The organism is Mesorhizobium sp. LCM 4577 (assembly GCF_001854795.2).
Classification (GTDB): Bacteria; Pseudomonadota; Alphaproteobacteria; order Rhizobiales; family Rhizobiaceae; genus Mesorhizobium; species Mesorhizobium plurifarium.
The window spans coordinates 110,615-195,894 of record NZ_MDDU01000056.1 but is presented as its reverse complement, the minus strand read 5'-3'; the positions used below and the strand labels follow the sequence as shown (position 1 = coordinate 195,894).

Sequence of the window (85,280 nt, the reverse complement as noted above, 5' to 3'; positions counted from 1 at the left end):
GCGGTTCCGGGGCAACGACATGCATCAAAACAAATGCATGTCGCCCGGAAGTGTGCAGCGGTTCCGGGACAACGACATGCATCAAAACAATTGCCGGGATGCAAAGCGCTGAAAACTCGGCTAAAAGCGGCAGCACAACAATCAGTTTCGAACGGATGGATCGATGACCCGTAGCAGGATTTTGGTGACGCTGGCGTTGCTGGCGGCGGTTGTCACCGTTACCGCCTGCGGCAGGAAGACCGGCCTCGACACGCCTTATGAGGCGGCGGTGCAGGCACGCAAGGATGCGGAAAAAGCCAAGCAGCCGGTGCCGCCCGAGCCGGAAAAACCGGTCAAGGACAGGAAATTCATCCTCGATCCCCTGCTCTAGAGCCGATGAGATCGACCCGATCTCATACCGCTCCAACTTCCGGAACCGAACCTCGTGAACCATTTCGATTACCGCGACGGCGTGCTCCATGCCGAGGACGTCGCGATCCCTGATATCGCTGCCGCGGTCGGCACGCCCTTCTATTGCTATTCGACGGCGACGCTGACCCGCCATTTCCGCGTCTTCAGGGAGGCCTTCGCCGGCCTCGACGCGCTGGTCTGTTACGCCATGAAGGCGAACTCCAACCAGGCCGTTCTGAGGACGCTGGCCAAGCAGGGCGCGGGCGCCGACGTGGTCTCGGAAGGCGAAATGCGCCGCGCTTTGGCCGCCGGCATACCGGCCAGCAAGATCCTGTTTTCCGGCGTCGGCAAGACCGCGCGCGAGATGGATTTCGCGCTCTCGGCCGGCATCCTCTGCTTCAACGTCGAATCCGAGCCTGAGCTCGAGCTTTTGTCGGCGCGCGCCGTGGCGCTCGGCAAGGTGGCGCCGATCTCGCTGCGCATCAATCCGGATGTCGATGCCAGAACGCACAAGAAGATCTCGACCGGCAAGGCCGAGAACAAGTTCGGCATCCCATGGCAGCGCGCCCGGCAGGTCTATGCCCGCGCGGCTGAATTGCCGGGCATCAAGGTGACCGGCATCGACACCCATATCGGCAGCCAGATCACCGAATTGCAGCCCTTCGACGACGCCTTCGCGCTGCTCGCCGAGTTGGTCGGCGCGCTGCGCGCCGACGGACATTCGATCGAGCATGTCGATCTCGGCGGCGGCCTCGGCATTCCCTACCGTGTCGACAACAGCCCGCCGCCATTGCCCGACGCCTATGCCGAGATCGTCAGGAAGCACGTCACCAGGCTCGGTCTCAAGGTGATGTTCGAGCCCGGCCGCCTGATCGTCGGCAATGCCGGCATCCTGGTGTCTGAGGTGATCTATGTGAAGGAAGGCGACGCCAAGAACTTCCTTATCGTCGACGCCGCCATGAACGACCTGATCCGGCCGACGCTCTATGACGCCTTCCACGACATCCGGCCGGTGGTGCAGCCGCACGCCTCGACGGCGCGCATGAAGGCCGACGTCGTCGGCCCGGTCTGCGAGACGGGCGACTTCATCGGCCTCGATCGCGACCTGCCGAGGCTGAAGGCCGGCGACCTGATCGCCGTTTCCACCGCCGGCGCCTATGGTGCGGTGCAGGCCGGCACATACAACACCCGGCTTCTGGTGCCGGAGGTTCTGGTCGACGGCGACCGCTTCCATGTCGTGCGGCCGCGCCAGACCTACGAGGACCTGATCGGACTGGATTCTATCCCCGACTGGCTGAAGTAACCGAGTGGCGACGACGCTTTAAGGAGCAAGCCATGCTGGAAAAAAAGACGATCACGCGCGAGCGCATCGCCGCTGTCGAACCGCGCATCCGTCCCTATGTGCGCCACACGCCCGTCATGCGCGTCGACATGGCGGATTTCGGCCGGCCGGCCTTTCCGGTCGACCTGAAGCTCGAATGCCTGCAGCATTCCGGCTCCTTCAAGGCGCGCGGCGCCTTCACCAACCTGCTCGAACGCCAGGTGCCGGAGGCCGGCGTGGTCGCAGCGTCCGGCGGCAATCATGGCGCGGCCGTCGCCTACGCCGCCATGAAGCTCGGGCACAAGGCCAGCATCTTCGTGCCCGAGGTCAGCCCGCCGGCGAAGCTCGCGCGCATCCGCGGCTACGGCGCCGAGCTGGTGGTCGGCGGCGCCCGCTATGCCGAGGCGCTGGCCGCCAGCGAGGAATTCGCCGCCAGAACCGGCGCCCTGCAGGTGCACGCCTTCAACCAGGAGGAAACGCTGCTCGGCCAGGGCACGCTCGGCCTGGAGATCGAGGCCGACCTGCCCGAAATCGACACGCTGCTGGTCGCCGTCGGCGGCGGCGGCCTGATCGGCGGCATCGCCGCCTGGTTCTCGGGGCGTATCCGCATCATCGCCATCGAGCCCGAGGGCGCGCCGACGCTCTACCGCGCCTTGGAGGCCGGAAAGCCGGTCGATGCGCCGGCCGAAGGCATCGCCGCCGATTCGCTGGCGCCGAAGCGCGTCGGCGAAATAATGTTCCCGATCGCCGAGGCCTTCGTCGAACGTTCGATCCTGGTCAGCGACGACGACATCGTCGCGGCGCAGAGGGCGTTGTGGGACCGCGTGCGAATCATCGCCGAGCCGGGCGGCGCCGCCGCCTTCGCCGCCATGCTTTCCGGGCGCTATGTGCCGGCGGAAACCGAGCGCGTGGCCGTCCTGGTCTGCGGTTCCAACACGAATCCCGCCAATTTCTGATCATAACCCGGCCAAACCGCTTCACGTTTTTGGAACCCGCCTCGCCTTTGCCGTGTTTGTTGGTATCCTTCTGGCGATGACGTCCGGGCTATCGTGCCCGGGCAGGAAGGGCCGATGACCGAACGACCCATTTCCAGCGGCGAACGCGGCTTGGCCGGGCGCCTGGCGCTCAGCCGGTTGGCGACACGGGCCTCGATACTCTTCGAGCGCGCCTGGCCGCTCGTGCTGCCGCTGCTGGTCGTCGCCAGCCTGTTCCTCAGCTTTTCATGGTTCGGCCTGTTCCCGCGCTTGCCGGATGCGGCGCGCATCGGCCTTCTGATCCTGTTCGCGCTGGCGGCGGTCGCGGCGCTCTATCCGCTGCGCTTCTTCCGCTTGCCCTCGGCCGCCGAGATCGACCGCCGCATCGAGGCGGCGAACGAATTGCTGCACAGCCCGGTGCAGGTGCAGACCGACCGGCCGAGCGGCGCCGACAGCATCTTTTCGCAGGCGCTGTGGCGCGAGCACCAGAAGCGCATGGCCGAGCGGCTTTCGAGCCTCGGCGCCGACCGGCCGCGCACCGGCGTGCCGGACTATGACCGCTGGGGCCTGCGCGCCGTGGCCGGGCTGCTGTTCGTCACCGCCCTGGCCTTCTCCTTCGGCCCATTCGGCGGCAGGGTCGGCGACGCTTTTGTCGCCCGCGCGGTGCACGATGCCGTGCCGCCGCGCATCGACGCCTGGGTGACGCCGCCCGCCTATACCGGCAAGGCGCCGCTGTTCCTGACGGCCGATGCCAACCAGGCCGTCCAGACCTTTTCCGTTCCGCAAGGCAGCGACGTTTCGCTGCGCGTCACCGGGGGCTCGGGCGAGGAAACGCTGAGCTATGCCGATCAAGGCGGCAATGACCGCGCCATCGAGCCCGCGGCGCCCCCCGGAGCACCCAAGGGGACCGCGCCCGCTGCCGCCAGCCAGACGGCGCCAAACGTCCGCCAGTTCTCCGGCAAGCTGAACACCAACGGCACGCTGACGCTGAAATCCGGCGATAGCGATCTCGGCCACTGGGCCTTTGCGGTCATCCCCGACAAGCCGCCGACGATCCGCTTCGTCGGCGAGCCGAAGCGCGCCGTCAACGGCGCCATGGAGCTCAACTACCAGATCGACGACGATTACGGCGCGGCCTCCGCCAAGGCCGTTTTCGAACTGTCCGACCCGCCGGCCGCGAATGCGCATCCGCTTTATGGCGCGCCCGACATGCCGCTGACCCTGCCGCGGCGCGGCGGCAAGGCGAGCGCGGCCAAGACGACCAAGGACCTGACCGAGCATGTCTGGGCCGGCGGCAACATCAAGCTGACGCTGAGCGTCACCGACGATGCCGGCCACACCGCGACCAGCGACACCAAGACGCTTGTCATGCCCGAGCGGCCCTTCGCCAACCCGCTGGCCCGCGCGGTGATCGAACAGCGCCGGTTGCTGGCGCTCGACACCAATGCCAAGCCGCGCGTCCTCGACCTGATGGATGCGATCACGCTGCGGCCCGAGGACACGTTCGACAACATGTCGAACTATCTCGCCATCATGAGCGCGCGGAGCCGGCTGAAGCTCTCCGAGAGCGACGACCAGTTGCGCAACGTCGTCTCCTATCTCTGGGAGATCGCGCTCGGCATCGAGGAAGGCAATCTGTCGGCCGCCGAGCGCCGGTTGCGCCAGGCGCAGCAGGCGTTGCAGGACGCCATCAAGAACGGCGCCAGCGATCAGGAGATCGAAAAGGCGATGAAGGAACTGCGCGAGGCGATGAACCAGTTCCTGCAGGAATTCGCCCAGCGCGCGCAGCAGAACCCGAACGCGCCGCAGATGCAGCAGAACGGCCGCGAGCTGCGCCAGAGCGATATCGACCGCATGATGGATCAGATCGAGAATCTGGCCAAATCGGGCGATCGCGACAAGGCGCAGCAGCTTCTCTCCGAGCTGCAGGACATGATGAACAACCTGCAGGCCGGCCGCCAGCAGCCGGGCGGCGAGCAGGATAGCGAGCTGCGCCAGCAGATGGACAAGCTCGGCGATATCATGYGCCGCCAGCAGGAAATGATGAACGACACCTTCCGCCTCGACCAGATGCAGCGTGGCTCGCGCGACAATGGCGAACAACAATTCGGCGAGGATGGCGAGCAACAGCAGCAGGGCCAGGACGAGCAACGGCCAGGTCCCGGCCAAGACCGCGATCCGCTGGGACGGCCGAAAATGTCGCCGAAGGACCTCGCCGATGCGCTGAAGCAACTGCAGGAAGGCCAGGGCCAGCTGCAAAGCGAGCTCGATCAATTGAAGAAGGGCCTCGAAGGCATGGGCATGCAGCCCAATGAAGGCTTCGGCGAGGCCGGCAAGTCGATGGGCGACGCCGAGCAATCGCTTGGCCAGGGCGATGGCGACCAGGCCGTCGGCCACCAGGGCCGCGCGCTGGAAGCGCTGCGCCGCGGCGCCAAGGACATGATGAAGCAGATGCAGGCCATGCAGGGCGACCAGGGCGGCGGCGAGCAGGGTGGCCGCGAGCAGAATGCCGACCGCGATCCGCTGGGACGGCCGCGCGCGACCAACGGCCCTGATGACGGCACCTCGGTCAAGGTCCCCGACGAGATTGACGTGCAGCGCGCCCGCCAGATCCTCGACGCGATCCGCAAGCGGCTCGGCAACGCGCTCAGCCCCGACATCGAGCGCAGCTATCTCGAACGGCTGCTGGAGCTGAAGTAGCTTCTGCCTCACAGCTGTTAGACTGGATGTGAGGCCCTTGCCCACTTTTGAGATGCTGGCGGGACAGCGCCCCTCTCTGTCCTGCCGGACATCTCCCCCACTTGGGGGGAGATCGGATGTCGTCACCGCTTTCGCCAATCGCCAACGCCGCGATCACCAATACCGCAGGAAAAGCGCGGTCGCGGGAACTGGCAATCTCCCCCCTTGTGGGGGAGATGTCCGGCAGGACAGAGGGGGGCGCGAAGGATCGCTGTGCGCCGGTATCTATGCCGCAGGCGCGACCTGCCTTGTCAACATGAACGCCTCGCGGATCGCGTTCTCCATGCCGTCGATCGCATCGCCGGTCGCCTGCGGATTGCGGTGCAGCACGACGTTGGAGGAATCGATGTCGCCGAAGCCGTCGGCGGCCGTCAGCTCGCGGCAATCTTCCGGGATGTTGCTGCGCGAGATCGGCGCGATGGCAAGGCCGGAAGTGACCGCGAGCGTCAGGCCGCCATTGGTGTCGCTGGTGTAGGCCACGCGGTAGTCGAGGCCGCGCTGCTGCAGCGACTTGATGGCGAAGTCGCGGCACCAGCCGTTGCGGCTGTAAAGCGCGATCGGCACCGGCCGCTCCTCATGCATGTGGTGCAGCGTCGATGTAACCCAGACCGTCGGGTCGTGCATCAGCACCTCGCCGCCGGAAGAGCCCTCCCATTCGAACACCACGGCGAGGTCGAGCTCGCCGGCCGCGAGCGCCCGCACCTGCGAATCCGAGTGCGCGTAGCGCACCGTGACCTCGACGCGCGGATGCCGCTTGGCGAATTCGCCCAGCGCCCGCGACAAGATCGAACGTCCATATTCGGCCGGGATGCCGATGCGCACCAGCCCGCCGAGCGGCGGCGCCACCAGCGAGGCCGCCGTTTCGTCGAGCAGCGAGACGATCCGGCGCGCGTTGACGATGAGCTCGCCGCCACGGCGTGTCAGCGCCACGCCGCGCGAGCCGCGTTCGAACAGATCGTCGCCGACCATGTCCTCGAGCTTCTTCATCTGCATGGACACGGCCGATTGCGTGCGCCCGGCTTTCTCCGCCGCACGTGTGAAATTGCCGGTCTCGGCCACCGCCACGAAGGTGCGCAGGAGGTCGCTGTCGAGCACGGGCTTCATCGATTTTCCGCCATAAGCAAATTTGATTGCAGGCATCATTCCAATTCGTTTGCAAGATGTCAAATGCCGCAGGATAGTCGCGTCACCCATTGGATATGCGACCGCGAAATCGGCCGCGGACCAATCGAAGAGTCCTCACTCGTACCCGCTGCCTGAAAACGGTAGCGGGTTCTTTTTGCTGATAAAATGCGGCTCGCGGGGGGCCGACACCGATGCAGAACCGGACGGTGCTTGGCATTCTGAGCCTCTGCCTCGGCGTGCTGGTTTTTTCGCTGCAGGATCCGCTGGTGAAGGCGGTGTCGGGCGGCTATCCGGTGACCGAGGTGATGGCGATCCGGGCCATCGTCGCGTTGCCGATCCTGATCGCCATCGTCCAGGCCGATGTCGGCCTGAAGGCGGTGCTGTCGAAGCGCTTCGGCATGCTGACGCTGCGCGCCTTCATCCAGTTCTCGTCCTACACGGTCTACTATCTGGCGATCGCCGCCTTGCCGCTGGCCGATGCGGTGGCGCTCTATTTCATGGCGCCGCTGTTCATCATGGCGATGGCCGGACCTTACCTTGGCGAACGCGTCTCGTGGAAAACGCTGGCGACGGTGCTGATCGGCCTGGTCGGCGTGCTGGTGATGGTGCGCCCCGGCGCCGGCGTGTTCGACTGGGCGGCGCTGTTGTCGCTGGGCTCGGCCTTCCTTTACGGCTTTTCGCAACTGATGGCGCGCCGCATCGGCGACACCGAATCGTCGACCGTGATGGCCTTCTACCAGAACGGCGCCTATCTCAGCGGCGCAATTGCCGTCGCGACCGTCTTTCATCTCGCCGGCATCACCCATGCGGCGCATCCGAGCGTCGAATTCCTGGTGCGGCCGTGGGTTTGGCCGACAATGCCGGACTTCCTCAAGATGGCCGCCTGCGGCCTCGTTGCGTCCGCCGGCATGATCCTGTTGTCGCAGGCCTACCGGATGGCGCCGGCCAACCGCGTCGCCACCTTCGAATACACCGGCATCCTGTGGTCGCCGCTGTGGGGTTTCCTGTTCTTCGCCGAAGTGCCGCGTGAAACCACCGTGCTGGGCGCGGCGCTGATCATCGGCGCCGGCCTGCTTGCGCTCAGCGGCGGGCGTCGGCGAAATGCCGCGCCGGCAACCGGCGCGGTCTCAAGCGAAGCAGCTTAATGCCTTGCCGACGCGGGTGCGGATCTCGGCCAGCGTGAATGGCTTCTGCACGACGTCGAGGATGATGCCGTTGAGCTCCTCGGCGCGCTCACGCTGGTCGGCATAGCCGGTCATCAGCATGATTCTCATCACCGGGAACTCTCTCGCGGCGGCTGTCGCCATCTCGATGCCGTCCATTTCCGGCATGCGGATGTCGGACACCACAAGGTCGTAGCCGCCGCGGGCCTGCCGGATCATGTCCAACCCCTGCGCGCCGTCGGTGGCGACGGTGACATTATGGCCGTCGCGCTCGAGCGCGCGGGCAGCGAGGGTGCGGACGGACTCATCGTCCTCGACGATCAGAAGCTTTGCCATGCCGAGATAGATGCCGCCGAAACGTTGATGTTTTCTGAAAATTCTAACGATCGGCAGCTTTTGGAAGGACGCTGGCGTCCTTTCAGGCGTCGCCCTTCACCACGCCGACAAACGGCAGCTCGCGGAACGCGTGGGCGACATCCATGCCGTAGCCGACGACGAAATAGTCCGGACAGTCGAAGCCGACATAATCGGCGTTGAGCGCGCTCTGGCGGCGCATCCGCTTGTCGAGCAGCACCGCGATGGCGCAGCTCCTGGCGCCGCGCGAAAGCATCAGATCGCGGGTGAAGGAAAGCGTCTTGCCGGATTCCAGTATGTCGTCGATCAACAGCACGTCGCGGCCGGCGACCTCGTTGTCGATGTCGCGCAGCACCCTGACCTCGCCGCTCGTGGTGCCGGCGCCATAGCTTGAAATGAAGATGAACTCGACTTCCGGCGACAGGCCGACATCATGCATGGCGCGGATGAGATCGGCGGCGAAGACGAACGAGCCCTTGAGGATCGAGATCACCAGCAGGTCGTGGTAGTCGCGCCCGGCGATTTCCTTGGCGAGCTCGAGATTGCGGCGCGCGATCGCCGACGCCGAAAACAGGACCTCGATGTCCTTGCCACGCACAACTGGCATTCTTTTGTCCTTCAAAATCGGCAGCGACGTCGACAGGAGCGGAGCGTACGTTTCGGTACGTGAGCACCGGAAGCGCGGGAAACCGCTATTTGCAGGCCGGCCTCGCCTGAATATCGACCCGTCTAGCCGGCGAAGATTACGGAGACGGTCTTCACACCGTCTTTAGGCACATCGAGGCGGCTGGAAAAGCCGAATCTTTCGCCGGGCCCCAGGGAACGGTTGGATGTCCCCAGCCTGTAGCGGATGATATTGGCGTTGTTGTCGGTGACGCGGATCTCGAGCGGCGGCAGCGTTTCCGACTTCATCCCGTCATTCGCCGCCTCGCCATCCACGAACAGCACCGGCTTCAAGCCCGACGCGTCGATGCGCGACGTCACGCCGGAAATGGTGAGCGCGCTCGCCGGCGCGGGGGTCGTCCAAAAGGGGCTTTGCCGGACCAGCGCATGACCACCCGACACCCAGAAGGAGGCGAGCGCTATGCCGACGCCGGCGACCCAGAACAGCGGGCCGCCTCGCGAGGAGCCCGACGGCGCGGCCTCCGGCTTGCGCAGCATGCCCATGCCTTCGATCGATGGCGAGGAAGGAACCTGCGGCGGCGCGGGCGCTGTCGACGATTCAGGGTGCGCGACAAAACGCGGCAGCACTACATAGTCGGCATCGACGATGTCGGTCGCGCCGGACATGACGCGCTCCGGCGCGGCCTTTGTCGCCGAACCGGTCATGATTTCGCCGGAAACAGGGCGCGCGGTTCTCTCGTCAGCCATTACGGCACCAGTGCAATCTTCGTTTCTTTTGCGTAAACGGAATTGGTTAACGCTTCCCCACCGGAATGGCTTTGATGCACGCTGAATGTCACAAAATTAACCGCCGGTTAACCATGCCGGCCGATGGTCTGTTAGAGCAATTCCAGGAAAAGTGTGAAACGGTTTTCCGTCCGGAATTGCGTCAAACGAAAGATAGAGCGGTTCGCCGTTTCCGTGAAACGGTGGAACGCTCTAGAGTAGATTGTGGCGCGTCGCCGCCGAGAGTTTCAGGTCGCCGAACGTGATCCGCTTCGAAAATGTCGGCCTCCGCTATGGCATGGGTCCGGAGATCCTCCGCGACATTTCCCTGCACATTCCGGAGCGCTCCTTTCAGTTCCTGAGCGGCCCTTCGGGCGCCGGCAAGACGACCTTGCTGCGCCTTTTGTTCATGTCGCTGAAGCCGACGCGCGGCCTGATCACCATCTTCGGCAAGGACCGCTCGCGCATCTCGCGCGGCGAACTGCCGTTGCTGCGCCGCCGCATCGGCGTGGTGTTCCAGGATTTCCGTCTGCTCGACCACATGACGACGTACGAGAATGTGGCGCTGCCCTTGCGCGTGCGCGGGCGCGAGGAAGCGAGCTACCGCACCGACGTGACCGAGCTTCTGAAATGGGTCGGCCTCGGCGACCGCATGCATGTGCTGCCGCCGGTGCTGTCCGGGGGCGAGAAGCAGCGCGCCGCGATCGCCCGCGCGCTGATAGAGCAGCCGGAGATCCTTCTGGCCGACGAGCCGACCGGCAATGTCGACCCGCCGCTGGCGCGCCGGCTGCTCAGGCTGTTCATCGAATTGAACCGGCTGGGCACCGCCGTGGTGATCGCCACCCACGACCTTGGCCTGATGGAGCAGGTCGATGCGCGCCGCATGATTCTGGCTGGCGGAAGGTTGGACGTCTATGACTGACCTTCCAGCCGATCAGCTGCACGATGAAGCCGACGCCGAGGCGCCGGCGACGATCCGGCGTGTCCAGCGCAAGACGGCGCCGATCGTGCCGGCGCAGAACATCGCCGGCCGGGCGCTGGTGCTGGTCATCGCCATCATGACCTTCCTGTCCTGCCTCACCTTTGGCGCGGTGACCCTGGTGCGCGATACCGCATCGGTCTGGGAGAACCAGATCTCGCGCGAGGCGACGATCCAGATCAAGCCGGCCGATGGTCTCGACATGGAGGCGGCCCTTGCGCAGGCCTCGCAGATCGCCAGCGAGTTCCCCGGCGTGAAGGGCACCAAGATCATCGACCGCGACGCGACGGCGCGCCTTCTGGAACCATGGCTGGGCAGCGGCCTCAACATCGACGAGCTGCCGGTGCCGCGCCTCATCATCGTCACCATCGACGAGGCCAGCCCGCCGGACTTCGCCGCCATGCGCGCCGCCATCGCGCCCAAGATCCCGACCGCGGCGCTCGACGACCACCGCACCTGGGTCGATCGCCTTGTCGCCATGGCGCGCACGACGGTGACGATCGGCATCGCCGTCTTGGTGCTGATGCTCTCGGCGACCGTGCTGACGGTCGTGTTCGCCACGCGCGGTGCCATGGCCGGCAACGGCCATATCATCGAGGTGCTGCATTTCGTCGGTGCCGAGGCGCGCTTCATCGCGCGCGAGTTCCGCTGGCATTTCCTGGTCACCGGCATGAAGGGCGCGGCCGCCGGCGGTGCGCTCGCGATCCTCGTCTTCATCGTGTTTTCCTGGTGGTCGTCGCGCAACATGGCCACGCCCCAGGCCGACCAGGCGACCGCTTTGTTCGGCAATTTCGCCATCGGCTCCGCCGGCTATTTCGGCGTCGGCCTGATGGTGCTGGTGATCGGCGCGCTGACCGCGGCGACCTCGCACGCCACCGTCGTCGCCTATCTCAGCGACATCGACGTTCGCCAACCGGATGCGGGCTGATCCATGAGCTCAATCCGAAAGCCGGCGCAAGCGCTATATAAGACAACGATCACACACGGGACACCTGCCGTAACGCAATGTGCGCGTCTTACCCATCAAACGCCGCATTTCGGAGTTAACCATGCGATGCTTTCAGGATTAACCTGGGGATGATGGAAGCGCGGGATTCGATCGATACGGTTGGACGGATGCCGGCGATGCGTGTGCGCAGCGCTGCCCCCGCCGGGCTTGGTCGTTTGCGGCTCGCCTTGCGCGTCTGCGGTTTCGCGGTTCTCGCCGCGCTGGTGCTTTTTGCAGGCGGCTTCGGCTGGTTCGCCGACAAGGTCAGCCACATGACGACGCCGACCAATCCGGCCAGGGCCGATGCCATCATCGTGCTCACCGGCGGGCAGTCGCGGCTCGATGCGGCGATGGATCTGCTGGCCTCCGGCAAGGGTGAGCGACTGCTGATCAGCGGCGTCCATCCCTCGGCCACAAGGCGCCAGCTGCAGGCGGCGATGGGCGGCGACAAGCAGCTCTTCTCCTGCTGCGTCGACATCGACCGCGCCGCGCTCGATACCATCGGCAATGCCGAGGAAAGCGCCAAATGGGTGGAGAACCACGCCTATGGCAGCATCATCATCGTCACCAACAATTACCACATGCCGCGCAGCCTGCTCGAGATGGGCCGGCTGCTGCATGGCGCGCGGCTCGAGCCCTATCCGGTGGTCAACACCAATCTCGGCAATGGTGGCTGGCTGACCAAGCCGGAAGCGCTGCGCGTGCTGCTGACCGAATACAGCAAATATGTGCTGTCGCTGGCGCGCGGCGTCCTGCCGCTTCGCACGACGCCCGAGGGCGTCACGCTGGCGGAAGCATCGACCGTGGTGAAGAACTAAAGCTCAGCCGCCGCACCATCGCGCAGGCGGGCAATCTCCTGCTCCAGGCCGGCGATGCGCCGGTCGCGCTCGGCCAGTGCCGCCGCGACATCCGCCGCCTCGAAGCGCTGCGGGATGTGCTGCGGGCAATTGGCATCCCAGGCCGTGACCGTGAACAGGATCGCCTGCTCCGGCCGTGCCTTGTAGTCCGCCGGCATCAGCTTCGCCGTCAGTTCCGGGTCATTTTCGACGACCCGAGCCCTGCCCCAGATCTTGATCCGCTGCCTGAGCATGTAGTCGATCAGGAACAGGAAGGCCTGGTCGTTGTCCTCGAGGTTGCCCTGGGTGATGAACTGCCGGTTCCCGGAAAAGTCCGCGAAGCCGATCACGTGCTCGTCCAGCACCTTGAGGAAGCCGGCCGGCCCGCCGCGATGCTGGATGTAAGGCTGTCCCTGGGCGTTCGCCGTCGCCAGAAACACGCTTGTCTGTGCCTCGATGAAGGCGGCGAGGTCCGGCGTGATCGTTGCCCGCCAGCCGCCGCGCTGCTCGACGCGTGCGTAGGAATCACGCGACCCCTTGCGGGACTGGATGGCCTTGACGGTCGGCGTGAAGGCGACGTCGCTGGTGAATTCATTCATGCCGGCGCTCCTTGGACCAGGATAGCAAGTGATTTAGCCTCTTCCGAAAATCGGATGTAGAGCGCATATTCGCAATCCATCTTTCCAGTTTTCGGAAGAATAATGGACCGCCTCGACGCCATGTCCCTGTTCGTCGCCACGGTGGAGGCCGGCAGCCTTTCCGCTGCAGCCAGGCGCGCCGGCGTGCCGCTGGCGACGGTGAGCCGCAAGCTCACCGACCTGGAGAAGCATTTGAAGACGCGCCTGCTCAACCGCTCGACGCGGCGCCTGACGCTCACCGATGCCGGCCAGTCTTATCTTGCCGCCTGCCGCCGCATCCTCGACGAGGTGAGCGAAGCCGAACGCACCGCGGCCGGCGAATATTCGAGCCCGACCGGCGAGCTGGTCATCACAGCGCCGGTCGTCTTCGGCCGCCTGCATGTGCTGCCGGTGATCACCGCCTTTCTCGCCATCTATCCGCAAGTGGATATCCGCCTGACCTTGTCCGACCGGATCACTCAGCTGGCCGAGGAGCATATCGATCTGGCGGTGCGCATCGGCGAGCTGCAGGGTTCGGCCATGGTTGCAATCCGCGTCGGCTCGATCCGTCGCCTCGTCTGCGCAAGCCCCGCCTATCTCGCCATGCACGGCACGCCGGAGAAACCGCAGGATCTCGCGGGCCACAACGGCGTCACCTTCGAAGGTCTCGCCGCTCCCGCGACATGGAGTTTTGGCTCTGGCAAGACGGAAACCACGGTCCCGGTCCGCTCGCGCCTGCAGGTCAACACCGCCGAAGCGGCGATCGATGCCGCGATTGCCGGCCTCGGCCTGACAAAAGTGCTCTCCTACCAGGCGGACGCCGCCGTGCGCGCCGGCACGCTGCGGGTGGTGCTGGAGTCGTTCGAGCCACCGCCCTGGCCGGTGAGCCTCGTCCATGCCGGCCAGGGCCGGCTGCCGGTGAAGCTGCGCGCCTTCCTCGATTTTGCAGCGCCGCGCCTGAAGGAGCGGCTGGCGCGGTCATTGTAAGCAATTCCAGGAAAAGTGCATCGCGGTTTTCCGTCCGGAATTGCGACAAAACAAGAGTGGCCAGCGTTCGAGCACCGTGCCGTTTCCTTTTTGCCGCCGCTTGGTGTAACCAACGCACACTTCCTCACGGGCCCCTTGCATGCTCATCATCCGCTCGCTAGCGTTCAACCTCGTTTTCTATCTCAGCCTGATCGTCCAGATGATCTTCTGGACGCCTTTCTATTTCCTGTCGCCGCGCCATCGCGCCTGGTTCGTGCCGAAATTCTGGTCGCGCACCTCGATGTGGCTCTATGACAAGATCGCCGCGACCAAGAGCGAGATCACCGGCGTCGAGAACCTGCCCAAAGGCTCCTTCATCCTGGCGCCGAAGCACCAGTCCTTCTGGGACGCGATCGCCTTCTTCCCCTATCTCGACGACGCGCTCTACATCCTGAAACGCGAGCTGACCTGGATCCCTTTCTTCGGCTGGTACATCATGAAGATGCGCATGATCCCGGTCGACCGCGGCAGCCGTTCGAAAGCGCTGAAGGCCGTCGTCGTCGCGACCAGGCAGGAGATGGATCGCAACCCGCGCCAGCTCATTATCTATCCCGAAGGCACGCGCCGCCCGCCGGGCGCCGAGCCATCCTACAAATACGGCATCGTCGAGATCTATTCGCAACTGGGCGTCCCCGTGGTGCCGGTCGCCCATGTCGCCGGCCTCTACTGGCCGCGCCGCAAGTTCCTGCGCTATCCAGGCACCATCAAGGCCCGCTTCCTGCCGCCGATCCCGCCAGGGCTCGGCAAGGAGGAATTCATGCAGCGGCTGATCGGCGAGACCGAGGCTGCCTGCGATCAGATGCTCGTCGAGGCGGCGCAGGCGCCGAACCCGCCGCCCATGCCGCCGACGGCGCTGAAGCGGCTGGCGGAACTCGGCGTGGCCGCAAAGACCTGATCGGATAAGGCGTTTCACCGTTTCACAGAAACGGCGAAACGCCTTATCCCTTTGTTTTTACGCAATTCCAGACGGAAAACCGCTCACACTTTTCCTGGAATTGCTCTACCGCAGCGCCGCCAGCGCAGTAGCCAGCACCAGCGTCGCCGCAAATAACAGGTTGATGATCCGCGATGCCAGCGGATGGCGGAGGAACCGTGCGAAAGCGGTTCCCGCAAGCAGCCACACGACGTGGATGGCGACGATCATCGCGGCAAGCACCAGCAGCCTGGTGGAAACGCCCAACGCATCGGCCTGCGACGCGGCGCCGGCGAAGACAGCGGCGATCGCCACATAGGCTTTCGGGTTGGCGACGGCGAGCATGAAACCGCCGAGAAAATCAGGCTTCGTCGCCGTGCTCCCGCGCTCGGTCAAGGGCGGCGCGGTCGCGATCCGGAAAGCCAGATAAAGGATGTAGGCCGCCGAGGCGATCGCCAGCACCGGCGCCACTCCCGGCACCGATGTCAGTATGCCGAAAATCCCGGCCGCCACCGCCAGAAGCACGGCGATCGTGCCGAGCACCACGCCAGACGTGTAACCCAGGGAAGGACGCAGACCGAAGGCCGCGCCGACCGCGGTGACGCTGATGGTCGCGGGTCCCGGGCTGCCCATGACGATGGTTGCGGCCACGATGAGTGCCAGCAATTGTTGCCAGGGCTGCGCCTCGTTCAAGATGCCACCGGCCATGCCGAACCCTCCTGCTTGCCGCGATGCGACAGGACTTACGAGGGTGTGTCATGACCGTCTTGGACGATCGTGCACGAAGGCGCTAGCTACTCGCGCGGTCTAGCGCCCCGATATCGTCAGGCGAAAGCTTCAACGACGCGGCGCGGATCAGACTGTCCATCTGGGCCGGCGTCGTCGCGCTGGCGATCGGCGCGGTGACACCCGGCCGTGCGATGATCCAGGCCAGCGCCACTTCCGCCTGCTTGGCCGAATGGCGCTCGGCCACGGCATCGAGCGCGGCAAGGATGCGCATGCCGCGCTCGTTGAGGTAGCCGGCGACGCCCTCGCCGCGCGTGCTTTGGCCGAGATCGGCCTTGCTGCGGTATTTGCCGCTCAAAAATCCCTTGGCCAGGCTGAAATAGGTGATGACGCCGATATCCTCGGCCTTGCACAGGTCAAGCAGCGGTCCGTCGAGCGACGAACGATCGTACAAATTGTATTCGGGCTGCAGCACCTCGTAGCGCGGCAGGCTGCGCAGGCTGGCGACGTCGAGCGCGGCGCGCAACTGGCCGGCATCGAGATTGGAGCAGCCTGGATAGCGTATCTTGCCCTTTTCGAGCAGCCGCTGATACGCGCCGAGCGTTTCCTCATAGGGCGTGGCAGGATCAGGCCAGTGCGACAAATAGAGGTCGATGACGTCGGTTTGCAGCCGCTTCAGCGACGCGTCGACCGCCTTTTCGATATAGGCGGCGGAGAGGTCCTTCTTGCCTTGCCCCATATCGGAGCCGACCTTGGTGATGACGACGATTTGATCGCGGTTGCCGCGGCTCTTCATCCAGTTGCCGATGATGGTTTCCGATTCGCCGCCCTTGTTGCCGGGAACCCAGCGCGAATAGGAATCGGCCGTGTCGATGGCGTTGAAGCCTGCCGCGACGAACCGGTCGAGCAGATCGAAGGAGGTCTTCTCGTCGGCGGTCCAGCCGAAGACGTTACCGCCCAGGACCAGCGGCGCGATGGAAAGGTCGGTGCGACCGAGACGACGTTTCTGCAAGACTGATCTCCGTGATGCTGGAACGGGCCTGACGCCCAAGGATGGGATGCCGGTAAGCTAGGTCGTGGCCGGACAAGGTCAAAGGCATGGTTTTGCTTTTTGATCGGACCMGCGCTTCACGAAGGCGAGACCTGACGACCCACCTCTTCCAGCCAGTGATCGCGAATGCCGAGCGCCTCGAGATGCTCGAGCGTGCTCAAGACGTAATCCTCGTTCCGGCCGGATTGGCCAACGGCGCCGCGAACGATACCTGCCGCGTGACCGGCGTCGAGCGCCCCGGCATATTGCTCATGCTGCCGGTCGACGATGTAGGCAACCGCCTCGACTGTACTGCCGCCATGCAGCCGGACGTCCAGCATGCGTTCGAGATAGACGCTGGTCACCAGCTCGCGTTCGCGCAGATAGGAAAGCACCTCGTCGCGCAGATTGCCGGGAACGCGGTAGGCGAGGCCGATGCAGGAGCCGCCCCGGTCGAGGCCGAGCACCAGGCCCGGCCGCTCCCGCGTGCCGCGATGCACGAAGGAATAGACGCAAAGCGAGCGGCGATAGCCGTAAAGCCGGGCGCGGCGCGTCTCGACATGGGCAAATCCGGGCCGCCAGATCAGCGACCCATAGCCAAAAACCCAAAAATCGCCCATATCGCCAAGCCTGATCGCATTCGAGTGAACGACACCGCACCGACAAGGTGCTTCTTCTGTCCCCCGCTTGTTTGCGTATTGGTAAACGCCCGCTCGCCGGGGTTAACGAGAGCCGCAGCATGACGTCAAGTGACGAGCGATCGCCCAAACCCCGCCGCCGGCTGTTCTGGCTCGCCGCGTTCATCGTCGTGCTGTTCGCCATCTACAGCGGCGGCTGGTTCTATCTTGCCGGCAGGCTCAAGACCGAAGCCGACCAGGCGGTGGCGCGATTGGGCGGCAAGGGCATCGCCGCTGGCTGCGCCAACCTCACCGTCAGCGGCTATCCGATGAGCTTCACGGTCTCCTGCGACAACATCGCCTACGAGGACGACGCCCGGAAGGTCGCGGCCTCCACCGGAAGCTTCAACGCCGTCGCCGCGATCACCGGGCCTTTGTCGCCGGTCGCCGACCTGCGCGGGCCGCTGCGGACGATGGCGCCCGGCATGCCACCGCTCTGGATCGACTGGGACCAGTTGCAGGCCAATGTCAAAGTGTGGTGGCCGCTGCCAAGGAGCGTCTCGCTGCGGGCCGAAGGCCTGAACGGCCAGACCGATCCGCAGGACGACACGGATCCGATGCAATTGTTCAGCGCCGGCAAGGCGGCAGGCCAGCTGCAGCCAGTCGGCCAGGACATCAACTATGTCGGCAGCTTCGGCGATCTGGAGATCAATGCGGATGCCATCGACGGACGCGTGCTGCCGGCGCTGGACGGCAGTGGCGACGTAACGCTGAAGAACGGCGTAGCGTTGATCGCGACGCCGCCGAAGAGCCTGCGCGGCCAGTCGATCGACATCGCCAGGCTCGACCTGTCGTCGGGAACCGCGCGCATCACCGTGTCCGGGCCGGTCTCCGTCGACGCGGAAGGCCTGATCGATGCAAGCCTGACCATCAAACTCAAGGACCCCAAGGCAGTGGCCGCCATCCTTGGCGGTGCCATCCCGGAGCACAAGAGCGAGATCGAGCAGGGATTTGCCGGAATCGCCATGCTTGGCAAGGAGCCGTCCCTGCCGCTGAAGATCGTCAAGAGCAAGGCTTCGCTGGGCTTTATCCCACTCGGCAAGATCAAGCCGGTCGAGTAAAGCAGCGATGGCGAGACTGCTCAGCGTCGGCGCCTTCACCCTCGACACGATCCTGCGCGTCGAGACGCTGCCGGCGCATCAAGGCAAGTTCATCGCCAGCGACGGCGTCCAGATCGCCTCCGGCATGGCGACGAGCGCCGCCTGCGCCGCGCATCGCCTTGGCGCCGAGGTCTCGCTCTGGGCGAGCACGGGCGACGATCCGGTCGGCGACCAGCTGATCGCCGACATAGAGGCCGAAGGCGTCGACTGCAGTCTCATCCGCCGCGTCGCCGGCGCGCGGTCGGCGCTGGCCGCGATCGTGGTGGACGCGCATGGCGAGCGCATCATCGTCCCCTTCTACGACAAAAAGGCGCAAGCCGATCCCGAGGCTTTGCCGCTTGCCGATCTTTCCGCCTTCGATGCCGTGCTGGTGGATGTCCGCTGGCCGGGCGCCGCGGCGCTCGCCTTGAGCGCGGCCCGATCGATCGGCCGCCCGGCGATCCTCGATGCCGATACCGCGCCCGTCGAGGTGCTGGAGCGGCTCTTGCCCTTGGCCTCGCACATCGTCGCCTCGGAGCCCGCGGCCCGCATCGTCTGCGGCCACGCGCTCGACCCCGAAAGCGCCTGCGCCGACCTCGCCTCGCGCACCGACGCCTTTGTCGCGGTGACCGGCGGCGCTGCCGGCACCTGGTGGCATGACCGGACGACCGGGCGCGTACGCCATGTCGAGGCGCCGAAGGTCAAGGCGATCGACACGCTCGCCGCCGGCGACGTCTTCCACGGCGCTTTTGCCGTCGGCCTCGCCGAGGCCATGCCCATGGAGAAGGCCTTGCGCTTTGCCAGCGCCGCCGCCGCGCTCAAATGCCTGCGCTTCGGCGGCCGGCTGGGCGCGCCGGACAGGGCCGAGACGCTGGCCATGATGGCGGCGCACTGGCCACCATCGGAACAAGGGTAGCGGCACGGCACAGGGATTTGACCGATCGGCTCCGTTCGCGTTGGCAGGTGGATGCCTCGGAGATTGGCCGAAACGCCCATCGCGATCGTCATTCCAGGGCGGAGCAGGAGCGAAGCTCCGTCGCGAAGACCCTGGTATCCATGCCGCTACCTTCGCCAAGGCGTGCAACGGAGCAGAATTCTGCACCGCGGCAACGCTTCCAAGTCGCGGCATGGATTCTATGGTCTGCGCTGCGTCGCTTCGCTCCTTGCTCCGCCATAGAATGACGAGGTTGGGAGGCCTCAGCCAATCTCCAAGGCTGCCAATGCAGACATAGTCGACCGGTCAAAGTCCGGTGCCGAGAAATTAAGGAACCAGCCTACGACTTGGCCGGATGCTCGACGGCCTGGCGGCCAAAGTCCGGCACGTCGATATCCTGGCCGGCCTCGATGATCGAGCGGCGGATGGCGCGCGTGCGGGTGAAGAGGTCGAACAGCTTCTCGCCGTCGCCCCAGCGGATCGCGCGTTGCAGCGAGGCGAGATCCTCCGAAAAACGCGCCAGCATCTCCAGGATCGCGTCCTTGTTGTGCAGGCACACGTCCCGCCACATGGTCGGATCGGAGGCGGCAAGGCGGGTGAAATCGCGGAAACCGGAAGCGGAATATTTGATGACCTCGCTCTTGGTCACCGCTTCCAGATCGTCCGCCGTGCCGACGATGTTGTAGGCGATGATATGCGGCAGATGCGAAACGATCGCGAGCGTCATGTCGTGATGCTGCGGATCCATCGTGTCGATGTTGGAGCCGCAGCGCCGCCAGAATTCCGAAAGCGTCTCGAGCGTGGCGGGATCGGTGCCCGGCAGCGGCGTGAAGATGCACCAGCGGTTCTCGAAGAGATCGGCGAAGCCGGCATCGGGCCCGGACTTTTCCGTGCCGGCCAGCGGATGGCCGGGGATGAAGTGCACGCCCGCCGGCACATGCGGCTGCATCTGCRCGATCACCGAGGCCTTGGTCGAGCCGACATCGGTCAGGATGGCGCCTTTCTTCAGCGCCGGCGCGATCTCGGCCGCGACCTCGCCGGACGAGCCGACCGGCACCGAGACGATGACGAGGTCGGCATCGCGCACCGCTTCCCTGGCGTCTGTCGAGTAGGAATCGCCGAGACCGAGCTCCTCGGCGCGCTTCAGCGTCGAAGCGCTGCGCGTCGCGATGGCGATGTGCCTGGCAAGCCCCTCGCGGCGGATGACGCGGGCGAGCGACGAGCCGATCAGGCCGATGCCGACCAGCGCTATTTTCTCGAACATCGGTGATGCCATGGCGTTCTAGCTTTTCAGGAAGGTCTTGAGCGCATCGATGACGCCGCGATTTGCTTCCTCGGTGCCGACGCTCATGCGCAGCGCGTTGGGGAAGCCGTAGCCGGTGACGCGCCGCAGGATATAGCCGCGCGCGCTCAGATAATCGTCCGCGGCCGCCGCCGAATGCTTCTCGCCGTCGGGAAAATGGATCAGCACGAAATTGCCGACGCTGGGCGTGACGCGCAGGCCGAGCCCGGTCAGCTCGGTGCTCAGCCAGGCCAGCCATTTCTCGTTATGCGCCACGCTGCGCTCGATATGGGCGCGGTCGCGGATCGCGGCGATGCCGGCCTCGATCGCGGTGGCATTGACGTTGAACGGGCCGCGGATGCGGTTGATGGCATCGACGATATGCGCCGGCCCGTACATCCAGCCGATGCGGGCGCCGCCGAGGCCGAGCTTGGAGAAGGTGCGGGTCATCACCACGTTCTCGGAGCTGCCGGCCAGCTCGATGCCGGCTTCGTAGTCGTTGCGCCGGACATATTCGGCATAGGCCGCGTCGAGCACCAGCAGGACGTTTTTCGGCAATGCCGCGTGCAGCCGGCGTACCTCCTGGAACGGCACGTAGGTTCCGGTCGGGTTGTTCGGGTTGGCGAGGAAGACGATGCGTGTCGCCGGTGTCACGGCCGCGAGGATCGCGTCGACATCGGCGCGCTCGTCGGTTTCCTTCACCGCCACCGGCTTGGCACCCGCCGCCTGGATGTAGATCTTGTAGACCATGAAGGCGTGTTCGGTGAACACGGCCTCGTCGCCCGGCGCGAGATAGGTCTGCGCCAGCAGCCCCAGGATTTCGTCGGAGCCGTTGGAGCAGATGATGTTGGCCGGGTTCAGACCATGCACCTCGGCGATCGCCTCGCGCAGCCGCCGCGCCGTGCCGTCGGGATAGACGTCGAGCTTCGCCGCCACTTCGCGCGCGGCCTCGATCGCCTTCGGCGAGGGCCCCAGCGGATTTTCGTTCGACGACAGCTTGTAGACTTTCGTCACGCCGGCCGGCGCCGTGCTTTTTCCCGGCACATAGGCCTCGATGTCCATGATGCCCGCGCGGGGCGTCGGACGGGGCTGATCCTGCTTCATGTCACAAATCCGTCGAGAAGGCCTTCAAGGCCGCAGCGGGAATACAGGCCACGGGCTGGAATGTCGAGTGCCGGCGCCTGGCGTAAGCGGGCCGCTCGCGAGGATCGGGGCCTTGAAAATCGCGCGGCGCCTCAGGAGCCGGTCACTGCTTCGCCGAATCGACGGCGGCGCGGAACCCCTGCAGCTCTTCATCGGCAATGGCGGCGATCTCGGCCTTGCCGGGGTAGCTGCCGCCGTCGACCTCCCTGCGGAAGGCCGTGAGCGCGTCGATCCGGGCGTCGCGTACCTGCTGGTGCAACGCAGCCAGCTTGCCCCAGGCCCGCGCGTGTCGGGGGAGGCGAGCCGACTCGCCGCAGATGTCCGACGTGAACAGGAAAATGACGTCCGCCTCGGCGCCCGAGCCGAGCGACACGGTCACCAGCGCGGTGCGGCGGTGGATTTCCGCCATCAGCGCTGCCGGTATGATCTCGCACTCGACCGCAAAGGCGCCGGCATCCTCGAGGCGCCGGAACTGGTCCCAGAGCTCCACCGCCTCGGCCGCGGTCTTGCCGACCGCCCGGATGCTACCGACCCAGGTCGACTTGCGCGGCACGAAACCGAGATGGCCCATGACGGGTATCCGTTCATTGGCCAGCATGCGCACTGTGTCGAAGCCGCGGCCGGTGATGACCGCGTCCGCCCCGGACGTGATCGCCGAAAAAGCGGTGCGCAGGATTTCGTCGCCGGTCACCGCGTCGGCGAAACCGAGCGCGGCCGTCACGAAGACGCGGCGCGACCCCTCGCGGACGCGGGCGACGTTGGCGGCCCGGCAGACCACCATCTCGATGCCGGCCGCCTCGGCCGCGGCCGCCTCGTCCGCCGTCTCGGCTGTCGCCTGGGCGACGCGCCGGCCGGCCTGCCGCAATGCGCGCAGGCCGGCGACGGTGATGCTGCGTTCGACCTCGCGGCCGCCGAAATCGAAGATCCTCGGCACACTCAGCCCTTGAGCTTCTTGGCGTAGTAATCGGGAGCGACAACGCCAGGCTTGGAGAACCAGGCCGGAACGTCGACACCGGAATAGAGCAGGATGTTGCCCCAGGGGTCGAAGGCGCCGGTGCGCACGATCACCTTGGCCCTGGCCGCCATCTCGCTGAGGATGGCCTCGTGCTTGACGGTTTCATGGTCGGCGTCCGGGAACAGGCGCTTCACCTTCGCAAGCAGCGGCGCGTTGTGCACCGGCAGCGTGTCGGCATAGGCGACGCGTTCCGCGATCAGGTTGGCCGCGATCGGCGTCAGCACGGTCTCGAGATCGGGAACGTCGGGCGCAATCGCGAGGTCGATGCGCCATGCGCTGGAAGGAATGGGGAAACCCGCGTCGCAGACGATCATCAGGTCGCCATGCCCCATGCAGGCGATGGCGTGGGCGAGTTCGGCGTTAAGCAGTCGGTTGCGGTTCACGGTTGCTCCTTCCATACGGTTTTCATGGCTTCGGCATAAAGCGCGTCGGCCTGGGCGCGCTGGGGCAGGCCGGGAATAACGCCGAGCCTGGTGCAAGCGATCGCGCCGCAGACGACGCCGAAACGCACGGCCTCGACGATATCGCGGCCTTCGGCGAGCGCCATGGCGAAGCCCGAATTGAAGGCGTCGCCCGCGCCGGTCGTGTCGGTGACCTCCACCGGCACCGCCGGCACCATGATATCGATCTCGTCGGTCAGGATCAGCGCGCCGCTGCGGCCGAGGGTGACGACGACGTTGCGCACACCGCGCCGCCRCAATTCCCGCGCAAGCTCGCGCGAAGACCTTGGGTCGTCGGCTGGCAGGCCGAGCAGGATGCGCAGCTCGCTTTCATTCGGAGTGAGGTAGTCGACCCAGGCGAAGATCGTATCGGGCAGCTGGCGCGCCGGCGCCGGGTTGAGGATCGTCCTTGCGCCATGCTTGCGGCCGAGCTCCATCGCCCGCGTGGCGGCGGCCGTCGGCACCTCCAGCACGGTCATGACGACATCGCTCTCGGCGATGCGCGCCTCGGCCGTGTCGACAGTGGCCGCGTCCATCAACTCGTTGGCGCCCATGTCGAGGATGATGAAGTTCTCGCCCTTGTCGTTGAGGATGATGAAGCCGACGCCTGTCGCCCGCTCCGTTCGCGTGGTCACAAGGCTGGTGTCGACGCCTTCGGCCGCATAGAGGTCGGTGGCGATGCTGGCGAGCTTGTCGGTGCCGAGGATGGCGAGCAGCGACGACGACGCGCCCAGGCGCGCCGTCGCGACGGCCTGGTTGGACCCCTTGCCGCCCGGACCCATGTCGAAATCGGTGCCGAGCATGGTTTCGCCGAAAATCGGCAGCTTGGGCGCCCGCATGGTCAGCCCGACCGCGAAGCTGCCGACGATGGTTATCTTTGGCTTGGTCATCCGCATTCCCGTTTCAGGATGTCATGGCGCGCGCGAGGATCGCCGTCTCGTTGATAGCCTGGCCGGTGAGGTCGCCCGACACGCGGCCGTCGCGCAGCACAAGCACGCGTTCTGCATTCATGATCAACTCCGGTATCTCCGAGGAGATCATGACGATCGCCATGCCTTCGCCGGCGATGCCGCGCAGGATCGAGTAGATTTCCGCCTTGGCGCCGACATCGATGCCGCGCGTCGGCTCGTGCAGCACCAGCACGCGTGGATTGGTGACGAGACTGCGGCCGAGGATGATCTTCTGCTGGTTGCCGCCCGAAAGCGTTCCCAGCTTCTGGCCGAGATGTGAAATCCGCGCATCGAGCCGCGCGACCTGGGCGCGGGCCTCGCGTTTCACCGCGCCGCGCCGCACGAAGCCGGCCAGCGAAAAGCGCGGCAGCGAGGCGGAGACGACATTGTCGGCCACGCTCATCCGCAGAAGGCCGCCGGAACCGCGCCGGTCGGCCGGAACGAAGGACATGCCGAGGCGGATCGCGGCGAGYGGATCGGCGCCGCGCAGGTCCTTGCCGTCGATCGTGACCTTGCCGCGCCGGGCGCAGAGCCCGAAAAGCGCGTCGCCAAGCGCGTCCTTGCCGGAATCGGGAAGCCCGCCGATGCCGAGTATCTCGCCGGCGCGCACGCTGAAGGAAACATCCTCCAGCCCCGCCGCCTCGAGGTTCTCGACCTTCAGCACGGCGTCCTCGCCTTCAGGCCTGGGTTCGGCCTGAAGCGACCATTGCAGGGCGGCGTCAAGGTCGCGGCCGACCATGGCCCGGATGAGCTGGTCCTCGGACAGGCCCTCATTGTCCATCGTCACGATCGTGCGGCCGTCGCGCATCACCGTGACGCGGTCGGCGATATCCAGCACCTCGCGCAGATGGTGCGATACGTAGATGACGGTCACGCCCTCGGCGCGAAGCTGCCTGACGACCTCGAACAGCCTTTCGCTTTCGCGTTTGGAAAGCGCCGAGTTCGGCTCGTCCAGCACGAGCACGCGGGCGTTCTGGCGGATGGCGCCGGCGATCTCGACCAGTTGCATCTCGGCGACCGACAGGCGGCCGACCTTGGTGTCGGGGTCGAGGCCGCCCATGCCGAGCCGGGTGAGCGCGTCGCGCGCCTTGCGCCGCATCATGTCGCGCGGCAGCAGCGAAACGGCCGAGCACGCCGCCATGTCCGACATCATGATGTTTTCGGCCACGCTCATCGTCGGGCAGAGCGCCAGCTCCTGATAGACGACGGTGATGCCGTGGGCGCGGCTGTCGAGCGGAGAGGATAGTTTCACCTCCCGGCCGTCGACCAGCAGCTTGCCGCCGTCGGGGCGCAGGTCCCCGGCCAGGATGTTCATCAGGGTCGACTTGCCGGCGCCGTTCTCGCCGATCACGGCGTGAACCTCGCCGGCCCGGAAGCCGACGGAGATACGGTCAAGCGCGAGCACGCCGGGGAACCGCTTGGTTACTCCGGCGATCTCGACGATGTTTGCGAGGGATGGGGCGGCCGTCATCGAGCTGGCTCGACGGGCCGGCGGAACCTGCGGCCCGCCGGTCCGTCACGCTGGCGTTGTTACTTCTTGGCCACCTCGGCGATGTTCTCCTTGGTGTAGACGCCGACGCCGGTGTCGAGGTTCTCGATCGCCTGCCCCTTGAGGAACTGGACGAGGAGGTCGACCGCGGCGAAGCCCTGCTTTTCCGGAGCCTGGTCGATCGTGGCCTGCACGTCGCCGCTCTGCACGAGCTGCACGGTCTGGTCGAGCAGGTCGAAGCCGACCACCTTCACCTTGTCGGCCGCCTTGTTGCGCTCGACCCAGGTGCCGGCGGCGGGAGTGGAGCAGCATTCCAGCGACAGGACGCCGGAGATCGACGGGTTCGCCAGCATGGCGTTCTCGATCGCCGAATAGATCTTCTGCGGATCGGTGCCGGTGTTCAGCGTGCTGACCACCTCGATGCCGGGCTCGGCCTTCAGCGCCTCGCGCGCGCCTTTCTCACGGTCGAGCGACCACTGGGCGGCGGCGTCGATGGTGGTGATCATCACCTTGCCCTTGCCGCCGAGGACCTTGGCCATCAGCTTGCCGGCCTCGCGGCCCGACTGCACGAGGTCCTGGCCGGCGAAAGCCAGGCGCTTGCTTTCGGGATTGTCGGTGTTGAAGGTGACGACCGGGATGCCGGCGGCGATCACCTTGTCGATCAGCGGCGCCAGCGCGTCGGTCGACACCGACGAAATCGCCAGGCCGTCCATCTTGCCCATCAGCGTCTCGATCTCACTGATCTGGCCGTCGGCGTCGGCGCCGACCGGGCCGATGAACTGCACGTTGACCTTGTCCGAAGTGGCCGCGCGCTGGACGCCGGCCTTCATGAACGGCGCGAACTCGTTCGAGACGTCATGGTAGGAGACGTAGATGTCGAGCGGCTGGCCGGCGGCGATCTTGGCCTTGATGCGCTCGGCGAGCGAGAAATCGGCGAGCTTGGCCTCGGCATGCGCGAGCGCCGGCAGCAGACTGAGCGCCGCCGCGAGAATGACGTGTCTGATTTTCATGGATAGTCCTCCCTCTTGTTTGGCTTGATTGCCCTTAGAATATGATGCCGAAAAGTGTGCAGCGGCCTTCGGACGACATCATGCTCTATCTCCTTGATTTAGAACCGGATTCAGATATCAGGTCGATGCGGCCTGAAACCTGGATCCGCTTCTAGGCCGCGCGTCGCGTGGTCCATTTGTCGATACCGACGGCGATGATGATGACGAGGCCGATCATCAGCTCCTGCACGAAGGGCGACACGCCCATCAGCACAAGGCCGTTGCGCATCACGCCGATGATCAGCACGCCGAGTATGGTCCCAAGGATGGTGCCTTCGCCGCCCGACAGCGAGGCGCCGCCGACAATGGTCGCGGCAATGACGTCGAGCTCCAGCCCGAGGCCGGTGCGGCCGGCCTGTCCGCTCGGCAGGAAGGCGAGGCTGAGGATACCGGCGAAGGCGGCCAGCAGCCCCATCAGCACGAAGGCCCAGATCTTCACGGTGTTGACGGAAATGCCCGACACGCGCGCCGCCTTGGCGCTGCCGCCCACGGCATACACCCTGAAACCGAAATTCGAGTAGGAAAGCACCAGCCAAGCCAGCACGGCGATGATGGCGAAGAACACGAGCTGCATCGGAATGATGCTGAACAGATAGCCCTGCCCCATGAAGCTGAAGGTCTCGAGAACGTCGGGAAGCGCGCCGTTGCGCGCATTGACGGTGACGGGCTGGCCGTTGGTCAGGATGAGCGCGGCGCCGCGGACGATGCTGAGCATGCCGAGCGTGGCGATGAGCGAGGGCAGGCGGCCGTAGGTCGACAGGATGCCGTTGATGATGCCGATGACGACGCCGGTGAAGAGGCCGACCGCGAGTGCCGGCAACAACCCCCAGCCAGCGATGATCAGCATGCCGGTGGCAAGCCCGGAAAAAGCGTAGGTCGATCCGACGGAGAGATCCACCTCGCCGGAGATCAGCACGAACGTCATGCCGACCGCCATGATCCCGAGCAGCGAGACCTGGCGGCCGATGTTCAAGAGGTTCAGCGAGGTGAGGAAGCCGTCGGTCGCGAAGGTCAGGAACAAGCAGATCACGACCAGCGCGATGAACACGCCAGCCTCACGGACCCGCAAGAGTCGCGACAATTCAAACCGGCCTGCGGCTGCCGCGCGCGCGCCGCTCCTGACCGTATCGGCCATCCCATTCCTCCCTCGACGGCGGCGCAACGGCTGCAGCCGTCCGTCGCTGTTCTTCATCTTCCCATCGATCCGTGGCCTGGGCCCAAGCCCGGGTCGATGTCCTCAGAGCCGGGCTCGTGCCCGGTCGTGCTTGCTCAGGAGGCCTGCTGGAAAGACCCGGCAGGCACCTTGCGCAATTGTTCGTAGTTGCCGTATTCGCGCACCTTCTTGAAGGGCGCGTTCTCGACCGCGTTGTAGGAGCAGATGTAGCCCCAGCGATACGTGTCGGAGCGGTTGGCGTCCGAGCGGTGCAGCAGGTTGCCGTCGAAGACCAGGGCGTCGCCCGCCTCCATCTCGACATAGACGTGCTCGAAGCGCTTCAGGGCAGCTTCCAGATGCTCCTGCTCGACATTGGTCTGCTCGTTTTCGCGGATGTGGTTGAGGYGGCCGAGCTTGTGCGTGCCCTTGAGCACCTGAAGGCAGCCGTTTTCACGCGTCGCCTTGTCGAGCGCGAYGTAGATGCTCATCATTTCCGGCGCCAGACAGCCGTAATTGTACCAGTAGCCGAAGTCCTGGTGCCATTCCCATGCGCCGCCTTCGTTAGGCTGCTTCATGGTCATCTTGTGGCTGTAGAGGTAGATCGGCTTGCCGACGGCGTCCTCGGCCAGATCGACCATCCGCTCGTCGCGCGCCAGCAGGCCGTATTTGTCGTCCTCGGCCTTGGTCCACATCTTCAAGAGCGTGGTCTTGCCTTCCTTGTCGCCCTTGGACATCACGCCGCCCTTGCTCTGCTCCTCTTCGAGCTGCTTGCGGGCGTGGTCGCGGAAATTGGCGACTTCACCGACGCTCAGCAGGCCACGGCGAATGATGTAGCCGTCGCGTGCGTAAAGTTCCGCTTCATGTCTGGTCATCGCGAGCATCAATATTCTCTCCCTGGAACCCTAAAGCATCCCGCGATGCGGCGGGGCGCCCCTGAACCTCTTTGAAGGCCCGGTCCCGATCCGTTTCCGGCCGGCATTCCCAGGCTCGTTAGGAGAAATTAGTCCATCCGCCAGGGAACAAAATGGACAAAGGGAACGCATTTTTTGTATAAAACGCGCATGGAAAAAAGAACGTCCGTCATCGAGAGTTTTCATTATGTGCCGGCTCCGTCCTGGACCCGCGCCGCGTTCAGCGTGCTGCGCGCCGGAAAGGTCGCCGCCGGACCCGATTATCGGATAGAACGCGCCGTCTATCCCGGACAGGACATCCTCTACTGCCTGGCCGGCGCCGGCTATGTCGAAACGCTTGGGCAAAGGATCGACGTCGGGCCTGGTCAACTGGTCTGGATGGCGAACGAGGCGCCGCACGTCCATTCCGCCGATCCCCGGGATCCCTGGACAGTCCTTTGGTTCAGGCTGGACGGGCCGGAGCCCGCCATCCTGCGGCGCAAGCTGTTCGGAGACGGCGCGCCGCGCGCCATCTTCGCCGAGGGAGCAAATCCGGTCCCTTGGTTCGAGCGCCTGTTTGCCGCGCTGCGCCGCCGCGACGCCAGCCTCGACCTGCGCCTTTCGCAACTGGTTGCCGAATTCCTGCTCCTGATCGATCGCGCGTTGGCGGGACCGGACAGCGACGACCTGCCGAAACCGCTCGCCTCCGGTATCGAAGCGATGCGCGGGGCGCTCGGCTTTGCATGGAACGCGTCGGCCCTGTCGGCCGTCACCGGGCTCGGGCCGTCGCAGACCCGGCGGATGTTTCAGCGCCATCTTCGCACCAGCCCGCATCAGTGGCTGATGCGCGAGCGGTTGATGCACGCGCAGTCACTGCTGGTGCAGGACGACCAGCCGATCGCCGAGATCGCCGAGACATGCGGCTTTTGCGACGTCTACCATTTCGGCCGCGAATTCAAGCGATCGGTTGGCATTTCGCCTTCGGCCTGGCGGCGCAGTGAACTGGGTGTCGCATCGAAGCGCTGAGCAGGTTCCGCGAAGGCGTCGCATGGCCTTCCGGCAAGAACCTGCGACAAGGTGCGGTGAACTGATTGGAGCGCCGCGCTACCCGTTGACGAAGCGCGGCGCTGGTCCTAGAAGGACTGCCAGACTTCCGTGGTGATTTGGCCGGTCGGCTTGCAGCCACGTTAAACAACTCGCTAAAGGGCCGTTTGCAACCTGTAACCGGCTTTGCGACGGCAATGCCGGTTTTTTGTTGTCCGCGGCCGGCCGGACACCGCATCGGGACGAAACCGCTGCGGCACAGGATCGAGGACGGACATGGCCGCTCAGCGCGCYGCAAGAACCAAAGACGAGGTCGACCATCCGTCGAGCCCGGTGCTGCGGTTCGGGCCCGACAAGCCGCTGAAGCTCGACGCCGGCACCCTGCTCTCGCCTTTCCAGATCGCCTACCAGACCTACGGCACGCTCAACGATGCGCGCTCCAACGCCATCCTCGTCTGCCACGCGCTGACCGGGGACCAGCACGTCGCCAACACCAATCCGGTGACCGGCAAGCCGGGCTGGTGGGAGGTGCTGATCGGTCCCGGCAAGATCATCGATACCAACCGCTTCTTCGTCATCTGCTCCAACGTCGTCGGCGGCTGCCTCGGCTCGACCGGCCCGGCCTCGATCAATCCGGCGACCGGCAAGCCTTATGGGCTCGACCTGCCGATCATCACCATCCGCGACATGGTGCGCGCGCAGGCGATGCTCATCGATCATTTCGGCATCGAAAAGCTGTTTTGCGTGCTTGGCGGCTCGATGGGTGGCATGCAGGTGCTGGAATGGGCCGCAAGCTATCCGGAGCGCGTGTTCTGCGCCCTGCCGATCGCCACCGGCGCCCGCCATTCCTCGCAGAACATCGCCTTCCATGAGGTCGGCCGGCAGGCCGTCATGGCCGATCCGGACTGGCATGGCGGCAAATATCTCGATTTTGGCAAGCGCCCGGAAAAGGGGCTGGCCGTCGCGCGTATGGCCGCCCACATCACCTATCTATCGGAAGCAGCGCTCCACCGCAAGTTCGGCCGCAATTTGCAGGATCGGGAGGCGTTGACCTTCGGCTTCGACGCCGATTTCCAGATCGAGAGCTATCTGCGGCACCAGGGCATGACCTTCGTCGACCGCTTCGACGCCAATTCCTACCTCTATCTGACCCGCGCGATGGACTATTTCGACCTTGCCGCCGATCACGGCGGCCGCCTCGCCGATGCCTTCGCCGGCACCAAGACGCGCTTCTGCCTGGTTTCCTTCACCAGCGACTGGCTGTTCCCGACCGAGGAGAGCCGCTCGATCGTGCATGCCTTGAACGCGGCGGGCGCTTCGGTCTCCTTCGTCGAGATCGAGACCGATCGCGGCCATGACGCCTTCCTGCTCGACGAGCCGGAGCTGTTCGCGGCCATCAACGGCTTCATCGCCTCCGCTGCCCGTGCGAGGGGGCTCAGCGTATGACCCCGAAGAGCCGCAGACCTTTCGGACCGGGATCATGCGCCATGCAGGAGGCGAGGCCATGAGCGTCAATCGCGCCCAGCGTGTCGATCTGGAGGTCGTCGCCGATCTTATTCCGGCCAATTCGCGCGTGCTCGATGTCGGCTCCGGCGACGGCCTGCTCCTGGAACTGTTGCAGGAAACCAAGCAGGTCGACGGCCGCGGGTTGGAACTGTCGCAGCGCGGCGTCAACGAATGCGTGGCGCGCGGGCTCTCGGTCATCCAGGGCGACGCCGACACGGATCTGAAATTCTACGCCGACAAGGGCTTCGACTTCGTCGTGCTCTCGCAGACGCTGCAGGCGACGCGCAACCCGAAGGTCGTGCTCGACGAGCTGCTTCGGATCGGCAACCGCGCCATCGTCTCCTTCCCCAATTTCGGCCATTGGCGCGTGCGCTTCTCGCTGCTGATCAAGGGCAGGATGCCGGTCACCAAGGACCTGCCCTATTCCTGGTACGACACGCCCAACATCCACTTCTGCACCATCCGCGACTTCGTCAACCTGTGCGACGAGCTTGGCGCGACTGTCGAGAAAGCGACCGCGCTCGACGCCAACGGCCAGAAGATCGGCCTGTCGATGCCCTGGTGGTTCTGGAACTTCTTCGGCCAGCAGGCGGTGTTTTTGTTGAAGCGATGACGGGAATGCGTTTCTTTCGTCAGTCACCGGCTGTGGTGAAGATCCCACCAAACATTCTGCCCGAGCTACGGGCGGGAATTCTCGTCTGCACGTCACCGCGCAGCGGCAGCAATCATCTCGCGGGATTGATGGCTTCCGCCGGGCTGGGCCATCCGTTGGAATGGTTTGGCGGGCGACGCCTGCTGGAGTTACCGGGTTACCCGCGAGATCCCCGCACACAGCTTTTGCGTGCGCTGACGGAAGGGCGATCCTCTACCGGAGTCTATGCGATCAAGCTCTTTGCGAGTCAGTTCAAACAACTTGCCAAGAAGGTGAATTTGCCAGCGAGCCTTCCTAATTTGAGCTATGTGCGCTTGACCCGTGACGATCTGCTCGGCCAGGCGATCTCATGGGCACGTGCGCGTCAAACCCGCAAATTCCGATCCACCGAAATCAGTCATGTACCGCCACGCTATAACGGCCAGGCAATTGCAGAGTCTCTGGAAAAACTTTTGATGGAGAACGCGGCATGGGGCGGTTGGTTCGCCAAGAACGGCCTGTCTTTCCTCTCCCTGACCTACGAGCAGGTTCAGCGTGATCCGGCGGGGAGCCTAACGAAACTGGCGCAGCTAGTGGATGTAGAGCCMAACTGGGGCCCAGAGCTCCAGTCAGGTCTCGAAATCCAGCGCGACGCACTCAATGAAGAATGGCGAAAGCGTTTCCTGTCCGAAAATGCCGACCCGTCCAGCTTCGAATACCGAACAAGGAAATAGATCATTTAACAATTTCGTAGCGTAGAACTGCATCTCGATCGTTTGACAGCATGCCGTCAGGGCTATAGCCCTAGTTGATCAACTGGTTGTCTCGCGATGGCGGAGCGCCCCACCTATTCTATCGTCATAGAGATGGAGAATGCCAAATCCATCGACTGGGACGAGATCGGCCTTGGGTTGGAAGCCTTGGCGCGTGAGATCGCCGACGTTTCCGCTACCGGATTTGCGCGACCGAAGGTCATTATCTCGCATGGCGGCCTCGAGACTGACGCAGTCTCGCTGCGAAGCCATATCGGAGCCGAAGCCCCACAATTGGAGCAGGTTGCTGACCTGGCATTCGCAGCATGTCCCGGCGGCAGATACTACGACCTCAAGAACAACGGGATCCCTTCGAGCGAAGGAAGCATTCTTGTTTTTCTGGATTCTGACACGGTTCCGGAAAGGAACTGGCTCTCAACGTTGCTGAAACCCTTCATCGACCAACCTGAAACCATCTGTGTGAATGGGCACACCTATCTTTCATATGACGACTTCTTTTCGCGAACCTTCGCGTTGATCTGGTTCTTCCCCATGGCCGAGGGAGACAGGAGGTTCGCCTCGAAGCGTGCTATCAATGCCAACAACGTCGCCTTCCGCCACGACTGGATATCCAGCCACCCATTTCCACCACAGAACGGCTTTAAGGTCTCGTGCACGCTGCTGATGCATCAGCTTTGGAGCGAAGGCCACAAAATAGTCAATGTGGACGCGCGCGTTCACCACTACTCGCCACGCGGCTGGCGCTTCTTCTATTGGCGCGCGCTGGTGACGGGCAGGGATGCCGACAGAAAGTTCGTCGAGCTCCATTCCCCCACCCGCGCCCAGCGAGTTGTCAAGTCGTTTAGCCGCTGGGGAACCATGTCGTGGCGCACGATACGACGCGTCATAAGCCATGCGCCGAGAACGGGTATGCCGCTTTGGCAAATCCCGTTTTCGCTAGCGGTCGGCCTGGCGTTTTACACGCTGGCGTTTTTTGGCCATTTCAGCCTGGCTGCCGGGCTCGTTCGTGATGAGGACGAAATCGTGCCCGCTTATGTCGGGCATAGTTAGAGCAATTTCGACAAAAGCGTGTAACGATTGGCTCGCCGGCCTGCCCTAGCTTTCAGTCCAGTTCCGGAACCGCAGAAGGACCCGCCGATTTCCTGCGCGGGACATGGGCGCCGTTTCTGCTAGCCAAGTACATCCGTAGCCTTGTGCGGATGCTCGACGCCGTCGACGAAGATCACGTCGGACAACGAATTCCCGGTGCGCAGCGAAAGGATCGCCTGATAGGCCGGCGAATTGTACCAGTCCCGCGCATGCTGCCTGTCCGGGAACTCGATGACGATCAGGTGTCCGGGCCAGCTGTTCTCGACAACCTCGACATCGCCGCCATGGACGATGAAACGCCCGCCGAACGGCGCCAGCGTGGCATCTATCTTCTCAAGATACTCGACGATCCAGGGACCCGGCGTGACTTGGCGCATATGGGCAGCTGCGTAAGCGGTCATGGTCTGCTCCTTGATGGATCGAAGCCGATCGGCCGGCCTCGCGGAGATCACCATGCGGGAACCAGGTAGTTCGGTCGATTACCTCGGACGTCATCGGGACAAGCCGTTCCTCGCCCCTTGCTGACGGACCGTCAAGTCAACGGAGAAGCCAATTGTGTTGCCATCAAACCGCAATGTTGCGGAAAAGCCGCCGGTTTCGGGATTTCTCGGCTGGCCTGGCGTGACACAAAGGTGGCTTTTTTGTAGCGTCGGCCGCAAATCAAAGGTGGACGCGAAGATAGCCATCAGACCCATCCGACAAATGCTAGATTCGACCGGTGGTGGCAGCCCGATGTCGAGCCAGGATGTTCCGCTGATCTCAGTGATCACGCCGACCCACAATCGGCGCAGCCAGGTCGTGCGCGCGGTGGAAAGCGTTCTGGCGCAGACACTTACCCGATTCGAGCATATTGTCGTCGACGACGGTTCGACCGACGGGACGGCCGCCGCGCTCGCCGAAATCCGCGACCCGAGGCTGATTTATGTCGGCGCCAAATGGCGCGGCGCCAACGCCGCGCGCAATGCGGGCATCGAGCGCGCGCGGGCGCCGGTGGTTACGTTCCTCGATTCGGACGACGTCTATCTGCCGGACCGGCTGGAGCGGACGCTGGCGCGCTTCGACCAGAACCCTTCGCTCGAAGTGCTCATCAGTTCGTTCGTCTCGCTCAAGGGCAGCCGCAGCACCAAATGCATCAACCGCGCGGCCTTTCTGGACAAAAGCACGCTGCAGCGCGCTCTGGTCTCGCAGACTATCTTCATCGCCGGCTCGGCGATCACCGCGAGGCACGAATCGCTGCTCGCGATCGGCGGCTACGACAGCGACATCACGCGCATGCAGGATCGCGAGCTTCTGCTGCGTTTCGCCCGCCGCAGCGGCGCCCTGCTGTCCGAGGACATAGACTGGAAGAAGTACAATTCGGAGAACTCGATCTCCGGCCGGCGCGACGGCTATGTCGCGGCCTATGCCAACCTGATCGACAAGCACCCTTACATCGCCGACCGCTATCCCGATGTCCCGCCCTATATGATCGCTCGCCAGATCATCGCCGACACGTTGAAGGGCCGGCTGCAGCAGGCCTTTTCCGGCTACCTCGCAAATCGCTCGTCCAAGGCGCTCGGCTATTCGCTGCCGCAGCTCTTGCGCGGCTATGTCGTCGGCCGCCGCTGGCGGCGCGATTGCTACGACGAGTTCCGCGCCAAATACGGCGCCCGGGCGGTTTGACCGCCTTCTAAAGCATGTCTCCCGAAAGTGGGAACCGGTTTCGGGATGAAGACATGCGTAAAATCAAAAACCTAAAGCGCATGGCCCGGATCTGAAAGATCGCGCCGCGCTTTAAGCTTCAGTGGATTCCTTCTTGCGGCGCGGCGCCGCAGGTGGCGGTTCGATCGCGCCGGCCCTGACGCGCGCGGGTTTCAGCGCCGGCGCGCCGGAATCCTTGACGATGTTCAGCGAGCGCGGAAAAAACTGGGTGTTGTGYTGACCGCGCCCGATATTGATGATCGCTGTTTCGGGCAGACGCTTCTGCAGCATGGCCAGCACCCGTCGCAGCGTCGGGCCGTCGAACGCATCGAGCGCTTCGTCCATGATTACCCATTTCGGCTTGCGCAAGGCGAGCCTGGCGAAAGCCAGCACCCGTTGTTCGTCATCGCCGAGCTCACGTTCCCACCGCCCGGGGTGGTCGAGGGCGGTTGCCAGCCGATCGAGGCCGACCTCGCCAAGCATCGCCGCGATCTCGGCATCGCTCGCCGGGGCCTCGCCGTTCGGATGGTCGAGGACTTCGCGCAACGTGCCGGCCGGGAAATAGGGCACGCGGGGCACGAAGATGGGGGTCTCGCCGGCCGGCAGGCCGATCCGGCCGCTTCCCCATGGCCACAGGCCGGCAATGGCGCGAAAGAACAATGTCTTGCCGGCGCCCGGCTCGCCGGTGATCATGACGCGCTCGCCGGCGTGGATTTCGACATYGGTCTGGGCAAGCCTGGTGCAGCCTTCCGGCGAAGCCACCTCGAGCCTGTCGAAGGTCAGGCTGCCATTGGCGTTTTCAACGAACTGGATGCGTTTTTCCTTGTGATGCAGCGCATCGGTCTCGGTGAGCGCAATGCGGAAATCGGCCACGCGCATCAGCGTCGCGCGCCAGTCGGCGATGCTGCCGATATTGTTGATGAACCAGCGCAGGGACGAATGAACCTGGTTGAAGGCGCCGACCGCCATCATCAGCCCGCCGAACGAGATGTCGCCGGAAAAATAGACCGGCGAAGCCACCAGAATGGGCGCCACCACCGTTATCCAGCCATAGGTGTCGGTCACCCAGGCCAGGTTGATCTGCGCGGTGAAGATGCGCCGCATGGCGCCGAGCACCGTGCCGAGGTCGAGCTCCAGGCGGCGCCGGGCGTCGGGCTCGCCATGGTAGAGCGCGATTGCGTCGACGTTTTCGTTGACCCGCACCATGGAGGAGCGCAGCTCCGCTTCGCGGGTATAGCGCTCGCTGTTGAGGCCGATAAGCGGACGCCCGACCAGCCAGCTCAGCCACGAGGCGATGCCGGCATAGAGGAAGGCCGCCCAGACCATGTAGCCCGGTATCGCCAGTGAATAGCCGCCGATGTGGAAGACGAAGCCCGAAGACAGCTCCCACAGCACTCCGATGAAGGAGACGAGCAGGATGAAGGACTGCAGCAGGCCGACGCCGAGATCCGTCGACAGATCCGACAGATGAGCGGCATCCTGCTGCATGCGCTGGTCGGGATTGACGCCGATGGCGCCGGCATTGGCCAGCCGGAAGGCCCGCGCCGGGCGCATCCATTGATCGATCAGATCGAGCGTCAGCGCCTCGCGCAGCCTCAGACGGATCATCTGATTGAGCCAGGTCTGGCCGATGTTGAGCACCAGAAGTCCGCCGGCGATCATCGCAAAGACCAGAAGCTGGTGCAGGAAGTCGGCCATGTCGCGCCGGGCCAGCGCGTCATAGAAAGGCTGGTTCCAGCGGTTGAGCAGGACCTGCCCGATCGCGGTGGCGACGATGACCGCCACGATGCCAATGGAGACCCAGGCTAGTTGCCCGCGCACCGGCGAGGTTTTTATCCCCAGCTTGATCGTCGCCACCTGGTCGGCGAGGCTGCTTGCCTCGACCGAGACGGCGGGTTTTTGCGGGCCCGGGTTTTTATCGGTCTGGTCGTCCATGAAGGATCTTCCTGGTTTCCGCGGCGGTCATGATGGCCGCGCCAAGCAAGCATGCTCGGATCCGGCACGCCTCAGATAGGGTGATGATCGCTGCGCGTTGCAAGGCGCGGCGGCGATCACGAACGCGTCACTTGGCCAGGCGCGCGGCCAGTCGAATGCCGGCCCAGCCTCGTCGCGCCTTGCGGCGAGAAGACCGGCACGAAGACGCGACGCGAGGCGCGTTGCACGACGGGCACGCCCTGATAGAGCCGCTTCTGCGCCTCGACGACGATGACGCCGGAAAAGATCGGCCAGAACCGCCGGCCGGCCTTCTCCAACACATTGTGGAACCGCATCATGAAACGCCGCGGCGATGGAGGGAAAAACAGCGCGTCAGACCAGGACGCGGGCGTAAAATTCGCCTCGCGCAGCAATTCGGTCAGCTGGCCGCGCGAGAACGGTCGGCCGTTGCCGAAGGGCGTGTGCTCGAAGCGCGCCCACACGCCGCGCCGGTTGGGGACGACGATGACCACACGGCCGGCTGGCGACAGCACGCGCCAGATCTCGTTCAGCGTCTCGCGCGGGTTTTCGGCATGTTCGAGAGAGTGCACCAGGAGCACGCGATCGATGCATGCATCGACCAGCGGCAGTTCCTCGTCGAAGACCAGCGCCGTCGCCGCCGGCCCGGTCGCCGGCCACACCACGGCGCCCTGCGTCGCCGGCATGAAGGCGAAGACGCGCTCGGCATCGGTGCCGAAGCGTTCCAGCCAGGGCAGCGTGTAGCCGAGGCCGACCAACCGCTCGTTGGGCACGGTTGCCCATATCGACGACAACGCCATGGTGATCGAATGCTCGGCCAGGCGGCCGAGCGTGGACGAGTAGAAGGAGCGCAGATCCACAATATCCGAATGCATGCGCGGGACGGTAGCTGCGAAGCCTGTCAAGTTCAACAAAGGCGCCCGGTCGACAAACGCGCCAGGTTCAACAAACCCGGATGACATCGGCGCCCGCCCGCCCTATGTCTGCGACGACAAAGGGAGACACGCGATGCCGGTCGAAATCGAGCAGTTCATGTGCCGCACCGACAATTTCGGCGTGCTGGTCCACGATCCGGAAAGCGGCGAGACGGCGATCATCGACGCGCCGGAAGAGGCGCCGATCCTGGCGGCGATCAAGCGCACCGGCTGGCCGCCGACATTGATCCTCACCACGCATCATCATGCCGATCATGTCGAAGCCAATCTGGCGCTCAAGGAGCGCTTCAAATTGCGCATCGTCGGCCCGGAGGCCGAGAAGGCGAAAATCCCCGGCATCGACGAAACCGTGAAGCAAGGCTCGGTCGTGCGACTCGGCGAGGAGAGGATCGAGGTCATCGAGACGCCCGGTCATACCGCCGGCCATGTCTCCTACCATCTGCCGGCCTCGAAGGTGGCCTTCACCGCCGACACGCTGTTTGCGCTGGGTTGTGGCCGGCTGTTCGAATGCAAGCCGCCGGTGATGTATGACTCGCTGAAGAAGCTGGCGGCGCTGCCGGCGCAAACCGCCATCTATTGCGGCCACGAATACACTTTGGCCAATGCCCGCTTCGCGGTGACGGTCGACCCCGGCAATCCGCTGCTGAAGCAGCGCGCGGCCAGGATCGAAGCGCTGCGCGCCGCCAACAAGCCGACGCTGCCGACGACCATTGGCGAGGAATTGTCGACCAACCCGTTCCTGCGCGGGCATGACCCGTCGATCCGCAAGCATCTTGGCATGGAGAGAGCCTCGGACGCCGAGGTGTTCGCCGAGATCCGCAAGCGCAAGGATAATTTTTGAGCCTGCTTGAATGACCACCAGCGCCGCCGAGATCATCGCAACGCTAGGCTTAAAGCCGCATCCCGAAGGCGGCTGGTATGCCGAGACCTTTCGCGACGCCGCGGGCGGCCCGCGCGGGCATTCGACCGCGATCTATTTCCTGCTTGAGCAAGGCCAGCTCTCGGCCTGGCACCGGGTGAGGGACGCGGCCGAGGTCTGGCACTTTTATGCCGGCGCGCCGCTGGCGGTGTCGATGCATGAGGAAGGCGCCGGCGCCGTCATCGAGCAGGTGCTGGGCACGGCCCTCGCCGCCGGCGAGCGGCCGCAGATCGTCGTGCCGGCCGGCTGGTGGCAATCGGCGCGCAGCCTCGGCGAATGGACGCTGGTCGGCTGCACCGTGGCGCCGGGCTTCGATTTCGCCGCCTTCGAGCTTGCCCAACCGGGCTGGCAGCCGAAAATCGCCTAACTGAGAAGAAGAAATCCCAGCGTGATGGCCAGCTGGGCGGCATAGTAAAGCACCCAGACCGCATGGCGCATCCAGACGCGATGCGGCGAGATCGCCGCGAGCAGGAAGCGCTCGGTTGCCAGGAGCCCGTCCGAAGCGATGAAGAGCACCGCGCCGGCAATCACCCAGACCTTGTCCGTGGTGAGCGCCGAAATGCCCATAGCGAGGATGGCCGCGACATAGACCGCGACCGGGATGCGCAGTTGCGGGCCGACGCGGCGCCAGAGCGCGGCAAGCATGACGATGCTGAACACGGCCATGGCGAGAGCAATCGCGTCCCGCCAGAACTCGGCGCTCAGCAGTTGGAGCCCGCCGCCTGCCTGCGCGAACAGCGCGACATAGGCGATGTGGCCGGCGAGAAAGCTCGCCAGCCCGCCTAGAAAGGCCTTTTCGCCGTCGCGCGACAGAAAGGCATCGCCGGCCGCGCTGAGTGCCAGCGCCGCGACGAGCAGCAACGGGCCGCCCTGCATGGCGGCAAGCACGGCCAGCAAGGCCACGGCAAGCGTCTTCGCCGCCGTGCGCGTCCATTTCGGCGGCATGTCGAGCGCAAAGGCGTAGATCACGGCCGCGACAAAGGAAAACAAAAGCGTCGCGTTGGCGTTGGCCTCGATGCCGCCCGGGAACGGCATCATGCGTTGACCTCTTTGGYCGCCGGCTTGCGCATCAGCAACGACTTTGCCGCGAGCGCGGCGCCCCCCGTGATGAGCACGCAGGCCGCGAGAATGCGCAACGACGGCTCGGCGACGCCGGCAGCGATCAGCACCAGCGTCGACAACAGCGGCGCCGCATAGCTCGCGGCGCCTAGCACCTGGATGTTGCCGCGCTTGACGCCGATGTCCCAGGCATAGAAGGCAGCACCCACCGGCATCAGGCCGAGCCCCACGACGGCCAGCCACTGTCCGGGGCCGTCCGGCAGCACCGTCTTCTCAAGCAGAAAATGGCAGACCAGCGACAGCACCGACGTCGCCGCGCAGAACCAGGTGACGATCGAGGTCGGCACCGAGGGGAAGCGCCGCGACAGAAGTGAATAGGACGACCACACAAGCGCGCAGACGGCGGCCATCGCGTAGCCGAAGGCGTAACGCGCGTCGAAGGCCAGCCCGCCGCCCTTGGTGACGATCAGGACCGTGCCGGCAAGGCCGAGCAGCGCGCCGACGACATGGTTCCAGGCGAGCCGCTCGCCCGGCATCAGCGCCGAGCCGAGCACGATCAGCAGCGGCCACAGATAGGCGATCAGGCTCGCCTCGACCGCCGGCGCGTTGCGCAGCGCCGTGAAGTAGAAGAAATGATAGCCGAACAGGCCGGCTATGCCGATCACCCAGACTTGGCGAGGGATCTTCAGATTTCTGTCGGCGGCCGGCATCACCAGTCGGGCGGCGAGCCCGACGCAGGTGCCGATGGCGAAGGTGATGGCCGACAGCAGGAACGGCGGCACCTGGCCCGAGGCATTGGTGAGCAGCGCCAGCAGCGCCCACATGGCGACCGCCGAAAACCCGATCAGTGTTGCGCGCGCCATATCTCCCCCGCCGGCGCGAGGTGGCGCCTGACCTAATTCACCGCTTCGAACCGTCCGGCGCTGATGGTCAATGGACCGATCTGGGTCCCGACCGTGGCGCGGATCGGCGCATATACGCCGGATTGGCCGACCGGTGCAAACGTCACCAGCATGCGACTCTTGTTCTTGAGGAAGTTCAGCGCCTTGCGGCCCTTGCGATAGCCCGCCACCGGCTCGAAGCCCATCTTGCAGGTCACCGTGTCGCCCTTGTAGCCCGGCACCGAGATCGAACCCTTGGACGCATAGGTCAAGGTCAGGTCGGCGCGCATCTCGCCGTCATAGAATTTGACCGTGCGCCCGCAGACCTTGTCCAGGCTGTCGGCATGGATGACGGTCGCCGCCATCGGATCGAGCACCGATTTCAGGTCTCCGTCGCCGATCGGCACCCAGTTCTTCGGATCGCGCTTCTTCGGCGCGGGAATGACTTGCGTGGAGGTGACTGCCCCATTGCTGAAGCGTATGTCGACCATCGAGGCCTTCTTGCCGGACGTATAATCGGCCCTGAACACCTGCGGCGTCATCCGCTTGTCGGAAATGGTGCCTTTCGACGAAATCGTGCCTTTCGTATCGTCGAACAGCCTGCCGAGCCCGGCGGCGGAGACGGTGCCGTTGATGGCGTAGGTATCGCCCTCGTAGCGGCTGGAAAAAGTCGCCCTGGCGATCGAAAGGCCGAGATAGGACACCGTATATTCGCCCTTGAAGGATTGCGGCGGCGCGGCGGCGAAGCTTGTTGCCGGCACGGCAAGGGCAAGCAGGGTGGCGAATGCGTGAGTCGAGCGGACCATGGCGGCTGACGAATCCCTGGCGGTTCGGCCGGAACGCAAAGGATCCAGCCTGGCATATCCCTTCGCGAACGGCTTATAGTTTGAAATCCGGCCTTTATATGGAGCGCGGCCGACAGCCGGCGATGCGCCGGAGCTTGACGCAATGGTGAAATGCCACTATGGAACGCCAACTTTTCCAAAGGCCGCCTGACCGAGACCGCGCGCCGCCTGGCGCGGGCAGAATGGTTTGGCAGGTTTAGAAACTGAAGGTTAGACAAATGTCCCGCACCTGCGAACTCACTGCCAAGGCAGTTCAGACCGGCAACAATGTGAGCCACGCCAACAACAAGACCAAGCGTCGCTTCCTGCCGAACCTGGTCAATGTGACGCTGATTTCCGAAGCGCTGAACCAGAACGTTCGCCTGCGCATTTCGGCCAACGCCCTGCGTTCGGTCGAGCACCGCGGCGGCCTCGACGCCTTCCTGGTCAAGGCCGACGTCAAGGAACTGTCGCAGCGCGCGCGCCTGCTCAAGAAGCAGATCGCCAAGAAGCTGGCCGAGCAGTCGGCGGCTTAAAGCAGCTTTCAGGCGGGGGACGACCGCCTCGAGCACCGGCCAGACCGGTGCTCGGAATAAGAGCGAGCGTCGGCATGACGCTCCGCTGGTTCCATTACCCAGGATAAAAAAATGAACTTCCTGACGCGATACCTGCCCTTCGTGGCCGCCATGGCGCTTGTCGTCGTGGCGTCGAATATTCTCGTGCAGTTCCCGATGCAGGGCGAGATCGGCGGCCTGGCGCTCGCCGACGTGCTGACCTGGGGCGCCTTCACCTATCCTTTCTCCTTCCTGGTCACCGACCTCGCCAACCGCCGCTATGGCCCGGCCGTGGCGCGCAAGGTGGTGTTCGTCGGCTTCATGACGGCGGTGACCTGCTCGATCCTGATCCCGCCCTTCCTCTTCCGCCACGGCCTGATCGCGTTCGAGACCGCCGCCGACCGGCTGGTGCGCATCGCCGCCGCTTCCGGCGCCGCCTTCCTCACCGCGCAATTGCTCGATGTCACCGTCTTCAACCGGCTGCGCCGGCAGAGCTGGTGGCGGGCCCCGATCGTCGGCACGCTGGTCGGCTCGGTGTTCGACACCATCGTCTTCTTCGGCGTCGCCTTTTCCGCCGCCTTCGCTTTTGCCGGCCCTAATGACAGCTTTGCGCTGGAGACCGCGCCGCTGATGGGCATACTGCCGGTCGAGACGATGCGCTGGGTGTCCTGGGCGCTCGGCGACCTTTCGGTCAAGCTGATCATCGCCGTCGTGGCGCTGATCCCCTACCGGCTGCTCGCCGCGCGCTGGAGCCAGCCGGCGGTCGCGGCCGGAGCATGATCCCAAAAAGTGGGACTCGGTTTTTGGAAAAGATCATGCTCCAAACGGAAAGAGAGAGCATGATCCCAAAAAGTGGGATCCGGTTTTTGGAAAAGATCATGCTCAAACAAAAAGAGAGAGCATGATCCCCTGGGTTCAGCTTGATTCCGCCCGCACGCCCGATGGCGGCCAGGAACTACGCCTGAAGCAGCGCGGCGATGAATTCTCCATCATGCTCGGCGCCAACGAGCTGATGAACAGTCGCCTCAGCGGCTCCGAGGAGGCTCTCGCCAGGCTTTCCTGCGAGCGGATCGCCGGCCGCAAGCGGCCGAGGCTCCTCATTGGCGGGCTCGGCATGGGCTTCACCTTGCGAGCCGCCCTCGCCGCGGTCGATCGCGACGCCGCCGTCACCGTCGCCGAACTTGTCCCTGCTGTCGTCGCCTGGGCGCGCGGCCCGATGGCTAAAATCTTCGACGGCTGCCTCGACGACCCCCGCGTCACGATTCAGGAAGTCGATGTCGGCCAACTGATAAGGGCAGACAAAGGCGCCTGGGACGCCATCCTGCTCGACGTCGACAACGGCCCCGAAGGCATCGTCTACAAGGGCAATGACACGCTCTATGGCGCGGCCGGTCTCGCGGCCGCGCGCGCCGCCCTGACGCCCGGCGGCGTCCTGGCGGTCTGGTCGCAAGGGCCGGACAGCGGCTTCACCCGGCGGCTGAAGCAGGCCGGCTTCTCGGTCGAGGAGATCAACACCCGGGCCAACGGCAAGCGCGGCGCCCGCCACGTCATCTGGGTTGCGACCAACCGGCCCTGACGCTTTCAGCCACAGCCGCGGCGGCTTTACGCTTTGTTACGGCCGATGATGCAGGATGGCGAAAAATCTCCAGAGTGGTTCGCCGTTTCACGGAAGCGGCGAACCACCCTATCTCTTTGTTTTGACGCAATTCCTGACGGAAAACCGTGTCACACTTTTCCTGGAATTGCTCTAAGGCATAGCAACCAGCATGACCGTGCAAGGCACCGGTTGGAAAAACGATCTCGTGCTCGCGTTGTGCGCCACGCTGGTGGCGCTGACGATCAATGCCGTTTCCGGCTTCCCCACGCTTGCGAATTATGGCGCCGACAATGACAGCATGCTGCGGCTGGTCGAGGTCCGCGACCTGCTCGGCGGCCAAAGCTGGTTCGATCTCCATCAATACAGGATGGGCACCTCGGGCGGCTTCGTCATGCACTGGTCGCGGCTGATCGACACGCCACTCGCGCTGATCATCATGGCCTTCGATGCGCTGGGCGCCAGCCCCGCCACCGCCGAACGCGCTGCGCAGATCATCTGGCCGACCCTGCTCTACGGGTTGACCATATTCGTGCTGATGCGCGCCTCGCAGCGCTTCGCCGCCACGAACGTCGCGATGCCGGCGGTCATCCTGTCGACGGCGGGGCTCTTCTTCCTGGTGATCTACAGCCCGGGCGTGATCGATCACCACAATGTCCAGCTGCTGCTGACGGCGGCCAGTCTTTGGTTTCTGATGGAGGCGCCCTCCTGGCGGCCTGCTGCCCTTCTGTCAGGCATTTGYGCGGGCCTTACGCTAGCTGTCGGCATGGAGACCGCTCCCTATGTGGCGGTGCTCGGCATCTGCGCCGCGGTCCTGTTCATCCTCGACGGCAAGGAGCGCATCACGGCGTGGGGTTTTGGCCTTGGGTTTGCCGGCATCGCCTCCCTGGTCTTCGTGGCGACCGTCCGGCCGGCCGACTGGGGCGTGGCCCAATGCGACGCCTTCTCATCCTTCCAGTTCGGGGTTGCGGCGCTTTCCGGCTTCGGTCTCGCGATCGCCACTGCATTGACCGCCTCGACAGTTCGGGCGCGGCTGGTTTCGATGCTGGCGCTTGCAGCGGTGATCGCGGCCGCCGTGATTGTGTTCTTCCCGCAATGCCTGTCCTCGCCCTATGCGGACATGGACGAGCGCATCCGCACCTATTGGCTGGCCGACGTGGTTGAAGCGCAGCCCTTCTGGAGCGTCGCCATCCACCAGCCGAAGCTGATGGCGGCGCGCTACGTGACGCCCTTCATCGCGATCCTGCTGATCGGCTTTCAGTTGCGGAGCCGTGGCCTGCGCCGCGAGGAAATTCTCGCCGCCATCCTGCTTGTCGTCGCCTTTGTCGTCAGCCTCTGGCAGGTGCGCGGCTCGACCTTCTCCGTCGCCTTCGCCGTGCTGCCGCTCTCGGCCTGGATCGCGAAAACCCGCCTGCGGGCGGACACGGCACCCTCATGGCGCCTTTCCGCCGGCATCGTCATGGCGTGGCTGGTCTCGCTCAATGCGACCTGGGCCGGGGTCGCGGTGGCGGCGCAATCCATGGTCCAGAAGGCGCCGCAGCGGATCAATTCCGATCCCGACCATGCCGTGACTTGCGGCAAACCCGGCGACTTCCGCGATCTTGCCGCCATGCCGGCGACGACGGTGCTTGCCTCGTCCAATCTCGGCTCGGGAATATTGGTGTTCACCCACCACCGGGCGCTGGCCGGCCCTTATCACCGCAATGTCGGCGGCAATCTGGCGATGCTCGACGCGTTCATGGGGGGCCCGGACGCCGCCCGCGCCGTCATCGAGCGCGAGCATGTCGGGCTGATCGCGATCTGCCGCGGCAACACGGAAGAGATATCGCTGGGCCTGGACGCGCCGAATGGCCTTGCCGCGGCGTTGCTGCGGGGCGACCTGCCGACATGGCTCGAATTGGACCAGTCTACCGCGGGAAAGCCGATCGAGATCTACAAGGTCCGCTGAATATCGGCCCGCGGCCATATCAGCATCGTCGACAGCGCCCCTCGCAACGTGCTGGTTTTGCGCCGATGCAACGTCATCTCGTGATTTAGAAAACCGCGATTGAAGCCAGTCCCGTGGATCATTGCAATCCAGCCTGTGCTTTGGTTAGCATTCCGCGCGGCCAGCGATATATCTATTCAAGAAATTTGGATTCGGGGTTCTTTGGATTGGGGAGAGGATATCCATGTCGGCCATAGACGGCGCGGTGGCGCCAGCATCAGCCACACAAACGCTGCAGCATGTTGTCTCGCACATGGTGGATGCCGTGAACCGCGCCGCCTTTGTGGAAACGCCTTTCTGGCATCTGGAAATGACCGACGTTTTCCCGGCGGACCTTTATCGGCGCATGCGCGCCGCCATGCCCGAGGCGCGCGAGTATCGTGCGCTCAAGGGGCGCAACAATGTGAATATCAAGGCGGACGGAACCGCGACGCGGATCAAGATCGACCTCTACCCCGAATATATCCGCCATCTGCCTGACGAGAAACGTGCCGTCTGGGCCCTGGTCGGCAAGGCGTTGCATGCGCCGGAACTGAAGGACGCATTCATGCGCCGCCTTGCCCCGGGCCTGGAGCGCCGGTTCGGCGCGGACTTCATGAAGGTCGGCATGTATCCGGTGCCGATGCTGACGCGCGACGTGGCCGGCTACAAGATCGGCTTCCACACCGACACGAAATGGAAGGGCATCACGGTTCAGTTCTATTTGCCCGAGGACGACTCGATCAACCACATCGGCACCCGCTTCGCCGAGCGCAAGCCGGACGGACGTTTCGAGAATTCGCACCGGATGTCGTTTTCCCCGAATACGGRCTACGCCTTTGCGGTCGGCACCGACACCTGGCATGCGGTCGACACCGTCGGACCGGAAGTCCGCACCCGCGACAGCATCCTTCACACCTATTTCGTGGACAACACCGCGACGCTCAAGATCCGCAACCGGAGCAAGCGCGCGGCCAATTTCGTGATGAACGAAGTCCGCCACGTCGGCCGGTAGAGCAATTCCAGGAAAAGTGTGAGCGGTTTTCCGCCCGGAATTGCGTAAAAACAAAGGGATAGAGCGGTTCGCCGTTTCCGTGAAACGGTGAAACGCTCTAGTCTCGGCCGCTGGCGCCCACCGGCACGGCTGAACCCATGCCGGCCGGTCTGCTTAGTCCTGGTGCAGGATGAATTCCAGATAGAGGTTGCGCTGCAGGATCGAATGGTTGTCGTCCGACACCAGCGACACCATCAGCGCGCCGTCGTCGCGGGTCCAGACGTCCAGCCCTTCCATATTGTCGATCTGGTAGCCCATGTCGGCTTCCATCAGCACCGGTCCGTCGGCGACCGCGCCCTTCTCGACGCTTTCGCCATAGATGCGCCGCAGCCGCATCTTCACCCCGCGGGCGATCGAGAAGCTGCGCTCCAGGAGCAGCAGATCGCCGTCCGGCAGGAAGGCGCCGTCGGTTATGTCGAAACCGCCGTCGCGCCTGATGGTGAAGACGCCCTTATGCGGCCCCTCGATGACGGCTGCATAGACATTGCCTGATGTGTCGAGGCTCCTCTCCGAGACCACGACCAGGCCGCCCTCGTGCTGCCCATAAGGATCGGCGTGGGCAACGGTCTCGAAACCGCGGTTCTGGCGCAGCTCCTCAGCGGGGACCAGGTAATCGAGCTGCCTGACCGGGGCTTTCATATTGTCGGGATCGATCTTGAACTGGGCGACGCGCTGGTCGCRCTCGAAGCCGACGGTGGCGATGCCGTCCTTGACCGCGAGCCCTTCCGCATCGACCTCCCATTTGCGGTCGATCGGGCGGCCCGAGGCGTCGACCATCTGCTGCATGCGGAAATTCGAAACACCCGACGGTCGCTTGCCGGCGTCATGCGTGATCGTGCCGAAGAACCAGAAGCCGGTGTCGGCCACACCGATGAAATCGCCGCCCGGCTTCAGGAAGCGAAAGGCCGACAGCGCGCCGAAATCGCGCGCCGGCGAGGTCATCTCCAGCCCGCCGACGAATTCGAGCGGCCCGAACCGCGTCTCGTCATGGCCGACATGGAACTGGCTGATCGGCCGCGCCGAAATCTCGACCGTCTCGACGGGAGTTCCCGGGGCGGCGATGACCGGCGAGGCGCAGGTCAGCATGCAGGCGAAAAGCATCCGCCGCGCACGCCGCCCCGAAAAGATCATCCGGCGCGCCGCAAGCCGCCGCGCCGCGTGTCGCGCGCGCTTTCCTCGCCGAACAGCGAGGCAAGCTGCTCGGTCATGGCGCCGGCGAGCTCCTCGGCATCGACGATGGTGACGGCGCGGCGATAGTAGCGCGTGACGTCGTGGCCGATGCCGATCGCCAAAAGCTCGACCGGCGAGCGCGTTTCGATCAGCTCGATGACCGCCCGCAGATGCCGCTCCAGATAGTTGCCCGGATTGACCGAGAGCGTGGAATCGTCGACCGGCGCGCCGTCCGAGATCATCATCAGGATCTTGCGTTGCTCGGGCCGGCCGATCAGCCGGTTGTGCGCCCAAAGCAGCGCCTCGCCGTCGATGTTTTCCTTGAGCAGGCCCTCGCGCATCATCAGACCGAGATTGCGCCGAGAGCGCCGCCAGGGATGGTCGGCGGATTTGTAGATGATGTGGCGCAGGTCGTTGAGCCGGCCGGGATTCGGCGGCTTGCCGTCCTTCAGCCATTTCTCGCGCGCTTGCCCGCCTTTCCAGGCGCGGGTGGTGAAGCCGAGGATCTCCACCGAAACGCCGCAGCGCTCCAGCGTGCGGGCCAGGATGTCGGCGCAGGTCGCGGCGACCGTGATCGGACGCCCGCGCATAGAGCCCGAATTGTCGAGCACCAGCGACACCACGGTGTCGCGGAACTTGGTGTCGCGCTCCTGCTTGAAGGACAGCGGCTGCATCGGGTCGATCACCACGCGCACCAGGCGCGCCGGATCGAGATAGCCTTCCTCGAGGTCGAAATCCCAGGAGCGGTTCTGCTGCGCCATCAGCCGGCGCTGCAGCCGGTTGGCCAGCCGCCCGACGACGCCTGAAAGGTTGGCGAGCTGCTTGTCGAGGAAGGCGCGCAGCCGGTCGAGTTCCTCTTCCTCGCACAGCTCTTCCGCCCCCACCGTCTCATCGAAGGCGGTGGTGAAGACCTTGTAGTCGATTTCTTTCGGGAGGTTGAGGAACGGGTTGTCGTTGCGCTTGGCCTCGCCCGGCGTCTCGGCGTCGGAATCGTCCTCGTCGGACAGGTCGTCCGAGGTGGCGTCGGTCGCCTCTGTTTCGGCCGACTCTTCCTCGTCGGCAGAGGCTTCGGCATCTTCCGACTGCGACTGCTCGGAGCCTGAATCCTCCTCGCCGCCTTCCTCGCTCTGTTCCTCGCCCTGCTGCTCGTTCTCTTCGTTTTCCTCCGAGTCGTCGGTCTCCTGGTCGTCGCCGAGCTCCTCGGCCATTTCCATGGAGACCAGCATGTCGCGCACGACGCGGGCAAAGGCCTGCTGGTCCTCGAGCTTGGCCGACAGGCCGTCGAGATCGGCGCTGGCCTTCTCCTCGATCCAGGGGCGCCAGAGGTCGACCAGCCGCTCGCCGCTCTTCGGTACGGGCCGTCCGGTAAGCTTTTCGCGCACCATCAGCGCGACCGCCTCTTCGAGTGGCGCGTCCGCCTTGTCCCTGACGTCGACAAGGTTCGCCTTGGCGTATTTGTCCTCGAGCATCGAGCCGATATTGTCGGCAACGCCCTGCATGGCGCGGCTGCCGATCGCCTCAACGCGGGCCTGTTCGACCGCATCGAAGATGGACCGCGCGAGCTTCCCTTCCGGCGCCAGCTTGTTGTGGATGCGCTGATCGTGGCAGGCGCGCTTCAGCGCCATGGAATCGCCGATGCCGCGCGTGATCGCGATGTCGTTGCGCGAAGCCTTCTTGGGCAGTTCGGGCAGGCGCGCGCGATTTCCCGCCAGCGCCGGGCGGTCCTTGGCGAAGCCGACCTCGAGGTCCTTGTCGCCGGCGACGGCACGCATGCATACCGTGACGGCGCGCTTGAAGCTGTCGGCTTCAGACCCGTTCTTCGGCTTGTTGCGCGTGTTGTCGCCCGGACCCGCCATCGATCATTCCCTGCGCGTTTTCATGCTGAAAGGCTTGGAGGCCTTTCAGCGGCGCGCCTAACCCAGCACCACGTTGGCGGCGCTCTCCGGCAAATCCTCGCCGAAGGCGCGCTGGTAGAACTCGGCCACCACCGAACGCTCCAGCTCGTCGCACTTGTTGAGGAACGTCAGCCGGAACGCCATGCCGATATCGCCGAAGATCTCGGCGTTCTCGGCCCAGGTGATGACGGTGCGCGGGCTCATCACCGTCGACAGGTCGCCATTGAWGAAGGCCGAGCGCGTCATGTCGGCGACGCGCACCATCTTGTTGACGATGTCCTTGCCCTTGTTGTCGCGATAGTGCTTGGCCTTGGCCAGCACGATGTTCACTTCATTGTCGTGCGGCAGGTAATTCAGCGTGGTGACGATCGACCAGCGGTCCATCTGCGCCTGGTTGATCTGCTGCGTGCCGTGATAGAGGCCGGTGGTGTCGCCGAGACCGACCGTGTTGGCGGTGGCGAACAGCCGGAAGGCCGGGTGCGGACGGATGACGCGGCTCTGGTCGAGCAGCGTCAGCCGACCCGACGATTCCAGAACGCGCTGGATGACAAACATCACGTCCGGACGGCCGGCGTCATATTCGTCAAAGCAGAGCGCCACATTGTGCTGATAGGCCCAGGGCAGGATGYCGTCGCGGAATTCGGTGACCTGCAAGCCTTCCTTGACGACGATGGCGTCCTTGCCGACGAGATCGATACGGCTGACATGGCTGTCGAGGTTGACGCGCACGCAGGGCCAGTTGAGCCGCGCCGCCACCTGCTCGATATGCGTCGACTTGCCGGTGCCGTGATAGCCCGACACCATGACGCGGCGGTTGTAGGCAAAGCCGGCGAGGATCGCCAATGTCGTCGCCTTGTCGAACAGATAATCCGGGTCGATGTCCGGCACATGCTCGGTCGCCGCCGAATAAGCGGGAACGACCATCTTGGACTCGAAACCGAATTTCTCCTTCACCGACACCGTCGTGTCGGGCAGGTTGGCGATGTCGCGATCGACCTTGTTCATCACTATCAACGTCTCCACGGGCGAAACGCCCCGTTTCGCCGGCAATCGATTTTGTCCGGGGGCGGTCTTAGAGCCTTTTCCAACCTTATGAAAGTTGGAAAACGACACGAACCGTAGGGCCGCTCAGCACAATCCTGCCTGCTTGAGCACGCGATAGGCCTGGAGCACATCGCGAAACCGGTCTTCCGAACCTCTGTCGCCGCCATTCGCATCCGGATGGTGGCGCTTCACCAGTTCCTTATAACGCGCCTTGATGTCCTGGCCAGTCGCCTTTGTGTCAAGGCCAAGCGTTTCCAGTGCCTTGGCCTCAAGCGGCTTTGCCTTGCGCTCGCGCGGCTCGCGCGCGCCTGAGCCGAACAGATTGAACGGATCGCGCATGCGGTTGTAGTAGCCGGCGCGACCCGAACGCTGCTGCGCGAAATCCGGCGCCGAGCGCGTCCCGCCTCCATTGGCGCCCATGCGCCATGTCGGCCTGTGGCCGGTCAGCGCCTCTTTCTGGAAGCGCGCGATCTCGCTGTCCGACACGCCGGAGAAGTAATTGAAGCCCTTGTTGTATTCGCGCACATGCTCGAAGCAGAAACGGAAATACTCGCCCTCCTTGAGGCGTCCGACCGGCGCGCGATGCGTGCCGGCCTCGTTGCAGCCATCCCACTGGCAGATCGGGGCGCGCGACTTCAGCTCCGCGTCCTTCTCCGGCCGGATTCGAATTTTCTCGAAATATTTGGGATACGCTTTCATCTCCCCCATTTATGGGCTGTTCGCACGTGCGAAACAAGAATTGACATTTCGCCGATGATCGCCCTAACCGCTGAATCGCGGCTTAAAAGCGGTCGAAATTCAAGATTTTGCGGCTGTGCCGCAGATGTGGGGAAGGGAAGCTCGAATGTCCATACAGTCGACGATGGAAAACAAGCTGAAGGCGGCGTTTTCGCCCGAAAGGCTCGCCGTCATCAATGAAAGCCACCTCCATGCCGGCCATCACCACGCCGAGCACGGCCATGAGGCCCATTTCGACGGCACCGGCGAGACGCATTTCCGCGTCCGCGTCATCTCGGCCGCCTTTGCCGGCATGAGCCGCGTCGACCGTCACCGCGCCGTCAACGAACTGCTTGCCGACGAATTGAAAGCCGGCGTGCATGCTCTGGCGATCGAGCCGGCCGCGCCCGGCGAGAAGACGCGCTGGTAGTCAACCGACGGTCGCCTTGAGGAACGTCAAGGCGGCCGCGGTCAAGGCGTCGCCGTCCTGGCCGAAATCGCGATCGATCGACATATGCGTATAGGCGCTGCCGTCGAACAGCGTGACCTTGGTTCCCGCGGCGCGCAGGCGTTTCGCGAAAGCTTGCGACTCTTCGCCTCGCCCGGACGCACGCGAATAAGCGATGAAGGTCGGCGGATGCTTCCTGCCGTCGACATAGCTCGCCGGCGACAGCGCGGTCCATTGCGCGGGATCGGAGAAGGCACGCGCATAGGCCCGGACCATGCCGCCATCCCTGGAAAGCGCGGCAAGATCATAGGCCCGGGTGTCGTCGAGAAGCAGGCCGGCGACGCCAGGCAGGCCGCCTCGCATGCCGGTCAGCGCGACCAGATGGCAGCCGGCCGAATGGCCCATGCCGACGATGCGGTTCGGGTCGCCGCCATGCCGGGCGATATTGGCGCGCACATAGGCGTAAGCTTTTTCGACGTCGCTGGCCTGGGTGGCGACATCGGCCTGCGGCAACATGCGGTAATCGATCGAGACGAAGACGAATCCGTTGGCGAGCAGGAAGCCCGGCTTGGCGCCGACCTGGCTGCGTTTGCCGAACCGCCAGGCGCCGCCATGGACGAAGAAGACCACCGGCAGGCTGTTTGCGCCGTCCGCGGCATAGATGTCGAGCTTGGCCGGACCGTAATCGCGGGTTTGCGGTTCCGGCTGGACCGGACGCCCGGCGGCTGACGCACCCGCCGGCAACAGCCCCGCCAAGGATCCCACGATGAAACTGCGTCGATTGATCATCGCCATCTCCGGCCAGGTTGCGCCGCGGCGCGGACGAATGCTCGCCACGCGCCTCGCTTACGGACCAAAAATGACAACTTTCGGTGCGAAACCAAATCCGCTCCTTGACCGTCCGCTGGCAATCACCACGTATGTTGATAGGCGAGCAGTTGCGGCCGAATCGGGGTGGCCCGAAGGCCAATGCCGGAGTGCATTGTGCGCTCTTCCTTCACGCGAAGGGAACAACAATGCTTTCCGGCGGTTGATGAAGCGATGAGCCGATTGRCAGCCTATCGGCTCCGAGGCAAAGCATCATGCGCGAGAACCAATCCGACGTCTTCGATCTGTTTTCGGAGATTTATTCCAACGCGGCCCAGGAAGAGATCAGCCTCCAGCAATATTTGCTGGCCTGCCGCGAGGACAAATCCATGTACGCCTCAGCGCCGGAGCGCATGGTCGAGGCGATCGGCGAGCCGAACCTGGTTGATACCAGCAAGGACGAGCGGCTCGGCCGCATTTTCTCCAACCGCACCATCAAGATCTATCCCTCCTTCTCCGACTTCTACGGAATGGAGGATACGGTCGAGCGCATCGCCGGATATTTCCGCTACGCCTCGCAGGGCCTCGAAGAGCGCAAGCAGATCCTCTATCTTCTCGGCCCGGTCGGCGGCGGCAAGTCCTCGCTCGCCGAACGGCTGAAGAAGCTGATGGAGGAGYGGCCGATCTACACGCTCAAGGTGGGCAACCAGATCAGCCCGATCTTCGAATCGCCGCTCGGCCTTTTCCATCCCGATCGCATGGGCGATCTGCTGGAAGACAAATACGGCATCGCCCGCCGCCGCCTGAACGGGTTGATCTCGCCCTGGGCGGCCAAGCGCCTCGACGAGCTGTCGGGCGACATCTCCAAATTCAGCGTGGTCAAGCTGTCGCCGTCGCGGCTGCGCCAGATCGCCATAGCCAAGACCGAGCCCGGCGACGAGAACAATCAGGACGTCTCGGCCCTGGTCGGCAAGGTCGACATCAGGCAACTGGAGAATTTCAGCCAGTCCGACCCGGACGCTTATTCCTACAGCGGCGGCCTCAACCGTACGACGCAAGGCCTGCTCGAATTCGTCGAGATGTTCAAGGCGCCGATCAAGGTCCTGCATCCTTTGCTGACCGCAACCCAGGAAGGCAGCTACAACGGCACCGAGAATTTCGGCGCCTTCCCCTATCAGGGCATCGTCGTCGCCCACTCCAACGAGTCGGAATGGCAGCAGTTCAAGAACAACAAGAACAACGAGGCCTTCCTCGACCGCATCCTCGTGGTCAAGGTTCCCTATTGCCTGCGCATCACCGAGGAACGGCACATTTACGAGAAGCTGCTGCGCGAGAGCGAGCTGGCGAACAGCCCCTGCGCGCCCGAGGTCCTGGACATCCTCAGCCGCTTCACCGTCTCGACACGTCTTGCCGAACATGAGAACTCGCCACTCTACACAAAGATGCGCGCCTATGACGGCGAGAACCTCAAGGAGGTCGATCCGAAGGCGAAGTCGGTCCAGGAATATCGCGACGCCGCCGGCGTCGACGAAGGCATGACCGGGGTCAGCACCCGCTTCGCCTTCAAGATCCTGTCGCAGACCTTCAACTACGACACCAAGGAGGTTGCCGCCGACCCGGTGCACCTGATGTACATCCTCGAAGAGGCGATCAAGCGCGAGCAATTCCCGAAGGAAACGGAAGCCGCCTATCTCGAGTTCATCAAGTCGGAACTCGCGACGCGCTATGCCGAGTTCATCGGCCACGAGATCCAGAAGGCCTATCTGGAATCCTACAGCGAGTACGGCCAGAACCTCTTCGACCGCTACATCGCCTACGCCGATGCCTGGATCGAGGATCAGGACTACAAGGATCCCGATACCGGCCAGATCCTCAACCGCGAGGTGCTGGACAAGGAACTGTCGCAGGTCGAGAAACCCGCCGGCATCGCCAATCCCAAGGACTTCCGCAACGAAGTGGTCAAATTCACCTTGCGCGCGCGGGCGCGCAACCATGGCCGCAATCCCTCCTGGACGAGCTATGAAAAGCTTCGCGAGGTCATCGAGAAGCGCATGTTCGGCCAGGTCGAGGACCTGTTGCCGGTGATCAGCTTCGGCTCTAAGCAGGACAGCGTCACGGAGAAGCGGCACAATGAATTCGTGCAGCGCATGGTGGAGCGCGGCTACACACAGCGGCAGGTGCGACGGCTGGTCGACTGGTACATGCGCGTGAACAAGGCCGGCTGAACAAAGCCGGGACGGTTCCATGCCGATCTTCATCGACCGCCGCCTGAACCCGAAGGACAAGAGCCTGGGCAATCGCCAGCGCTTTCTCAGGCGCGCGCGCGAGGAGCTCAAGCGCAGCATCCGCGACCAGGTCCGCACCGGCGGCATCGCCGAGGTCGACCGCGAGCATGCCGTCCCGATGCCTCGCAAAGGCACCAGCGAACCGACCTTCGGCGACGACAGGGCAAGCGGCCGGCGCCAGCACATTCTGCCCGGCAACAGGACATTCAGCCCCGGCGATCTTATCGCCAAGCCGGGCGGCGGCGAAGGCTTTGGATCCGCCCCGGGGACCACGGAATCAGAAGACGACTTCCGTTTCGTCCTGTCGCGCGAGGAAGTGCTCGACCTCTTCTTCGAAGATCTCGAACTGCCCGATCTGGTCAAGCTCAACCTCAAGCAGATATTGAGCTACAAGCCGAGGCGGGCAGGTTTTGCAGCAAGCGGGGCGCCGACCAACATCAATGTCGGACGCACGATGCGCAACAGCCATGGGCGGCGCATCRCACTGAGGCGCCCCAAACAGGCYGAGATTGACGCGATCGCCAGGCAGATTGCCGAGCTGGAAGCGAAGCCGGCAAGTGCCGCGTTGCGCGAACGCATCGCCACCCTGCGCGAACAGTTGGAGCGGCTTGAGCGCCGGCGCAGGCGCATTGCCTATGTCGACCCGGTCGATATCCGCTTCAATCGCTTCGATCCCCAGCCCGTGCCCAATGCGAATGCGGTCATGTTCTGCCTGATGGACGTCTCCGGTTCGATGGGAGAGCGCGAGAAGGACCTGGCCAAACGCTTCTTCGTACTGCTGCATCTTTTCCTGACGCGCCGCTACGAGCGCATCGAGGTCGTCTTCATCCGCCATACCCACGAAGCCAAGGAGGTGGACGAGCATACGTTCTTCTACCACACAGAAAGCGGCGGCACGGTCGTCTCCACCGCGCTCGAGGAAATGCACCGCATCATCGAGGAACGCTATCCCGTCGCCGAATGGAACATCTACGCCGCCCAGGCCTCCGACGGCGACAATTTCGCCACCGACTCCGAGCGCTGCATAGAACTGCTCGACCGCAAGCTCATGCGGCTTTGCCAGTATTTCGCCTATGTGGAGATCATCGACGAGCGGGAAAGCCATATTTTCGGCTCCACCGAGAACGGGACGTCGCTCTGGCGCGCCTACAACGCCGTCGACGGGAAATGGCCGAACTTCCAGATGAGGCGCATCGCCGCGCCGGCCGACATATATCCGGTCTTCCGACAGCTCTTCGCCAGGCAGCCTGATCTGCGCAAGAGCGCTTGAGGACTTCGGCAATGGTCAGCCAGGCGCGCAAATCCGAATTGCTGTTCTCTGGGTCGGACTGGGATTTCAAGAAGCTGTCCCGGGTCTATGACGAGATCGAAGCGGTCGGCCGCGAAGAGCTTCGCCTCGATATTTATCCGGTGCAGATGGAGGTCATCTCTTCCGAGCAGATGCTCGATGCCTATTCCTCGGTCGGCATGCCGCTGATGTACCGGCACTGGTCGTTCGGCAAGCGTTTCCTCCACGACGAATTACTCTACCGCAAGGGCGCGCGCGGCCTCGCCTATGAAATCGTCATCAATTCCAATCCCTGCATCGTCTACCTGATGGAAGAGAACACCATGGCCTTGCAGGCTCTGGTGACCGCCCATGCCGCGCTTGGGCACAACCATTTCTTCAAGAACAATCATCTCTTCCGGCAATGGACCGACGCCGGCGGCATTTTGAGCTATCTGGATTTCGCCAAGAGCTACATCGCCCGGTGCGAGGAAAGGCATGGCCTGGCCGCGGTCGAGGCGATTCTGGATTCGGCCCACGCGCTGATGGAGCAAGGCGTGTTCCGCTACCGTCGGCCGCCGAAACTGTCATCGGAGCAACAGCGCGAAGGGCTGCGCGAGCGCCTCGAATATGAGGAGCGCTCCTTCAACGATCTGTGGCGCACGCTGCCGCCCTCGCAGGGAACGAGCAAGCCGGAAGCAGAGGACGACAACCTTGCCGAGCGGAAGAAGTCGCTCAATCTGCCGGAAGAAAACCTGCTCTATTTTCTCGAGAAGAACAGCCTCGTCCTTGAACCCTGGCAGCGCGAGATCGTCAGGATCGTGCGTGTCATCGCGCAATATTTCTACCCGCAGCGGCAAACCCAGGTGATGAACGAAGGCTGCGCCACCTTCGTCCACTACACGCTCATGAACACGCTGTTCGATCGCGGCCGCATCAGCGAAGGCGCCATGCTCGAGATCTTGCGCAACCACTCGAACGTGGTCTTTCAGCCGTCTTATGACGATCCTCGCTTTTCCGGCATCAATCCCTATGCGCTCGGTCTCGACATGATGCAGGATATCCAGCGCATCTCGACCGCGCCGACCGCCGAGGACCGCGACTGGTTTCCCGACATCGCCGGCCGCGGCGACTGGCGCGACACCCTGCTCGACGCCTGGGCAAACCACCGCGACGAATCCTTCATCCGCCAGTATCTGAGCCCGGCGCTGATCCGCAAATGGCGGCTCTTCGTGCTGGCCGACGGCGCCGATGAGCCGCATTACGAAGTTGCCTCCATCCACAACGAGCGCGGCTATGCCAGGATACGGTCGGCGTTGGCGCAAAGCTACGATATCGGCGCCAGCCGTCCCGACATCCAGGTGGTCGACGTCGACCTCCTCGGCGACCGGCACCTGCGGCTCCAGCACACGGTGAAGGACGGCGTGATGCTCGAAAGTGAAAGCCGCGACGCGACGCTGCGCCACATCCGCAACCTCTGGGGCTACGACGTCAGCCTGGCCGCTATCGACGGCGGAACCGGCGCGATGCTCAGCGAGCGCTGGACAAAGGAGCTCTGAAGGCGTCGGGAGCCGCCATCGAGGCCGGCTGAACGGTACCTATCCCTCGCCGGCGGGCCTGATCCTCAATCTCGCAATGCGGTTCTTGTCGCGCTTCATCACCACGAAACGCTTGCCGTGGAAGGTGAAAGCCTGCTTCTCCTCCGGGATCGACTGCGTCTCATGGATGACGAGACCGGCGATCGTCGTCGCCTCCTCGTCGGGCAGGTCCCAGTCGAGCGCGCGGTTCAGGTCGCGGATCGGCACCGTGCCGTCGACGACGACCGAGCCGTCGGCCTCCTTCTTCACGCCCTGCATGTCGACATCGTGCTCGTCGGCGATCTCGCCGACGATCTCCTCGATGATGTCTTCCAGCGTCACCAGTCCTTCGACCTCGCCATACTCGTCGACGACGATGGCGAAATGCGCCTTGCGCCGCAGGAAGGCGTTGAGCTGGTCCTGCAAGGTGGTGGTGTCCGGCACGAACCACGGCTTCGCCGCGATCTTCATGACGTCGATCCGCGAAAAATCGTTGCCGACCTCGTTGAGGGCCCTCAGCAGATCCTTCGCGTGCAGGACGCCGAYGATGTTGTCGAGCGAGCCCTTCCACAGCGGCATACGGGTGTGCGGACTTGTGAGGATCTCGCGCACAACCGCTTCGGGCGCATTGTCGGCATTGACCGAGCGCATATTGGTGCGGTGGACCATGACGTCCGACACTTCGAGCTCATCGAGGTCGAAGAGGCCCTCGAGCCGGTTGTGCTCCTCACCGGCAGCCGCGCCCTCGTGGCGGGGTTCGTCGCCGTCTTCATCCTTGCCGTTGCGCTCCGACCGCTGCGGCGGCTCGATCGGCCGCAGAGCATAGCCAAAAGCGCCAAGCAACCGGGCGCGGAACAGAAGCGCCAAAAGCACGATGGCGGCAAGGATTGCGGCGACGATCCAGCCGGCGCCGATCATCTAGGCTGGCTCACTTCGAGCCTTCCGGGATGGCTCACCTTGAGGAAAGCCAGCACTTCCGAGGGCGGCACGTCCTTGGCGATGAAGGACTGGCCGATGCCGCGTGTCAGGATGAAGGTCAGCGCGCCGCGCGAGACCTTCTTGTCCTGGGTGATGAAGGAAAGCAGCGCCTCGGCGTCCGGCAGCTCGCCTGGAATATCGGCCATCCGCCAGGGCAGGCCGACGGCCCTGAGATGCGCTTCGACGCGCTCCGCGTCGTCCGGGCTCGCCAGGTTGAGCCGCGCCGAAAAACGATGCGCCAGCGCCATGCCGATGGCGACACCCTCGCCATGGACGAGGCGCGCGCCGTCATATTGCGTGGCGGCTTCCAGCGCGTGGCCGAATGTGTGGCCGAGATTGAGCAGCGCGCGGTCGCCGGTCTCGAACTCGTCGCGTGCGACGACATCGGCCTTGGCGCGGCAGGCCTCGGCGATCGCCTCGACCCGCGCCGGACCGCCGGCAAAGACTTGCCCCCAGTTCTGTTCCAGCCAGGCGAAGAAGGCCGGGCGATCGATCAGCCCGTATTTGGCAAGCTCGGCATAGCCGGCGCGGAACTCGCGGATCGGCAGCGTGTCGAGCGCGTCCGTGTCGGCGAGCACCAGCCTGGGCTGGTGGAAGACGCCGACGAGGTTCTTGCCGCGCGCGCTGTTGATGCCGGTCTTGCCGCCGACGGAGGAATCGACCTGCGCCAGCAGCGAGGTCGGGATCTGCACGAAATTCATGCCGCGCCGCACGATGCCGGAGGCGAAGCCGGCAAGGTCGCCGATGACGCCGCCGCCAAGCGCGATCACCACGTCGCGGCGTTCGAGCTTTGCGGCGAGCACGCCGTCGACCACCTCCTCGAGATGGGCAAAGCTCTTGGTCTTTTCGCCGGCGGGCAAAGTGATGACGGCGGACTGGATGCTGCCTTTATCCAACCCCGCCTTGAGCGTGTCGAGATGCGCGGCGGCGACGTTCTCGTCGGTGACGATGGCCGCGCGGGTGCCGGGAAGGCGGCGCGCGATCTCTTCGCCTGAGCGCGCCAGAAGCCCCGAGCCGATGAGGATATCATAGGCGCGGTCGCCGAGCCCGACCTCGACCTTCACCGCCTCGCTCACGACTCCACCTCGTCGGTTGTGGCGCTTGTAGTGCCTGTCGCGATCGCGGCGACCCCCAGATAGCCGCAAAGCGCGCAGATTACTTCGCCGGCGATGATCTCCTTGCGGTCGTCGCGCGTCGGCACGGTCAAGTCGGCCGTGGCATAGACCGGATAGCGCTCGCTCATCAGCTTCTCCAGCACGCCGCGCGGATCGGGATTCTTGAGCAGCGGCCGGTTCTGCTTCTTGGAGACGCGCTCCATCAACAGGTCCAGATCGGCCTTCAGCCAGACCGATACGCCATGTGCGGAGATCGCCTCGCGCGTCTGCGCGTTCATGAAGGCGCCGCCGCCGGTCGACAGCACCTGCGGTCCGTTCTCCAAGAGACGCAGGATCACGCGCTGCTCCAGCGCCCGGAATTCCGGCTCGCCATAGCGCTCGAACAGCTCCGGCACCGTCATGCGCGAGACGCTTTCGATCTCCTGGTCGCTGTCCATGAAGGGCAGCGAAAGCATCGTCGCCACCTTGCGGCCGATCGCCGTCTTGCCGGCACCCATCAGCCCGACGAAGACGATCGAACGGCTGCCGAGCGCTTCGATCAGCGCGGCACGGCCTTCGTCCGTCGGATTTGGTGGCAGAGCGTTCATCGGGGCCTCTTTGCGCCGTATCGACATCAAAAGCCTGTTTGCGTCAAGCACGGCCGGACAAACGTCCCAAGCAGGTTCCGCAAAAGTGGCCCACGGCTTTGCGAAGAGAACCTGCGAAAATAACAATCCCTAAGCAGGCATTCGTGGGCTTGCCCGCGATGCCTGCTTAGGAGCTTTTCCGGCAAAACCTCTGTCCACCCCAACCCTTCGTCCTTGAATTGGCCGGATTGGCGTCCCATAAGGGGACAGGGCTTGGAAACGCAGAACAAGAAGACGGGCGAAAATTTGAATGCCGACTTTGTTTCGGTTTGTCGTGACGCTGGCGGTTCTTGCAGGCATTGCCTATGGCGCGATGTTCGCGCTGGCAATGTTCGTGGAGCCGAAAAAGGCGGAAATGAGCGTGCGTATCCCCGCCGAAAAGCTCAACCCCAAGAAAAACTGATCCAACAGAAACGAGCACCGATCCCGGCCCGATGAACAGCGCCGCCCGCATCGAAGCCTTCCTCGAAATGATGAGCGCCGAGCGGGGCGCAGCCGAAAACACGCTTTCGTCTTACCGCCGCGATCTGGAGGACGCTTCCGAGGCGATCGAAGGCGGACTTGCCGGCGCGGGATCGGCCGACATCCGCGCCTATCTCGACGACATTGCAGCGCGCGGCTTCGCCCCGACCTCGCAGGCGCGCAAATTGTCGGCGATCCGCCAGTTCTTCAAATTCCTCTATGCCGAAGGCCTGCGCGGCGACGACCCGACCGGCACGCTGGACAGCCCGCGCAAGGGCCGGCCGCTGCCGAAGACGATGAGCGAGGCCGAGACCGGCCGCCTGCTCGACCGGGCGGCGCAGGAAGCGGCCGGTACCGGACCCGACGGCGACAGGCTGGCGGCGCTGCGCCTGCACGCGCTGGTCGAAGTGCTTTACGCCACCGGCTTGCGCGTGTCGGAGCTGGTCGGACTGCCGGTAACGGTGGCGCTGCGCGACGACCGTTTCTTCATGGTGCGCGGCAAGGGCGACAAGGAACGCATGGTGCCGCTGTCGGCCAAGGCGCGCGCCGCCATGCGCGCCTGGCTTGCCGCAAGGGCCGGGCGGCCGGCCTTTGCCGAGAGCCCGTTCCTGTTTCCGGCCTCTTCCGACAGCGGCCATCTCTCCCGGCAGGTTTTCGCCCGCGATCTCAAGGGCTTGGCCGCGCGGACGGGGATAGAAGCGGCCAAGATCTCGCCGCATGTGCTTCGCCATGCTTTTGCCAGCCACCTGCTGCAGAACGGCGCCGATCTCAGAGCCGTTCAGCAACTCCTTGGCCATGCCGACATCTCGACCACGCAGATCTACACCCATGTGCTGGAAGAGCGGCTGGTGCGGCTGGTCAACGATCATCATCCGCTTGCCGACTAGGCCTCATATCGCTATGTGAGGGCGACGTTCCACCGCCCGGAGCCGGCATTTCAGCGGTTCCGCCAGCCATTTGCCTTCCGACGGATCGGTCCGCTCAAGCATGTACAACTACCTCGACTTCGAAAAGCCGGTGCAGGATCTGGAGCTCAAGATCCTTGAGCTCAAGAAGCTTGCCGAGAACGGCGAAGCGGTCGACGTCGCCGAAGAGATCAGCAGGCTGGAAAAGCGCTCGCGTGACGCGTTGCGCGACCTCTACAAGGCGCTCACGCCCTGGCAGAAGGTGCAGGTCGCGCGCCATCCCGACCGCCCGCATTGCGTCGACTACATCAAGGCGCTGTTCACCGACTTCACGCCTTTGGCCGGCGACCGCAATTTCGGCGACGACCAGGCGATCGTCGGCGGCTTCGCGCGTTTCCGCGGCGAGCCCGTGGCGGTCATCGGGCAGGAGAAGGGTTCCGACACGGCAAGCCGCATCAAGCACAATTTCGGCTCGGTACGGCCCGAGGGCTACCGCAAGGCGGTGCGCCTGATGGAACTGGCCGACCGTTTCAAGATCCCGCTGTTGACGCTGGTCGACACCGCCGGCGCCTATCCCGGCGTCGGCGCCGAGGAGCGCGGCCAGGCCGAGGCGATCGCGCGTTCGACCTCGGCCTGCCTTTCGCTGAAAGTGCCGTCGATCTCGGTGGTCATCGGCGAAGGCGGCTCCGGCGGCGCCATCGCGATCGCCACCGCCAACCGCGTCTACATGCTGGAGCACGCCATCTATTCGGTCATCTCGCCCGAGGGTGCCGCCTCGATCCTGTGGCGCGACACGACCCGCTCGAAGGATGCGGCGACCAACATGAAGATCACCGCGCAGGATCTTCTCGAGATGAAGATCATCGACGCCATCATTCCCGAACCGATCGGCGGCGCCCAGCGCGCGCCGGAAACGGTGATCGCCTCCACCGGCGACCTCATCGCCCGGACGATGAAGGATTTTGCCGGCGCCAACACCGATTTCCGCGAGCAGCGCCGCGAGAAATACCTGGCGATGGGCCGCAGTCTCTGATCCATCGGGCCTCTGTCGGGTAAACTGTGGCGGCAACGACCAATTTCGCCACAAAAATGCCGCCGGATTCGGCTCAATGGAAATCGCCGTGAGGGGTTTGCCAAGGCTTGCGGTAAGGAATTTTCAAGGTTAACGGGCTTACGGTCCACTGGTGTTCAGCCTGCGGGCCCGGCCATGCCGAGAGCCGTTGGCCCGAAAGAAGAGACGTAGCCGCATCGATGTTTGCCAAGCTTGCCCGCACCGGAGTCCTGATTGCCGCCATCGGCGTCGCTGGCTGCAATGATTCGTCGATGAAGGATTTCGCGCCGGAGGCCAACAAGCCGCTGCCGGACAAGATCCTTGCCGACATGAAGGCCAAGGGCATGGTGCGCACCTCCTCGGTGATGGCGCGCATCTTCAAGGAGGAAGGCAAGCTCGAGATCTGGAAGGCCAAGACCAACGGCCGTTACGATCTCGTCGCCACTTACGACATCTGCAAATGGTCGGGAAAGCTCGGCCCCAAATACACCGAGGGCGACCGCCAGGCGCCGGAAGGCTTCTACACGGTGCGCCCGTCGCAGATGAATCCGCGCTCGAATTACCATTTGTCCTTCAACATCGGCTTCCCCAATGCCTATGACCGCGCCAATGGCCGCACCGGCCAGAACCTGATGGTTCATGGCGCCTGCTCGTCGTCCGGTTGCTATTCGATGACCGACGCGCAGATCGAGCAGATCTATGCCTTCGGCCGCGACGCCTTCCAGGGTGGCCAGACCGAGTTCCAGATCCAGGCCTTTCCGTTCCGCATGACCGCCGCCAACATGGCGCGCTACCGCAACGACCCGAACTACGAGTTCTGGAAGATGCTGAAGGTCGGCTATGATAATTTCGAGATCACCAAGGTGCCGCCGAAGGTCGACGTCTGCGAGAAGCGCTACGTCTTCAACCAGGTGGCGCCCGAAGGCACGACCTTCGACCCGACCGGCCCCTGCCCCGCGACGACCCAGCCGGATTCGCTGAAAGTGGCCTACGCCAATTACGAGAAGAGCTACGATGCGGCCTTCAATTCGGCCGTGAGGTCCAGCGCGCCGCCGCCGAAGCCGACCATTGCCGGCATCAAGGAAGCCAGCATCGTTTCCGACTGGTCGAAGCGCCGCGCCCGCGGCGAGCGCGTGCCGATCGACCCGCCGTCGATGAACGCCGATGGCTCGGTGACGGAAACGACCCGCATGGGCCGTATCGATTCCCCGCTTGGCCGCAAGATGGCCGCGCTCGACGCGGAGAAGGAAGCCAAGCGCAAGGCCGAGGAGCAGCGCCTGGCCGCGATCGAGGCGGCCAAAGCCGCCAAGGAAGCGGCCAAGCAGCAGGCTTTGGCCGAGAAGGAAGCCGCCAAGCAAGCAGCGCAGCAGCCGGTCGTCACCGCAGGCGTGGAAGCCGCGCCCGCGCAGGAAACGCAGCAAGCCGCCGATGCCGACCAGGGCACCGTGTCGAAGCTGAAGAAGAAGCTGCTCGGCATGTTCGGTGGCTGAGACTTCGTGCATAACGACACGCCCGCCACCTACGATCTCAAGGGGCTGAACTGCCCGCTGCCGGTGCTGAAAGCCCGCAAGCGGCTCGCCGCGATGCGGCCTGGCAGCCGGCTTTGGCTTGAAACCACCGATCCGCTGGCGGTCATCGATATCCCGGCCTTCTGCGCCGATGCCGGCCACCAATTGGTCGAAACGGCCGCGGTCACCGGCGGCCACCGCTTTCTGGTCGAACGCGGCAACGCCGCCTGAGCCGACGTCGTTTTCGCCTATAACCCTGCAATCGCCAGCGGATTGGCTTCGAGCGCGGCCCGGTCCGGCGTGTCGATCGACGGCCTGTTGGTGAAGGCAGCGAACAGCCGCCGGATATAGTCCTGCGGCATGTCGAGCGTGATCAGCACCAGCCTGGTGCCGCGCTCGCCGTCGGGCCAGGCCGGCAGCCTCGCCGGCGGATGCAGGATCTTCTGCACGCCGTGAATGACCAGCGGCCGCGACGGATCCTCGGCAAGCTCGATGACGCCCTTCATGCGCAGGAGTTTCTCGCCATGCGTCGAGCGCAGAAGATCGAGGAACATCTCGATCGCCGAGAACGGCACCGGGCCGTCATGGACCAGCGAGTGCGTGCGCACGCGCGCATCATGGCGATGCTCATGATGGTGGTGGTGATCATCATGGTCGCCGTCATGGTGGTCATGGTGATGATCATGGTCATGCGCCGCTTCTTCACCAAGCCAGCGCCGCACGTCGGCGGACTTGGTTTCGGGATTGTAGAGCCCGCAATTGAACAGCGCCGCGGCGCTGGCCTCGTTGACGTCGAGCACAACTGCGCCCGGATTGACCTGCTTCAGCCTCGCCCGCAACGCCTCGACCTCGGCCGCGTCGGCAAGGTCGGTCTTGGCCAGCACGACGCGGTCGGCCACCGCCGCCTGCTTCACCGCCTCGACATGGGCATCGAGCGTTGCCTCGCCATTGACGGCGTCGACCAGCGTGATGACGCCGTCGAGCCGGAAGGCCTGCACCAGCGCCGGATGCGCCATGATCGACTGCAGCACTGGCGCCGGATCGGCAAGGCCCGTCGTCTCGACGACGACGCGAGCCAATTTCGCGATACGGCCGGTCTGCAGCCGGTCGACGAGATCGGCGAGCGTGTCGACCAGATCGCCGCGCACTGTGCAGCACAGGCAGCCGTCGGAAAGCTGGATGATGCCGTCGGACGCCTGCTCGACGAGCAGATGGTCGATCGCCACCTCGCCGAACTCGTTGATGATCACCGCCGTATCGGCAAGCGCCGGGTCCTTGAGCAGCCTGTTGAGCAGCGTCGTCTTGCCGGCGCCGAGGAAACCGGTGAGCACGGATACGGGAATGGGAAAGCTGCTGTCCATGACGCAGCTCAGTTGGCCTTGGCGGGCTGGTCGCCCTGCGCCCCGGCGGCGGCGGTAGCCACCGGCTCGGCGCCGGCCGGCGCCGGCCTGTCGGGCCGCCAGCTCGGCAGCGGCACATCGGCATAGTTCTGATCGGTCTGATCGACGAATGCCTTGGGCGCCGGCCCCGTGGCGCCGCCGAGCCCGACCGCGACCAGGGTCGGGTGGTCGAGCTTCACCTGGTAGGGCGATTTCGGCTTATCCTTGGCCGCAACCTCGGGAGCAGCCTCGGACTGCTCCTCCTTCGGCTTCTTCTTACAGATCTCGTCATGCAAGTCGTTGGGCGACAGCGTATCGCCATAAGGCTTGAGAGCTGCCAGCGTGGTCGATCCCGTCGCCGGCTTATCAAAACCCTGGTCGAGCAGCTTCGCCGCCGCTTCCGCTCTGCTGATCGCCGATTTCTCGCCAAGCACCACGGCCACCAGCGTGCGGCCGTTGCGCGTCGCCGAGCCGATCATGTTGAAGCCCGACGAGCAGACGAAGCCGGTCTTCATGCCGTCGGCGCCGGGATAGCGGCCGATGAGGAGATTGTAGTTCGGGAGCGTCTTCTTGCCGACGGCAAGGCCTTCGATCGAGAACCAGGGCGCATATTGCGGAAAATCATTGCGCAGCGCCGTCACCAGCACGGCAAGGTCGCGGGCCGTCGTATATTGCTCGGGAGAGAAAAGCCCGTTCGGGTTGACGAAATGCGTGCCTGTCATGCCGAGCCGGGCCGCCTCGGCGTTCATGCGGTCGGCGAAGGCGGCCTGCGATCCGCCGATATTCTCGCCGACAGCCATGGCGATGTCGTTGGCCGACTTGACCAGCATCATCTTCAGCGCATTGTCGAGCCGCATCACCGAGCCGGGCTTGAAGCCCATCTTGCTCGGCGGCTCGCCGGCCGAATGCTTCGTCACCTTGATCGGCGAATCGAGCGCCACCTCGCCCGCCTGGATCGCGCGGAAGGCGACATAGGCCGTCATCAGCTTGCTGAGCGAGGCCGGATACCAGCGCTTGAAGGCGTCCTGATGCTCCAGTATGGAGCCGCTTTTGAGGTCGAAGAGCACGACCGGATTGGCCCGGGCCGCGCCGGCAAAGACCGCAGTCGCCAGCGCGCCTGCCAGCAACAGGTTGAGGAAATGCCTTTGCCRCATGATCAAATCCGAAATCGCCTCTTGCCGTAATCGCTGCCGGGTCCGTAAGATTTCGTTACCCATCGCCAGCATAATGCGGGCCGACCCTCACCCCGGACCGCATTGTTGCGGTGCTATTTACCCTATGTGTCGCCAAAATGGCAAAGTGCCAGACATCACAATTGACAAACACAATTGCTGAGCATCGGCTCTGAACCGACCGCCGCCGACCAACCGAGAGATGGAACGATCATGCCGATTCTGAACCGCGCCGCGCAAATGCAGGAAGAAGTAGCCGGCTGGCGACGGCATCTGCACCAGACACCGGAGCTGAATTTCGACGTGTTCCAGACCGCCGATTTCGTCACCGGGAAGCTGAAGGCCTTCGGCTGCGACGAGGTGGTGACGGGGCTGGGCAAGACCGGCGTCGTCGGCATCATCCGCGGCCGCAAGGGCGATGGCCCGACCATCGGGCTGCGCGCCGACATGGACGCGCTGCCGATCGACGAGATCACCGGCAAGCCATGGGCCTCGACGGTACGCGGCAAGATGCATGCCTGCGGCCATGACGGCCACACCGCAATGCTCCTGGGCGCTGCCAAGTATCTTGCCGAGACGCGCAACTTCGCCGGCACCGTGGCGGTGATCTTCCAGCCGGCCGAGGAAGGTGGCGGCGGCGGCAACGAAATGGTCAAGGACGGCATGATGGAGCGCTTCGGCATCGAGAAGGTATTCGGTATGCACAACATGCCGGGCCTGCCTGTCGGCCAGTTCGCCATCAAGCCCGGCCCGATCATGGCCGCGACGGCCGAATTCACCATCACCGTCAAGGGCCGCGGCGGCCATGCCGCGATGCCGCACGGCACGATCGACCCGATCGTCATCACCAGCCAGCTCGTCGGCGCGCTACAGACGATTGCCTCGCGCAGCACCGATCCGGTCGAGGCCGTGGTGGTGTCGGTGACGAAGTTCCATGCCGGCGACGCCTATAACGTCATTCCCGAAAGCGCCGAGATCGCCGGCACCGTGCGCACGCTGAAGAAGGAAGTGGCCAAGAAATCGGAAGAGCGCATCCGCGCGATCTGCGCCGGCCTCGCTGCGGCCTTTGGCGCCACCATCGAGGTCGACTACGACGCCAATTACCCCGTCACCTTCAACCATGCCGAGGAAACCGCGTTTGCGGCCGACGTCGCGGCCGACATCGCCGGCGACAGCCATGTCCACCGCGCCATCCAACCGGTGATGGGCGGCGAGGATTTCTCCTATATGCTGGAAGCCCGCCCCGGCGCCTTCATCTTCATCGGCAACGGCGACTCGGCCGGCCTGCATCACCCGGCCTACGACTTCAACGACGAGGTCATCCCGCACGGCATGAGCTATTGGGTGAAGCTGRCCGAAACCGCGCTGGCCGCCTGAGCGCCTGCGGGCGAAGGCGGCGCCACCCGGCTTGCCGGCTCGGCCCTGCCGAGATGAGTCGCAGTCCAAGGGGAGTCAGCATGCCCCTTGGCGAACCGGCCCGAAGCGTTTATGTGTCGGGCCGCGTGGTCCCGTAGCTCAGTAGGATAGAGCGGCAGATTCCTAATCTGTAGGTCACAGGTTCGATTCCTGTCGGGATCACCATGCTTTTCAATGGCTTGGCGAGCAGGTCGCCGCGCGCAGGGATCAAAGCGATCCCGACGTGAACGGCCCCGAAAGATGGTGCGCACGCATAAGCGTCGAAAGGCGGTTCGCCGCTTCGGCGAATGCTTCGCCTCCCGAAGCGATCAGCGCCGCTCGTTCCTGCTCGGATGCGGCCAGGATGCGTTCCCAGAACGCGGCGACGACAGCGCTCGACCGAGCGAGATCGGATGCCGCGTCCCGATCGGCGGCCAGCGCCGCCAAGTGCCGAGATGTGATGCCGCCGATGCCGGGCGGGACTTTCGCGCCCATGTCGACAAAACCCGGAGGCAGCGATCCTTTCAGATTGTGGACGCGATGCTCGACGATGGCGGCGTAAATCTGGTCGACGGCCTGCTTGGCGCCCGCGACGCGAGAGGGATGATCGGTGTCGGCCGCGGCATGCGGGAGAAGTTCCAGACGCTGGCCATAGGCCTCGACCAGTCTGAGATAGGGCGCCATTGGTCCCGAAAGCGTGTCGCCGTCCTTGAAAAGGTCCGCATCGATCGCCGCATGGGAAACGCGCCCTGACGCCAGCGCGCGCTCCAGTGCTGCCACATCGACCAGCTCGCCGCGATCGTAGTTGATGAGCACGGCGCCGGGGTTGAGGAGGGAGAGGACTTCATCTCCGATCAGACCGGCGTTGGCGTATCGTTGCTGGCCGGCATCGAAAACGCCGAGGCCGAGATGGACGGAAAGCGCGTCGGCGCCACGCGCCGCCTCCTCCATGGTTGCGGCATAGTCGAAGCCTTCCGCCTCGATCCATTTGCGGTGACGGGGCCGCGCATGGATGGCGACCCGCATGCCAAAGGCCTGGCCGAGCCTGGCGAATTCCCGGCCGATATTGCCATAGCCGATCACCGCTAGTCTTTTGCCTTCGAGCTTCTCGGTCGGGTAATGGCGCAGGTCTTTTCCCGTATCGAACTGCCCGCCGGCAACCAGGGCGTTGAGCTTGTCCACGGGGAGATCCGGCCTGACTTTCAGCAGCGCCTTCATGGCCATTTGCGCGGTGGCGCGGCTGTTGATGCCCGGCGTGTTCATCAACGGCGCCTCGCCGCCCTCGCCGCCGCCCCCGCCCCAGGATGCCGACCCCATATTGCCGGTGCCGGCGCCGATGCGTACGCCGCCGAGGCGGAACCTGGCCTCGGCCGGAATGAAGGTCGCGGCGGCAATGACGGCGTCGTAGCGGCCGTCGCCGGCCTCGGCCAGCAATTCCTCGCGCGTGCTCAATTGCGGCAAATAGAAGAAATGCAGCTTGCCGGGATCGAGGGCGCCGGCGCTGCTGATGCCTGTCTGGTGGAACACCCCGCCCTTGGCTTCGATATGAGCCTTGACCTCGCTGTGGTCGGGATTGCCGTCCGCGCCAAAGCGCAGCCCGACAAAATCGCAGATCAGAATATTGGCTGATGTCATGAAGCGTCGTTTCCCTGCAGCTGTCTCCAGCTACCCCAATCCGTTATCCGATGGACCACGTGAAGCGGCATATCCGGGTCGCAAGCGGGAAATCTGTCCAGGAAGCTAGAACCTGTCGGCCCTGAATGGCGACAGGTCGACCGTGGTCGGCGAGCTGGCCGAATCCGGTTACGGATCGGAGTCCGGAATAGAGGGCCTGGACGCTTATCTGCGAACCAAATTCGTCACGGAGATCTGAGAGAACCGCATCTCCAAACAGGTCGCTTCGGCTATTCCGCCGCGATCCGCAGGCCGGCGTCGCGGCGGAAGAGCGCATAGCCTGCCTCGTCGACCGCCTGCGCGACGCGCTTGCGGATCGCTTCCGAAACCAGGACGCCGTCGGCAAAATCCTTGTCCGTCGCATAGACCGCGGTGGGCAAGGCAAGCGCCTCGAAAAAGCCGAACAGCGGTCGCAATTGGTGCTCGACGATCAGCGCATGCCGCTCGCCGCCGCCCGTTGCGAGCAGCAGCACCGGCTTGCCTCTCAGCGAGGCCGGATCGAGCAGGTCGAAGAAGTGCTTGAACAGGCCGGTGTAGCTGCCCTTGTAGGTCGGCGATCCGACCACCAGCATGTCGGCGTTGACGACCCTGTCGAGAATATCGCGGGCCTGCTGATCGAGATCGCGCGCCCATTTGGCGCTGCCGAGCGAAGGTCCGACATCTTCGATATCAAAGGTGCTTGCCGACAGGTTGCTGCGCGCCGCGATGTCCCTGACCACCTGCTCGACGAAACCGCGCGTCTTCGACGGCCGGGTGAAATTTCCGGAGAAACCGACAACGGTTGGATTGGGCATGTTCATTTCCCTCGAGGCGCCGGCGCTAAATCTAATGTCTATAATTTTTATAGACTGTAATCCGCCTTAGAAGGAACGATCCGCCTTTCGAGGGCCCCGCCTCGAACATTTTTTCCATGAATTGGCCGGTTCATGGTTTCGTTGGTCGGGCAGGCGGCACCATCAGCTTGCAGGAGTTGCGGGCCGGCGGTGCCGCGCCGGTCCCGCGATCGCGCATCGGTCTGGAGGGGCCGATGCGCGGCAATACTTGAATCCTCAGGCAACCTTGCGATCGGGCTGGCGCGCGAAGATCTCCCGGACCTTGTCCGCTATCGCCTTGCCGAGATCGCGGTTGTTCTGCGCCGTGAAGTGGATGCCGTCGCAGCCGTCGGTGGTGATGAAATCCCCGGCATTGAGGAAATCGACCTTGGTGAAATCGGCCATGGCGCGATACTCGGCCGCGAGCGCCGCCGTCTTCTCATGGCCGCCGGCGAACATGCCCTGGAAGAAGGGATGCGGCATCGGAGTCAGTGGCGGCGGCGCGACCACCAGCGCCTGGGGCGCCGGATAGGGTGTGCCGACGCCACCGGCGCTGGTGAGGATCTGGCCAACGAGCTTGGCCATGCCGTTGGCGATCTCATAAGGCGTGCGGCGGAAGAACGACTTGGTGTCGTTGGTGCCGAGCATGACGATGACGAGGTCGAGCGGCAGATGACTGGCGATGGCCGAGGGCAGATAAGCGCTGCCGTTAAGACGAGGATCATTGGGATCGTCGAGGCTGGTGGTGCGGGCGCTCAAACCTTCCTCGATTACATGGTAGCCATCGCCCAGATGCGAAGCCATCACGCCCGTCCAGCGGTCCTCATAGGCGTAGCGATGCGTCGGCGATCCCTCGATGACCGGAATCCAGCCCCAGGTCAGGGAATCTCCAAAACACAAGATCGATCTTTTGGTCATATCTCCAATCCATTTTTCCTATGCGATTGACTATTGGCCGTTCCGAACTTGCCCGCTCAGCTCGACCTTTGCCTGATGCCGTAGAAGATCGCCGCGAGCAGGATGATCAGCCCCTGCGCGATCAGCTTGCCGGGCTCGTCGATGCCGAAGGTGGTCATCACCACGAACAGCAGCGCGAACGACAGCACGCCGAAGAAAGGCCCCCAGACACCGCCTTCCCCACGGCCGAAGACGACGCCGCCGAGGATGGTCGCGGCGACCGCCAGGATCGGCAGGTCGAGCCCGACCCGAACGCTGCCGACGGCGATCGAAGCCGTCTGGACCAAAGCGGCAATGCCCGCGAATAGGCCGGCGAGCGTATGCGCGAGCACGACCGTGCGCGCGACCGGAACGCCGGAGAAATGCGCCGCCTGCACGTTCTCACCCACCGACGTCACGTAGCGGCCGAAAACCGTGCGCGACAGAAACAGCGACAGCGCCGCCGAAACCGCCACCCAGAAGATCACAGGCGTCGGCGCCGGGCCAAGCTTGGTATTGTAGATGTCGGCGAACATGCCGGGCACATCGCCGGGCGGCTTGCCGCTCGATAGATATTGCACGATCCCGACCAAGACGATGCCGACCGCAAGCGTAACGATGACGGCCGAGACCCGTCTCACTCCGACCATCAGCCCGTTGAAGAACCCGACGGCCAGCCCGATGGCCAGCGCCAGGACAATGAAGAACGCCATGGAGGCGCCGGGAAAGGCGCCGGACGAAATGGTGTAGTTGATGAGCAGGATGACGCCGCCGCCCGACAGGTCGATGCTTCGCACCCGCATCACCAGAAGCTGGCCGAGCACCAATATGCCGAGCGGAACGATCTGGCGCACGAATATGCCCATGATGTTGAGATTGAGCATGTTCGGCCGCGCGATCCACAGAACCACAAGCAGCACGGCAAAGACGTAGTAGGCCGGAGGGACGCGCAGCAAGCGGCGCATGACGGGATTGGTGAGCGCGGCAGCCACTTACAACCCCATCTTCTTGCGCGACTGCAGAGCGACCACAAGGAGCAGGATCGCCCCCTTGATGGTGGTCTGGATGAAGGGCGACACATTCGTCAGGTTCATGCCGTTGGCGAGCAGCGCCATGACCAGCGCGCCGATGACGGTGCCGTGCAGGCTGCCGATGCCGCCGGAAAGCTGGGTGCCGCCGATGGCCACGGCCGTGATCGCGTCAAGCTCGAACAGCAGCCCGACATTCGGGTCGCCCGAGACGATGCGCCCGGCGAGGAAGACTCCGGCCAGCGCCGCGAAGCAGGAGCAGATCACATACGCGAGCACGATGTTGCGCCGGTCGGCGATGCCGAAATTATGCGCCGCATCCTCCACGCCGGACGACACGCCGCCGCCGATCGCAAAAAGGTGCAGCCCGAAGCGGGAGCCGTAGAGCAGCTTCCAGGCGACCGCGAGTATGAAGATGCCCCAGAACACGGGCATCGGTACCCCGAGGAAGGACCCGGCCACGGCGCTGATGACGATATCCGGCACCGTGCCGCCCGAAACCGGCCGCAGCACCCGCGTGATCCCGAGCAGAATGTACTGCGTCGACAGCGTCGCGATGATCGGATGCACGTTGAAGCGGGTGATGATGAAGCCGTTGCTGAAGCCGACCAGCGCGGCCAGYACGAACACGGCCGGGATCAGCACCCAGGCGGGTCCGCCGAGCGCGAGCACCGCCGTCGTGAAGCTGATCATCGACCCGACCGAAAGGTCGAGCCCGCCGAGCAGGATGACGAACATCTGGCCGACCGCCGTGATGACGAGCGGCATCGCCTGCGGCACCAGATTGAGCAGGTTTTCCCCGTTGAGGAACTGCGCCGTCTCGAGGCTGAGCCAGAGCGCGATGGCCAGCGCGATCAGCAGGGGCAGCATCCACATGCCCTGCCGCGATCCTCTCGCGCTCATGAGGCGCCTGCTGATGGCTGTCATCGGCGCTCACCTCCCGCCCCATTCGCCTCCCCGTTGGCGCTGAGCGCGGCGTCGAGGATGTTGTGCTCCGTGGCGTCGGCCGCCGGCATTTGCTTCACGATCGTGTCGTTGTGGACGACGCAGATGCGGTCGCAGAGCCCGATCAGCTCGACCGTCTCGCGCGACAGCACAAGCACCGCGCCGCCTTTCTTCGCGAAGTCGCGCAGCAGCCGGTAGATCTCCGATTTTGCGCCGATGTCGACGCCGCGCGTCGGTTCCTCGACGAGCAGGATGTCGATGTCGGCGGCAAGGTAGCGGCCGAGCAGCACCTTCTGCTGATTGCCGCCGGACAGCGTGCCGACGGCGGCGCCCGGGCCGCTGGCCTTCACGGCAAGGCTCGACATGGTGTCGGCGATCTGTCGCTGATAGCCGGCGGCCAGCGCCAGCTCCGACCGTTTCGAATGGAGCGCTGCGGCAATGTTGTGCGCCGCGGAAAGGCCGAGGAAGAGCCCGTCTTCCTTGCGATCCTCCGGCACGAAGCCGACGCCCATCGCCTGCAGCCGGCGCACGCCGCCGCCGGGCGACACCGGCAAGGGCAGCGACTTGCCCTTGATCGCCACACGGCCGGCGAAGGGATGGTACTGACCGACCAGCGAGCGCATGAAGCGTTGCTGGCCCTGCCCCTCCAGGCCGGCCAGCGCGACGATCTCGCCACGGCGCAGCTCCAGCGAAAACGGTTTCGAGCGCTCGGTGATGCGGAAATCCTCGACCGAAAGCATAGCGGGGCCAGGGGCATCGCCACGCTGGGGGAAGAGGTCGGCGAGCTCGCGGCCGACCATCATCGCGATCAGCGCAGCCGGCGTCATCTCGGCGAGCGATCTGGTGCCGACGAGCTCGCCGTCCTTTAGAACCGTGACGGTGTCGCAAATGGCGAAGATCTCATCCATGCGGTGCGAGATGTAGACCACCGCCTTGCCCTCATCCTTCAGCCTGCGGATGTGGCGGTTCAGCACCTCGACATCGGCGGCATTGAGCGCGGCCGTCGGCTCGTCGAGGATGAACACGCTGGCGTCGGTCATGATGCCGTGCGCGATCTCGACGAACTGCCGTTCCGCGATGCTGAGCATCGAGACCAGCGTGCCCGGATCGAGCGTGAGGCCGAGCTCGGCAAGCGCCTTGCCCGCCTCGCGCCGCATGCGCCGATGGTCGACCCCGCCGAAAGCGGTGGTCGGCTCCCGGCCGAGAAACATGTTTTCGGCGATCGTCAAATTGGGCAGCAGCGACAGTTCCTGGAACACGGTCGAGATGCCGGCTTCCAGGGCATCCTTCGGTCTGTGGAAGGCGACCTGGCGCCCGTCGAGCAGGATGGCGCCGCTATCCGGCTGGTGGACACCGGCGAGGATCTTCATCAGCGTCGATTTGCCGGCGCCATTCTCGCCCATCAACGCATGGACGGAGCCGGATTGGAGTCCGATCGAGACGCCCTTCAGCGCCGCCGTGCCGGCGAACGCTTTTCGGATATCCGACATTTCGACAAGGGTCTTCACGAAACAAGCACCGCTGTGTTCGGGGAGTTCCGTGGCGCGGGCCTGCGTTGCAGCCGCCCGCGCCACCATGGCGCCGCCTTTATTTCTTGGCGTAGAACTCCTTGAGCTTGTCTTCGGGCAGCTCCGACGGCCACCAGACATTGGCCGAGAGATCGTCGCGATAATATTTCTTGACCTTCTCGATATCCCAGCCGGGCGGGTTGTAGTCGTAATGCTTCTTCAGCTCCTTGCCTTCGAGCAGGGCAACGGCGGCGCGGATGCCGGCCGCGCCCTGGGCCGGGCTGTATTCCGCCGAGATCGACTTGAAGCCGTCGGCGATCCACTGGCCGAAGAAGCCGTTGTTGCCTTCGCCGGTGATCGGCGGGATCTTGGCGCCGAACTGCTTGAAGACGTCGACGCAGGCGCGCGTCATGTCGGCGCCGGAAGACCAGATGCCGTCGACCTCGGGATTGTTCAGGTAGAGCGTCTCGCAGAGCTTCTTGGCCTTGTCGTACTGCCAGTCGCCATGCTCCTCGGCGATGATCTTGACGTCGGTTCCCTTCAGCGCCTGCAGCAGGCCGTTGTAGCGGTTGGTGTCTTCCGGATGGCCCGCGAGCCCGCGCAGCACCCAGATATTGCCCTTGCCACCAAGCTCCTTGACCAGGAAGTCGCCCATCACCTTGCCGAAATGCTCGGCGCCGCCCTGGATTTCGGTGGTGAAGGCGTCGCTCTCGATGCGGCCGGTATGCACGATGACCGGAATGCCCGCCGCCACGGCCTTGGCGATGCTGGCGTCGGCCGAGGTCGACGTGACCGGCTGGACGATGATGGCGTCCACCTTTTGGGCGATCAGGTCCTCGATGTCGGCGACCTGCTTCTTCTGGTCGAAGCCGGCATCGAGCAGGATGAATTTGCTGATGCGCTTGTCCTTGGCGGCGGCAGCCTCGGCCTCATGCGCGACCTGCACCGTCCAGGTGTTGGCGTTGACGCCGAAATGGCTCATGCCGATGACCCAGGGCGGATCCTTCTTGAACTTCCCTGCCTCGACCGTTGGGTTGTCGCCAGCGCGGGCGGTAACCCCGTCGAGCAGCGATACGTCGTCGGCGAACGAGGGCGCGCACCACATCGTGGTCGCGATCACTGCCGCTGCGATTGATTGGATAATCCGTCTCACTGAGCCATCCTCCTTCTCAAGCTCCACGAACCCTGGCGACCAGGGCCACGACTTCCCCGACGGCGTCCGGCCATGGCCAAACACCGCACCTGCCGGGGCGAACCCGGCACTGCTTCAGTTCATTGCTCAACCCACGCGCATGGCCGCTGGAGACAAAGGTCCAGCATTGCCGCCAAGGGTCATGGCGGCCGATCGGCRCAAAAGGTTCGGGGCATTCCTCCCAGGCTCACTTCAATCATCGATCCGGCGGGCTGTCAATAATTATTCAGAGTGATGGATTATCTTTGCGGCTTGCGCTACCTTTCCGCCGAATGGCAGGGTCACTGGACGCGGGCGGCCGACTCTCGTCCGATAATTTCTGCAAATCAAAACCTTGGCTGGATCGGGGAGGAGCATGCGATCGGTCTTGTGCTACGGCGACTCCAACACGCATGGGCAGGTACCCGGCGGCACGCCGCTTGACCGCTACGGCCCGGCCGAACGCTGGCCCGGCGTCATGGCAAGGGAACTGGGCGTCGGCTGGCATGTCATCGAGGAAGGCCTCAGCGGCCGCACGACGGTGCGCGACGATCCGATCGAGGGTGCCCACAAGAACGGGCGCACCTACCTCAGGCCTTGCCTGCAGAGCCATGCCGTTCTCGATCTCGTCATCATCATGCTGGGCACCAACGATCTCAAGGCGCGCTTCAACCAGCCGGCCTCGGAAGTGGCGATGGCCATGGGCTGCCTTGTCTACGACATCAAGGAGCTGAAGCCCGGTCCGGGCGGCAGCGTGCCCGAGATCATGATCGTATCTCCGCCGCCGATGCTGGACGACATCAAGGAATGGCGGTCGATCTTCGCCGGCGCACCGGAGAAGTCGCGGCAGCTGGCGCTCGAATTCGAGATCATCGCCGATTCGCTCGAAGTGCATTTCTTCGATGCGGGCTCGGTCGTCACCTGCGATCCGCTCGACGGATTCCACATCAACGGACAGGCGCATGCCTTGCTCGGCCGTGCGCTGGCCCGCGAGGTCGAAGCAATCGGGTGGCCGGATGAACGATAAACGCGGCATACGGGTGTCCCGCACGACCGATTGCGAGAGGACGCACCATGCCTGACATGCGCTTTGCGCCGCCCAACCCGCTGCGAATTGCGGACCGCGCCAGCGGCCTCAACGCCGTCAGCGTGCGCAGCTACAACGAGCGCCTCGTGCTGTCGCTGCTGCTCCAGAGCAAGGATATCACCCGCCTCGAGATCGGCGAGCGGACCGGCCTGTCGGCGCAGACGGTGTCCGTTATCGTCCGTTCGCTCGAGCAGGAAGGGCTGATCGCCAAGGGTGAAGCCCAGCGCGGGCGCGTCGGGCCGCCGACAGTGCCGCTATCGCTCAACCCCGAGGGCGCCTATTCCGTCGGCATCAGCGTCGGGCACCGGCAGGTGGAGGTCGTGCTCGTCGACTTCGTCGGCTCGATCCGATCCCATGCGGTGCTGCCGTACTCGGCTGCCGCGCAGGACACCAATCATCCGCAATTCATGAGCGCGATCGCCAAGGCCATCGCCGATCTGCCGCAGCATCTGCATTCGCGCATCGCCGGCATCGGCCTTGCCCTGCCGGGCGACGAGATGGAGCTCGAGCTGACTCCCAAGGCGGCCCGCGAGCGGTTCGACGCCTTGCAGGAAGAGGTCGAACGGGAGATCGGTTACCCCGTCTACGTCCAGAACGACATCACGGCGGCGGCCGGCGGCGAAAGCATGTTCGGCGTCGCCAAGCACCTTTCGGACTATCTTTTCTTCTATCTCGGCGCGCGCCTGCACAGCCGCCTTGTCCTCAACCACCAGATCTACAACACCACCGGCGCGGTGAGCTTCGACGTCGGCATCCTGCGGCTCGAACAGGAGATCACCAGACAAGGAAGGCAGACGTCCGAGCTCTGGGAAAGAGGCGCGGACTGGCCGTCATTCGGCGAGGCCGAGATCGCGTGGCAGCGCGAGCTGGTCGGGCAAATGAAGTCGTCGATCGCGGCTCTGAAGCAGTTCGTTCCGATCACCTCGGTCGTCCTGTCCTCCTACGCGCCCCAGGCGGTCTGCAAGGCGATCTGCCGGGAACTCGAGCAGGCCATGCCGGGCATAGCCGCCATAGCCGGCAACATCGAGCGTTCGCCCAAGGCGGTGGGCGCGGCGGGCCTGCCCTTCAGCTCGCGGTTCATGGTGGAGTAACATTTATCGTCACCGCGTCTCGCTACCTGGCGGCAACACCTGCAGGTGATATCGGGCCGGCGGTGCGGCCGCTTGACGTCGCCCGCCCAGTCGGCCCGGTCAGCCCGGGATAATTTCGTAGTGAAGGATCTGGGCGTCGCCGAGGGACGATCTGCGTCCAGGCGAGATAACGCCGGAGCCGAAGAGGAGGATATCCTCGCGGCGCACGAATACTTCATCGCCGGGCCCCATCGACACAAATGTGCCCGACGAGCTTCGCTCGACAAGCCTGGCCTTGCCATTCGAAATGGTGAAGGTTGCGTGGTGTCTTGAGACCCAGGGCCGCTGGACGACGATATCGCATTCCGGCGATCGGCCGATCGTCACCAGTTCGTTGTTTCGGCAGGGTCGCACCTGATCTCCATAGCGGATGACCAGATTGATCTGCGGCGGGGCGAAACGCCTCTCGACAAAAGTGCCACGGCTGGCGACGTGCGTGGCGGGGGTCCCATCGTCGCCCCCCAGAGTATACACATCGAAGAGTTCCTGCTTTCCCTTGAAGGCCATTTTGTCGAGGAGCCGCAAGCTACCGCGGCTGCCCGCGGAAAGGGCTTCGAAGAAGCTCTGGCTGATCAGGACCTCCCCGGGGTTGGCCGTGGTGGACAACCGCGCGGTGACATTGACAACGTCGCCGAATACCGCGCCCCGCGCGCGAATGACCGCCCCGAAATGCAATCCGATCCGGGCGATCAAGGGCTCTTTCGTCAATTCGCTGCCAATCTGGCAGACGGCCCTCAACGCCGCCTCCGGTGTCTCGAACAGGCTGAGCACGTCATCGCCCTTCGAGTAGATGAAGTCGCCGCCGTGCTGGGCGACGATCCCGCGTATCGCGTCGAGACAATCCGAGACCTGACGCAGGGCGGCATCGTCGCCGATGCGCTCATAGAGCGGCACGCTGCCCACGACATCGGCCAAGAGGACTGCGGCCAGAAGTCTTTCCTGATCCATCGACTCGTATCCGCCCCGGAACGCAGCGTGTATAACATACCAAAGTCGACCGTGACTTATCACTTGTACGCCAAGGGGCCGGCGCAACCGGGGCAGATGTTTCGGCGCGATTAGGGCCGATAAAGACGTTTCCTTTCCCTAGCCTGGGCTGCCGGCCGCCGGATTGGCGATGATCGCCGCGCGGAAACGCGCGACGAAATCGTCCAGCGCCGGGCGTTCGGCGTCCGAGATCGCCCAGTAGGAGAAGGCATCGTCCGTCCAATGCACCAGGAGGAAGCCCCCTGCCGAGAGGTCGTCCGCCACCGGCACCGATTTGGCCTCGTTCTGCCGGGGCTCGGCCACCAGCGTGATCAGATGCTCGTGATGGCGGTAGACCAGCGCCGGCATCGGCTTGTCGCCGATCACCTCGACGCGGCCGCCGATCAGCGCATAACCGTCCTTGGCCATGTCGGGCGCCGCCGGCGACACGCCGATGCGGCCGTCGAGCCACGGCTTCACCGTATGGCGGTCGGACGAGACGATGTCGACCGGCGTCGCCGCCAGCAGGCTGCGGCGATGGCCGTTGGCGACCGCGACCGCGAAACTGTCGGACCCGTTGTCCGCCGTCGTCAGCCACTGCGTCGCGCCGCTGGCGAGAACAGCCGTCAGCGCGATCGAGGCCGCCATCTGGCGCCAGTCGAAGGAGTTGAACCAGCGTGCCGCGCGCGGCCGCATGGCGATCACATTGCCTTGCTGCTGTTGCGCGGATTGCTGAGGTCCCGCCGTCACGGCTACGGGCTGGGTTACGTCGTCCTCCTCGGCGCCTTTGACCTCGGCGATGGCCGCGATGCGCGCCAGGAAATCGTCGCTCACGACGGGGCGCTGCACGTTGGCGAGAGCGCCGCGCAGCGCCACCAGGCGCGCATGTTCGGCGGCAAGCTCCGGATCGGCGGCCATGCGCCGCTCGACCGCCAAAGCGGCCGCGGCGTCGAGCTCGCCATCGACAAGAGCGTGGATCATTAGCTTCATATCCTGCGGGTCTTGCGGCAATCCATCCTCATGCGGGCTAATTTCATGCGGGCTCATGGCGCCCTCCAAGTTCCGTCATCAACAGGCCGCGGGCCCGCGCCAGGCGCGACATCACCGTGCCTTGCGGCACGCCGAGCATGGTGGCGATCTCGCGGTAGCTGAGACCGTTGATGTCGCGCAGCACCACCGTTTCGCGGAAGGCTTGCGGCAGCCTGGCGATCGCCGCTTCAACCGCCGCCGAATTCGCCTTGGCGATCAGTGCAGCCTCCGGGCTGTCGGCATCGGAGTCGGGCGGCGGCGAGACGTCGTCGAGATCGGCGAGGTCGCCGACCGCCACCACGCTGCGCGGACGGTTCTTCGCCATCCATGTGTAGGAGGCGTTGCGCACGATGGTGAGCAGCCACGCGCGGGGGTTTCCCCCGGCGAACCCGGCAATACCCGCATGCGCCTTGAGGCAGGCCTCCTGCACGACATCCTCGGCATCGGCTGTGTTGCCGGTCAGCCAGCGGGCGAGCGACAGCGCATCGCCGAGGTGCGGCAGCACCACCTCGGCAAAACGCGCGGCCAGCATCTTTTCGCTCAACACCGTCCCGCCGTCGGGCGCTCCCGCCATGGGTCTGCCGCCGCCCTCAGCGGGAGGCGACGATCTGTCCCTGCTCGTGCGGGTGAAGATCGCGACCGCAGGCGATGGCGCCTGCTTCGAGGGAGGAGAAGGCATTGGTGTCACCGGAGTCAAGTGTCTCGGAAGCAAGGGGCGCCTCGGAAGGGGACGGCGCATCGCTGGCTGCAACGGGGTGCTCGCCGTCATGGTCGTGGATCTCGATGGTTGCGATCGGCACGGGTCAGGGCCGGCGGCGGGGCGGTATCGCCCAGAACAGGTGCGCCCAGCTCCAGCGCTCCAAAGGCCGGCGCCGGCTGAGGCCTTCGCCCCCTTCAGCCCGTGCGTATTTGTCTTCGTGCCGCTTCATGATGGTCTCCTGCTGTTGCGCACAAACGGCGCATGCCCTGGAGACCGGCAGACCGGGCCGTTTATTCCCGGCCGGTCGGCTTTTTCGTTCACGCTAACGTGATTGCAATGGCGTGCGGGCCTACAGCGCCTGCAGCGCAAGCCCCGCCAACGCCGCCCCCGCCAGCGTCGGCAGCATGCCGAGTTTCAGCCTGAACATGGCGACCATCGCAGCCGCCGAGAGCAGCGCGGCGCGCCAGTCGAGCGAGGGCAGGACCGGCACCTCCACGCCCCAGCCGACGCTTGCGACCTTGCCGAAAACGACATGCAGCGCGAACCACAGCGCAAGGTTCATGATCACGCCGACGACCGCCGCGGTGATCGCGCCCAGCGCCGCCGCCAGTGCCTTATTCTGCCGGAGCTGCTCGATGTAAGGCGCGCCCAGAAATATCCAGAAGAAGCAGGGGACGAAAGTGACCCAGAGCGTCAGCGCCGACCCGAGCGATCCGGCGAGCAGAGGGCTGATCGCGCCGGCATGACGATAGGCGGCGGCGAAGCCGACGAACTGCAGCACCAGGATCAGCGGTCCGGGCGTCGTTTCGGCAAGCCCCAGCCCGTCGACCATCTGTCCGGGCGAAAGCCAGCCGAACGAGGTGACCGCCGCCTGCGCCACATAGGCGAGCACCGCATAGGCGCCGCCGAAGGTGACGACGGCCATCAGGCTGAAGAAGCCGCCGATCTGGGCCCACACGCTGCCTGACCCCGCCAGCAAGGCGATCAGCGCCACCGGCCCCAGCCAGAGCGGCAGCCAGATGGCGACGGTGCGGATGGCATGCCACCGTGACGGCACGGTGTGGCCGAGTTCGCCGCGCTCGAACATCAGGTCGACCACGCCTTTGTTGTCGGCGGCGCTGCCCTTGCCATGTGCCGAGCCGGAAAACAGCCGTGGCGCAAATCGATTGCCGATCCAGCCGATGAGGCCTGCCGCAAGCACGATCAGCGGGAACGGCAGCTTCACGACATAGATGGCCAGGAAGGCCGCCACGGCGATCGCCACCATCGCACGGTTCTTCAGCGCCCGCTTGCCGATGCGGATCACCGCCTCGACGACGACGGCCAGCACCGCCGCCTTGACGCCGAAGAACAGCGCTTCGACGACCGGCGCATCGTTGTAGAGCATGTAGAAGCTGCTCAGGCCAAGCATAACCAGCGCGCCGGGCAGCACGAACAGGATGCCGGCGACCAGCCCGCCTGCCGTGCGATGCAGCAGCCAGCCGATATAGACGGCAAGCTGCTGCGCCTCGGGGCCAGGCAGAAGCATGCAGTAGTTGAGCGCGTGCAGGAAACGCTCCTCGCCGATCCAGCGGCGATCCTCGACCAGTTCCTTGTGCATCAGCGCGATCTGTCCGGCCGGCCCGCCGAAGGAGAGCAGCCCGATCCTGGCCCAGAGCCGCGTCGCTTCGCGGAAGCTTGGCATGGCCGGGGCCTCGGCCGGCCGCGCGGCCCCACCTTTGGCAAGCACGGTCATGGGGTCTTGCCTCCGATCGGCCAGTTATGCGTCTCGTCGGTCGCGTCGCGGCACCAGCGGAAGAAGGCATCGTAGAAGAGCATGCCGGCTTCGAGCTGTTCGAGGTCGTCGCGAAACATGCGCGACAGGCCGAGCGAGGCGGCAAGGAACCCGGCCGCCTGCGGCACAAGGTCGAGGCGCGCCGTGTCCGCCCCGCGCACGATCAGCGCCAGGCGATCCAGCGCTTCGACGCGCAGGCCCAATTCCTCGATCATCGTGTCGAAAGTGCAGCGATCGGCGCGATGGCTCCAGAACACGCCTTCGATGTCGAAAGGAACCGCAGCGAAGCGGTCCGCCACAAGAGGCACTTCGGCCGGATCGACGAACAGGAACACCGCCTTGGGATCGACGAAGCGGCGGATCAGCCAGGGGCAGGCGATGCGGTCGACCTTCGGCCGCGACCGTGTGACCCAGACCGTACGCCCCTTTTCGTCGCGCGGCGGGATCGCGCCGGCGCGGACCAACGGCGCTTTGGCGGCAGCCCAGGCCTCGAAGCCGCCTTCCAGCGACTCCGCCGCGATGCCTTCATGACGCAGCCATGCGGCAACGCCTTGCGAGAGCTTCTGCCCCCTCTGGCAGATCACGACGACCTTGCGCCCGGAAAATTCCGCAGCCCAGGTCGAGACAGTTCTGAAATCGCGCCGGCAAGACGCCGGCAGCAGACGCGGGTCGGCTTCATAATCCTCGTCGGTGCGCACATCGACCAGGCAAGGCGCGTCGGGCAAGCCGATGAGACGGGCAAGCTGCGGAACGGTGATTGCGGTTGTTGATGGCATGGCGTCCACCTCCTGAACAGAGAGAGTCTGGACGCGATCGTTGGGCTGACGCCTCACGGGGTCGTCGCGGGGAACCCCTTGCGGGAATGCTGGAACGGTCCCCCGCGATTGTCAAGAATTCAAATTGCCAGGGCGGGAACTCCGCGCTTTACCGGAAGCGGCCGGTGGCTTTACTGCGCCGTCCAGCCGCCATCCATCGRCAGGGTCGTGCCGGTGATCTGCTTGGCCGCGTCGCTGCACAGGAACAGCGCAAGCGCGGCAAGCTCCTCGACGGTGACGAATTCCTTGGTCGGCTGCGCCGCCAGAAGCACGTCGTGCTTGACCTGCTCCTCGGTCATGCCGCGCGCCTTCATCGTGTCGGGGATCTGCTTTTCGACCAGCGGCGTCCAGACATAGCCGGGCGCGATCGCATTCACGGTGATGCCGTTTTGCGCGACTTCCAGCGCCACCGTCTTGGTCAGGCCGGCAATGCCGTGCTTGGCCGAGACATAGGCCGACTTGAACGGCGAGGCGACCAGCGCATGCGCCGAGGCCGTGTTGATGATGCGGCCCCATTTTCGGCTCTTCATGCCGGGCACCGCCGCCTTGATGGCGTAGAAGGCGGCCAGAAGGTTGATGCGGATAATGGCTTCCCACTTGTCGTCGGGAAATTCCTCGATCGGCGCGACATGCTGGATGCCGGCATTGTTGACCAGGATGTCGAGGCTGCCGAACGCCTGCTCGGCCTCGTGGATCATGGCGGTGACGGCGGCGCCGTCCATCATGTTGGCGCCCGAGTAGCGGCACTTGACGCCGAAGTCCTTCTCGATG

The 85,280-nt window shown here is 64.6% G+C and carries 86 protein-coding genes, 1 tRNA gene and 1 riboswitch (1 of these 88 cut by a window edge); of the genes, 38 read left to right on the top strand and 49 right to left on the bottom strand.

The genetic code is table 11. The features are described 5' to 3' along the window. The first annotated feature begins 163 nt into the window (after positions 1-163). From LCM4577_RS34150 to LCM4577_RS34135, 4 genes are all read left to right on the top strand, one after another. Entirely contained in the window at positions 164-370 is a 207-nt protein-coding gene (locus LCM4577_RS34150; protein WP_040989264.1) for a lipoprotein, read from the top strand. A 54-nt stretch (positions 371-424) separates the two neighbouring features. Further along, positions 425-1,693, top strand: coding sequence for a diaminopimelate decarboxylase (gene lysA, locus LCM4577_RS34145; RefSeq protein ID WP_071033621.1), 1,269 nt, complete (start codon positions 425-427; stop codon positions 1,691-1,693). A gap of 32 nt (positions 1,694-1,725) precedes the next feature. Then, on the top strand, positions 1,726-2,667 hold the full coding sequence (locus LCM4577_RS34140) for a threonine/serine dehydratase (RefSeq protein ID WP_071033622.1): 942 nt from the start codon (positions 1,726-1,728) through the stop codon (positions 2,665-2,667). Positions 2,668-2,781: 114 nt separating this feature from the next. Then, positions 2,782-5,385, top strand: a complete 2,604-nt coding sequence (locus LCM4577_RS34135) for a TIGR02302 family protein (RefSeq protein ID WP_071074960.1) — start codon at positions 2,782-2,784, stop codon at positions 5,383-5,385. Positions 5,386-5,649: 264 nt separating this feature from the next. Here LCM4577_RS34135 and LCM4577_RS34130 read toward each other — a convergent pair whose 3' ends face one another. Then, on the bottom strand, positions 5,650-6,528 hold the full coding sequence (locus LCM4577_RS34130; RefSeq protein WP_071074974.1) for a LysR family transcriptional regulator: 879 nt from the start codon (positions 6,526-6,528) through the stop codon (positions 5,650-5,652). 212 nt (positions 6,529-6,740) lie between these two features. Here LCM4577_RS34130 and LCM4577_RS34125 point away from each other — a divergent pair, with 212 nt between their 5' ends. Then, the gene (locus tag LCM4577_RS34125) at positions 6,741-7,694 is read left to right on the top strand and encodes a DMT family transporter (RefSeq protein ID WP_071033626.1); all 954 of its coding nucleotides are present in this window, start codon (positions 6,741-6,743) and stop codon (positions 7,692-7,694) included. Here LCM4577_RS34125 and LCM4577_RS34120 read toward each other — a convergent pair. From LCM4577_RS34120 to LCM4577_RS34110, 3 genes are all read right to left on the bottom strand, one after another. After that, positions 7,677-8,048, bottom strand: a complete 372-nt coding sequence (locus LCM4577_RS34120) for a response regulator (protein ID WP_040989271.1) — start codon at positions 8,046-8,048, stop codon at positions 7,677-7,679. The two genes, LCM4577_RS34125 and LCM4577_RS34120, sit on opposite strands and share 18 nt — an antisense overlap. An 82-nt stretch (positions 8,049-8,130) precedes the next feature. Then, on the bottom strand, positions 8,131-8,673 hold the full coding sequence (gene hpt, locus LCM4577_RS34115) for a hypoxanthine phosphoribosyltransferase (RefSeq protein WP_071074958.1): 543 nt from the start codon (positions 8,671-8,673) through the stop codon (positions 8,131-8,133). A 122-nt stretch (positions 8,674-8,795) separates the two neighbouring features. Beyond that, positions 8,796-9,437, bottom strand: a complete 642-nt coding sequence (locus tag LCM4577_RS34110; protein ID WP_040989273.1) for a hypothetical protein — start codon at positions 9,435-9,437, stop codon at positions 8,796-8,798. Between the two features lie 280 nt (positions 9,438-9,717). On the opposite strand from LCM4577_RS34110, the gene ftsE reads away from it, so the two are divergent. The 3 genes from ftsE (at position 9,718) to LCM4577_RS34095 (ending at position 12,240) form a co-directional block, all read left to right on the top strand. Continuing rightward, complete coding sequence (ftsE, locus tag LCM4577_RS34105; protein ID WP_027167480.1) at positions 9,718-10,377, top strand: cell division ATP-binding protein FtsE; 660 nt, start codon at positions 9,718-9,720, stop codon at positions 10,375-10,377. After that, positions 10,370-11,362 (top strand): ABC transporter permease, encoded by a 993-nt coding sequence (locus LCM4577_RS34100; RefSeq protein ID WP_071074956.1) that lies wholly within the window; start codon positions 10,370-10,372, stop codon positions 11,360-11,362. The genes ftsE and LCM4577_RS34100 overlap by 8 nt, the downstream gene beginning before the upstream one ends. Before the next feature lie 149 nt (positions 11,363-11,511). After that, positions 11,512-12,240, top strand: coding sequence for a YdcF family protein (locus tag LCM4577_RS34095; protein ID WP_040989275.1), 729 nt, complete (start codon positions 11,512-11,514; stop codon positions 12,238-12,240). On the opposite strand, the gene LCM4577_RS34090 is transcribed toward LCM4577_RS34095, so the two are convergent. Next, positions 12,237-12,857, bottom strand: a complete 621-nt coding sequence (locus LCM4577_RS34090; protein ID WP_071074954.1) for a pyridoxamine 5'-phosphate oxidase family protein — start codon at positions 12,855-12,857, stop codon at positions 12,237-12,239. The two genes, LCM4577_RS34095 and LCM4577_RS34090, sit on opposite strands and share 4 nt — an antisense overlap. Positions 12,858-12,959: 102 nt before the next feature. Here LCM4577_RS34090 and LCM4577_RS34085 point away from each other — a divergent pair, with 102 nt between their 5' ends. Both LCM4577_RS34085 and LCM4577_RS34080 read left to right on the top strand, forming a co-directional pair. Continuing rightward, positions 12,960-13,862, top strand: a complete 903-nt coding sequence (locus tag LCM4577_RS34085) for a LysR family transcriptional regulator (RefSeq protein WP_071074952.1) — start codon at positions 12,960-12,962, stop codon at positions 13,860-13,862. A 139-nt stretch (positions 13,863-14,001) separates the two neighbouring features. Next, positions 14,002-14,796 carry a 1-acyl-sn-glycerol-3-phosphate acyltransferase gene (locus tag LCM4577_RS34080; protein ID WP_071074950.1) on the top strand — a complete coding sequence of 265 codons (795 nt, stop codon included), beginning with the start codon at positions 14,002-14,004 and terminating at the stop codon, positions 14,794-14,796. Positions 14,797-14,901: 105 nt separating this feature from the next. Here the strand turns inward: LCM4577_RS34080 and LCM4577_RS34075 are convergent, their stop codons facing one another. The 3 genes from LCM4577_RS34075 to LCM4577_RS34065 form a co-directional block, all read right to left on the bottom strand. Beyond that, complete coding sequence (locus LCM4577_RS34075; protein ID WP_071074948.1) at positions 14,902-15,522, bottom strand: LysE family translocator; 621 nt, start codon at positions 15,520-15,522, stop codon at positions 14,902-14,904. An 82-nt stretch (positions 15,523-15,604) separates the two neighbouring features. Further along, positions 15,605-16,552, bottom strand: a complete 948-nt coding sequence (locus tag LCM4577_RS34070; protein WP_071074946.1) for an aldo/keto reductase — start codon at positions 16,550-16,552, stop codon at positions 15,605-15,607. Positions 16,553-16,668: 116 nt separating this feature from the next. Then, complete coding sequence (locus LCM4577_RS34065) at positions 16,669-17,190, bottom strand: gamma-glutamylcyclotransferase (RefSeq protein ID WP_041000344.1); 522 nt, start codon at positions 17,188-17,190, stop codon at positions 16,669-16,671. A gap of 119 nt (positions 17,191-17,309) precedes the next feature. Between LCM4577_RS34065 and LCM4577_RS34060 the strand changes: the two genes are divergently transcribed. Both LCM4577_RS34060 and LCM4577_RS34055 read left to right on the top strand, forming a co-directional pair. After that, positions 17,310-18,308, top strand: coding sequence for a DUF2125 domain-containing protein (locus tag LCM4577_RS34060; protein WP_041000342.1), 999 nt, complete (start codon positions 17,310-17,312; stop codon positions 18,306-18,308). A 7-nt stretch (positions 18,309-18,315) separates the two neighbouring features. Continuing rightward, positions 18,316-19,242, top strand: a complete 927-nt coding sequence (locus tag LCM4577_RS34055) for a sugar kinase (protein ID WP_071033643.1) — start codon at positions 18,316-18,318, stop codon at positions 19,240-19,242. A 358-nt stretch (positions 19,243-19,600) separates the two neighbouring features. Here the strand turns inward: LCM4577_RS34055 and LCM4577_RS34050 are convergent, their stop codons facing one another. From LCM4577_RS34050 to LCM4577_RS34010, 9 genes are all read right to left on the bottom strand, one after another. Then, entirely contained in the window at positions 19,601-20,536 is a 936-nt protein-coding gene (locus tag LCM4577_RS34050) for a prephenate/arogenate dehydrogenase family protein (RefSeq protein WP_198541123.1), read from the bottom strand. 6 nt (positions 20,537-20,542) lie between these two features. Further along, complete coding sequence (gene hisC / locus LCM4577_RS34045) at positions 20,543-21,646, bottom strand: histidinol-phosphate transaminase (protein ID WP_071033647.1); 1,104 nt, start codon at positions 21,644-21,646, stop codon at positions 20,543-20,545. Positions 21,647-21,788: 142 nt separating this feature from the next. Continuing rightward, the gene (locus LCM4577_RS34040; protein ID WP_041011290.1) at positions 21,789-22,619 is read right to left on the bottom strand and encodes a 3-methyl-2-oxobutanoate hydroxymethyltransferase; all 831 of its coding nucleotides are present in this window, start codon (positions 22,617-22,619) and stop codon (positions 21,789-21,791) included. A gap of 2 nt (positions 22,620-22,621) precedes the next feature. Beyond that, a complete protein-coding gene (gene rbsD / locus LCM4577_RS34035; RefSeq protein WP_071033651.1) occupies positions 22,622-23,083 on the bottom strand; it encodes a D-ribose pyranase in 462 nt (153 codons plus the stop codon). Then, entirely contained in the window at positions 23,080-24,030 is a 951-nt protein-coding gene (locus tag LCM4577_RS34030; protein ID WP_244508506.1) for a ribokinase, read from the bottom strand. Before LCM4577_RS34030 ends, rbsD begins: the two co-directional genes overlap by 4 nt. A gap of 13 nt (positions 24,031-24,043) precedes the next feature. Beyond that, positions 24,044-25,561 (bottom strand): sugar ABC transporter ATP-binding protein, encoded by a 1,518-nt coding sequence (locus tag LCM4577_RS34025; RefSeq protein ID WP_071074941.1) that lies wholly within the window; start codon positions 25,559-25,561, stop codon positions 24,044-24,046. Between the two features lie 59 nt (positions 25,562-25,620). Beyond that, positions 25,621-26,589, bottom strand: a complete 969-nt coding sequence (locus LCM4577_RS34020; RefSeq protein ID WP_071074940.1) for a sugar ABC transporter substrate-binding protein — start codon at positions 26,587-26,589, stop codon at positions 25,621-25,623. A gap of 151 nt (positions 26,590-26,740) precedes the next feature. Beyond that, positions 26,741-27,763, bottom strand: coding sequence for an ABC transporter permease (locus tag LCM4577_RS34015; RefSeq protein ID WP_071074939.1), 1,023 nt, complete (start codon positions 27,761-27,763; stop codon positions 26,741-26,743). 134 nt (positions 27,764-27,897) lie between these two features. Next, entirely contained in the window at positions 27,898-28,653 is a 756-nt protein-coding gene (locus tag LCM4577_RS34010; RefSeq protein ID WP_244508505.1) for a phytanoyl-CoA dioxygenase family protein, read from the bottom strand. Between the two features lie 189 nt (positions 28,654-28,842). Here LCM4577_RS34010 and LCM4577_RS34005 point away from each other — a divergent pair, with 189 nt between their 5' ends. The 5 genes from LCM4577_RS34005 to LCM4577_RS33985 all read left to right on the top strand — a co-directional run bounded on the left by LCM4577_RS34005 (position 28,843) and on the right by LCM4577_RS33985 (position 33,675). Next, positions 28,843-29,697 (top strand): AraC family transcriptional regulator, encoded by an 855-nt coding sequence (locus tag LCM4577_RS34005; protein ID WP_052468080.1) that lies wholly within the window; start codon positions 28,843-28,845, stop codon positions 29,695-29,697. 119 nt (positions 29,698-29,816) lie between these two features. Beyond that, positions 29,817-29,894: riboswitch (SAM riboswitch) on the top strand. Positions 29,895-29,991: 97 nt separating this feature from the next. Continuing rightward, positions 29,992-31,161, top strand: a complete 1,170-nt coding sequence (locus LCM4577_RS34000; RefSeq protein ID WP_071074937.1) for a homoserine O-acetyltransferase — start codon at positions 29,992-29,994, stop codon at positions 31,159-31,161. A gap of 58 nt (positions 31,162-31,219) precedes the next feature. Further along, a complete protein-coding gene (metW, locus tag LCM4577_RS33995; protein WP_041011284.1) occupies positions 31,220-31,834 on the top strand; it encodes a methionine biosynthesis protein MetW in 615 nt (204 codons plus the stop codon). Further along, positions 31,783-32,586 (top strand): Stf0 family sulfotransferase, encoded by an 804-nt coding sequence (locus tag LCM4577_RS33990; RefSeq protein WP_131803560.1) that lies wholly within the window; start codon positions 31,783-31,785, stop codon positions 32,584-32,586. The genes metW and LCM4577_RS33990 overlap by 52 nt, the downstream gene beginning before the upstream one ends. Positions 32,587-32,682: 96 nt before the next feature. Continuing rightward, positions 32,683-33,675, top strand: a complete 993-nt coding sequence (locus LCM4577_RS33985) for a glycosyltransferase family A protein (RefSeq protein ID WP_071074936.1) — start codon at positions 32,683-32,685, stop codon at positions 33,673-33,675. 119 nt (positions 33,676-33,794) lie between these two features. Here LCM4577_RS33985 and LCM4577_RS33980 read toward each other — a convergent pair whose 3' ends face one another. After that, positions 33,795-34,115, bottom strand: a complete 321-nt coding sequence (locus LCM4577_RS33980) for a DUF1330 domain-containing protein (protein ID WP_041011397.1) — start codon at positions 34,113-34,115, stop codon at positions 33,795-33,797. 90 nt (positions 34,116-34,205) lie between these two features. Further along, positions 34,206-34,400 (bottom strand): hypothetical protein, encoded by a 195-nt coding sequence (locus LCM4577_RS33975; RefSeq protein ID WP_131803558.1) that lies wholly within the window; start codon positions 34,398-34,400, stop codon positions 34,206-34,208. Positions 34,401-34,446: 46 nt separating this feature from the next. On the opposite strand from LCM4577_RS33975, the gene LCM4577_RS33970 reads away from it, so the two are divergent. Further along, positions 34,447-35,376, top strand: a complete 930-nt coding sequence (locus LCM4577_RS33970; RefSeq protein ID WP_040989295.1) for a glycosyltransferase family A protein — start codon at positions 34,447-34,449, stop codon at positions 35,374-35,376. A gap of 111 nt (positions 35,377-35,487) precedes the next feature. On the opposite strand, the gene LCM4577_RS33965 is transcribed toward LCM4577_RS33970, so the two are convergent. Beyond that, positions 35,488-37,329 (bottom strand): ABC transporter ATP-binding protein/permease, encoded by a 1,842-nt coding sequence (locus LCM4577_RS33965; protein WP_071074935.1) that lies wholly within the window; start codon positions 37,327-37,329, stop codon positions 35,488-35,490. Between the two features lie 116 nt (positions 37,330-37,445). After that, positions 37,446-38,222, bottom strand: a complete 777-nt coding sequence (locus LCM4577_RS33960) for a class I SAM-dependent methyltransferase (protein ID WP_071074934.1) — start codon at positions 38,220-38,222, stop codon at positions 37,446-37,448. Between the two features lie 133 nt (positions 38,223-38,355). On the opposite strand from LCM4577_RS33960, the gene gloB reads away from it, so the two are divergent. Then, entirely contained in the window at positions 38,356-39,123 is a 768-nt protein-coding gene (gene gloB, locus LCM4577_RS33955) for a hydroxyacylglutathione hydrolase (protein WP_071074933.1), read from the top strand. Between the two features lie 10 nt (positions 39,124-39,133). Continuing rightward, positions 39,134-39,568, top strand: a complete 435-nt coding sequence (locus tag LCM4577_RS33950; RefSeq protein ID WP_071074932.1) for a cupin domain-containing protein — start codon at positions 39,134-39,136, stop codon at positions 39,566-39,568. On the opposite strand, the gene LCM4577_RS33945 is transcribed toward LCM4577_RS33950, so the two are convergent. From LCM4577_RS33945 to LCM4577_RS33935, 3 genes are read right to left on the bottom strand one after another with little or no spacing between them, the layout of a single operon-like run. Further along, positions 39,565-40,239 carry a lysoplasmalogenase family protein gene (locus LCM4577_RS33945; protein WP_071033679.1) on the bottom strand — a complete coding sequence of 225 codons (675 nt, stop codon included), beginning with the start codon at positions 40,237-40,239 and terminating at the stop codon, positions 39,565-39,567. The genes LCM4577_RS33950 and LCM4577_RS33945 overlap by 4 nt on opposite strands. Further along, entirely contained in the window at positions 40,236-41,123 is an 888-nt protein-coding gene (locus tag LCM4577_RS33940) for a DMT family transporter (RefSeq protein WP_071074931.1), read from the bottom strand. The genes LCM4577_RS33945 and LCM4577_RS33940 overlap by 4 nt, the downstream gene beginning before the upstream one ends. 32 nt (positions 41,124-41,155) lie before the next feature. Continuing rightward, entirely contained in the window at positions 41,156-41,947 is a 792-nt protein-coding gene (locus LCM4577_RS33935) for a DUF3108 domain-containing protein (RefSeq protein ID WP_041000306.1), read from the bottom strand. Between the two features lie 257 nt (positions 41,948-42,204). Between LCM4577_RS33935 and rpmB the strand changes: the two genes are divergently transcribed. From rpmB to LCM4577_RS33910, 5 genes are all read left to right on the top strand, one after another. Then, positions 42,205-42,501, top strand: coding sequence for a 50S ribosomal protein L28 (gene rpmB / locus LCM4577_RS33930; protein WP_040989302.1), 297 nt, complete (start codon positions 42,205-42,207; stop codon positions 42,499-42,501). A gap of 111 nt (positions 42,502-42,612) precedes the next feature. Next, positions 42,613-43,299, top strand: a complete 687-nt coding sequence (locus tag LCM4577_RS33925; RefSeq protein ID WP_071074930.1) for a queuosine precursor transporter — start codon at positions 42,613-42,615, stop codon at positions 43,297-43,299. A 121-nt stretch (positions 43,300-43,420) separates the two neighbouring features. Continuing rightward, positions 43,421-44,095, top strand: coding sequence for a hypothetical protein (locus tag LCM4577_RS33920; protein ID WP_071074929.1), 675 nt, complete (start codon positions 43,421-43,423; stop codon positions 44,093-44,095). Between the two features lie 190 nt (positions 44,096-44,285). Beyond that, positions 44,286-46,061: a polysaccharide biosynthesis protein GtrA gene (locus LCM4577_RS33915; RefSeq protein WP_071074928.1), complete on the top strand. Its 1,776-nt coding sequence runs from the start codon at positions 44,286-44,288 to the stop codon at positions 46,059-46,061. Between the two features lie 223 nt (positions 46,062-46,284). Then, complete coding sequence (locus tag LCM4577_RS33910; RefSeq protein WP_071074927.1) at positions 46,285-47,094, top strand: hypothetical protein; 810 nt, start codon at positions 46,285-46,287, stop codon at positions 47,092-47,094. A 153-nt stretch (positions 47,095-47,247) separates the two neighbouring features. On the opposite strand, the gene LCM4577_RS33905 is transcribed toward LCM4577_RS33910, so the two are convergent. The 4 genes from LCM4577_RS33905 to LCM4577_RS33890 form a co-directional block, all read right to left on the bottom strand. Then, positions 47,248-48,264 carry an esterase-like activity of phytase family protein gene (locus LCM4577_RS33905; RefSeq protein ID WP_071074926.1) on the bottom strand — a complete coding sequence of 339 codons (1,017 nt, stop codon included), beginning with the start codon at positions 48,262-48,264 and terminating at the stop codon, positions 47,248-47,250. Further along, positions 48,261-50,159, bottom strand: coding sequence for a cobaltochelatase subunit CobT (gene cobT, locus LCM4577_RS33900; protein ID WP_071074925.1), 1,899 nt, complete (start codon positions 50,157-50,159; stop codon positions 48,261-48,263). The genes LCM4577_RS33905 and cobT overlap by 4 nt, the downstream gene beginning before the upstream one ends. 57 nt (positions 50,160-50,216) lie before the next feature. Next, entirely contained in the window at positions 50,217-51,203 is a 987-nt protein-coding gene (gene cobS, locus LCM4577_RS33895) for a cobaltochelatase subunit CobS (protein ID WP_071074924.1), read from the bottom strand. 123 nt (positions 51,204-51,326) lie between these two features. After that, positions 51,327-51,950 carry a J domain-containing protein gene (locus LCM4577_RS33890; RefSeq protein WP_040989310.1) on the bottom strand — a complete coding sequence of 208 codons (624 nt, stop codon included), beginning with the start codon at positions 51,948-51,950 and terminating at the stop codon, positions 51,327-51,329. Positions 51,951-52,086: 136 nt separating this feature from the next. Between LCM4577_RS33890 and LCM4577_RS33885 the strand changes: the two genes are divergently transcribed. Beyond that, on the top strand, positions 52,087-52,389 hold the full coding sequence (locus tag LCM4577_RS33885; protein ID WP_071033698.1) for a BolA family transcriptional regulator: 303 nt from the start codon (positions 52,087-52,089) through the stop codon (positions 52,387-52,389). Here LCM4577_RS33885 and LCM4577_RS33880 read toward each other — a convergent pair whose 3' ends face one another. Beyond that, on the bottom strand, positions 52,390-53,196 hold the full coding sequence (locus tag LCM4577_RS33880) for an alpha/beta hydrolase (protein WP_040989366.1): 807 nt from the start codon (positions 53,194-53,196) through the stop codon (positions 52,390-52,392). It abuts the gene before it with no gap. A gap of 293 nt (positions 53,197-53,489) precedes the next feature. On the opposite strand from LCM4577_RS33880, the gene LCM4577_RS33875 reads away from it, so the two are divergent. From LCM4577_RS33875 to LCM4577_RS33865, 3 genes are read left to right on the top strand one after another with little or no spacing between them, the layout of a single operon-like run. Next, entirely contained in the window at positions 53,490-55,439 is a 1,950-nt protein-coding gene (locus LCM4577_RS33875) for a PrkA family serine protein kinase (RefSeq protein ID WP_071074923.1), read from the top strand. A gap of 19 nt (positions 55,440-55,458) precedes the next feature. Beyond that, entirely contained in the window at positions 55,459-56,769 is a 1,311-nt protein-coding gene (locus LCM4577_RS33870; protein ID WP_071074922.1) for a YeaH/YhbH family protein, read from the top strand. Positions 56,770-56,780: 11 nt separating this feature from the next. After that, positions 56,781-58,325 (top strand): SpoVR family protein, encoded by a 1,545-nt coding sequence (locus tag LCM4577_RS33865; protein WP_071074921.1) that lies wholly within the window; start codon positions 56,781-56,783, stop codon positions 58,323-58,325. A 39-nt stretch (positions 58,326-58,364) separates the two neighbouring features. Here the strand turns inward: LCM4577_RS33865 and LCM4577_RS33860 are convergent, their stop codons facing one another. From LCM4577_RS33860 to LCM4577_RS33850, 3 genes are read right to left on the bottom strand one after another with little or no spacing between them, the layout of a single operon-like run. After that, positions 58,365-59,261: an HlyC/CorC family transporter gene (locus tag LCM4577_RS33860; RefSeq protein WP_071074920.1), complete on the bottom strand. Its 897-nt coding sequence runs from the start codon at positions 59,259-59,261 to the stop codon at positions 58,365-58,367. Further along, positions 59,258-60,397: a 3-dehydroquinate synthase gene (gene aroB / locus LCM4577_RS33855; protein ID WP_071074919.1), complete on the bottom strand. Its 1,140-nt coding sequence runs from the start codon at positions 60,395-60,397 to the stop codon at positions 59,258-59,260. Before aroB ends, LCM4577_RS33860 begins: the two co-directional genes overlap by 4 nt. Further along, a complete protein-coding gene (locus LCM4577_RS33850) occupies positions 60,394-61,023 on the bottom strand; it encodes a shikimate kinase (protein WP_071033710.1) in 630 nt (209 codons plus the stop codon). Before LCM4577_RS33850 ends, aroB begins: the two co-directional genes overlap by 4 nt. A 289-nt stretch (positions 61,024-61,312) precedes the next feature. Between LCM4577_RS33850 and LCM4577_RS33845 the strand changes: the two genes are divergently transcribed. The 5 genes from LCM4577_RS33845 (at position 61,313) to LCM4577_RS33825 (ending at position 65,219) form a co-directional block, all read left to right on the top strand. Further along, complete coding sequence (locus LCM4577_RS33845; RefSeq protein WP_040989318.1) at positions 61,313-61,465, top strand: hypothetical protein; 153 nt, start codon at positions 61,313-61,315, stop codon at positions 61,463-61,465. 31 nt (positions 61,466-61,496) lie between these two features. Then, the gene (locus LCM4577_RS33840; RefSeq protein WP_071033712.1) at positions 61,497-62,411 is read left to right on the top strand and encodes a site-specific tyrosine recombinase XerD; all 915 of its coding nucleotides are present in this window, start codon (positions 61,497-61,499) and stop codon (positions 62,409-62,411) included. Between the two features lie 100 nt (positions 62,412-62,511). Then, positions 62,512-63,462 (top strand): acetyl-CoA carboxylase carboxyltransferase subunit alpha, encoded by a 951-nt coding sequence (locus LCM4577_RS33835; RefSeq protein WP_040989320.1) that lies wholly within the window; start codon positions 62,512-62,514, stop codon positions 63,460-63,462. Positions 63,463-63,680: 218 nt separating this feature from the next. Further along, positions 63,681-64,970 (top strand): murein L,D-transpeptidase family protein, encoded by a 1,290-nt coding sequence (locus tag LCM4577_RS33830; RefSeq protein WP_040989321.1) that lies wholly within the window; start codon positions 63,681-63,683, stop codon positions 64,968-64,970. Positions 64,971-64,976: 6 nt separating this feature from the next. Then, complete coding sequence (locus tag LCM4577_RS33825) at positions 64,977-65,219, top strand: sulfurtransferase TusA family protein (protein WP_041000288.1); 243 nt, start codon at positions 64,977-64,979, stop codon at positions 65,217-65,219. A 17-nt stretch (positions 65,220-65,236) separates the two neighbouring features. Here LCM4577_RS33825 and LCM4577_RS33820 read toward each other — a convergent pair whose 3' ends face one another. Beyond that, a complete protein-coding gene (locus LCM4577_RS33820; RefSeq protein WP_071074918.1) occupies positions 65,237-66,349 on the bottom strand; it encodes a GTP-binding protein in 1,113 nt (370 codons plus the stop codon). An 8-nt stretch (positions 66,350-66,357) separates the two neighbouring features. After that, the gene (locus tag LCM4577_RS33815; protein ID WP_071074972.1) at positions 66,358-67,521 is read right to left on the bottom strand and encodes a D-alanyl-D-alanine carboxypeptidase family protein; all 1,164 of its coding nucleotides are present in this window, start codon (positions 67,519-67,521) and stop codon (positions 66,358-66,360) included. Positions 67,522-67,752: 231 nt separating this feature from the next. On the opposite strand from LCM4577_RS33815, the gene LCM4577_RS33810 reads away from it, so the two are divergent. Both LCM4577_RS33810 and LCM4577_RS33805 read left to right on the top strand, forming a co-directional pair. Continuing rightward, positions 67,753-68,916, top strand: coding sequence for a M20 aminoacylase family protein (locus tag LCM4577_RS33810; protein ID WP_071074970.1), 1,164 nt, complete (start codon positions 67,753-67,755; stop codon positions 68,914-68,916). Between the two features lie 127 nt (positions 68,917-69,043). Then, a tRNA-Arg gene (locus LCM4577_RS33805) sits at positions 69,044-69,120 on the top strand. 42 nt (positions 69,121-69,162) lie between these two features. Here LCM4577_RS33805 and LCM4577_RS33800 read toward each other — a convergent pair. The 7 genes from LCM4577_RS33800 to LCM4577_RS33770 all read right to left on the bottom strand — a co-directional run bounded on the left by LCM4577_RS33800 (position 69,163) and on the right by LCM4577_RS33770 (position 76,942). Next, entirely contained in the window at positions 69,163-70,569 is a 1,407-nt protein-coding gene (locus tag LCM4577_RS33800) for a D-isomer specific 2-hydroxyacid dehydrogenase family protein (RefSeq protein WP_071074917.1), read from the bottom strand. A gap of 269 nt (positions 70,570-70,838) precedes the next feature. Next, positions 70,839-71,402 (bottom strand): FMN reductase, encoded by a 564-nt coding sequence (gene msuE / locus LCM4577_RS33795; RefSeq protein WP_071074916.1) that lies wholly within the window; start codon positions 71,400-71,402, stop codon positions 70,839-70,841. A gap of 255 nt (positions 71,403-71,657) precedes the next feature. Further along, positions 71,658-72,338 (bottom strand): SGNH/GDSL hydrolase family protein, encoded by a 681-nt coding sequence (locus tag LCM4577_RS33790; RefSeq protein ID WP_071074915.1) that lies wholly within the window; start codon positions 72,336-72,338, stop codon positions 71,658-71,660. A gap of 56 nt (positions 72,339-72,394) precedes the next feature. Further along, positions 72,395-73,321 (bottom strand): ABC transporter permease, encoded by a 927-nt coding sequence (locus tag LCM4577_RS33785; RefSeq protein WP_371410091.1) that lies wholly within the window; start codon positions 73,319-73,321, stop codon positions 72,395-72,397. A gap of 27 nt (positions 73,322-73,348) precedes the next feature. After that, positions 73,349-74,287 (bottom strand): ABC transporter permease, encoded by a 939-nt coding sequence (locus tag LCM4577_RS33780; protein ID WP_244508504.1) that lies wholly within the window; start codon positions 74,285-74,287, stop codon positions 73,349-73,351. Between the two features lie 20 nt (positions 74,288-74,307). Next, a complete protein-coding gene (locus LCM4577_RS33775) occupies positions 74,308-75,837 on the bottom strand; it encodes a sugar ABC transporter ATP-binding protein (protein ID WP_116390244.1) in 1,530 nt (509 codons plus the stop codon). A 79-nt stretch (positions 75,838-75,916) separates the two neighbouring features. Next, complete coding sequence (locus tag LCM4577_RS33770) at positions 75,917-76,942, bottom strand: ABC transporter substrate-binding protein (protein WP_052458187.1); 1,026 nt, start codon at positions 76,940-76,942, stop codon at positions 75,917-75,919. Positions 76,943-77,384: 442 nt separating this feature from the next. On the opposite strand from LCM4577_RS33770, the gene LCM4577_RS33765 reads away from it, so the two are divergent. Together LCM4577_RS33765 and LCM4577_RS33760 are read left to right on the top strand one after the other, a co-directional pair. Continuing rightward, positions 77,385-78,035, top strand: a complete 651-nt coding sequence (locus tag LCM4577_RS33765) for an SGNH/GDSL hydrolase family protein (protein WP_040989336.1) — start codon at positions 77,385-77,387, stop codon at positions 78,033-78,035. Between the two features lie 47 nt (positions 78,036-78,082). Beyond that, positions 78,083-79,186: an ROK family transcriptional regulator gene (locus tag LCM4577_RS33760; protein ID WP_244508503.1), complete on the top strand. Its 1,104-nt coding sequence runs from the start codon at positions 78,083-78,085 to the stop codon at positions 79,184-79,186. 99 nt (positions 79,187-79,285) lie between these two features. On the opposite strand, the gene LCM4577_RS33755 is transcribed toward LCM4577_RS33760, so the two are convergent. From LCM4577_RS33755 to LCM4577_RS33720, 8 genes are all read right to left on the bottom strand, one after another. Then, entirely contained in the window at positions 79,286-80,173 is an 888-nt protein-coding gene (locus tag LCM4577_RS33755) for an adenylate/guanylate cyclase domain-containing protein (RefSeq protein ID WP_040989338.1), read from the bottom strand. Positions 80,174-80,311: 138 nt separating this feature from the next. Next, positions 80,312-81,238 (bottom strand): anti-sigma factor, encoded by a 927-nt coding sequence (locus LCM4577_RS33750; protein WP_071074913.1) that lies wholly within the window; start codon positions 81,236-81,238, stop codon positions 80,312-80,314. Beyond that, positions 81,225-81,794 (bottom strand): sigma-70 family RNA polymerase sigma factor, encoded by a 570-nt coding sequence (locus LCM4577_RS33745; protein WP_071074912.1) that lies wholly within the window; start codon positions 81,792-81,794, stop codon positions 81,225-81,227. The genes LCM4577_RS33750 and LCM4577_RS33745 overlap by 14 nt, the downstream gene beginning before the upstream one ends. A gap of 16 nt (positions 81,795-81,810) precedes the next feature. Next, a complete protein-coding gene (locus LCM4577_RS33740; RefSeq protein WP_040989340.1) occupies positions 81,811-82,020 on the bottom strand; it encodes a hypothetical protein in 210 nt (69 codons plus the stop codon). Between the two features lie 3 nt (positions 82,021-82,023). Further along, positions 82,024-82,149: a hypothetical protein gene (locus LCM4577_RS33735; protein WP_274534977.1), complete on the bottom strand. Its 126-nt coding sequence runs from the start codon at positions 82,147-82,149 to the stop codon at positions 82,024-82,026. Positions 82,150-82,269: 120 nt separating this feature from the next. Continuing rightward, positions 82,270-83,655 (bottom strand): chromate efflux transporter, encoded by a 1,386-nt coding sequence (chrA, locus tag LCM4577_RS33730; RefSeq protein ID WP_071074911.1) that lies wholly within the window; start codon positions 83,653-83,655, stop codon positions 82,270-82,272. Beyond that, entirely contained in the window at positions 83,652-84,470 is an 819-nt protein-coding gene (locus LCM4577_RS33725) for a chromate resistance protein ChrB domain-containing protein (protein WP_071034478.1), read from the bottom strand. Before LCM4577_RS33725 ends, chrA begins: the two co-directional genes overlap by 4 nt. Before the next feature lie 170 nt (positions 84,471-84,640). Further along, positions 84,641-85,280, bottom strand: the 3' portion of a protein-coding gene (locus LCM4577_RS33720) for a 3-hydroxybutyrate dehydrogenase (protein ID WP_071074910.1). Its footprint extends 149 nt past the window's final position; 640 of the gene's 789 nt are visible here — the last part of the coding sequence; the start codon falls outside the window, past its right edge; the stop codon is at positions 84,641-84,643.

Coding starts and splice junctions, on each gene's coding strand:
- LCM4577_RS34150 (WP_040989264.1), top strand. CDS start 164: ATGACCCGTAGCAGGATTTTGGTGACGCTGGCGTTGCTGGCGGCGGTT.
- LCM4577_RS34140 (WP_071033622.1), top strand. CDS start 1,726: ATGCTGGAAAAAAAGACGATCACGCGCGAGCGCATCGCCGCTGTCGAA.
- LCM4577_RS34130 (WP_071074974.1), bottom strand. CDS start 6,528: ATGAAGCCCGTGCTCGACAGCGACCTCCTGCGCACCTTCGTGGCGGTG.
- LCM4577_RS34125 (WP_071033626.1), top strand. CDS start 6,741: ATGCAGAACCGGACGGTGCTTGGCATTCTGAGCCTCTGCCTCGGCGTG.
- LCM4577_RS34120 (WP_040989271.1), bottom strand. CDS start 8,048: ATGGCAAAGCTTCTGATCGTCGAGGACGATGAGTCCGTCCGCACCCTC.
- hpt (WP_071074958.1), bottom strand. CDS start 8,673: ATGCCAGTTGTGCGTGGCAAGGACATCGAGGTCCTGTTTTCGGCGTCG.
- LCM4577_RS34110 (WP_040989273.1), bottom strand. CDS start 9,437: ATGGCTGACGAGAGAACCGCGCGCCCTGTTTCCGGCGAAATCATGACC.
- LCM4577_RS34100 (WP_071074956.1), top strand. CDS start 10,370: ATGACTGACCTTCCAGCCGATCAGCTGCACGATGAAGCCGACGCCGAG.
- LCM4577_RS34095 (WP_040989275.1), top strand. CDS start 11,512: ATGATGGAAGCGCGGGATTCGATCGATACGGTTGGACGGATGCCGGCG.
- LCM4577_RS34090 (WP_071074954.1), bottom strand. CDS start 12,857: ATGAATGAATTCACCAGCGACGTCGCCTTCACGCCGACCGTCAAGGCC.
- LCM4577_RS34085 (WP_071074952.1), top strand. CDS start 12,960: ATGGACCGCCTCGACGCCATGTCCCTGTTCGTCGCCACGGTGGAGGCC.
- LCM4577_RS34080 (WP_071074950.1), top strand. CDS start 14,002: ATGCTCATCATCCGCTCGCTAGCGTTCAACCTCGTTTTCTATCTCAGC.
- LCM4577_RS34075 (WP_071074948.1), bottom strand. CDS start 15,522: ATGGCCGGTGGCATCTTGAACGAGGCGCAGCCCTGGCAACAATTGCTG.
- LCM4577_RS34065 (WP_041000344.1), bottom strand. CDS start 17,190: ATGGGCGATTTTTGGGTTTTTGGCTATGGGTCGCTGATCTGGCGGCCC.
- LCM4577_RS34060 (WP_041000342.1), top strand. CDS start 17,310: ATGACGTCAAGTGACGAGCGATCGCCCAAACCCCGCCGCCGGCTGTTC.
- LCM4577_RS34055 (WP_071033643.1), top strand. CDS start 18,316: ATGGCGAGACTGCTCAGCGTCGGCGCCTTCACCCTCGACACGATCCTG.
- hisC (WP_071033647.1), bottom strand. CDS start 21,646: ATGAAGCAGGATCAGCCCCGTCCGACGCCCCGCGCGGGCATCATGGAC.
- LCM4577_RS34020 (WP_071074940.1), bottom strand. CDS start 26,589: ATGAAAATCAGACACGTCATTCTCGCGGCGGCGCTCAGTCTGCTGCCG.
- LCM4577_RS34015 (WP_071074939.1), bottom strand. CDS start 27,763: ATGGCCGATACGGTCAGGAGCGGCGCGCGCGCGGCAGCCGCAGGCCGG.
- LCM4577_RS34005 (WP_052468080.1), top strand. CDS start 28,843: ATGGAAAAAAGAACGTCCGTCATCGAGAGTTTTCATTATGTGCCGGCT.
- metW (WP_041011284.1), top strand. CDS start 31,220: ATGAGCGTCAATCGCGCCCAGCGTGTCGATCTGGAGGTCGTCGCCGAT.
- LCM4577_RS33985 (WP_071074936.1), top strand. CDS start 32,683: ATGGCGGAGCGCCCCACCTATTCTATCGTCATAGAGATGGAGAATGCC.
- LCM4577_RS33980 (WP_041011397.1), bottom strand. CDS start 34,115: ATGACCGCTTACGCAGCTGCCCATATGCGCCAAGTCACGCCGGGTCCC.
- LCM4577_RS33975 (WP_131803558.1), bottom strand. CDS start 34,400: ATGGCTATCTTCGCGTCCACCTTTGATTTGCGGCCGACGCTACAAAAA.
- LCM4577_RS33970 (WP_040989295.1), top strand. CDS start 34,447: ATGTCGAGCCAGGATGTTCCGCTGATCTCAGTGATCACGCCGACCCAC.
- LCM4577_RS33960 (WP_071074934.1), bottom strand. CDS start 38,222: ATGCATTCGGATATTGTGGATCTGCGCTCCTTCTACTCGTCCACGCTC.
- gloB (WP_071074933.1), top strand. CDS start 38,356: ATGCCGGTCGAAATCGAGCAGTTCATGTGCCGCACCGACAATTTCGGC.
- LCM4577_RS33950 (WP_071074932.1), top strand. CDS start 39,134: ATGACCACCAGCGCCGCCGAGATCATCGCAACGCTAGGCTTAAAGCCG.
- LCM4577_RS33945 (WP_071033679.1), bottom strand. CDS start 40,239: ATGATGCCGTTCCCGGGCGGCATCGAGGCCAACGCCAACGCGACGCTT.
- LCM4577_RS33935 (WP_041000306.1), bottom strand. CDS start 41,947: ATGGTCCGCTCGACTCACGCATTCGCCACCCTGCTTGCCCTTGCCGTG.
- rpmB (WP_040989302.1), top strand. CDS start 42,205: ATGTCCCGCACCTGCGAACTCACTGCCAAGGCAGTTCAGACCGGCAAC.
- LCM4577_RS33925 (WP_071074930.1), top strand. CDS start 42,613: ATGAACTTCCTGACGCGATACCTGCCCTTCGTGGCCGCCATGGCGCTT.
- LCM4577_RS33920 (WP_071074929.1), top strand. CDS start 43,421: ATGATCCCCTGGGTTCAGCTTGATTCCGCCCGCACGCCCGATGGCGGC.
- cobT (WP_071074925.1), bottom strand. CDS start 50,159: ATGGCGGGTCCGGGCGACAACACGCGCAACAAGCCGAAGAACGGGTCT.
- LCM4577_RS33890 (WP_040989310.1), bottom strand. CDS start 51,950: ATGGGGGAGATGAAAGCGTATCCCAAATATTTCGAGAAAATTCGAATC.
- LCM4577_RS33885 (WP_071033698.1), top strand. CDS start 52,087: ATGTCCATACAGTCGACGATGGAAAACAAGCTGAAGGCGGCGTTTTCG.
- LCM4577_RS33880 (WP_040989366.1), bottom strand. CDS start 53,196: ATGATCAATCGACGCAGTTTCATCGTGGGATCCTTGGCGGGGCTGTTG.
- LCM4577_RS33865 (WP_071074921.1), top strand. CDS start 56,781: ATGGTCAGCCAGGCGCGCAAATCCGAATTGCTGTTCTCTGGGTCGGAC.
- LCM4577_RS33850 (WP_071033710.1), bottom strand. CDS start 61,023: ATGAACGCTCTGCCACCAAATCCGACGGACGAAGGCCGTGCCGCGCTG.
- LCM4577_RS33845 (WP_040989318.1), top strand. CDS start 61,313: ATGCCGACTTTGTTTCGGTTTGTCGTGACGCTGGCGGTTCTTGCAGGC.
- LCM4577_RS33840 (WP_071033712.1), top strand. CDS start 61,497: ATGAACAGCGCCGCCCGCATCGAAGCCTTCCTCGAAATGATGAGCGCC.
- LCM4577_RS33835 (WP_040989320.1), top strand. CDS start 62,512: ATGTACAACTACCTCGACTTCGAAAAGCCGGTGCAGGATCTGGAGCTC.
- LCM4577_RS33830 (WP_040989321.1), top strand. CDS start 63,681: ATGTTTGCCAAGCTTGCCCGCACCGGAGTCCTGATTGCCGCCATCGGC.
- LCM4577_RS33820 (WP_071074918.1), bottom strand. CDS start 66,349: ATGGACAGCAGCTTTCCCATTCCCGTATCCGTGCTCACCGGTTTCCTC.
- LCM4577_RS33800 (WP_071074917.1), bottom strand. CDS start 70,569: ATGACATCAGCCAATATTCTGATCTGCGATTTTGTCGGGCTGCGCTTT.
- msuE (WP_071074916.1), bottom strand. CDS start 71,402: ATGCCCAATCCAACCGTTGTCGGTTTCTCCGGAAATTTCACCCGGCCG.
- LCM4577_RS33790 (WP_071074915.1), bottom strand. CDS start 72,338: ATGACCAAAAGATCGATCTTGTGTTTTGGAGATTCCCTGACCTGGGGC.
- LCM4577_RS33785 (WP_371410091.1), bottom strand. CDS start 73,321: ATGCGCCGCTTGCTGCGCGTCCCTCCGGCCTACTACGTCTTTGCCGTG.
- LCM4577_RS33770 (WP_052458187.1), bottom strand. CDS start 76,942: ATGTGGTGCGCGCCCTCGTTCGCCGACGACGTATCGCTGCTCGACGGG.
- LCM4577_RS33765 (WP_040989336.1), top strand. CDS start 77,385: ATGCGATCGGTCTTGTGCTACGGCGACTCCAACACGCATGGGCAGGTA.
- LCM4577_RS33760 (WP_244508503.1), top strand. CDS start 78,083: ATGCCTGACATGCGCTTTGCGCCGCCCAACCCGCTGCGAATTGCGGAC.
- LCM4577_RS33755 (WP_040989338.1), bottom strand. CDS start 80,173: ATGGATCAGGAAAGACTTCTGGCCGCAGTCCTCTTGGCCGATGTCGTG.
- LCM4577_RS33750 (WP_071074913.1), bottom strand. CDS start 81,238: ATGAGCCCGCATGAAATTAGCCCGCATGAGGATGGATTGCCGCAAGAC.
- LCM4577_RS33745 (WP_071074912.1), bottom strand. CDS start 81,794: ATGGCGGGAGCGCCCGACGGCGGGACGGTGTTGAGCGAAAAGATGCTG.
- LCM4577_RS33735 (WP_274534977.1), bottom strand. CDS start 82,149: ATGAAGCGGCACGAAGACAAATACGCACGGGCTGAAGGGGGCGAAGGC.
- chrA (WP_071074911.1), bottom strand. CDS start 83,655: ATGACCGTGCTTGCCAAAGGTGGGGCCGCGCGGCCGGCCGAGGCCCCG.
- LCM4577_RS33725 (WP_071034478.1), bottom strand. CDS start 84,470: ATGCCATCAACAACCGCAATCACCGTTCCGCAGCTTGCCCGTCTCATC.